87 protein-coding genes (1 of these 87 running past the window's edge) are annotated in these 115,343 nt (G+C 65.3%); 38 read left to right on the top strand and 49 right to left on the bottom strand.

Translation table 11 applies throughout. The features are described 5' to 3' along the window. Together gspD and hrpB are read left to right on the top strand one after the other, a co-directional pair. Positions 1-2,417, top strand: a 2,417-nt coding sequence (gene gspD, locus Y882_RS08690; RefSeq protein ID WP_046971519.1) for a type II secretion system secretin GspD, incomplete at its 5' end; no start/stop codon positions are given. Positions 2,418-2,679: 262 nt separating this feature from the next. Continuing rightward, the gene (gene hrpB / locus Y882_RS08695; RefSeq protein ID WP_046971520.1) at positions 2,680-5,196 is read left to right on the top strand and encodes an ATP-dependent helicase HrpB; all 2,517 of its coding nucleotides are present in this window, start codon (positions 2,680-2,682) and stop codon (positions 5,194-5,196) included. Between the two features lie 61 nt (positions 5,197-5,257). On the opposite strand, the gene Y882_RS08700 is transcribed toward hrpB, so the two are convergent. The 7 genes from Y882_RS08700 to Y882_RS08730 form a co-directional block, all read right to left on the bottom strand. Further along, positions 5,258-6,649 (bottom strand): sugar porter family MFS transporter, encoded by a 1,392-nt coding sequence (locus Y882_RS08700; protein ID WP_046971521.1) that lies wholly within the window; start codon positions 6,647-6,649, stop codon positions 5,258-5,260. 64 nt (positions 6,650-6,713) lie between these two features. Next, on the bottom strand, positions 6,714-7,619 hold the full coding sequence (locus tag Y882_RS08705; RefSeq protein ID WP_046971522.1) for an SMP-30/gluconolactonase/LRE family protein: 906 nt from the start codon (positions 7,617-7,619) through the stop codon (positions 6,714-6,716). Beyond that, complete coding sequence (locus tag Y882_RS08710; protein WP_046971523.1) at positions 7,616-8,377, bottom strand: SDR family NAD(P)-dependent oxidoreductase; 762 nt, start codon at positions 8,375-8,377, stop codon at positions 7,616-7,618. Before Y882_RS08710 ends, Y882_RS08705 begins: the two co-directional genes overlap by 4 nt. 2 nt (positions 8,378-8,379) lie before the next feature. Beyond that, positions 8,380-9,528: a galactonate dehydratase gene (gene dgoD, locus Y882_RS08715; protein WP_046971524.1), complete on the bottom strand. Its 1,149-nt coding sequence runs from the start codon at positions 9,526-9,528 to the stop codon at positions 8,380-8,382. Continuing rightward, positions 9,525-10,163, bottom strand: coding sequence for a 2-dehydro-3-deoxy-6-phosphogalactonate aldolase (locus Y882_RS08720; protein WP_046971525.1), 639 nt, complete (start codon positions 10,161-10,163; stop codon positions 9,525-9,527). Before Y882_RS08720 ends, dgoD begins: the two co-directional genes overlap by 4 nt. A 4-nt stretch (positions 10,164-10,167) precedes the next feature. Next, positions 10,168-11,088 carry a 2-dehydro-3-deoxygalactonokinase gene (locus tag Y882_RS08725; protein ID WP_046971526.1) on the bottom strand — a complete coding sequence of 307 codons (921 nt, stop codon included), beginning with the start codon at positions 11,086-11,088 and terminating at the stop codon, positions 10,168-10,170. Further along, positions 11,085-11,810, bottom strand: a complete 726-nt coding sequence (locus Y882_RS08730) for a FadR/GntR family transcriptional regulator (RefSeq protein WP_046971527.1) — start codon at positions 11,808-11,810, stop codon at positions 11,085-11,087. Before Y882_RS08730 ends, Y882_RS08725 begins: the two co-directional genes overlap by 4 nt. A 425-nt stretch (positions 11,811-12,235) precedes the next feature. On the opposite strand from Y882_RS08730, the gene Y882_RS08735 reads away from it, so the two are divergent. The 6 genes from Y882_RS08735 to Y882_RS08760 all read left to right on the top strand — a co-directional run bounded on the left by Y882_RS08735 (position 12,236) and on the right by Y882_RS08760 (position 21,989). Further along, positions 12,236-13,366: an aldose epimerase family protein gene (locus Y882_RS08735; RefSeq protein WP_211259152.1), complete on the top strand. Its 1,131-nt coding sequence runs from the start codon at positions 12,236-12,238 to the stop codon at positions 13,364-13,366. 126 nt (positions 13,367-13,492) lie between these two features. Further along, on the top strand, positions 13,493-14,677 hold the full coding sequence (locus tag Y882_RS08740; RefSeq protein WP_046971589.1) for a glycoside hydrolase 5 family protein: 1,185 nt from the start codon (positions 13,493-13,495) through the stop codon (positions 14,675-14,677). Positions 14,678-14,788: 111 nt separating this feature from the next. Further along, complete coding sequence (locus Y882_RS08745) at positions 14,789-17,566, top strand: TonB-dependent receptor (RefSeq protein WP_046971529.1); 2,778 nt, start codon at positions 14,789-14,791, stop codon at positions 17,564-17,566. Positions 17,567-17,671: 105 nt separating this feature from the next. Further along, complete coding sequence (locus Y882_RS08750) at positions 17,672-19,249, top strand: exo-alpha-sialidase (protein ID WP_082121024.1); 1,578 nt, start codon at positions 17,672-17,674, stop codon at positions 19,247-19,249. Further along, a complete protein-coding gene (locus Y882_RS08755) occupies positions 19,249-20,220 on the top strand; it encodes a glycoside hydrolase family 43 protein (protein WP_052949816.1) in 972 nt (323 codons plus the stop codon). The genes Y882_RS08750 and Y882_RS08755 overlap by 1 nt, the downstream gene beginning before the upstream one ends. A gap of 119 nt (positions 20,221-20,339) precedes the next feature. After that, positions 20,340-21,989, top strand: coding sequence for a M20/M25/M40 family metallo-hydrolase (locus tag Y882_RS08760; RefSeq protein WP_046971530.1), 1,650 nt, complete (start codon positions 20,340-20,342; stop codon positions 21,987-21,989). A gap of 52 nt (positions 21,990-22,041) precedes the next feature. Here Y882_RS08760 and Y882_RS08765 read toward each other — a convergent pair whose 3' ends face one another. Further along, positions 22,042-22,686 carry a hypothetical protein gene (locus Y882_RS08765; protein ID WP_156171377.1) on the bottom strand — a complete coding sequence of 215 codons (645 nt, stop codon included), beginning with the start codon at positions 22,684-22,686 and terminating at the stop codon, positions 22,042-22,044. Positions 22,687-22,867: 181 nt separating this feature from the next. Continuing rightward, positions 22,868-23,989 (bottom strand): hypothetical protein, encoded by a 1,122-nt coding sequence (locus tag Y882_RS08770; RefSeq protein WP_156171378.1) that lies wholly within the window; start codon positions 23,987-23,989, stop codon positions 22,868-22,870. 304 nt (positions 23,990-24,293) lie between these two features. On the opposite strand from Y882_RS08770, the gene Y882_RS08775 reads away from it, so the two are divergent. After that, positions 24,294-25,478: an alpha/beta fold hydrolase gene (locus tag Y882_RS08775; protein WP_244466305.1), complete on the top strand. Its 1,185-nt coding sequence runs from the start codon at positions 24,294-24,296 to the stop codon at positions 25,476-25,478. A gap of 64 nt (positions 25,479-25,542) precedes the next feature. Here the strand turns inward: Y882_RS08775 and Y882_RS08780 are convergent, their stop codons facing one another. After that, positions 25,543-26,322 carry an alpha/beta hydrolase gene (locus Y882_RS08780; protein ID WP_156171379.1) on the bottom strand — a complete coding sequence of 260 codons (780 nt, stop codon included), beginning with the start codon at positions 26,320-26,322 and terminating at the stop codon, positions 25,543-25,545. 166 nt (positions 26,323-26,488) lie between these two features. Between Y882_RS08780 and Y882_RS08785 the strand changes: the two genes are divergently transcribed. Then, entirely contained in the window at positions 26,489-27,337 is an 849-nt protein-coding gene (locus Y882_RS08785; RefSeq protein ID WP_046971534.1) for a LysR family transcriptional regulator, read from the top strand. 22 nt (positions 27,338-27,359) lie between these two features. On the opposite strand, the gene Y882_RS08790 is transcribed toward Y882_RS08785, so the two are convergent. Both Y882_RS08790 and Y882_RS08795 read right to left on the bottom strand, forming a co-directional pair. After that, positions 27,360-28,055, bottom strand: coding sequence for a dienelactone hydrolase family protein (locus Y882_RS08790; protein ID WP_046971535.1), 696 nt, complete (start codon positions 28,053-28,055; stop codon positions 27,360-27,362). Between the two features lie 70 nt (positions 28,056-28,125). Beyond that, positions 28,126-28,614 carry a hypothetical protein gene (locus tag Y882_RS08795; RefSeq protein WP_052949820.1) on the bottom strand — a complete coding sequence of 163 codons (489 nt, stop codon included), beginning with the start codon at positions 28,612-28,614 and terminating at the stop codon, positions 28,126-28,128. A gap of 299 nt (positions 28,615-28,913) precedes the next feature. Here Y882_RS08795 and Y882_RS08800 point away from each other — a divergent pair, with 299 nt between their 5' ends. The 4 genes from Y882_RS08800 to Y882_RS08815 all read left to right on the top strand — a co-directional run bounded on the left by Y882_RS08800 (position 28,914) and on the right by Y882_RS08815 (position 37,355). Then, a complete protein-coding gene (locus Y882_RS08800) occupies positions 28,914-29,927 on the top strand; it encodes a LacI family DNA-binding transcriptional regulator (protein WP_046971536.1) in 1,014 nt (337 codons plus the stop codon). A gap of 396 nt (positions 29,928-30,323) precedes the next feature. After that, positions 30,324-32,765: a glycoside hydrolase family 3 protein gene (locus tag Y882_RS08805; RefSeq protein WP_046971537.1), complete on the top strand. Its 2,442-nt coding sequence runs from the start codon at positions 30,324-30,326 to the stop codon at positions 32,763-32,765. Positions 32,766-33,131: 366 nt separating this feature from the next. Then, positions 33,132-35,573, top strand: a complete 2,442-nt coding sequence (locus Y882_RS08810; RefSeq protein ID WP_046971538.1) for a TonB-dependent receptor — start codon at positions 33,132-33,134, stop codon at positions 35,571-35,573. Between the two features lie 201 nt (positions 35,574-35,774). Further along, a complete protein-coding gene (locus tag Y882_RS08815; RefSeq protein ID WP_046971539.1) occupies positions 35,775-37,355 on the top strand; it encodes a tryptophan halogenase family protein in 1,581 nt (526 codons plus the stop codon). Between the two features lie 48 nt (positions 37,356-37,403). On the opposite strand, the gene Y882_RS08820 is transcribed toward Y882_RS08815, so the two are convergent. The 6 genes from Y882_RS08820 to Y882_RS08845 form a co-directional block, all read right to left on the bottom strand. Continuing rightward, a complete protein-coding gene (locus Y882_RS08820) occupies positions 37,404-37,865 on the bottom strand; it encodes a hypothetical protein (RefSeq protein WP_211259153.1) in 462 nt (153 codons plus the stop codon). 109 nt (positions 37,866-37,974) lie between these two features. Further along, on the bottom strand, positions 37,975-38,922 hold the full coding sequence (locus Y882_RS08825) for a hypothetical protein (RefSeq protein ID WP_046971540.1): 948 nt from the start codon (positions 38,920-38,922) through the stop codon (positions 37,975-37,977). Positions 38,923-39,190: 268 nt separating this feature from the next. Further along, a complete protein-coding gene (pip, locus tag Y882_RS08830) occupies positions 39,191-40,144 on the bottom strand; it encodes a prolyl aminopeptidase (protein ID WP_046971541.1) in 954 nt (317 codons plus the stop codon). Between the two features lie 204 nt (positions 40,145-40,348). Continuing rightward, positions 40,349-43,279 (bottom strand): TonB-dependent receptor, encoded by a 2,931-nt coding sequence (locus tag Y882_RS08835; RefSeq protein ID WP_046971542.1) that lies wholly within the window; start codon positions 43,277-43,279, stop codon positions 40,349-40,351. Between the two features lie 229 nt (positions 43,280-43,508). Beyond that, a complete protein-coding gene (locus Y882_RS08840) occupies positions 43,509-43,889 on the bottom strand; it encodes an MliC family protein (protein ID WP_211259154.1) in 381 nt (126 codons plus the stop codon). A gap of 3 nt (positions 43,890-43,892) precedes the next feature. After that, positions 43,893-45,884, bottom strand: coding sequence for a serine hydrolase domain-containing protein (locus tag Y882_RS08845; RefSeq protein ID WP_244466306.1), 1,992 nt, complete (start codon positions 45,882-45,884; stop codon positions 43,893-43,895). A gap of 238 nt (positions 45,885-46,122) precedes the next feature. On the opposite strand from Y882_RS08845, the gene Y882_RS08850 reads away from it, so the two are divergent. Next, the gene (locus Y882_RS08850; protein ID WP_046971543.1) at positions 46,123-47,151 is read left to right on the top strand and encodes a sensor domain-containing diguanylate cyclase; all 1,029 of its coding nucleotides are present in this window, start codon (positions 46,123-46,125) and stop codon (positions 47,149-47,151) included. Positions 47,152-47,157: 6 nt separating this feature from the next. On the opposite strand, the gene Y882_RS08855 is transcribed toward Y882_RS08850, so the two are convergent. The 4 genes from Y882_RS08855 to bufA2 all read right to left on the bottom strand — a co-directional run bounded on the left by Y882_RS08855 (position 47,158) and on the right by bufA2 (position 50,104). Beyond that, positions 47,158-48,072, bottom strand: coding sequence for a helix-turn-helix transcriptional regulator (locus Y882_RS08855; RefSeq protein ID WP_052949821.1), 915 nt, complete (start codon positions 48,070-48,072; stop codon positions 47,158-47,160). 55 nt (positions 48,073-48,127) lie between these two features. Then, positions 48,128-48,919, bottom strand: a complete 792-nt coding sequence (locus Y882_RS18840; protein ID WP_052949824.1) for an HvfC/BufC N-terminal domain-containing protein — start codon at positions 48,917-48,919, stop codon at positions 48,128-48,130. Further along, positions 48,916-49,758, bottom strand: coding sequence for an MNIO family bufferin maturase (bufB, locus tag Y882_RS08865; protein ID WP_046971544.1), 843 nt, complete (start codon positions 49,756-49,758; stop codon positions 48,916-48,918). Before bufB ends, Y882_RS18840 begins: the two co-directional genes overlap by 4 nt. Before the next feature lie 61 nt (positions 49,759-49,819). Further along, positions 49,820-50,104: a BufA2 family periplasmic bufferin-type metallophore gene (gene bufA2, locus Y882_RS08870; protein WP_046971545.1), complete on the bottom strand. Its 285-nt coding sequence runs from the start codon at positions 50,102-50,104 to the stop codon at positions 49,820-49,822. Positions 50,105-50,380: 276 nt separating this feature from the next. Here bufA2 and Y882_RS08875 point away from each other — a divergent pair, with 276 nt between their 5' ends. Further along, positions 50,381-50,884, top strand: coding sequence for a DoxX family protein (locus Y882_RS08875; protein WP_082121025.1), 504 nt, complete (start codon positions 50,381-50,383; stop codon positions 50,882-50,884). Between the two features lie 20 nt (positions 50,885-50,904). Here the strand turns inward: Y882_RS08875 and Y882_RS08880 are convergent, their stop codons facing one another. The 4 genes from Y882_RS08880 to Y882_RS18845 all read right to left on the bottom strand — a co-directional run bounded on the left by Y882_RS08880 (position 50,905) and on the right by Y882_RS18845 (position 58,594). Then, positions 50,905-51,576 carry a MarC family protein gene (locus Y882_RS08880; RefSeq protein ID WP_046971546.1) on the bottom strand — a complete coding sequence of 224 codons (672 nt, stop codon included), beginning with the start codon at positions 51,574-51,576 and terminating at the stop codon, positions 50,905-50,907. Positions 51,577-51,665: 89 nt separating this feature from the next. Further along, the gene (locus Y882_RS08885; RefSeq protein ID WP_046971547.1) at positions 51,666-52,532 is read right to left on the bottom strand and encodes a ribonuclease H-like domain-containing protein; all 867 of its coding nucleotides are present in this window, start codon (positions 52,530-52,532) and stop codon (positions 51,666-51,668) included. Then, a complete protein-coding gene (locus Y882_RS08890; protein ID WP_052949825.1) occupies positions 52,529-54,949 on the bottom strand; it encodes a DEAD/DEAH box helicase in 2,421 nt (806 codons plus the stop codon). The genes Y882_RS08885 and Y882_RS08890 overlap by 4 nt, the downstream gene beginning before the upstream one ends. Positions 54,950-55,024: 75 nt before the next feature. Further along, complete coding sequence (locus Y882_RS18845) at positions 55,025-58,594, bottom strand: autotransporter outer membrane beta-barrel domain-containing protein (protein ID WP_052949827.1); 3,570 nt, start codon at positions 58,592-58,594, stop codon at positions 55,025-55,027. Between the two features lie 228 nt (positions 58,595-58,822). Here Y882_RS18845 and Y882_RS08905 point away from each other — a divergent pair, with 228 nt between their 5' ends. The 5 genes from Y882_RS08905 (at position 58,823) to Y882_RS08925 (ending at position 66,416) form a co-directional block, all read left to right on the top strand. After that, positions 58,823-59,488: a response regulator gene (locus tag Y882_RS08905; RefSeq protein WP_046971548.1), complete on the top strand. Its 666-nt coding sequence runs from the start codon at positions 58,823-58,825 to the stop codon at positions 59,486-59,488. Further along, positions 59,485-60,891: an ATP-binding protein gene (locus tag Y882_RS08910; RefSeq protein ID WP_046971549.1), complete on the top strand. Its 1,407-nt coding sequence runs from the start codon at positions 59,485-59,487 to the stop codon at positions 60,889-60,891. Before Y882_RS08905 ends, Y882_RS08910 begins: the two co-directional genes overlap by 4 nt. 85 nt (positions 60,892-60,976) lie before the next feature. Continuing rightward, positions 60,977-62,341 (top strand): TolC family protein, encoded by a 1,365-nt coding sequence (locus Y882_RS08915; RefSeq protein ID WP_162207406.1) that lies wholly within the window; start codon positions 60,977-60,979, stop codon positions 62,339-62,341. Further along, positions 62,338-63,384 (top strand): efflux RND transporter periplasmic adaptor subunit, encoded by a 1,047-nt coding sequence (locus tag Y882_RS08920; RefSeq protein WP_046971550.1) that lies wholly within the window; start codon positions 62,338-62,340, stop codon positions 63,382-63,384. The genes Y882_RS08915 and Y882_RS08920 overlap by 4 nt, the downstream gene beginning before the upstream one ends. Beyond that, positions 63,381-66,416 carry an efflux RND transporter permease subunit gene (locus tag Y882_RS08925; protein ID WP_046971551.1) on the top strand — a complete coding sequence of 1,012 codons (3,036 nt, stop codon included), beginning with the start codon at positions 63,381-63,383 and terminating at the stop codon, positions 66,414-66,416. The genes Y882_RS08920 and Y882_RS08925 overlap by 4 nt, the downstream gene beginning before the upstream one ends. A gap of 23 nt (positions 66,417-66,439) precedes the next feature. Here the strand turns inward: Y882_RS08925 and Y882_RS08930 are convergent, their stop codons facing one another. The 3 genes from Y882_RS08930 to Y882_RS08940 form a co-directional block, all read right to left on the bottom strand. Further along, the gene (locus Y882_RS08930) at positions 66,440-68,305 is read right to left on the bottom strand and encodes a tetratricopeptide repeat-containing diguanylate cyclase (protein WP_082121028.1); all 1,866 of its coding nucleotides are present in this window, start codon (positions 68,303-68,305) and stop codon (positions 66,440-66,442) included. Continuing rightward, positions 68,302-68,601, bottom strand: a complete 300-nt coding sequence (locus Y882_RS08935; protein WP_046971552.1) for a hypothetical protein — start codon at positions 68,599-68,601, stop codon at positions 68,302-68,304. Before Y882_RS08935 ends, Y882_RS08930 begins: the two co-directional genes overlap by 4 nt. Before the next feature lie 471 nt (positions 68,602-69,072). After that, positions 69,073-69,852 carry an alpha/beta fold hydrolase gene (locus Y882_RS08940; RefSeq protein ID WP_052949832.1) on the bottom strand — a complete coding sequence of 260 codons (780 nt, stop codon included), beginning with the start codon at positions 69,850-69,852 and terminating at the stop codon, positions 69,073-69,075. A gap of 164 nt (positions 69,853-70,016) precedes the next feature. Here Y882_RS08940 and Y882_RS08945 point away from each other — a divergent pair, with 164 nt between their 5' ends. Together Y882_RS08945 and Y882_RS08950 are read left to right on the top strand one after the other, a co-directional pair. Continuing rightward, a complete protein-coding gene (locus Y882_RS08945) occupies positions 70,017-70,475 on the top strand; it encodes a hypothetical protein (protein ID WP_156171380.1) in 459 nt (152 codons plus the stop codon). 24 nt (positions 70,476-70,499) lie between these two features. Continuing rightward, positions 70,500-71,357 (top strand): fumarylacetoacetate hydrolase family protein, encoded by an 858-nt coding sequence (locus tag Y882_RS08950; RefSeq protein WP_046971554.1) that lies wholly within the window; start codon positions 70,500-70,502, stop codon positions 71,355-71,357. A gap of 9 nt (positions 71,358-71,366) precedes the next feature. On the opposite strand, the gene Y882_RS08955 is transcribed toward Y882_RS08950, so the two are convergent. Next, complete coding sequence (locus Y882_RS08955; RefSeq protein ID WP_046971555.1) at positions 71,367-72,923, bottom strand: S53 family peptidase; 1,557 nt, start codon at positions 72,921-72,923, stop codon at positions 71,367-71,369. A 186-nt stretch (positions 72,924-73,109) separates the two neighbouring features. On the opposite strand from Y882_RS08955, the gene hemB reads away from it, so the two are divergent. Continuing rightward, entirely contained in the window at positions 73,110-74,102 is a 993-nt protein-coding gene (hemB, locus tag Y882_RS08960) for a porphobilinogen synthase (RefSeq protein ID WP_046971556.1), read from the top strand. A 675-nt stretch (positions 74,103-74,777) separates the two neighbouring features. Here hemB and Y882_RS08965 read toward each other — a convergent pair. Continuing rightward, positions 74,778-75,107 carry a hypothetical protein gene (locus tag Y882_RS08965; RefSeq protein ID WP_046971557.1) on the bottom strand — a complete coding sequence of 110 codons (330 nt, stop codon included), beginning with the start codon at positions 75,105-75,107 and terminating at the stop codon, positions 74,778-74,780. 69 nt (positions 75,108-75,176) lie between these two features. Between Y882_RS08965 and soxR the strand changes: the two genes are divergently transcribed. Continuing rightward, the gene (gene soxR / locus Y882_RS08970; RefSeq protein ID WP_046971558.1) at positions 75,177-75,647 is read left to right on the top strand and encodes a redox-sensitive transcriptional activator SoxR; all 471 of its coding nucleotides are present in this window, start codon (positions 75,177-75,179) and stop codon (positions 75,645-75,647) included. A 6-nt stretch (positions 75,648-75,653) separates the two neighbouring features. Here the strand turns inward: soxR and Y882_RS08975 are convergent, their stop codons facing one another. After that, a complete protein-coding gene (locus Y882_RS08975) occupies positions 75,654-76,034 on the bottom strand; it encodes a tautomerase family protein (protein WP_046971559.1) in 381 nt (126 codons plus the stop codon). 21 nt (positions 76,035-76,055) lie between these two features. After that, the gene (locus Y882_RS08980; RefSeq protein WP_244466308.1) at positions 76,056-76,592 is read right to left on the bottom strand and encodes a DUF4865 family protein; all 537 of its coding nucleotides are present in this window, start codon (positions 76,590-76,592) and stop codon (positions 76,056-76,058) included. 114 nt (positions 76,593-76,706) lie between these two features. Here Y882_RS08980 and Y882_RS08985 point away from each other — a divergent pair, with 114 nt between their 5' ends. The 3 genes from Y882_RS08985 to Y882_RS08995 all read left to right on the top strand — a co-directional run bounded on the left by Y882_RS08985 (position 76,707) and on the right by Y882_RS08995 (position 80,878). Further along, positions 76,707-77,597 carry a LysR substrate-binding domain-containing protein gene (locus Y882_RS08985; protein WP_046971606.1) on the top strand — a complete coding sequence of 297 codons (891 nt, stop codon included), beginning with the start codon at positions 76,707-76,709 and terminating at the stop codon, positions 77,595-77,597. A 90-nt stretch (positions 77,598-77,687) separates the two neighbouring features. Further along, the gene (locus tag Y882_RS08990; RefSeq protein ID WP_046971561.1) at positions 77,688-79,532 is read left to right on the top strand and encodes a monovalent cation:proton antiporter-2 (CPA2) family protein; all 1,845 of its coding nucleotides are present in this window, start codon (positions 77,688-77,690) and stop codon (positions 79,530-79,532) included. Between the two features lie 176 nt (positions 79,533-79,708). Continuing rightward, on the top strand, positions 79,709-80,878 hold the full coding sequence (locus Y882_RS08995) for a glycosyltransferase family 9 protein (RefSeq protein ID WP_082121030.1): 1,170 nt from the start codon (positions 79,709-79,711) through the stop codon (positions 80,876-80,878). Here the strand turns inward: Y882_RS08995 and Y882_RS09000 are convergent. Together Y882_RS09000 and Y882_RS09005 are read right to left on the bottom strand one after the other, a co-directional pair. Continuing rightward, positions 80,797-84,261, bottom strand: a complete 3,465-nt coding sequence (locus Y882_RS09000; RefSeq protein WP_046971562.1) for an ankyrin repeat domain-containing protein — start codon at positions 84,259-84,261, stop codon at positions 80,797-80,799. The two genes, Y882_RS08995 and Y882_RS09000, sit on opposite strands and share 82 nt — an antisense overlap. A gap of 71 nt (positions 84,262-84,332) precedes the next feature. Beyond that, complete coding sequence (locus Y882_RS09005; protein WP_046971563.1) at positions 84,333-84,635, bottom strand: YcgL domain-containing protein; 303 nt, start codon at positions 84,633-84,635, stop codon at positions 84,333-84,335. A gap of 325 nt (positions 84,636-84,960) precedes the next feature. Here Y882_RS09005 and Y882_RS09010 point away from each other — a divergent pair, with 325 nt between their 5' ends. Beyond that, positions 84,961-86,400, top strand: coding sequence for an OmpP1/FadL family transporter (locus tag Y882_RS09010; protein WP_046971564.1), 1,440 nt, complete (start codon positions 84,961-84,963; stop codon positions 86,398-86,400). A 209-nt stretch (positions 86,401-86,609) separates the two neighbouring features. On the opposite strand, the gene Y882_RS09015 is transcribed toward Y882_RS09010, so the two are convergent. The 5 genes from Y882_RS09015 to Y882_RS09035 all read right to left on the bottom strand — a co-directional run bounded on the left by Y882_RS09015 (position 86,610) and on the right by Y882_RS09035 (position 94,320). After that, positions 86,610-88,022, bottom strand: a complete 1,413-nt coding sequence (locus tag Y882_RS09015) for a coniferyl aldehyde dehydrogenase (RefSeq protein WP_046971608.1) — start codon at positions 88,020-88,022, stop codon at positions 86,610-86,612. A gap of 16 nt (positions 88,023-88,038) precedes the next feature. Beyond that, entirely contained in the window at positions 88,039-90,501 is a 2,463-nt protein-coding gene (locus Y882_RS09020) for a TonB-dependent receptor (RefSeq protein WP_052949834.1), read from the bottom strand. 61 nt (positions 90,502-90,562) lie between these two features. Continuing rightward, on the bottom strand, positions 90,563-91,708 hold the full coding sequence (locus Y882_RS09025) for an SO2930 family diheme c-type cytochrome (protein WP_046971610.1): 1,146 nt from the start codon (positions 91,706-91,708) through the stop codon (positions 90,563-90,565). 11 nt (positions 91,709-91,719) lie between these two features. After that, a complete protein-coding gene (locus tag Y882_RS09030; protein WP_046971565.1) occupies positions 91,720-92,958 on the bottom strand; it encodes a parallel beta-helix domain-containing protein in 1,239 nt (412 codons plus the stop codon). 378 nt (positions 92,959-93,336) lie between these two features. After that, entirely contained in the window at positions 93,337-94,320 is a 984-nt protein-coding gene (locus tag Y882_RS09035; RefSeq protein ID WP_046971566.1) for an MBL fold metallo-hydrolase, read from the bottom strand. A gap of 139 nt (positions 94,321-94,459) precedes the next feature. On the opposite strand from Y882_RS09035, the gene Y882_RS09040 reads away from it, so the two are divergent. From Y882_RS09040 to Y882_RS09045, 3 genes are all read left to right on the top strand, one after another. Continuing rightward, positions 94,460-95,044: a TetR/AcrR family transcriptional regulator gene (locus tag Y882_RS09040; RefSeq protein WP_052949836.1), complete on the top strand. Its 585-nt coding sequence runs from the start codon at positions 94,460-94,462 to the stop codon at positions 95,042-95,044. Positions 95,045-95,453: 409 nt separating this feature from the next. Beyond that, positions 95,454-95,579, top strand: coding sequence for a hypothetical protein (locus tag Y882_RS20875; protein WP_280136521.1), 126 nt, complete (start codon positions 95,454-95,456; stop codon positions 95,577-95,579). 148 nt (positions 95,580-95,727) lie between these two features. After that, positions 95,728-97,314, top strand: a complete 1,587-nt coding sequence (locus Y882_RS09045; protein WP_046971612.1) for an alpha/beta hydrolase — start codon at positions 95,728-95,730, stop codon at positions 97,312-97,314. 252 nt (positions 97,315-97,566) lie between these two features. Here Y882_RS09045 and Y882_RS09050 read toward each other — a convergent pair whose 3' ends face one another. Beyond that, positions 97,567-98,640, bottom strand: coding sequence for a LysR family transcriptional regulator (locus tag Y882_RS09050; protein WP_046971567.1), 1,074 nt, complete (start codon positions 98,638-98,640; stop codon positions 97,567-97,569). Between the two features lie 319 nt (positions 98,641-98,959). Here Y882_RS09050 and Y882_RS09055 point away from each other — a divergent pair, with 319 nt between their 5' ends. Continuing rightward, on the top strand, positions 98,960-99,724 hold the full coding sequence (locus Y882_RS09055; RefSeq protein ID WP_046971568.1) for an SDR family oxidoreductase: 765 nt from the start codon (positions 98,960-98,962) through the stop codon (positions 99,722-99,724). Between the two features lie 236 nt (positions 99,725-99,960). Here the strand turns inward: Y882_RS09055 and Y882_RS09060 are convergent, their stop codons facing one another. Beyond that, positions 99,961-100,875 carry an RNA polymerase sigma-70 factor gene (locus Y882_RS09060; RefSeq protein ID WP_211259155.1) on the bottom strand — a complete coding sequence of 305 codons (915 nt, stop codon included), beginning with the start codon at positions 100,873-100,875 and terminating at the stop codon, positions 99,961-99,963. 431 nt (positions 100,876-101,306) lie between these two features. On the opposite strand from Y882_RS09060, the gene Y882_RS09065 reads away from it, so the two are divergent. Continuing rightward, complete coding sequence (locus tag Y882_RS09065) at positions 101,307-102,188, top strand: hypothetical protein (protein WP_046971569.1); 882 nt, start codon at positions 101,307-101,309, stop codon at positions 102,186-102,188. 116 nt (positions 102,189-102,304) lie between these two features. Here the strand turns inward: Y882_RS09065 and Y882_RS09070 are convergent, their stop codons facing one another. Then, complete coding sequence (locus Y882_RS09070) at positions 102,305-103,081, bottom strand: SDR family oxidoreductase (RefSeq protein ID WP_046971570.1); 777 nt, start codon at positions 103,079-103,081, stop codon at positions 102,305-102,307. Positions 103,082-103,600: 519 nt separating this feature from the next. Between Y882_RS09070 and Y882_RS09075 the strand changes: the two genes are divergently transcribed. Continuing rightward, positions 103,601-104,014 (top strand): cupin domain-containing protein, encoded by a 414-nt coding sequence (locus Y882_RS09075; RefSeq protein WP_244466307.1) that lies wholly within the window; start codon positions 103,601-103,603, stop codon positions 104,012-104,014. A 33-nt stretch (positions 104,015-104,047) separates the two neighbouring features. On the opposite strand, the gene Y882_RS09080 is transcribed toward Y882_RS09075, so the two are convergent. The 5 genes from Y882_RS09080 to Y882_RS09100 all read right to left on the bottom strand — a co-directional run bounded on the left by Y882_RS09080 (position 104,048) and on the right by Y882_RS09100 (position 111,459). Continuing rightward, positions 104,048-106,633, bottom strand: a complete 2,586-nt coding sequence (locus tag Y882_RS09080; RefSeq protein ID WP_046971572.1) for an ATP-binding protein — start codon at positions 106,631-106,633, stop codon at positions 104,048-104,050. 77 nt (positions 106,634-106,710) lie between these two features. Further along, a complete protein-coding gene (locus Y882_RS09085; RefSeq protein ID WP_082121033.1) occupies positions 106,711-107,061 on the bottom strand; it encodes a DUF4242 domain-containing protein in 351 nt (116 codons plus the stop codon). A 317-nt stretch (positions 107,062-107,378) separates the two neighbouring features. Next, positions 107,379-108,665 carry a c-type cytochrome gene (locus Y882_RS09090; protein WP_046971573.1) on the bottom strand — a complete coding sequence of 429 codons (1,287 nt, stop codon included), beginning with the start codon at positions 108,663-108,665 and terminating at the stop codon, positions 107,379-107,381. Next, positions 108,662-110,938 carry a xanthine dehydrogenase family protein molybdopterin-binding subunit gene (locus tag Y882_RS09095; protein ID WP_046971574.1) on the bottom strand — a complete coding sequence of 759 codons (2,277 nt, stop codon included), beginning with the start codon at positions 110,936-110,938 and terminating at the stop codon, positions 108,662-108,664. Before Y882_RS09095 ends, Y882_RS09090 begins: the two co-directional genes overlap by 4 nt. A 41-nt stretch (positions 110,939-110,979) precedes the next feature. After that, positions 110,980-111,459 carry a (2Fe-2S)-binding protein gene (locus Y882_RS09100; RefSeq protein WP_046971575.1) on the bottom strand — a complete coding sequence of 160 codons (480 nt, stop codon included), beginning with the start codon at positions 111,457-111,459 and terminating at the stop codon, positions 110,980-110,982. 213 nt (positions 111,460-111,672) lie between these two features. On the opposite strand from Y882_RS09100, the gene Y882_RS09105 reads away from it, so the two are divergent. Further along, complete coding sequence (locus Y882_RS09105) at positions 111,673-112,770, top strand: XdhC family protein (protein WP_046971576.1); 1,098 nt, start codon at positions 111,673-111,675, stop codon at positions 112,768-112,770. Positions 112,771-112,796: 26 nt separating this feature from the next. After that, positions 112,797-113,399, top strand: coding sequence for a nucleotidyltransferase family protein (locus tag Y882_RS09110; protein WP_162207407.1), 603 nt, complete (start codon positions 112,797-112,799; stop codon positions 113,397-113,399). A 16-nt stretch (positions 113,400-113,415) separates the two neighbouring features. Here Y882_RS09110 and Y882_RS09115 read toward each other — a convergent pair whose 3' ends face one another. After that, positions 113,416-114,492 carry an AraC family transcriptional regulator gene (locus tag Y882_RS09115; RefSeq protein WP_046971578.1) on the bottom strand — a complete coding sequence of 359 codons (1,077 nt, stop codon included), beginning with the start codon at positions 114,490-114,492 and terminating at the stop codon, positions 113,416-113,418. A 129-nt stretch (positions 114,493-114,621) separates the two neighbouring features. Between Y882_RS09115 and Y882_RS09120 the strand changes: the two genes are divergently transcribed. Beyond that, on the top strand, positions 114,622-115,343 hold the 5' portion of the coding sequence (locus Y882_RS09120; RefSeq protein WP_052949837.1) for an acid phosphatase. 85 nt of this gene lie beyond the right edge of the window; 722 of the gene's 807 nt are visible here — the first part of the coding sequence; it begins with the start codon at positions 114,622-114,624; the stop codon falls past the right edge of the window.

Genomic DNA, 115,343 nt, shown 5'->3' on the forward strand with positions numbered 1-115,343 from the left:
CCCGCCTCAGTACGCTCACCCTGGCCCTGTGGCTGGCCGGTTGCCAGACGCTGCCGCAGCCGCACGACGACGGCGCCTTGCAGCGCGAAGCCATGGCCGGCACCGAAAAACCGGTACCGGCTCCGTTGCCGTTGAACACGCACAACAACGCGCCGGACCAGGGCGTCACGCCCAAGCCGCAATTGAGCGAAGGCAGCGGCCAGTTCGTGCGCACCACCGGGCTCGCGCAACCGCGCAAGGCGGCCACGGGCGATGGCGCGGTGACCTTCAACTTCGAGAACCAGCCGGTGCAGGCGGTGGTCAAGGCCATCCTCGGCGACCTGCTCAAGCAGAACTACACCATCGTGCCGGGCGTGCAGGGCAATGTGTCCTTCTCCACCTCCGAGCCGGTGGACAGCAGCCAGGCCATCCCCATCCTGGAAACGCTGCTGTCGTGGACCAACAACGCGCTGGTGATGCGCGACGGCCAGTACGTGGTGATGCCGGCCAAGGACGCCGTGGGCGGCAACCTCGTGCCCAGCCTTAATGCGGTGGCGCCGCAGGGTGGCCTGCAGGCGCGGCTGTATCCGCTGCGCTATATCTCCGCAGGCGAGATGCAGAAGCTGATCAAGCCGTTCGCGCGCACCGACGCGGTGTTGCTGGCCGATCCCTCGCGCAACGTCATCGTGATCTCCGGCACCACGGCCGAACTGGACAACTATCAGCGCACCATCCACACCTTCGACGTGGACTGGCTGCGCGGCATGTCGGTGGGTGTGTTCAGCCTGCAACACGCCAATGTGAGTGAACTGGGCGGGCAGCTCGACCAGATGTTCGGCCCCAAGGGCGACACACCGCTGGCCGGCATGGTCCGCTTCCTGCCGATCGAGCGCACCAATGCGATCGTGGTGATCAGCAGCCAGCCGCAGTATCTGCAGGAAGTGGGTGACTGGATCACGAAGATTGACCGCGGCGGCGGCAATGAGCCGGAGCTGTTCGTGTACGACGTGCGCAACATCAAGGCGTCGGATCTCGCGCAGTACCTGGCGCAGATTTACACCAACGGTGCGGGTGGCGCGGGTGGTAATGCGGGCAAGGTGGGGCCCGGCCTGAATGGAGCCACCTTGGGCACCGGTGACAACGCCAGCGGCAACGCGAGCGGCATGGGCAGCACCGCCGGCAGCTTCGGCAGCAGCACGCCATCGGTCAATGGCGTGGGTGGAGGATTTGGTAACGCCGGTGGCTTTGGCGGCACGGGAACGACGGGCACCACCGGCACCAGTGGCGGCTTCGGTACGACAGGCGCGGGTACTAGCGGAGGCTTCGGCAGCACAGGCGGCGGTGCCGCCGGTGGCATGTCGTCGTTCGGCAGCGGCAACAACGCCAACGGCAACAACAGCACCGGGCAGCAATACGTGTCCGAGGATGGATCCATCCGCATCGGCTCGGTCGACTCCAACAACCAGCTGTTGGTACGTGCGCGACCCTCGCAGTGGAAGGAGATCGAGGAGGCCATCAAGCGACTCGACAATGTGCCGCTGCAGGTGCAGATCGAGATGCGCATCTTGGAGGTGGATCTGACGGGGCAATTGGAGTTTGGCGTGCAGTGGTATCTGCAGGGCTTGGCCGGCAGTACGCCCAGCTACGACAGCAACGGCAACGTCAACGGCGCGACGAACATCCCTCCGGGCGCGCATCGTCAGATATCGCTGGGTTCGGGTGGCAACCAGTACGCAGGCGAACCGCTCTTCTATTCCTTCCTCAGCACCAACGGCAAGTTTCAGGTGGCTATTCGCGCACTGGAAACCAATGGCAACACCAAGACCTTGTCGGCACCGTCGCTGGTGGTGCTCAACAATCAAGTCGCGCACATCCAGGTCGGCGATCAGGTGCCGATCAATCAGACGTCCATCGTCACTGGCCTCAATACCACCGGGTCGACGGCGAGCAGCGTCAGCTATATTCCGACGGGCGTCATTCTCGATGTGCAGCCGCGCGTGAATCCGGGCGGGTTGGTGTATCTGAATGTGCAGCAGCAGGTAAGCAACACGACCGGTGCTGCCAATTCGCAGGGCAACTTCACCATCCAGCAGCGAGCGGTGGGTACCCAGATTGCGGTGCAGAGCGGCCAGACCGTGCTGCTCGGCGGCCTGATCCAACAGAACGAAAACAGCACGGATACCGGCATTCCCGGTCTCAACCGCATCCCGGTCCTCGGCCGGCTGTTCGGCACCACCAACCACAACCGCAACCGCACTGAGCTGATCGTGCTGATCACGCCGCGGGTGATTACCAGCAGCGAAGAGGCGAAGCAGGTGACGGACGAATACCAGCGCAAGTTTGAATCGCTGGCGCCGTTGCGGGCGACGGGTGCGACCGCGGGTGGCGCAGCTACTGGTTCTGCGACGGGAGCGGCGAACACCGCGGCGCATCCGTAACGGCGGCCTGGGCTGCCTTGGGGCAGCCAGGTTGGGGCCCCGGGCCAATGGCCACATCAAGAGCCCGCCGCACGGCGTTTGTCTGTTGTAGGAGCGCACCCTGTGCGCGACCACCTGACGGAGCAGTACTTCCCGGCGCTGCGGTCGCGCACAGGGTGCGCTCCTACAGATGAGAGGGTGCGCCGTGATCGGGTGGCTGCGCCCAGCGGACGAACTGGGGCTGCACACGCGGCCCCCATCCCAGCCCCGCTATCATCTCCCGATGAACTCGGTCCCATCCTTCCCCATCACGCCACTGCTGCCCGAGATCACAAGCTCTCTCGCGTCGCACCCACGCCTCGTACTCGAAGCGCCTCCCGGCGCCGGCAAGACCACCCAGGTGCCGCTGGCGCTGCTTGATCAGCCGTGGCTTGCCGGCAGCAAGATCCTTGTGCTCGAACCGCGACGCATCGCAGCGCGTGCGGCGGCGCAGTTCATGGCGAAGCAGTTGGGTGAGGAGGTGGGGCAGACGGTGGGTTATCGCATCCGTTTCGAGGCGAAGGTCAGCGCGGCGACGCGCATCGAAGTGGTGACGGAAGGCATCCTCACGCGCCTGATCCAGGATGATCCCGAACTCACCGGCATCGGCGCGATCCTGTTCGACGAATTCCATGAGCGCCATCTTGCTGGCGATCTTGGTGCGGCGCTCGCGCTCGATATCCAGGGCACCTTGCGTCCGGAGCTGCGCCTGGTGGTGATGTCGGCGACGCTCGATGGTGAGCGCATCGCGCAGTGGTTCGATGCGCCGCGGATCAGCAGTCCCGGGCGCAGTTTCCCGGTGCGTGTGGAATATCCCGCGGCGCGAGCGCAGGAGACGACGGAACATCAGCTTGCGCGCGTCGTGCGCCAGGCGCTGGAAGAAAACGAAGGTGACGTACTGGCGTTTCTGCCGGGACGGCGCGAGATCGCACGCACGCAAGCCATGCTGGCATCGTCGCTGGACGAGAACATCGACATCGTCGCCCTGCATGGCGAATTGTCGATGGCCGAACAGCAGGCCGCGTTGAGTCCGGCGGAACCCGGCACGCGGCGCGTCGTGCTGGCGACCAATGTTGCCGAATCCAGCGTCACGCTTCCGGGCATCCGTGCGGTGGTGGACAGCGGCCTCGCACGCGAGCCGCGCTTCGATCCGAACTCCGGTTTCACGCGGTTGGAAACGGTGAACATCTCGCAGGCTTCGGCCGATCAGCGCGCCGGTCGCGCGGGTCGCGTCGCCGAAGGTGCGGCCTATCGCCTGTGGCCGCAGAGCAAGCGACTGGATCCGTCGCGCACCGCCGAAATGGCGCAAGCGGAGTTGTCGGGCCTCGCCCTGGAGCTCGCCGCGTGGGGCATCACCGCGCATAGCGGCAACACGCTGCCGTGGCTCGACGCACCGCCCTCAGGCGCGTTGGCGCAGGCGCGTGAGCTGCTCGTGCAGTTGGCTGCGCTGACGGCAGATGGGCGCATCACGGCGCTCGGTCGCCAGATGCTCGAACTCGGCGCTACGCCGCGGCTGGGTGCAGCGGCCTTGCGAGCGGAGCCGGAATTGCGCGCGCTCGTCGCCGATCTGCTTGCGCTGATGGAAGCCCGCTCGCCCCTGCGCGGCGAGCAGGCGCGCAGCGACGATTTTCGTGCACGCGTAACCGCGCTGCATGTGTGGCGCGATCGGCACACCGCTGGCGCGCGCGGTGGCGCGGATGCCGGTGCGCTGGCCGCCATCGAGCAGGCGAGCAAAGGCTGGCGCCGTCGTCTGGACATGCGCTCGGCGGCGAGCGGCGTGCCGGACAGCCACGCCGTGGGCGATCTGCTGCTGCATGCGTTTCCGGATCGCGTGGCGCGACGCGACGACAGCAACCCGCTGCGCTACACGCTCGCCAACGGCCGCGGTGCGCGCCTGCATGAGAGCACCGCGCTGCATGGCGAACCATGGCTGGTGGCGCTGGACCTGCGCTTCGAGGCTCGCGACAGCTTGATCCTTGCCGCCGCGCCGATCGACTTCCGCGTGCTGGAACGCGACTATCCCGCGCAATTCAAGCGCGAACGCGCCTTACGCTGGAACGACGAACGCAATGCCGTCGAAGCGTTCGACGAACATCGTTACGCCGGCATCGTGCTCGAACGTCGCAGCGTGCCGGTGAAGCCCGAAGACGCGCTGCCCGCCTTGCTCGCCGCCGTGCGTGCAAAAGGCATCGATGCGTTGCCGTGGAGCGAAAACGCCCGGCGCTTGCGCGCACGTATGCAAGCCTTGCGTGGCTGGATGCCCGAGCTCGGACTTCCCGATATATCCGACGCAGCACTGATAGACACGCTCGAAGACTGGCTCGCCCCCTATCTCAACGGCAAGCGCCGCCTCGACGCCTTGAGCGCGGAAGAGCTCTCGCAGGCCCTGGGCTCCCTGTTCGACTACGAACAGCGCCGCCAACTGGATGCGCAGGTTCCCGAAAGCCTCACCGTGCCCAGCGGCATGACGCGACGGCTGGAATATGCTGAAGGCGAGGCGCCGGTGCTGGCGGTGAAACTGCAGGAATTGTTCGGACTGGCCGATACCCCGCGCGTGGCGAACGGGCGCATTCCCGTCACTTTGCACTTGCTCTCGCCGGCGGGCCGACCGATCCAGGTTACGCAGGACCTCAAGGGCTTCTGGGAGCGCACCTACCCTGAGGTGAAGAAGGAATTGAAGGGACGCTACCCGCGTCATCCCTGGCCGGATGATCCGTGGACGGCGGCGCCGACGCACCGGGCTAAGCCGCGCGGCACATAAGAAAAAAGGCTGCCGACCTTTCGGTGCGGCAGCCCTCGTTATTGCAGATACCGGCGGTGAATCAGCGACCGATCTCGCGCAGCCGCTTGCCGCTCATAAGATTGCGCTCGATCTGCTCCAACGTCACGCCCTTGGTCTCTGGCACCAGCCAGAAGGTCACCAGGATAAACACTGCATTGAGCGCGGCATACAACCAGAACGTGTGCGCGTTGCCGATGCCGTTGAGCAGGCTCAGGAAGGTGAAGCCCACGATCATGTTGCAGATCCAGTTGGTGAAGGTGGAGCAGGCGATGCCGAAGTCGCGGCCCTTGAGCGGCTGGATCTCCGAGCACAGCGTCCACACCAGCGGGCCGGCGGACATGGCGAAACCCACGATGAAGATCAGCAGCATGGTCACTGTGAAGATCTGTGCGCCATGGTCGTGGATGCCGTTGTTCATCATCGTGCCCACCACGCCCAGGCCAACCGCCATCACGGCAAAGCCGGTGTACAGGATGGGCTTGCGGCCCCAGCGGTCGATCAGCGCGATGGCGATGAAGGTGGCCAGCACATTGGTGAGGCCCACCAGCGCGGTAAACCACATCTGCGCCGAGGTGTCGTAACCCATTTCCTTGAAGATGCGCGGCGCGTAATACATCACCACGTTCATGCCGGTGAACTGCTGCATCAGCTGCAGCAGCACACCCAGCCACACCGAGCGGCGGAAGTTGCGGTTGTCCTTGAACAGATGCCAGCCGCGTTGCGGCGTCTTGAGCTGTTCCTCGATGTCGGCTGCTTCGCGCTTCACCACGTCCGCGTCGCCGCGCAGGCGCATCAGCACTTCGATCGCCTCGTCGCGACGGCCGCGCATCATCAGCCAGCGCGGGCTGTCGGGCAGAAACAGCACGCCGAGCAGGAACAGCACGCCGGGAATCGCGATGATGCCGAGCATCCAGCGCCACGCGCCGTTGTAGCTCAACGCGGTGTCGGAGAGGAATGCCACCAGGATGCCGATGGTGATCATCAGCTGATAAGTGGAGATCATCGCGCCGCGGATGCGTTCCGGCGCCACTTCAGCCAGATAGAGCGGCGCCGTGAACGTGGCCAAGCCAATGGCAAGGCCGAGCACCACACGCGCGGCGATCAGCGTTTCCGGCGACCACGCGCCGCCCGACAGCAGCGAACCCAGGATAAACAACACGGCACCGAGGATCAGCGAGCGCTTGCGGCCCAGCGTGGCTGACAACCAGCCGGCGCCCACCGCGCCGACGGCCGCGCCGAACATCATCGAGCTCACGATCCATTCGATCATGTGGTCGCTGACTTTGTATTCGGCCTGGATAAATTGGGTGGCGCCGGAAATCACGCCGATGTCCAGGCCGAACATGAGGCCCGCCAACGCGGCGAGCACACAGGTGAAGATGATGGTGACCTTGGCTTGCGCCGAGGCTGGCGAGATGACTTGGGCATTCATGGTGAAACTCCCCCGCTGGCGATAGTGGTGCCTCTAATGGGCTGGTGTGCTTGAGCCGCGGTCCCTAGGCGGCAGCGATGACGTGTGGCGGCGGTCCGGCGAAACGCGGTTCCGGCAAGCCACGAAAACCTGCATCGGCGACGAACAGCGCGCCGGCATAGGGTTGGGATGCGAGCGCCGCCTCGTCTAGGCCGTCGCGCGCACTGGTGATGTAGAGCGTCGAGTAATCCGTGCCGCCGAAAGCAGGTTTGGTCGGCTGCGAGGCGGGCACGTCAATGATGCGGTCCAGTTGGCCCGTCGGCGTGTAGCGCACCACGCGGCCCAATCCCCATTGGGCATTCCACAGGCCGCCGTCGCGATCGACGGCCGAACCGTCGGGTTCGCCGCGTGCGTCGTCCAGCGTCACGAAGCTGCGCACGTTGGATAGCTGATCGCCGTAATCGCAGCACTGGATGATGCGCGAGGGCGAATCGCAGAAATACATGCTGCCGCCATCCGGGCTGAAGGCGATGCTGTTGCTGATCGCCACACCCGGCAAGGGCAGGCGTTCCAGCGACAGATCATGATTCAACCGATAGAACCCGCCCACCGCCTGCTTGGGACCGCTGGCCGGCTCATGCAGCGTGCCGAACACGAAGCGGCCCTGGCGATCGCAGGCGCCATCGTTGATGCGGGTCGGCAGGTCCGCTTCCACGTCGGTGACGGCAACCAATGTGTGTGTGGATGGATGGAAGAAGGCCAGACGCGAGGCGAGGCCCAGCAGCAGCCAACCATCCGCTTCGCACAAGGCAAAGCTGCCAAGGCGCTCGGGCAGGCTCCACTGATGCAAGGCGCCGTCATGCGGGCGATAGCGCCACAGCGTGCTGGCGTGGATATCGGTCCAGTACAGCACCTGGCCGCGGTCACACCAGGTGACCCCTTCGCCCAACGTGTTGTGCACCTGCATGGCGACTGCGGCGCGCAGGTTCATACCCAGCCACCGTCGACGATGAAGTCCTGGCCGGTGCACATGCGGCTGTCGTCGGCGGCGAGGAACAGCGCAGCGCGCGCCAGATCGTCCGCCATCAGATAACCGGGCAGACACTGCACGCGGGCAATCTCGGCTTCGCCCTCGGCATCGAGCCACAGGCGACGCTGCTTCTCGGTGATCACCCAGCCGGGCACCAGCACATTGATGCGGATGCGGTCGCGGCCCAGCTCGCGCGCGAGGCCATTGACCAGGCCGTGCACGGCGGACTTCGCCATCGCGTACATCGGATAGCCCGCGTTCTTCTTCATCCAGCCGGTGGAGCCCAGGCAGATCACCGAACCGCCGCCGAGCGAGCGCATGTCCTCGCGCACGGCCTGGGTGGCGAAATACTGGTGGCGCAGATTGATCGCCATGTTCTGCTCGAACTCGGCCGCTGTGGTGCTGCCGAAATCGTGGCGCACGTCGTTGGCCGCGTTGTTGACCAGCACGCCAATCGGTCCGTGCACTTCACGCGCGGTGGCGATGGCGTCTGCCAGTGCGTCGAGTTGCGTGACATCGCAACGCACGAACAGCGGACGATGCGCGCAGGCGGCGAGACTCTCCGCGAGCTGCTCGCCGTTCTCCTGATCGATATCGATAAACGACACCCGCGCGCCCTGCCTGGCGAAATGCTCCACGAAGGCCGCGCCGATGCCGGTGGCGCCGCCCGAGATGAACACGTGGCGGTCGATCAGGCTGGGATAGCTCGCGAACGTCATGCTCACCACTCCGCCACGCTGCCGTCGGCGTGGCGCCAGATCGGATTGCGCCAGCGGTGACCCACGGCGGCGCGCTCGGCCACATAGGCTTCGTTGACCTCGATGCCCAGGCCCGGTCCGTTGGGCATGGCGACGAAGCCATCCTCGTAGGCAAACACGCTGCGATCCTTCACGTAGTCGAGCAGATCGTTGCCGGCGTTGTAGTGGATGCCCAGGCTCTGCTCCTGGATGAAGGCGTTGTGGCACACCGCGTCGAGCTGCAGGTTCGCCGCGAGCGCGATCGGGCCCAGCGGGCAGTGCAGCGCGAGCGCCACGTCGTACGCTTCGGCCATCGCCGCGATTTTGCGCGTTTCGGTGATGCCGCCGGAGTGCGAGGGATCAGGCTGGATGATGTCCACGCCGCCCATCTGCAGCACGCGCTTGAAGTCGTAGCGCGTGTACAGGCGCTCGCCCAGTGCGATCGGCGCCGGGGAAATCGCGGCCAATTCCGGCAGCGCCTCCAGGTGATCGGACAGCACCGGCTCCTCGATGAACATCAGCTTGAACGGCGCCAGCTCGCGCATCAGCACCTTGGCCATCGGCTTGTGCACGCGGCCATGGAAATCCAGGCCGATGCCGACATGCGGGCCCACCGCATCGCGGATCGCCTGCACGTTTTCGATCACCAGCTCGACCTTGTCGTAGGTGTCGACGTATTGCAGTTCTTCCGTCGCATTCATCTTCACCGCGGTGAAGCCGCGCGCCACGGCTTCCTTGGCGGCACGCGCCGTGTCGGCCGGGCGGTCGCCGCCGATCCACGAGTACACGCGGATGCGGTCGCGCACGGGGCCGCCGAGCAGCTGATGCACGGGCTGGTTCAGGTCCTTGCCCTTGATATCCCACAGCGCCTGGTCAATGCCGGCGATCGCGCTCATCAGCACCGGGCCGCCGCGGTAGAAGCCGCCGCGATACATCACATTCCACAGGTCTTCGATATGGCGCGGATCCTTGCCGATCAGGTAATCGGACAGCTCATCCACGGCCGCCGCGACGGTATGCGCGCGCCCTTCGACGATGGGCTCACCCCAGCCGACGATGCCCGCATCGGTGTCGATGCGCAGGAACAGCCAGCGCGGGGGAACCAGGAAGGTGGTCAGGCGGGTGATCTTCATGCATGCGATCCTTTGGCATCAGAGTGGCTGCGCCAGGCGTCGGCGAACGCACGTGCGCGCGTCGCGACATCGCTGGCCGGGCGGCCGGGAGCGTAGAGAGAGGAGCCGATGCCGAAGCCGCCGGCGCCGGCGGCGAGCCACGGTCCCATGTTGTCGGGCGCGATGCCGCCGACCGGCAGCACCGCCAGATCCTTGGGCAGCACCGCGCGCCATGCCTTGAGCACGGCGGGGCTGGCCTGTTCGGCGGGGAACAGCTTCAGTGCGTCGGCACCGGCGGCGAGCGCAGCGAACGCCTCCGTCGGCGTGGCGACGCCAGGCACGCAATAGAGACCCGCCTGCTTGGCGGCGCGGATCACGTTGACGTCGGCATGCGGCATCACGATCAGACGTCCACCAGCATCGGCGACCTTCCTGACGTCGGCGGGATCGAGCACCGTGCCGGCGCCCACCAGATAGTCGTCACCGAGTGCGTCGACCAGGCGGCGGATGCTCTCGAACGGCTGCGGCGAATTGAGCGGCACTTCCAGCATGCGAAAGCCGGCATCGACCAGCGCGCGGCCGATCTCGACCGATTCGTCGGGCGTCAGGCCGCGCAGGATGGCGACGAGGGGGAGGGGATCAAGCCATGACTTCATGCGTTTATGCCGTTGCTTGCGTGGTGATCAGGCCGGCGGCATCGGCGATGCGCCAAAGGCCGTGCGAGGTGGTGGCATCGGGTGCCTTGTGGACGGTGAGTCCAAACATCTCCGCCGCCTTGAGGTAGCGATCGCACAGTGCGCCTTCGCCCACCATGTGCACGCTGGACGATGCATCGGCCCAGCCGGCGGCGATGGCGATGCGCATTTCGTCGCCGATCAGCAGGCCGGACAGGTAGTCGGATACCGAGCTAGGTGCAAGCACGCCGTCGAGCATCAATGTGCGCGCCGAAAACACGCACGAGAGCGCGCCGGCCGCGCCGCTGTCGCGCGCCATCGAAACGCCGCGGCGGAACGCGTGGTCGTCGTCGACGGCAGGCGGCAGTTGCGCGCCCAGGATCGACTGCTGCGTCAGCAGGCCAAACAGCTCGCCCGTCATCACCGTTGCAAATCCGGCAACCACACCTTCGCGCAGCGATACCCACTTGCTGTGCGTACCGGGCAGCAACAGGCAGCCATGACGCGCCACTTCAGGCGATTGCGCCACCACGCCGACGACCTGGGTTTCCTCGCCACGCATCACATCGGGGCGCGCGGGATCGCGCAGGCCCGGTACGAGATGCAGTGTGCGGCCGTTGGCCACCAGGATGCTCAGTGCACCGGCGAGCCGATCGACGCTGGTAGGCGTATCGAGATAAGGCACTTCCAGCCAGCCGTTGCGACTGCCCACCATGCCGCAGGCCAGCACCGGAACGTCGGGCCAGTGTTCGACGGCCTGCGCAAAAGCCGCCGCAAAGCCGCCCTCGGGGAGATGGCGGATGCCATGCGAAAACGTGCGCTTCTCCAGCACCTGGCCCTGACCGTCATAGAGATAGGCGCGCAGCTGCGTGCTACCCCAGTCCAGGCCGATAAGACCGCTGTTCACGCGCTGGCCTTCTTGCGCGCCTTGCCACGGCTGCGATGCAGGTTGGTCTGTGAGTCGGCGATCATCGACAGCATGGTCTTGCGCGCCACTTCAGGCTGCTTGCGCTTGATCGCTTCGAGCACCTTCTGGTGATACGGCAGCGAATACTTGAAATCGCTGGCGCTGCGCGCCGACAGGGTGAAGAACGTGCCCAGCGCCGTTTCGATCACCGAGAACAGCGACTGCATCAATTCGTTGCCGGTGGCATGCAGCACGGCGTCATGGAACATCAGGTCGGCAGTGGACCATTCGTCCAGCGTCTGCGCAGCGTCCATGGCGTTGTACGCCTCTTCGATATGCGCCAGCTGCGCCGCGGTGCGTCGACGCGCAGCGGCAGCGGCCGCGGCCGGCTCGATGATCTCGCGCATCTCCACCAGCTTGTCCACGAAGTCGTCGGTGGGCATGGAGGCGCAGCGCCAGGCCAGCACGTCGGCATCGAGCTGATTCCAGTAGCGCTCTTCCAGCACGCGGGCGCCGACGCCGGTGCGCGATTCGATCAGGCCTTTGGCCGACAGCACCTTCAACGCCTCGCGCAACGCCGTGCGGCTCACCTGCAGGCTCTCGGCGAGGGTTTCCTCGCGCGGCAGGATCTCGCCGGGCTTCACCTTGCCGCTGACGATGCGCAACCCGATCTCGTGCATGACATGCCCGTACAGGCTGCGAACTGCGATCGGCTTCTTCATGAAATCCTCTGACCCCTGGCCCTGACGATGAGCGATCCGTGCAGCTGCGGGCATATAGATAGCGCCCGATTCGATTGTCATACAAACGGACTATAAGCAACTTGCTTGGTCAATGCCAAGGTGTTCGCGGCGTTTTTTTCGCGCATCGGTGCTGGCTGGGTCCGCGCTGGCAGGAACGTGCGATGACGCAATGCAGAAAGTTCTCATCCGCATGACGCCGCCCGCATCGCCGTGGTCGCCTTCGAACATCGCATCAAAGCGCCACTTTCCGTTTTCCCGAGCATGCCACTTCACCTAATGCCGCATCGCACCAAGAAAAAATTCGGTGCCGATGAACACTTGCACGATAATCATACAATGTGATTGCATGCGGTCCATCGTGATACGGCGAAGGGGACACCAGGGACATGCAGCGCGCAGGTTTGATGGCTTCGATTCTTGGCCTGGCGACTATGTCGATGGCCGCGCATGCGGCTGACGCCAGGCGCGAGACCTTCGGCAGCATGCCCGACGGCAGCAAGGTGGATGCGGTGGTGCTGAGCAACGGACACGGCATGCAGGCGCGCATCATCGCGCTCGGTGCGAGCATCCAGTCGCTGGCCACGCCCGACCGCAACGGCAAGAGCGCGAACATCGCGCTGGGTTATGCCTCGCTCGCCGATTACCTCGGCAATCCCCAGTATTTCGGCGCCACCGTGGGGCGCTATGCCAATCGCATCGCCAAGGGCAAATTCACCCTGGACGGTCACGCCTATAGCGTGCCGGTCAACAACGGCGTCAATTCGCTGCACGGCGGCAGCAAGGGTTTCGACAAGGTGCTGTGGACGGTGGGCGAGGTCAAGCACGACGCCGGCAAGGCCAGCGTGACGCTCAGCTACGTGAGTCCCGATGGCGACATGGGCTATCCGGGCAAGCTCACCGCCACGGTGACTTACACGCTCGATGAAGAGAACCGCCTCTCCATCGATTACCGCGCCAGCACCGACAAGACCACCATCGTCAACCTCAGCAACCACGCCTATTGGAATCTCTCGGGCGAAGGCTCGGGCAGCGTGATGGACCATCGCCTCACCATCGCCGGCGATGCGTACCTGCCGGTGGACGCGGGTTCCATTCCCACCGGCGAGATCCGCAAGGTCGCCGGCACGCCGTTCGATTTCCGCCAGGCCAAGCCGATTGGCCGCGATATCCGCAGCAACGACGACCAGTTGCTGAAGGGCCATGGCTACGACCACAACTGGGTGATCAGCAAGGACGAAGCACCGGCGCTGCGCATGGTCGCCCGCGTGGAAGACCCGGCGTCCGGACGCGTGCTGACGCTGAAGTCGAGCAAGCCTGGCCTGCAGTTCTACTCGGGCAATTTCCTGGATGGCACCACGGTGGGCACGGGCGGCCACGTCTATCGCCAGGGCGACGCCTTCGTGCTGGAACCGCAGCTCTACCCGGACACGCCCAACCAGGCGTCGTTCGGTTCGGCACGGCTGGAGCCGGGCCATGAGTACCGCAACCTGATCGTGTACGAGTTCACCACCGAGTCGGCGCGCGGAGCGCACTGACCCAACGAGCATTCGAGACAAGGGCGCCCGCGAGGGCGCTCGTAGGGTCGCTTTGTCTCTGCACAAGGCGGCCATGCGCAACCACTACGTCGCGGTGTCATGCGCGGCGGCATCGAGGGAGAGCTGATGAAGTACGCACTTTTGGCAGTGGCTTTGGGCCTGGCGGCAACGATCGCCGCGCCGTCCCATGCGCGCGATGCGTCGCAACGCTGGACGCCGGCCGAAGCCAAGGCCTGGTATGCCAAGCAGCAGTGGCCGCTGGGCAGCAACTATCTGCCGTCCGACGCGATCAACCAGCTGGAGATGTGGCAGGCCGACACGTTCGATCCGTCGCGCATCGACCAGGAGTTCGGCTGGGCGCAGCAGGCCGGCATGACCACCATGCGCGTGTTCCTGCACGACCTGCTGTGGCAACAGGATGCGGCGGGCTTCAAGCAGCGCATCGACACCTTCCTCGCCATTGCCGACAAGCACGGCATCAAGCCGATCTTCGTGCTGTTCGATTCCTGCTGGGATCCGGAGCCCAAGCTCGGTCCGCAGCATCCGCCGATTCCCGGCGTGCACAACTCCGGCTGGGTACAGAGCCCGGGCGTGGCGATGACCGATCCCAGCCAGTACCCGCGTCTGGAGCAATACGTGAAGGACATCGTGGGCAGCTTCGCCAAGGACAAGCGCATCCTGGCCTGGGACGTGTGGAACGAACCGGACAACCCGGGCGGCGGCAACTACGACGCCAGGGAGCCCAAGGACAAGATCAGCCACGTGGCCACCCTGCTGCCGCAGGTGTTTAAGTGGGCGCGCAGCGCTGCGCCCGTGCAGCCGCTCACCAGCGGCCTGTGGCATGACGACGACTGGACTGATCCGGCCAAGCTCAATGCGGTCGAGCGCACCCAGCTCGAGCAGTCCGACGTGATCAGCTTCCACGACTACAGCTGGCCGGAAACCTTTGCCGGACGCGTGAAACAGCTTCAGACGTATGGACGTCCATTGATCTGCACCGAGTACATGGCGCGCGGCAATGGTTCGACCATCGATGGCGTGCTGCCGATCGCCAAGAAGGCCGACGTGGGCATGGTCAACTGGGGCTTCGTGCTCGGCAAGTCGCAGACCAATATGCCGTGGGACTCGTGGCAGCGCCCGTACACCATGGCGCCGCCCACCTTGTGGTTCCACGACCTTTTCCATGCCGATGGCAAGCCGTATCGCCAGCGCGAGATCGACATCCTTCGTTCGCTGTCGCACGCGCCGCGCGGCACGGTCCCGGCGGATGCACTGACGTTTCCGATGCAAGCGGCGGGTGCCGGCCGCTGAGGCGGCGCCCGTCTTTCCAACTTCTAGCGCCGTCGCGGAGAACGACGGCGTCCTGAATAACCATGCCGCCGGCGAAGCTGGCGGGCCATGACCTCTGAGGGGAGGCTTTCCATGATACGCATACATATCCAGAGAACCTTGTTGGCAGCCGCCATCGCCGCATCGTTCAGCGTCGCGCATGCGGCCGATGCACCGACCGCGCCGGCCGATCCGCAACAGTCGACGGACACCACCACGCCACCGGCCAATGCACCCAAGAAGGCGGCCACCGCCTCCGATGCGCAGCAGAAAGACGCGGTGAACCTGTCGGGCGTGGTGGTGACCCCGCTGCGTGAAAGCTTGCAGAGCGCGCAGACGCTCAAGCAGGACTCGCGCATGATCACCGACTCCATCGTGGCCGAAGACATCGGCAAGCTGCCGGACAACAGCGTGGCCGACGCACTGCAGCGCATTACCGGCGTGCAGGTGGCGCAAGGCTTCCAGGGCGAGACCAGTTCGGTGGTGATCCGCGGCCTGCCCAACGTGATCACCACGCTCAATGGCCGCGAAATCTTCAGTGGCGTCGGCCGTGCGTTCGCGTTCCAGAACCTGCCGGCGACGGCGGTGAAGACCGTGCAGGTCTACAAGACCAGCGAGGCGAGCCTGCCCGACGGCGGCATCGCCGGCATGGTGGACATGCAGCTGTTCCGTCCGTTCGATTTCGACGGCAGCAAGGTGGCCGCGACGGTCAACGAGACGCACAGCAAGTACGGCGACCACACCGATCCGTCCGGCAGCGTGTTGCTCAGCGATCGCTGGAAGACGGATCTGGGCGAATTCGGCGCCTTGATGAATGTGGGCTACGACCGCCAGCACTACGCCTATAACGCCGTGTGGGACGACTTCCCGAAGGTGCTCACCGATGGCTCTGGCGCACCCGTGCGCACGTCCAGCGGCAATCTGATTTCCGCGCCGAACGGCTTCGGCGCCGACTACAACATCGGCGACCGCACCCGCCAGGAATTCAACTACGCGTTGCAGTGGAAGCCCAACGACAGCACCGAGATCTACGTCGAAGGCCTGTACGACTGGGACTCGGACGACTACAACCAGCCGTTCTTCTTCAGCTTCCCGGTGGGCTCGGTCGATCCGCAGAACATCAAGGTCACCAACAACTGCTACGCGAACCAGCTGACCGGTTCGACCTATTACGGCCAGACCATCTGCGACGCGGCCAGCGGCAGCTGGACCGGCAACACCTATGCGGCCACCAGCACCCAGGCGCACCAGGAGTGGGGCCACGACATCCAGAACTCGATCGGTGCGAAGTGGCATGGCGATCGCCTGAACCTGTCGACCGACCTGTCGTTCAACTCGTCCTCGTTCCATGAGCAGACGTTCATTGTCGATACGTTCCTGAAGGCGCCGATCACCACGATCTGGAACGGTGCGCAGAACTGGCAGCTCGCTGGCAACCCGGCCAACGATCCGTCCAATTACTACCTCAATGGCTTGTTCCAGACCTGGAACAACCAGCGCGGCAAGCAGACCGCGTGGCGTGGCGACGGCAACTACGACATCAACGGCAGCTTCTTCCAGTACGTCGATTTCGGCCTACGCTATTCCGATCACAAGGCGCAGTACAACGGCAGCATCGAAGTATCCACGCCGCCGCCGGGTGGTACGGGCGATATCTCGCTCAATCCCAATCCCGCCAACCAGGTGATCGCGCGCTTCCCCAGCGGTTACTTCTGCAGCCAGCCGACCACCAATGCGATTCCGCAGCCGTGGCTCAGCGGTTGCTTCAACTACCTGACCAACAACGCCGATGCGATCCGCACACTGTACGGCGTGCCGACCGGTCTCGCTGCCGAGAATCCGGGCCGCTTCTATCACATCGACGAGAAGTCCTATGCGGGCTACTTCCAGTTCGGTTACGGCAACGAGCTGTGGGGCATGCCGTTCGATGGCCTGATGGGCATGCGCATCGAACGCGTGAAGCGCAACCTCGATGCGTTCTCGTATGACGCTTCGACCAATGTGTATTCGCCGCTGTCCGATTCGACCGATTCGCCGGTCTACCTGCCCAACCTCAGCTTCAACCTGCACATCAAGGACAACCTGCAGTTGCGCCTGGTGGCGGCCAAGACGCTGACCTATCCCGACTTCGGCCAGCTCAACCCGTCGCTGTCGCTCAACCCGGGCACGATCAATCGCGCCGGTGTGGCCAGCAGCGGCAATCCGGACCTGAAGCCGATCCGCTCGAACAACTACGACGCGGCGCTGGAGTACTACTTCGGTCCGGCCAGCTACGTGAGCGGCAGCGTGTTCTACCGCGATATCAACGGCTACATCCAGAACTACGTGACGGATGTGACCATTGGTGGCCAGCCGTTCCAGCTCAATTCGCCGCAGAGTGCGGGTTCGGGTCACCTCGACGGTGCGGAAGTGGCGTACCAGCAGTTCTTCGACTTCCTGCCCGAACCGTTCAACGGCCTCGGCATGCAGCTCAACTACACCTATATCGAAGGTTCCACGCGTTCGCCGCAGTTCATCGGCGGACCGGTGGTCACCTCGCCGCTGCAGAACGTGTCCAAGAACAACGGCAATGCCGTGCTGATGTATGAAAAGTTCGGCTGGTCGGCGCGACTTGCCTACAACTACCGCAGCCGCTTCATCGATGGCTTCAACCAGCCCACCGTGGCCGGCGTGAACGACGAGATCAAGCCGGCCAACCAGGTCGACTTCTCGCTCGGCTACGACATCAACAAGTACTTCACCGTGGTGTTCAACGCGACCAATATCCTTGGCGCGAACCTGCACCAGTACTGGGGCGATGGCGACACCCGTCCGCGTGATATCCGCTACCAGGACCGCACCTACGGCCTGGGCGTGCGCTTCAAGATGTAATCCTCTCCCACTCGGCGGGAACGGCGGTGACATGCCGCCCCCGCCATTTTTTTGGGAGGTTCACTCATCGCGCGCCGTTGCAGGCGTGAACAGGGATTTCAGAGCATGACTCGCTTGACGTTCGGTTTGTCCACGCTGGCTGTCTGCATCGCTACGTTGTTATCCACCCACGCGGCAGCGCAGGATGCTCCTGAACCCGCGGTGGGCACGCATCTGACGGACGCTTCGGGCTATGTATCGATCACCCGCATCGAGCACGGTTCGCCGCAAGACAAGGGACGCCTGCTGATGGCGTTCGAACAGGACGGCATGGATGGCATTCCGCTATGGGAGAGCCGCGATGGCGGCGATCACTGGCGCTTCCTGATGAACGTCGCCGACCAGACGCACAGCAAGGACAAGAATTGGCAGCTGCGCTGGCAGCCGCATATCACCGAATTGCAGCGCGCGAGCGGCGATCTGCCCGCAGGCGCGCTGGTGCTCTCGGCCAATGCCACCGGCAACGATGCGCAAGGCCGGGTGAACGAAGAAGACCTGCAGATGTATACCTCCACCGATGCCGGCAAGTCCTGGCATTACCGCAGCTCCATCATCAAGGGTGGCGGGCGTCCGGAGGACAAGGACAACAAGGGCGTGTGGGAATCCAATATCCACGTGCTCGACGACGGCCGCATGGTGGCCTATTACTCCACCGAGCAGCACAAGGCCGAGGGCTACAACCAGGCCTTGGCGCACAAGGTGTCCGAGGACGGTGGCAAGCACTGGGGCAAGGAAGTGCTGGATGTGGCGATACCCGGTGGCGTGGAGCGCCCGGGTATGGCCATCGTCACGCGACTGGGCGACAAGCGCTACGCGATGACATACGAGAACATCGATGGGCCCAAGAACGGCCAGGTGTTCATCAAGTTCAGTCGCGACGGACTCGACTGGGGCGATCCGCAACGTCACGGCGAACCGGTGATGACGCTGTCCGGCTTCTGGCCGGCCGCGTGTCCCGTGGTGCAATGGTTCCCGTTGGGCGGCCCTGAAGGTGTGATCGTGGTGTCCGCCGAGCGCGGCGGTGGTGGCGCGGATGAAGGTGGCCGCTCGCTGTACTGGAACAACGCCTCCGGTCGCGGCCCGTGGTGGGAAGTGCGTGCGCCGGTACAAAAGCGCACCGGCAATATCCACGCCGGTTGGACGCAGGCACTGCTGCTGCGCGATGACGGCCGCATGCTGCACGTCACCACCTCGTCGTCGCCGGAGGCGCCGACCAGCGTCAAGCACAACGAAATTCTGTACAACTCGGTGGCGTTGAATTTCAACCGCTATGAAGCCGAAGACGCGCAGTTCACGGGCGCCGTCTCGGTGCCGGATCGCAAGGCTTCCAGTTTCCGCAAGGCGCGCCTGGGTGCAGGTCCTGAGGGACGTCTGCGCTTCGTGGTGAACAGCACGGGCGGCGAACACGCGCTGCATCTGCGCTATGCCGATCTTGGGCTGGCGGCGCAGCCGGCGATCGTCGTCAACGGTGCACGTCTTGCCAACGCCAATATCACCAAGACCGACGACGGCTGGCTGCTCGAGAACATCTCCGCGACCCTGCTGCCCGGATTCAACACCATCGACGTGGATGGCGGCGCGCATGTGGTCGACGTCGACTACCTGCAGATGGATGGCGATGCCGCGACGGCGGGCAAACCGTGATGCGTGTGCTCGCCGCCCTGGCCGGCGTGCTGTTGGTCGCGGCCTCGCACGCGCAGCCGCCGGCCACCATGCATGCGCTGCTGCCGTCCGGGCCTGATCCGTGGGTGGCGCAGCGCGATGGTGTCTATTACTACACCAGTACCGAAGGCAACCGCATCTCGCTGCGCAAGACCACCGACATGGCGCATCTGGCCGATGCCACGCCGGTGGTGGTGTGGCGTCCACCGGCCGAAGGTCCCAACTCCCATTCGATCTGGGCGCCCGAGCTGCATTACCTCGACGGCAAGTGGTACCTGTACTACTCCGCCTCCGACAAGGCGCATGACGACGATGCGCATCGCCACGTGTGGGTGCTGGAGAACGCCTCGAGCGATCCGACGCAGGGCGAGTGGATCGACAAGGGCATGCTCAAGACCCACCTCACCGGCATTGACGGCACGGTGTTCGATCATGCGGGCAAGCGCTACTTCGTCTATTCCGCCTATGTCGACGATCACAGCGATCTGATCATCGCGCCGATGAGCAATCCGTGGACGCTGGGCGAGCCGCAGGTGGACATCGCGCATCCCACCTATGCGTGGGAGATGCAGGGTGGCCGCAAGATCCTGGAGGCGCCGGAGTTTCTCCAGGGACCGAACGGGCAGGTGTTCCTCACCTATTCCGCCAGCGCGTGCTGGTCCGATGGCTACTCGCTGGGCCTGCTGAGTGCAGCGTCAGGGGCCAACCTGCTCGATCCCGCGTCATGGCGCAAAGCGCCCACGCAGGCCCTCGCCAGTTCGCCGGCACGTGGCTTCTACGCGCCGGGACACAATGGCTTCTTCAAGTCGCCCGACGGCAAGCAGGACTGGATCATCTTCCACGCCAACGGTGGTCCGGACTGGAAGTGCACCTCGCGCCGCGCGCCCTACATCATGCCGTTCCACTGGAAGGCCAATGGCGAGCCGGACTTCATGGGCGAAGGCGGCACCTGAGTTCCACCGTGCGGGGCAGGGCGCAATCGACGTTGGTCTGGTTTGATCGATCCCGGCGGGCGTGGCACCCTCCCAGTCCACATCCCCCGGATGATGCCGTCCGCGCCACTGGAGCGTCCATGTCCCGCACGTTTCTCGCCTTCGCGCTAGCCGCGAGCCTGACCACCACCGCGCTGGCCGCGGTTCCCGCTACCGAGCAGCCGGGCCTAGCGCAGATTCGCCAGGGCGACTTGCGTGCGGACATCACGTTTCTCGCATCGGATGCCCTGCAAGGGCGTCTCTCGCTGCAGCCGGGCGACGATGCGTCGGTGCAGTGGATCGCCTCGGAATTCGCCAAGGCCGGATTGAAGCCCGCGGCCACCGATGCACAGGGGCAGCCGAGTTTCCTGCAGGCCGTGCCGTTGATCGAGTACCGCCCTGATGGCAAGGCCACGCGCCTGACGCTCAAGCGTGGCGGCAAGGACATCGAATGGAAGGATCCGGAAGTCTCTGGCGCCTTCCCCACCGATCAGGACGTGTCCGCACCGGTGGTGTTTGCCGGCTACGGCATCACCGCGCCGGAGTTGGGCTATGACGATTACGCCGGCCTCGATGTGAAGGGCAAGGTGGTGGTGGTATTCGATCACGAGCCGCAGGAGACCGATCCGAAGTCGATCTTCAATGGCACCGGCAATACGCGCTACGCGACCGGTTACGTGAAGGTGTTGAACGCGCAGGAGCACGGTGCGGTGGCGGTGCTGCTGGCGCCCGAGCCGTCGCACAATCATCCCTCGCAGCTGGAGGTGCGCAAGCGCATCGGTCACCAGGCCGAGCACGCCGCGAACCCGATTCCCGCCCAGGCATTGGCGGATAGCCCGGTGCACATACCGAGCATGGTGATCTCGGCCGAAGTGGAAGACGCGTTGCTGGGCACCAGCGGCAGCACCGCCAAGGCGCTGCAGGCCGGCATCGATGGCGACCTCAAGCCGCGCTCGCAGGCCCTGCCCGATACCACCATCAGCCTGCACCTGAAGAACAGCTCGCGCCGCGAAGCCACCACCTGGAATGCAGTGGGCCTGATCGAGGGCAGCGATCCGAAGCTGGCGCCCGAGACCATCATCATCAGTGCGCATCACGATCACGACGGCCAGGCCGGCGACAAGATCTGGCACGGCGCCGATGACAATGCATCCGGTACCGTGGGCGTGGTCACGCTCGCTCGTGCCTTCGGCGCCAACCCAACCAAGCCCAAGCGTTCGATCCTGTTCGCCGTGTTTGCCGCTGAAGAGCGCGGCTTGCTGGGTGCGTACTATCTGGCCGCGCATCCGCTGCGCCCGCTCGACACCACGCGCGCCATGATCAACTTCGACATGATCGGCCGCGACGAGAAGCCCAGCCCGCAGACCGATGGCCTGATCGAGATTCCGGCCGATACCAGCAATCGCCTGAATCTGATCGGCGCCGCGTACAGCCCGGACTACCAGCGCACGGTGGCCAAGGCCAATGGCGAGGTGGGCCTGGTGCTCGATGATCGTTTCGATCACGAATACGCCTTGAACGTATTCTTCCGCTCCGACCAGTTCCCGTTCGTGCTGCACAATGTGCCGGCGTTCTGGTGGTTCACCGGCTTCCATCCGGACTATCACCACCCCAGCGATACGGCCGAGAAGATCGACTATCCGAAGATGGCCAAGATCCTCAAGCTGGCCTACCTGAGCACCTGGCAGTTCGCCAACGAAGCCACGCCGCCGCGCTTCGTGTCGCATCCGGGCAGCGAGAAATCACCGTAATCGGGCGGTACATTGGTCATGAAAACACCCCGGCGCGCCGGGGTGTTTTCGTTTACGGCTTGAACGACACACGTTGCTGCGCGCGGTCAATCAGCGCCTTCTCGATCGCCGGCCAGCGATCGTGCGCCGTGCCGTGTTCGCCCAGTTGCGCGGCAGTGAAGCCGGTCGGGGCGAGATCCTCGCCGTAGATCACCATCAGTTCCTTGCGCTTCTGTGCATCGGGCAGATACACGAGCCGCACGTACATCGCATTGGCCGGCCGTTGATAACCCTTGGCGGCGAGCAGGCGACGCTGGTGATCGCCATCGGAATCCTTCTCGGCCGGTTGCCCGGCGTCCTGCACCCAGGTGTCGAGATAGAAGTCCAGGCCGTTGATGGTGATGTGGCGCGAGCCCGAGTAGTCGTGGTGCAGCTCAGGACGTTCGGGTATGTAAGCCTCGAATTGCACCCAGTACAGCCGCTGGATGCGCTTGTCCGGCCCGGCGTCGACGAAGACGTGCATCTCGCAATCGTCAAAGCCCAGCAGCATCCAGCGATCCGAGCCCACGTAGGTCGCCGTGGCCGGCAAATCGACGCGTATCTTCGGATCGTGCGTCGAAGTGACGGTGCTGCCGCTCACCGTCCGCTCCGGTTCCGCCGCGAGCGCCGGCAGCGCGCAGGCCAGCGCGAGCGACAGCGTTGCCATCGTTTTCCACATGACTCACCTCTTCGTTTCCGCGGGATTGGGGCAGGACATCGTCCTGCTGCCAGGTGGTGTCGCAACAAGCGTGCCACGGTTCATGCGGCTCGCACATGGCCTGGCACCGTCATCGCGACGGAGGGATCGACACGGCAGCACTGTCCGCGGACGCAGGGCGGACGTCCGCCCATGCATGTGCTCAGCCCTTCTTCGCGCCCGCCTGCTTGGCGAGATACTCGCAATTGTTGCCGTACGTGCGCAGGTCCTTGCGCACCGGATCGAGCGACATCCAGAAACCGTAGCGCACCGCGCCGCCCCGATCGGCCAGCCATGCGGCCATCAGGTGGGCGGACAGCAACTGGTTGAGCTGCGTGAGGGCCAGCGGCTGGCTGACCACCACCGACTGGTCGACCGCCGATGCGCTGACGCGATCGCCGCTGGTGACGGGCTGGTCGTTGATCTCGAAGTACGAATGCGTGGCGCGCGCCACCATCTGGCGGGCACGGTCGGCGCCGATGGCGTAATACGCCGTGATGGTGAGGCCATCAGGGCGACATTGCAGGGTGATGCGATGCTCGCCTTCGCGCGTCACCTGCGTGAGCGAGATCGAGGCGACATTGCTCACGGGACTGTTGACCGCCGTGGGCAGCAGGCGCCCGTTGTTCGAGAGGCCGTTCGCCAGCATTTGATCGGCGTTGAGCCAAGTGACTTCGCCGCTGGTTGCGGCGCCGAACACCTGGGGATCCACGCCCATGTCCTTGAGGTAGGCCGCGGCGTCGGTGCTGGGCGTGGCCGTGCCCGGCAGCGGCTGCGCGCCAAAGCGATCGCTGCCGGTGGGCGCCCAACGGAAGAGTCCACCGGCATAGGCATACGCACAGGCGTTCACGCATTGCGACGATTTCGGCACGATGGGCTGGCGCGCCGTCTTGCGCGGCGAACCCAGATGCGTGGTCATATTGCCGGCGCGAAACAGCCGGCCCAGCGCGATGCCTGCAGCCACGTCGCCGCCGGGCGAGTTGAGATAGATATCGCTGTTCGGCGGAATCCGGCGCGACTGGATCATCGCCTGCACGCGTTGCGCCGCGCCCGCATCGATCGTTCCATACAGATAGATCTGTGGCACCTTGGCCACCGAGATCGTCATGCGGTCATCGTTGACCTGCACGGCGAGTTGCTCACTGCCCGAACTCTGCGATCCACCGCGTGAAGGAGACTCGCCATGCGCCTGGACCGCGATAAGGCTCGCCAGCAAGGTGCTGGCCACATAGAGCGTACGGTGACGGCGAGCGCCGGCATGGCGTTGAACTTGAACGACTGGCACGCGGCTGATCCTGCGACAGAGGTCGGCAAGTGTGCTTCAAGGCGGATGTCTCGCGAGTGAAGAGGAAGTAAGGCGGCACTGGCATCGCGCGCGCAGGGGGCGGACACCGCCGGACGTCCGCGCGTTTGTCCGCGGACGCGGCCGCAGCTCGACGCGGCGTGCGTAAGTCGCTGATCCGCGGTGTTTCACGGCTTGGCACGCCGTTTGCTGATATGCCCGTGACGGCTTGCCCAGGCAGGCCAACCGCATCCGACCGGGCGAGGGGCTCGGCGGTAAGCCAAACACACCAGCCAGGAGAGCTGACTTGAATATCTTGCGCGCATCCCTGTTCGCCACCTTGTTGCTCGCGATCGGCGCGCCCGTCGATCGCGTCCGCGCCGACGATGCACCGGCCAAGCCCGCGGCATCCGCGACCAAGGCGGACCCATCGATGATTTCGCGCGACGAAGTGCGCCGCATCCTCGACAGCAATCGCATGATCTTGACGCCGCAGGGCATCGACGAAAAGATCAAGCTGCACATCAACGGCATCGACCAATGGATCTCGGTGCGCGGCAAGGATCGCCGCAACCCCATCCTGCTGTTCCTGCACGGCGGCCCGGCCTCGCCGGCCATGCCCGAGGGCTACACCTTCCAGACGCCGTGGGAGGATTACTTCACTGTCGTGCAGTGGGACCAGCGCGGCTCCGGCAAGACCTATCGCGCGAACACCGAAGCGGCGATGGCGCCGGGCATGACGGTGGATGGCATGACTGACGATGCTGCCCAGGTCGCCCAATACCTGCGCGAGCACTACCACAAGCAGAAGATCTTCCTGCTCGGCCATTCCTGGGGCACCGTGCTCGGCGTGCATCTCGCCCAGCTGCATCCGGACTGGTTCTACGCGTATATCTCGGTGGGCCAGGTGGTGAACGGCCGTCGCAACGAAGCGATCGGCTACAACTACGCGCTGGGTCGGGCCAAGGCCGAGAACAACACCAAGGCCATCGCGGAACTGGAATCCATCGGGCCGTATCCGGGCGACACCAAGCTCACCTTCGAGCGCATCGGTGTGCGCGGCAAGTGGGAGATGTACTACGGCGGCCTGGCCTGGGGCCGCAAGGATTTCCAGTTCGACGTGGACGCCGAAGAACTCTCGCCCGATTACAACCGCGCAGACCTCGATGCGATCGACAAGGGCAGCCTGTTCTCGCTCACCCATCTGCTCGATCCGCTGCTGGACGTGAACTTCGATCAGGTCACCGACTTCAAGCTGCCGGTGATCGTGTACGCAGGTGCGCATGACTACACCACGCCGCACGAAACCGCCGAAAAATGGTTTGGCGATCTCAAGGCGCCGTCCAAGCACCTGGTGATCTTCGCCGACTCCGCGCACATGATGATGCAGGAGCAGCCCGGCCGCTTCCTCGTGCACCTGGTGAGCGATGCACTGCCGCTGGCGCAGAAGGTGGGTGATGCGGCACCGGCGGAAGTGACCCGCGATCGCTGAGCCGCGGACACGAACGAGGCGTCGTGCGTTGCGCGCACGACGCCTCGGTGACTTCTCCAACGATTCAGGTGCCGGCGTGCTTGGCGGCATCCTCGATCAGCGCCGCCACTTCCTTCGGATGCGACTCGTAGACCGAGTGGCTGGCGCCCTTGACTTCGATGGTATGGCTGCCGGCGCGCTTGGCGTACATGCGCTCCAGGTCCGGATTGATGATGCGATCGGCCGTGGCCACGGCGTACCAGCTGGGCTTGTCCTTCCACGCGGGATGGCCGGCCGGCGCGGCGAAGACGGAAGCGGCCGTCAGTTCCTGAGCGTTCGCTTCGAACTGTGCCTGCTGCGGCGGCAGGTCCGCGGCGAAGTCGGCCGGGTAATGCGCCGGGTCGAGATAGAGGAAGCCGTCGGCCGTCTTCTTGATGTCGGTCGTTTGACTGGTGGCGCTGGGGAATTTCTTCCCGTTCGCCACTTCGGTTTCGCCCTGGTCGAGCGCATGCGCGGCGATATACACCAGGCCCACGACTTTCGAATCGTTGCCCACATCGGTGACCAAGGCACCGCCGTAACTATGACCCACGAGGATGGTGGGACCGTCCTGCATGTCCACGATGCGTTTCACGGCTGTCACATCGTCGTTGAATGATGTGAGCGGATGCTCGGCAACGGAGACGTGGTAGCCGTCCTTCACCAGGATGTCATAGACGGGTTTCCAGCCATTGCCGTTGACCCATGCGCCATGCACGAGGACGATGTTGTGCACGGGCTCGGCGGCCAGCACGGGACCGGCAGCGACGGTGCCGAGCAGCAGTGCGGCAGCCAGGACGTTGAAGTGGAAGGAACGCTTGTTCACGGGGATAACCTCTCGACAGGGGAGTGGGGTGATGGCGTCCCTGCGCCATCGAAGGCTTTGCAGTCATGGCCGGGTACGAACGGCATGTTTCCCGGATGGACACAGCCTAGCCCAGCCGGATGCGTCGATTTATGAAGAATCCAGCGCCGATTGAGAGGGTTTTGCGATGAGACCGTTACCCACCGAACTCCTTCGCAGCTTTGTCGTCGTGGCGCAGACCGCGAGCTTTACCGCGGCGTCCGAGCAGCTGTGCCTGTCGCAATCGACCGTCAGCCAGCACATCCGGCGCTTGGAGGATCTGGTGGGCGTGCCCCTGTTCGAACGCGATACGCGCAACGTGCGCATGTCGCACCAGGGCGAGTCGCTGCATCGTTATGCCGTGCGAATTCTCGATCTGATGGACGAGGCGATGACCACCGTGTGCGGACCGCCGTTGAACGGCACGGTGCACCTGGGCCTGCCGGAGGACTTCGCCTCCTCGCGCCTGGCCGGTGCGCTGGGCAGTTTCGTGCGGCGCAATCCGGAGGTGGAGCTGGTGATACGCACGGGGCTCAGCGGCGATCTGTTTCGCGAACTCGACGAGAACAAGCACGACCTCGTGTTTGCCAAGCGCCTCAGCGGCAGCCAACGCGGCTATGTGGTGAAGAGCGAGCCGCTGCACTGGTGCACCGGCGCGTCATCGCCGGTGCGTGGCGATGAGGCCGTGCTGCCTTTGGCCGTCCATCCCGAACCGAGCATCACGCGTTCGCGCATGTTCGAGACCTTGAAGGCGGCCAACCGTTCGTACCGCGTCGCCGTCGTGAGCAGCAGCATCATGGTGATCCAGGCCGCGGTGATGGCCGGCCTGGGCGTGGCCGCATTCACCGGCTATGCCATGCCCGAAGGCATCGTGCCGCTGGCCGAGGATCTTCCGCCGCTGGGCGTGCTCGATTACGTGATCGACCGGCAGCCATCGATCTCGCAGGCGGCGCAGGCGCTGGAGCATGTGCTCGCGGACGCGGCGAAGGAGCTGTGAGCGCTCCCTCGCGCGCTACGCTTCAGGCGAGATGCTGGTGCAGGAATTCATAGGTGCGCCCGTTCGCCAGCGTGGCAGCGTTCGCGTCGTAATGCGTGCCGGTATGCCGGGCAAAGGCGTGGCTGCAACCGGGATAGCTGTAGATCGTCACGTTGCCCTTGTTGGCGAACGCGGCCTTGATCTTCGCCTGTGCATCCTTGGAAATGAACTCGTCTTCCTCGCCCAGGTGCATCATCAACGGCTCATCGATGGCGGGCGCTTCGGCCAGGTATTTCTCGGTGCCGCCGCCGTAGTACTCCACGCCCGCGTCGATGCTTGAGCGCGCGGCGGTGAGGTAGGTCATCAGGCCGCCGAGGCAATAGCCCATCACGCCGACCTTGCCATTGGCGCCTTCCAGCTTGCGTGCGGCTGCGACCACCGCTTCGACGTCGCGCTCACCGGCGTCGAAGTCGTACGCCGCATACAGCGCGAGGCCTTTTTTCCAGTCCTGTTCCGACCACTCGTTCAAATCCAGGCCAGGCTCCTGTCGCCAGAACAGGTCCGGGCAGATCGCGATGAAGCCTTGTTCCGCCAGTTCGCGGCAGGACTGCCGCAGGTCGTTGTTGATGCCGAAGATTTCCTGCAGCACCACCACGGCTGGCGCAGGGGTGTGGTCGGGATAGTCGATGTAGAGCCGAAAGCTGCCGTCGGCCGTTGAAAGCGTGTGGTACTCGCCCATGACGTACTCCGAAGATGTGTCGCCCCCGTACCAGCGGGCGACGTGGCAGACCCTGCAGGATGACGTGGCCTCAGGCGACGGCGCGCACCCTGAAGGATTTGGTGGCGCGCACGGCAACCACGATGAAGACAATCAACACCACCAGTTCGGTGGCACCAAACAGCTTCTGCTTCAGATCCGGCGCCAGCGCGTTCAACACCGGCAACTTCGCGAAAATCTGCGCGACCAGGACGAACATCAGGAAGTACTCGCTGATCACGATGCCGATGGGAAACTGCGCGGTCCAGAAGCCGGAGCGGCCAATCGAGCGCCTTGCCATCACTGTCCAGGCCAGCACGATCAGGGCGATCACGCCCACCACGATGGCCGGCGTGACGCCATGGAACGGAAAGAAGAACCCGGTGACGCTGGTGATGACTGCCGTCCAGAGGAAGCTCGTGATGGCGCCCGAGCGATAGCGGCCGACCATCAGGTCGCGTATGGCCCAGAGGCCGACGATGGTCGCGACGAGACTGATCAGCGTGTGGAAAGCGGTAAGCCAACCCAGTGGTGTATTCATCAAGGCGCTCCGTGGTGGTGTCGCGGAAACAAACGTGGGCACGGCTCGCGCAGGGGCGATGCATCGCGATGCCGCCATAAGCTGTTGCGTTGCGTTTGGTTGCTCGGACGGTCCCCTGGCCGCCCGCTGCCCACTATGCGCCCGTCGCCGGCCTGGCCTCAATCCGTCTGTGGGTATAACCGGAGGGGCGTGTTGTGAAACGCAGGTGACAGCGGCCCGGTGGCGCGCCAGTTCTTGTAAACCGCCGGGCGCAAAGGGCATATTGGTCGGGCAGCAGCAGTTCGCCGTTGGGAGAAGTCATGCGGGTCCGCCTCGAAGATGTAGCACGCGCAACGGGTGTCTCGCCAAAAACGGTTTCCCGCGTTCTCAACGAAGAATCCTCGGTGAAGGAATCCACCCGCCAGAAGGTGCTGGCGGCGATGGAGTCGATGAACTACCGCCCCAGCCCGGCGGCGCGTGGTCTGGCGGGCAGCCGCTCGTTCCTGGTGGCGATGCTTTATGACAACAACGACAACCCAGCCTCGACCTATCTGGCCGAGGTGCAGGACGGCGTGCTCGATGCCTGCGACGCCCACCGCTACAGCATGATGGCCTGCCCGCTGCGCATGCGCGGGCAGGACTTCATCCGTCGTGTCGATGCGCTGGTGTTCGATCACCATATCGAAGGCGTGATCATGACGCCGCCGCTCACCGACTACGCGCCGCTGCTGCAGCGCCTGAAGGAACACGGCGTGCCGCATTCGAGCATTTCGCCGGTGCATCGCGAAGCGTCCATCGGCGTGTGCATGGACGAGCAGCAGGCAGCCAAGGCCCTGGTGATGCACCTGGTGGAACTGGGTCACAGGCGCATCGCGCATATCGTGGGCATCGCCAATCACGGTGCCAGCCGCTGGCGCATGGCCGGCTACAAGGAAGCGCTCGCGACCGCAGGCTTGCCGTTCGATCCGCAATACGTGGTGCAAGGTGAGTTCTCGTTCGGTTCGGGCGTGCTGGCCGCACGCGAGCTGTTTGCCTTGCCCGAGCAGCCCACGGCGATTTTTGCCGCGAACGACGACATGGCTGCGGGCGTCATGTGGGCGGCCAATGAGCGTGGATTGAAAGTGCCGCGCGATCTTTCCGTCTGCGGCTTCGATGACACCCCGCTGGCCACCCAGCTGTGGCCGCCGCTGACCACCGTGCGCCAGCCCAGCCGCGAGATGGGCAAGCTGGCTGCGCTGCAGTTGATGGAAGTGTTGCGTGGACGCGGCGACGGCCTGCTGGTGCAGGTGCCGTACGCGCTCCAGCTGCGCGAATCGACCTCCAAGGCGCCTTAGGGACTTCGGGTAGGCGTACCGCCGCTCCGGCCTTGGTCCGAGGCAGGCCCGAGTCGCGCACAGGGTGCGCTCCCACAGGGAGAGCCTGCCTATCCCTTGTGGGAGCGCACCCTGTGCGCGACGGGCCTCCCTCAACGGATCATTTTGCGAAGCAAACGCCTCGACTTCGCATAATGACCTGATTTAAAAAGAAAATGTCGGCAAGGAGAGGTCTCTGCCGCCCCGTCCACGGCGTGCTGCATCGCAAATTGACAGCGCTGTCATTTCTGTCAGTCTCCGTGCCGACTGGCTCCGAGGGGGAGCCATCCCCCCTGTCTGCTGGAGAGAGCCGTGCGGGCTTCCGTTCGTCGATTGCGTTGTGTACCGACCGTTCTTGCCGTGGCCCTGGCCTGCGCCATGAGTGTCGCTTCCGCCGACGACGCGTCCACCGTGCATCCCGACAGCTGGCCGCGCGCCAGCTGGCCGTTTGCCAAGGACGCGGCGCTGGAACAGCGCGTAGCCGCCTTGATGGCGAAGATGACGGTGGAGGAAAAAGTCGGTCAGCTGGTTCAGGCCGATATCCTCAGCGTGACGCCGGACGACGTGCGCAAGTACCACCTCGGCGCGATCCTCGCCGGCGGAAATTCCAAGCCCAATGCGCAGCTCACTGCCACGGTGGCGCAGTGGCAGGCCTTGTCCGAAGCGTTCTATCGCGCATCGATGGAACCCAACGGCAGTGCGCATCCGTCGATCCCGCTGCTGTTCGGCATCGATGCCGTGCACGGCCACAACAACGTCGTTGGTGCCACGCTGTTCCCGCAGAACTCCGCGCTGGGCAATGCGCATGATCCGGAACTGATCCGTCAGATCGGCGAGGCCACGGCGGCCGAAGTGCGCGCCACCGGCATCAACTGGAGCTTCGCGCCGACCCTCGCCGTGCCGCAGGATGTGCGCTGGGGCCGCGCCTACGAAGGCTATTCGCAGGACCCCAAGCTTGTCGCGCAATACGCCACCGCGATGGTGGAAGGCCTGCAGGGCAAGGTCGGTACGCCGCAGTTCCTCGATGGCATGCATGTGCTCGCCTCGGCCAAGCATTTCGTCGGCGACGGCGGCACCAGGAACGGCAAGGATCAGGGCGACGCGCAGATCAGCGAAGCGACGCTGCGCGATCTTCATGCCGCCGGCTATCCGCCCGCCATCGATGCGGGCGTGCAGACCGTGATGGCCTCGTTCTCGAGCTGGAACGGCACCAAGATGTCCGGCAACAAGGCGTTGATCACCGACGTGCTCAAGCAGCGCATGGATTTCCAGGGCCTGGTGGTCGGCGACTGGAATTCGCATGGCCAGGTGCCCGGTTGCGCGAACGACGATTGCCCGGCCTCGTTCAACGCCGGCCTGGACATGCTGATGGCGCCGGACAGCTGGCGCGGCCTGGTCGAACACACGCTGGCCGAAGTGAAATCCGGCGTGATTCCGCAGGCGCGGCTCGACGACGCGGTGGCGCGCATCCTGCGCGTGAAGTTCCGCGCGGGCCTGTTCGAGGCCGGCGCGCCGTCAACGCAGCCGGTGGTGCAGAAAGCCGCGGAAATCGTGGGCAGCCCGGCCCATCGCGCCATCGCGCGCCGTGCCGTGCGCGAATCCATGGTGCTGCTGAAGAACAACGGCGGCCTGCTGCCGCTCGATCCACGCAAGCACATCCTTATCGCAGGCGACGGTGCCGACAACATCTCGCGCCAGAGCGGCGGCTGGACGCTCAACTGGCAGGGCACCGGGCTGAAGAACGACAACTTCCCCGGTGCGCAGTCGATCGGTGCAGGCTTCGCGGAGCAGGTGTCGGCGGCGGGCGGTTCGGTGGAAATCGAAACGGACGGCCATTTCAAGACCAGGCCCGATGTGGCCGTGGTGGTGTTCGGCGAGGATCCCTACGCCGAGTTCCAGGGCGATATCCCGAACCTGATGTTCCATCCCGGCGACGATCACGAGCTGGAACTGATCCGCCAGCTGCGCGCGCAGCACATACCGGTGGTGGCCGTGTTCCTGAGTGGCCGTACGCTGTGGGTCAATCGCGAAATCAACGCGGCCGACGCCTTTGTCGCCGCATGGTTGCCGGGCAGCGAGGGTGGCGGCGTCGCCGATGTGCTGCTGCGCAAGCGCGACGGCAGCATCGCCAACGACTTCCACGGCAAGCTGGCCTATGCGTGGCCGAGCACGGCGGTGGTGGGGCAGGGCAAGCCGCAATTCGCGCTGGGCTATGGGCTCAGCTATGCCGACCACAGGTCGGTGCCCAAGCTATCGGAGGTGTCGGGCATCAGCGGCGAGCAGATCCCGATCGGCAACTATCTCGATCGCGGCAAGGCCGTGCATGGTTACAGCTTTACGCTGGTGGATACGCACGGTGCATCGATGACCGGCGACGTATCGCCGGCCACCACGCCGGACGGCGCGCTGCACATGGCCGCGCTCGACTACAAGGCGCAGGAGGATGCACGCCGCTTCAGCTGGATCGGCGACAACGCCCAGCTGGCGATCCACGCGCGCACGCCGCTGGATCTGGATCGCGAGACCAATGGCGATGTGCTGCTGGTGACGACCTTGCGTGTCGACGCCATGCCCACGCAGAACGTGTGGGTCGGCATGGGCAAGGGCCATGTGCCGCTCGCCAAGACGCTGGCGACGTTGCCGCCGGGTCAGTGGATACGCGTGGGCGTGCCGTTGAAGTGTTTCCGCGCAGCGGGCGCCGACATGCACCACATCGACCAGCCGTTTGCGTGGGGCGCCGGCAAGGGCACCGACGTGGCGATTTCCCGCGTGGCGCTCGGTACGGATGTGGATCAGGTGGTCGATTGCGTCAAGCAATGAAAGCAGGGCGATCGGCCGGCCGGCTGGAGTTTGCGAGGTCGGCCAAAGCCCTCCCGAAAAGCGTCCAAAGGAAGGGACGCGTCAGTGATAACGGGCCATGGATGGCTGAAAGGCGATTTGCTCTTGCATCAAAACCTGCGTCTCGGCGGTTCGCTTGATCGACAAGAATGAGCTGTAGCAAGGGTTCCGGGGGGATTTCCCACTTGCTGCCGCGCGTCAAGCTTCTGCCGGGGAACCGGTCTATGATCCACATGACAGCGCTGTCATCAATCTAAATGACAGCGCTGTCATCGGGGATGACATCAAACCAGTCGCCGTCGAGGGCGGTGACGAACAACAATCCGAATTGAACTGAGGGGAAGCCAAATGAAGTTGCGCTATTCGGCGTTGTACATCGCCATGTCCCTGGTACTCGCGCCTGGCGCGGTGCTGGCGGCGGATCAGGATGCAGCGCCGCAGAGCGCGTCTTCGCAAAATGCCGCGCCGCCAGGCGAGCGCAAGGTGAAGCAGCTCGATGCGATTTCGGTGAGCGCGACCAAGAGCGAGACGCTGCTCCAGAAAACGCCCGTCGCCGTCAGCGCCATCACGCCCGACACGCTCGACAAAGAGCGCGTGATGACCGTGCAGGATCTGACCAAGCTCGTGCCGGGCCTGCAGGGCACCAGCCAGGGCGACCACGGCGTGGTCACGCTGACCTTGCGCGGTATCGGCAACGACAGCGCGAAAACCGAATACGCCGATCCGGAAGTGGCCACCTTCGTCGATGGCGTGTACGCGCCGCGTGCCGAAGCGGCCTCCGGCCTGCTGCTGGACATGGATGGCGTCGAAGTGCTGCGCGGCCCGCAGGGCACGCTGTGGGGCCGCAACTCCACTGCCGGCGCGATCAGCTTCCAGACGGCCAAACCCGATATCAGTGCGGGCTTCTACGGCAATGCGCAGATGGAAGCGGGCAACTACAACCAGTTGGGTGCGCGCGCCGCGTTCAACCTGCCGATCAGCAGCACGTTTGCCATGCGCGTGGCGGTGGTGCACGAGCAGCACGACGGTTATGTCGATTACCAGAACCCGTCGACCGAACTGCCCAGCGTCGCGCAGCAGCAGCAGGCGTATCTGGCTTCGCCCGCTTCGGGCGGAACGCTGGCCAACTTCAAGCCGATCGACCCGAGCCAGTACGTGCAGGGCGGTCCGAAGTACAACTCGCAGGATCAGTCCGCCGCACGCGTGAGCGCGTTGTGGCAGCCCAGCGATTCGTTCAAGTGGAACCTGTCGTACGAGTACTTCCTCGATCGCGGCACGCCTGATATGAGCCTGATGCAGACGCCGCGCCAGGGTCAGGAGTTCTGGTCCGCGCTGATCGACACGGCGCCGTACCTGGACCGCACGTCCAAGACGGTGCGCAGCCGCATGGACTGGAACATCAACGACGGCATGGAGCTGAGCTATATCGCCGGCTACAACCGCTACTCGGGCAAGAGCGACTTCGACCAGGACGTCGGCGTCAGCGTGCCCACCAGCTTCACCACCAATGGCGTGTACCAGGACGACCGCACCAACTACTCCAACTATGAAAGCTGGAGCCAGGAAGTGGACCTGAAGTCGACCGGCCCGCAGACCGTGGACTGGATCGTCGGCGCGTACTACGGCTACGAAGACAACAACATCCGCTTCGACATCCCGATCATGAACGGCACCAAGTACGGTTCCGTGAACTGGCAGGGCTCCTTCATCCAGCCGAAGGAAACGGTGGAGTCGTACGCCTTGTTCGGCCAGGCCACGTGGCATATGACCGATCACTGGCGCCTCACCGGCGGTGCGCGCTGGTCGCATGACGACAAGGAAAACAAGGGCGGCATCAACTGGGGCTGGAACTACGATCCGACCGTGCCGCAGTTGCCGATCTCGCCGGGCGTGTATCCGGATCCGTCCAACGGCTTCAGCATCTCGCAGCGCAATACGGCCAAGTACAGCAAGAGCAAGCCGACCTGGCTGGTGCGCGTGGACACCGACGTCGGCGCCAACGGCCTGCTGTACGCCAGCGTCTCCACCGGCTACAAGTCTGGCGGTACGCAGGACGCGGGCACGCTGTACAAGCCCGAGACGCTGACCAACTATGAAATCGGCAGCAAGTTCAGCTTCCTCGATGGCCGCATGACCTGGAACTCGGCGGTCTATTACGAAGACTTCAAGAACTTCCAGCTGTCCGCGCCCATCGTGTATCCGGATGGCAACCATGGCCTGGGCTTCTCCAACGTGGCCGGCAGCACCAAGGTGTTCGGCATCGAATCGGAGCTGGCGTACCAGACCAAGGACGATCGCGCCAACCTGATCTTCTCGGCCATCCCGAAGAAGGAGCTCGGCACGCTGATCTACGCGGGCAGCAACGACTACCAGGGCCTGCCCGCCTGTCCGCCGGCGTCCAACCTGGCCAACTGCGCCAACGTCACCGGCAACGATCTGCCGCATGCGCCGAATGTCTCGCTCACCGCGATCTACGAGCATGACTTCCATCTGGGCAACGGTGGCCGGCTCACGCCGCGCGTCAGCGCGCAGTACCAGAGCACGCAGTGGCTGAGCTACTTCAACCTCGGTTCTGGCGACCAGCAGAAGGCGTATACGCGTGGTGACCTCTCGCTGCGCTACACCGAGCCGGGCGACAAGTGGTGGGTCAACGCGTACGTGCAGAACATCTCCGACGGAAAGATCCGCACCAGCGCCGGTCGCTTCCTGATGTCTGATGGTTCGCTGCAGTACGTATCGCAGTACCTGGCGCCGCGCACCTACGGTGTGCAGCTGGGCGTGTGGTTCTAAGGATGTTCGGGGCGGCCCCATGACTGTCGCGCCGCCGCTGGTTTGCCGTTCTATAGGCGATGCTCCGGGGAGCATCGCCGCCTCTCCCCTTGAATGGCGTTTTTGCCGGGCCCGCGTGGGGCGGCCCGGCAGTTCTTTCTTGTTATCGTCTGCGGATGCATTGCCGCAACGCGCTGGCGTTCCCGCCGGCCGGGAGTTCACATGGCTCGTCTGAAGAAAGTGCTGATCGTCGGTGGTGGCACCGCCGGCTGGCTGGCTGCGTGCTATCTCGCCAAGGCGGTGAATGCGGCCGATCCCAACAGCGTGCAGGTGCATCTGGTGGAATCGCCGGATATCGGCCTGCTCGGCGTGGGCGAGGCGACCTTTCCGTCGATTCGCGGCACGCTTGCCGCGATCGGCCTGGACGAGCGTCGCTTCCTGGTCGGCGCCACGGCGACCTACAAGCAAGGCATCCACTATCGCCACTGGGTGCGCCCACCGGGCACGCCGGGTGCGGATCACTTTTTCCATCCCTTCAATGCACCGAGCCAGCGTCCCGGTGGCCCGGAGCTGTTGCCGTACTGGTTGCTTGGCGCCGCGCCTGAAGGCATGCCCTTCGCCGATGCGGTGTCGATGCAGAGCACCCTGGTCGATCACAGCAAGGGCCCCAAGCGCTACAAGGATCCTGATTACCAGGGGCCCTTGAACCACGCGTTCCATTTCGATGCGGCGTGCTTCGCGCGCGTGCTGGCCGAACACGGACAGGAAACGCTGGGCGTGCAGCGCCACGTGGCCACGGTGGAGCGCGCGGAGCTTGACGAACACGGCGCCATCGCGCGCATCGTGACCAAGGAGCTGGGCGAACTCACCGCCGATCTCTACGTGGATTGCACCGGCCTCAAGGGCATGTTGATCGGCAACGTCATGCAGTCGCCGTTCCGCAGCCGCGCCGACGTGCTGTTCGCTGACCGCGCGGTGGCCATCCAGGTGCCTTATGCGCAGCCCGACTCACCGATTCCGTCGTACACGATTTCCACCGCGCAGGAAGCAGGCTGGATCTGGGATATCGGCCTGCAGAAGCGGCGCGGCGCAGGCTATGTGTATTCCTCGCGGCACACCGATGTAGAGCGCGCGGAAGCGGTGTTCCGCAACTACCTTGGTCCGGTCGCCGACGGCCTCAAGGCCTTCCATATCAAATTCGAAACCGGCTACCGGCCGGAACACTGGCGCAAGAATTGCGTGGCGGTGGGCCTGGCCGGCGGCTTCGTCGAGCCGCTGGAATCCACCGGCATCGCGCTGATCGAACTGGCGACCTATCTGCTCACGCACCTGTTGCCCAACGATACCGACACGATGGAGCAGGCTGCGCGCCACTTCAACGAGATGATGATTGCGCGCTACGACCGCATCATCGATTTCATCAAAATGCACTACTGCCTGAGCCAGCGCCGCGACTCCAAGTTCTGGATCGACAACGCCGATCCGGTCAGCATTCCGCAGTCACTGCAGGACAAGCTGGCGCAGTGGAAGCATCGGCCGCCGCATCGGCTGGACTTTGTCAGCGACCTGGAGATGTTCCTCGTCTCGAGCTGGCAGTACGTGCTCTACGGCATGGAGTTCAAGACGGATCTCTCGCCTATGCGCAACCTATATCCGCGTGTCGACGAGGCGCGGCAGGAGTTTCGCAACATCCAACTGGCCGCGTCACAAGCATTGCACGACCTGCCCGATCACCGCGCCCTGGTGGAGCAGATGTGCAAGGAGTATCGCGAACGTGCTGGCATCGAGGCTGCGCTCGTCTAAATCAAGGCGATCACGCCAGCGCCTCGGTGAAGCGCTGGCGTGTGGCGGTTATCGCCCGTAGTGAATGTCGCCGATAGCGTGATCCACGGCCGCCTGGGCCTGGTCCACGTGCATCAGGGCGCGATGCTTGAGTTCGCGCGTCTGCGGATCGTCCTCTTCGCGATCGATATCGTTGTGCACCTTGGACAACAGTTGCGCCGCCTGATGCAGGCGGCCCGGTTGATCCGCGCCGACATCCACCGGCGGGTGATCGTCGAGATTCTTGCCGTCGTCATACGCCGCGTGTTTGATCTCGCCCATCGCGCGGTCAATTTCCGAGATGGCGATATCTTCCTGGCTGCTCACCGCGGCATCGCCCGGACGATGGGAGAGCATCCAGCGCGCCGCGCGCAAATCGGACAGCGCGTGCAGGTAAGCGGGGTGACGACCCGGCATATCGGCGTGGGCAGCCAACGGCAACAACACGGCCAGGCTGGTCGTCAACATCATGCGCTTGTACAGCAACTTCATGCGGCCCCCTCGGGTATGAAAGTGGCCGCATTATTCAGTGGCGCCGCTTGCGCAGGCCTTGCTTGAAGAACCTGCGTTTAGCCGGCGGTTGGCGTTGCGCGAGACGCGCTCAGGGCAGCGTGGCGACGCCGGTCGTGCCGAACGTGCGGATGGTTTCGTCGATGGCGAAATCCACGGCATTGATCGATGCGTTACCGCGATAGCGATCCCAGTCCCGCTCCATCGCGCGCAGCAGCACGCGCCGCGGCGTGTCGCCGGCGTCGGCCGCAGAGCGATCGGCGCCCATCCCATAAGTTGCGGGCAGCTTCGCCTGCATGAGCAGGCACAGCGCCTCCTCGATGTCGTAGGACGTACCGCCGTGCGCATAGATCAGGTTGATCGCTTGCGCCGCCTTCTTGCGCTTCTTCCAGTCGTCGGCGTGGCCGCTGAGCATCATGTGCGTGCCGTCGTAGCCCACCACCGCGGGCAGGCTCGCATCCTTCATGGTGGCAAACATGATCGGTGGATTCTGCAGATTGCCGCCGAGCGGGCCGAGCGCGATCACCGCGACTTTCACCGTGGAATAGGGGAAGCGCAGGCGCGTGAGGCCTTCAAGCCGCTCGACGTTGCGTGCCTTCGCCTCTTCGGCCTTCCATGCGGCAATGGTCTCCTGCTCCTTGGGTTCCACCTCCCGCTTCCAGTAAGCCATGAATGCGGGGAAGTGCGCCTCACCCTGCTTCAGCGCTGCGACCAGGGCGGCGCTGTTGTCGTAGGTGTAGGCAAGCCGGTAGAGGTCGGCATAGCTGCGGATATCCGACACCAAGGCGTATCCAGGGAGAAAGGCACCCGTGTTCAGCTCTTTGACGTCGTCCAGCGGCACGGACGCGCGCAGGTCGGGGAAGTTCGCGTTGTCCCGGTGCAGCAGATAGAACAGAAAGTCCGCATAGGGCGAAGCGACGAAATCCAGCGTCGGAGTCGTCCGGGCCACATCGGGCGACGGCGCCGCCTGGACGGCGCCTCCCAGCAGCAGAACGACGGCGAGAAAACCAAGCATGTGGCCAGCTTTGCGTGCGCGCATGTCAGTCCCTCATTGGCGTGGCAGTACAACGATCCCTGAAGCCAGGCACATCCCTCCGGACGGATCCGTTCGATCCGGTCAGAGTCGCGAATGCCAGAGCATCGCGTCCATCCTTCTGAATTCAGGCGACGCAACAAAGGGGGACGTCGTCGCCAGATGGCTGCATCAAACCCCAGTCAATCGCCGGTGACAAGGGGGAGATATCGGCCACGCGTTGCACGCTTCCCGTGCATGCGTGGCCATCAGCGGTGCGCGCGACTGCGCGGCTTCACACGTATCGATCGGCCAACGCATCCGTCGCGCTGACCAGGACATCCACGATGGCCGGATCGGCCGCGCTGTGACCTGCCAGCACGATATGGAATGCCGCTTCCGGCCACGCGTTGGCGAGATCGCAGGCGCTCTTCACCGGGCAGATGATGTCGTAGCGGCCATGCACGATGGTGGCGGGGATATGGCGCAGGCGGTCGACATCGCGCAGCAGCTGATCCGGCTCAAGAAACACGCGGTGGCGGAAGTAGTGCGCTTCGGCGCGCGCCACGCTTACCGCGGCGTGCGGGTCTTCGAAGTTGCCGGGTTCATCCGGATCGTGGATCAGCGTGGTGCTGCCGCCTTCCCAGTTGCCCCACGCGATCGCCGCGGCGATGCGCACGGCCTCGTCGTCGCTATCGAGGCGACGCCAATACGCCTCCACCATGTCATGGCGTTCGGCTTCGGGGATATGCGCGAGGTAGCGTTCCCAGCGCTCGGGAAAGATCCAGCGGGCGCCGCCATCGAGTTCGTTGAACCAGCGCAGTTCGCCCGGCCGGCCGAGGAAGATGCCGCGCAGCACCAGTCCAAGCACACGCTCCGGATGCGTCTGTGCATAAGCGAGCGCCAGCGTCGAACCCCACGAGCCACCGAACACCACCCAGCGTTCGATGCCGAAATGCTCACGCACGGCTTCGATATCGCTGACCAGATGCCAGGTCGTGTTGTCGCGCAGCTCCGCATGCGGCGTCGACTTGCCCGCACCGCGCTGATCGAACAGCACGATGCGGTAGCGCGCCGGATCGAAGAAGCGGCGGTGATACGGCGACACCCCCGCACCCGGGCCACCATGCAGGAACACCACGGGCAGGCCATCGGGATTGCCGCATTCCTCGATATGCAGTTCGTGGATGTCGTCCACGCGCAGGCGATGGGTGCGATAGGGTTCGATCTCGGGGTATAGGTCGCGCACGGGGGTTCTCCGTTGAGGTGCTTGCCCCAGCATAGCCGTCCCCATTCTCGTGGGGCAGTCGCACACAGGGTGCGCTCCTACAGTGTGGAAGGCTACGGCGATCTGGCGGGCGAATCACCAGCGCTGGCCATCGTGCAGACGATGGTCAGCGCCAAGGCGATCCAACCGGCAAGCTCCTTCATGCCGCGGCGGACCGCAGCTCGATCAGAGCTTGTAGTTGATGCCAAACATCACCGTGCGGCCCCAGGTGTTGTAGTCGAGCGGGCGTCCGACTTCCACGCCATTGGGCAAGGCGGAGATCTGCGCGGTCTTCTCTGCCGAGTTGGTGAGGTTGTAGACCTGCAGCAGTACCGACAGGCCGTTCCAGTAGCCCTGGGAGAAGTTGTAGCCGGCCTGGAAATCGGTCTGCTTGTCGGCCAGCACTTTCTTGTAGCCCAGCTGGTCGAACAGGGCGATCGCTTCGCCGGTATAAGAGGAGCGATAACGTTCGGAGATGCGCACCGACCAGCCGTACTTCTCGTAGTAGAACGCCAGGTTCGCCACCTTGCGCGAGAGGCCGGGCAGGGTGGATGGCGCGCCAGGAATCGAGGTGATCGAACTCACCGGCACGGTGCTGTTGGTGAGCGAGAAGTTGCCCTGCACGCCGAAGCCGTCGAGCGGACGGGCGATCAGCGCGCCTTCGAGCGCACCGGACAGCTCCAGGCCTTCCATGCGCCCACCGGTGCCGTTCTGTGGCGTGGTGAACGAGCCGATATTGCTGGTCGGCACCAGGGTGGGATCGTTGTTGATGTACTTGGAGAAGTCGTAGTTGAGCACCGTCTGGTCATAGATGTAGTTCAACAGGTTCTTGTTGAACACCGCGGCGGCGACGTAGCTGGCCTTGCCGAAATACTTCTCCCACGACAGGTCGGTGCCCACCGCCACATAGGGCTTGAGCTGCGGATTGCCGCCGCTGCCGGTCCACAACACCTGGCCGGCCGCCGGGCCATCGGTGACCTGGTAGACGCCGGCCGAGGTGGCGACCTTTTCATCGTCGATGCGTCCGCGCGTCATGGTCTTGGCGAAACCGAAGCGGAGGTATTGCTGGTCGGCAATCTCGGCGGCCAGGTTCAGGCTGGGCAGCACGTTGTTGTAGGTGGTGCCGCCGCTGATATTGCCCACCAGGGTGTTGCCGTTGGTCTGCAGCGCGGTTGACGACTGGTCGGTGTGTACGAACTGCACGCCCATATTGCCGCGCAACGGAACACTGCCCAGCATGGTGTCGATATTGAACTTCACGTACGCGACCGGGACTTTCTCCTCGACGCTGTAATTGCGCGCCCAGTCGCCCTGGCCGTTGCCGTCGGTGAGATAGAACTGGCTGTTCAGCGCCGCCAGCACGTTGTAGTTGAGAATCGGCCCGATCCCGCCGTAATTGATCGAGGTGGGTCCATAGAGGAAGGCCGGGTTGACCGGCACCGAGTAGCCTGGCTGATAGGTGCTGCCGGTGGAACCGTTGCCGTTGAGCCACGCGAATTGCACGTCGGCCGACTTGGTCTTCTTGCGGTCGGAGTAGTTCACGCCGACGTCCACCGTGCTGAAGATCCAGCCCACCGGATGGGAGACCTGCAGGCGGATTGCCTTGATCACATCGTTCTGGTGGTCGAACTCCTGGCGGCCGTTGTAGCCGTAGCCATCGGGATCGGTGAACTGGATGGCCGACGGATCGGCCAGGTTCACGCCGGCGCTGAAGTCCGGGAAACCGTAGTTGAGCGGCGTGGCGAACTGCACGCTGGTGGTGCCCTGGCCGGGGATGCCGCTAAACAGGTAAGCGTCGTGCAGATCCTTCTTCGCGCTGGAATAGGACAGATCCGCCACGCCCTGCCAACCGCCGCCGAATTCAAACTGGTTGTTCCAGCCGGCCGAGAACAGCTTGTCGTGTTCCTTGGTGTACTCGTTCTGCAGGATCGGCCGGATGCCGTCCATGGTGCCGGTGGTCACCACCGGATAGGGCTGCGAGGGCACCACGCCCACGTTGCTGTACACCGCCGGGCCGGCGTTGTCGTACGGGCCGCTGGCCCACTGCACGCCGTTGGTGGTCTTCTTTTCGTTGAAGGTGGAGTAATAGGTATCGAGCGTGGAGTGGTACCAGTCGTTCGGCGCCCACTCGAGCACGGCCATCAGGCCATTGCGCAGCTGGTTCTCCGACTGTGCGCGCAACTGCATGCCTTCCTGCGAGAGCACGCCGTCGGGCAGGCCGGGCGAGTGCGGACCGCCCCAGGCGTCCTCGATGCTGCCCGGGCCGTTGTTGAGGCTCCACCACCAGGCCTGGTACTGCTTTTCCTGGATCGGCGAATCGAGTTGGGCGAAGCCGACCGCCAGGCCCAGCGTGTGATCCAGGAACTGGTCGACGTAGGAGAAGCTGGCGCGATGGCCCAGGTCGCCCACGCCCGAACCCGGATTGTTTTTGCCGTTGGTGGTGTACTCACCGCGCAGATTGGCCACGATGGCGCGGCTGGACAGGTCCAGCGGCTTGAGGGTGTGCAGGTCGACCGTGCCGGACAGGCCCTGGCCGATCAGGCTCGCATCAGGCGTCTTGTACACGGCGGCGCCGCTGATGAGTTCGGCCGGGTACTGGTCGTATTCCACGCCGCGGTTTTCGCCGACGGTGGCCTGCTCGCGCCCGTTCAAGGTGGTGCCGGCAAAGTCGGGCGCCAGGCCGCGGATGGAGATCTGGTTGGCACGGCCGTCCACGCGTTGGGTGGCCAGGCCGGGCAGGCGGGCCAGGCTTTCGGCGATGCTCGCATCGGGCAGCTTGCCGATGTCCTCGGCGGAGATGGCCTCGATGATGTTGTCCGAATTCATCTTGGCCTTGATCGAATTCTCGATGCTGCCAGCGATGCCGGTGACGGTGATGGCATCGAGCGTGGCGGCGCGGTCTTCCGATTTGGGCAAGGCGTTTTGATCAGTCTTCGCAGGCTTTGCCGTCGGCGTGGGTTGGGTGGTCTGCGGTGTTGCGGATGCATCCTGTGTCTGTTGCGCCAAGGCCGGTTGCACCGCTGCCAGGGCGAGCAGGGCAGTGGCACATGCGATGGTGAGCGGGCGCTTGGCCCCGATGGATCCTGCGACGAAAACCTGCGAGCGGCGACCGTTCATTCCCTTCCCCATGACTGATTCGATGACTGCACCCCCTCGGTGCAGCACGCAGAAACGCACTTCGGTCTGTCCGGCAACTTCTTGCGGCCAGACCGTGGGCGGTAGGTTTCTGCGTGGACGAGGAGCATGAGCGAGAGAATTTGCTGCTGTCATCATGCGACGCAGCAAGTTCGTTCATGGTGCTGAAGGAAACGCGCTCCCCGGTTCAGCGAGGTGAGCAGACCGTCGTCTACGTGCCGAGCGAAGAGGTGCAGCCGGCGATGATGGGCGCAGCGTTCGGACCGGCGGTCATGTCATACAGGTCGCCGTGATTGCCCTTGGTCCACCAGGTATACGGACCGGCCACGTACTTCACACCGGAGCCGGCCAGGGTGTCGACGAACAGCATGGCTTTGTCCTTCACCAACAGCAGCGCAAAGCTCTGGCCGCCATGGCTGTTGTAGTACGTCACCTTGAGCGACTGGCCGGACTGACACTGGTAGTTGCGCTGCAAGGTCGCGTCCACCGGAATCTCCGGCACGTTCAGCGTGTCGGCCAGCGCCGTGGCAGCGGCCACCGAGACCGCTGCGCCGAACACGACGCGCATGGCGTTGCGATGCAAGGCGTTCATGACTCACTTCACCTCGTCGTAGACGTATTCGTGCTGATCGTCGCGGAGGATCAGCTTGCGATTGTCCGCCGTGCCGGAGACGACGAACTCAAAGCCGTCGGAGCCCGGGGAAATGGTCACGAAGGACAGCGAGCCGTCGTCGTTCTTGCGCGAGGCCACGTCGCTATGCCACGCGCCAAAGTTGAACACGAGGTGCTTGCCGCTGCGATCCACCTGGATGCTGCCCACCGCCGGATTGCGATAACGATCCGCCAGCTTGGCCGCCTGGGCGGGATCGGCGGGCACGGTCAGGCGCTTGCGCTGGGCGGCGATCTCCGCCTTCAGCCGCTTCACGCCGGCATCGATGTCGCCCTGCGCCAGCGGCTTGCCGTCAAACAGCAGTTCGAGCAGGCGGCGCTGGAACGGACCTCGGATGAACACGCCGGCGTCGGCATTGGTGAGGATCACCGCGCCCACGCCCTGCTCGGGCAGCCACAGCATGTCCGAATGGAATCCGGCCAGGTCGCCGCCGTGATGCACCACCGGCACGCCCCAGGTGTGATCCACCATCAGGCCCATGCCATAGGTTGCCGTGGTGCCCAGCGCCACGTTCGGCTTGCGGCGTTCCAGCAAGGCCTCTTTGGATACGTAGCGCTTGCCGTCCGGCAGTACGCCGTCGGCCAGCTCCATCTGCACGTAGCGCAGCATGTCGCTCACCGCGCTCCACGCGGCGCCGGCAGGACGCGCGGCTCGGATGGAATCGTTGATGCCCATGCCGGCCACCGCCGTATGGCCGTCCACATCCATGCCGTGCGGCGTGGCGTGGTCGCCGAGCAGGGCGCGGTCGTAGTCGAAGGTGGTGAGCTTCATCTGCAGCGGATCGAACACCTGCTGCTGCATGGCCAGGTCGTAGGCGGCGCCCAGTTCCATATCCGGATACAGCACATGGCCGCCGATATAACCCGCGGCTGCGGCCATCAGGTTGGAGTACTGGAACAGCTCGCCGAACTTGCTGGTGGGCTGCATGCCCGACAGCGCCTTCAATACGGTCTCCGGCGTGGCGTCGCGGCTGTTGAGCAGCCACTCCATGTCCTGTCGCGGCATGCCGGTGCAGGCGCAGATCAGGTGCTTGATCAGCACCTGCTTGGTGGTCGCGGCATCGCCCAGCTTGAACGTGGGCATCACCTGCACGACGGGCGTGTTCCAGGTGAATTTCTTTTGATCGACCTCGCGCGCCAGCATCAGCGTGGTCAGCGCCTTGGTGTTGGAGGCGATCATGAACAGCGTGTCGGCGTCGATCGGCTCGGGCTTGTTGATCTCGCGCACGCCCAGGCCGCCGGCGAACACCACCTTGCCGTGATCGATCAGGCCGATGGCGACGCCCGGCACGTCGTATGCCTTGCGCGCGTCGTCCACAAAGCTCTTGAGCGTTTCGATCCGCGCCGCATCGAGCGCATGCGCCTTCTTGCCGGCGAAACTCTCGCGCTGGTAGCCCTTGGGCAGCAGCCGGTCGGAGATCGCGCGCAATTGCGAGGCGCGCTTTTCGCCCACCGCATTGGCCACGTCGTAGATCAGCACGGTGTACTGCTCGCCATGACGGTAGGCGATGGCAGTGACGCCGCGCTTGTCGTTGGCGGACGTCTCGTAGTTGTAGATGCGGATCTGCTCCCAGTTGTCGCGCGGAGCCACATCGGTGGCCACCTGCAGCGGCCAGGTCTTGGCGGGGGCATAGGCTTTCCAGGCCTGCGCCACGGCGTCATCGGGCGTACCGGCCTTCACGTCGACCAGCACGGCCTGCGAACCGGCCTCGGGCGGACTTAAGGTCACCTTGTTGCCGCTGGCGCGCAGCGTCCAGTCGGAGGGCAGCATGAATTGCGTGCCGGCAGATGTGGTCTTGGCCGTATCGGCCTTCACCGCCGCGCCCGCGGCCGGTGCAGCAGGTGAAGGCGCGGGGCCTGCCAGCGTAGCAGCGGCCAGTGCGAACAGCCCGACAAACGCAACGCAACGCATCAACATGGAGGTACCTCGCAGCGAGGGGAACGCTCTGTTGTCACGCACCGGAACGGCGGCCCGGCGCGACATGGTCGGTGACACGGGTGGTCCGGGGGAGTCTACACAGGTTGCGACGCGAAGCCAGTGCGCAATGCGGCCTTTGGGCCGTGATTGCATCCGTTCGGCCGGCCATCATTTAATGGCGATTGCGTTGGCAGGCGCCTGGTCCTGCTTTGCGTCTCGAATGCACCGAAGGAAGCTCATGTCGCCGATTCACCCATCAGATTTCGTCGGCCGCCTGGCGGAGTCTGTTGCCAAAGCACGCACGCTCGAAGAACTGGTGCGGCCCCTGCTCGAACTGCTGCAGACGGTGACGGGGTTGGAATCGACCTACCTCACCACCATCGACACGGCGGCCGGCTACCAGTACATCCTGTATTCGAAGAACACCAGCCGGCTGGACATACCGGAGGGTCTCTCGGTGCCGTGGGAGGGCACGCTGTGCAAGCGCGCACTGGAAGAAGGCCGGCCTTATACCGATGACGTGGCCAATTGCTGGGCCGACTCCGGTCCCGCCCGCGAGCTGGGCATCGCCACCTATGCCAGCACGCCGGTGCAACTGGAAGACGGCACGCTCTACGGCACGCTGTGCGCGGCCAGCGGCGATCGCAAGCCCCTGGCGGATGGCGCGGATCAGGTGTTGCAGATGTTCTCGCGCCTGATCGGCCAGCAGATCGAGCGCGAGCGCATGTTGCAGGCCTTGCAGCGCGCCAACGACACGCTCGCGGTGAGCGCGCTGACCGACGCCACCACCCGGCTGCCCAATCGCCGTGCGTTGATGGAAGAGCTGCGCCGCCGCCTCGACGGTCACGGCCCGGATGGCCGCGCGCTGGTGGTGGCCTTCGTCGATCTGGACCAGTTCAAGGCGATCAACGACACCCACGGCCATGACGCCGGCGATCGTTTTCTCGCGGCCATCGGCGGGCGCATGCAGGGCGCGGTGCGCTCGGATGATTTCGTCGCGCGCCTGGGTGGCGATGAATTCGTGGTGCTGTCCAGCCCCGCGCACCACGACGCCCTGGTTGTGGTCGATGCGCTGCGCAGGCGGCTGCAGGAAGCGACCACCGGTCGCTTCCACCTGGGCGAGCTGGTCCTCGACTATGCCGGGCCCAGCATCGGCAGCATCGTGTCGATGTCGGGCGAAGTGGAACCGGAGACACTGCTTGCCCAGGCCGATGCCGCCATGTACGAGGTCAAGCGCGAACGTCGGCAGTCGCAGCCGGCGCGCTGAGTCGCCTCAGTTCAATACGGCAGCGCGCATGCCTTCGCCGCGGACACGGCCGGGACAGCGGCCGCTCACACGCTTGAACAGGCGGCGGAAGGCCGCTTCGCTGCTATAGCCCAGCTGCTGCGCGATCCCGGCCACCGATTGTTGGCGATCGCGCAACAACTGCTCGGCCACGCTCACGCGCCATTGCGTGACGTATTGGATCGGCGGCTGGCGCATCAGCTGGGTGAAGCGCTCGGCAAACGCGGAACGCGACATGCAGGCCAGCGCGGCCATCGATTGCATGGTCCACGCCTTGCCCGGATGGTCATGCACCGCCTGCAGCACGCGGGCAATGCGCGGGTCGGCCAGCGAGGCGAACAGTCCCTGGCGTTGCTCGGTCGTGCGGGAGTAGTCGCAGATCGCCAGCGTGAACAGCGCATCGGCCAGCTTGTTGAGCAGCACATGGCGGCCGGCGCAGTCGGCATGCACGACCTGCGCCATGGTCGAGGCCAGCTGGCGAAACGGCGCGCTGGCGTCGGCGGCATGGATCACCATGCAGGCGGGCAGGGCAAGCTTGAGCGGATGCTGCGAGCTGCCGGTGAAACGGAATTCGCCGCAGATCAGGCTCGTCTGCAGCATGTCGTGTTCCCCGGTGCCGCTCAGCCGATGCGGCGCGCCGTGCGGAAAGATCACCAGGTCGCCGGCCTCCAGGGTCACCGCGCCGCCCAGCTCCTCGCTCTCCACCTGGCAGCGCCCGGCGCCCACCAGATGAAACAGGCCGCACTCGTAGCGCGGCGCGTCCGCGTACCACGAACCGCAGCGATGCAATTCGGCGACCACCTGCACCTGCAGCATCGACCGGCTGAGCAGGGCTTCCAGCGCCGGCTCCACCAGCCGCGGGCGCGGGCCGGCGGGCAGCGACGGATTCGGTTCGATGTACATGGCCTTCCTTCCGGTGGATGTCTCATCAAGACCTTCGCCACCGGTCGGCTGCCGGTTACATGGTGGTTGCTCCCGGCAGGGTCAGCCGGCCGATCAGCCGTTCGTCCAGCCATTGCGCGAGCAGTGCCGCCATGCGGGGCAGGGCGGCGACGCCATGACGCTGGGCCAGGCGTTCGCACAGTTGGGCGAAGCTGTCGCCATTCAACGCGCCCAGCAGCGCGGGCAGTTCCGCCACGGTGACCTGCCGATAGCGCACATCCAGCGCCGGCCGCCAGACCAGCAGATGGCGTGCGCGGCGCCAACGGCGCAAGGCCGGACGAGGCTCGCCGCGGTCGGCCGCGCGCCGGAACGCGTCGACATTGCTGGTGCAGCGAAGCAGCCGTGCGTGCGGCAGCGGATGCAGCCGCAATGCCGCCCACGCGTCCGGCGCCAGGCCGGCAAGGTCGGCGGCGCTTACCGTGGCTTGGTCCGCCGCGTCGAACGCGGTGGATATCGCCCAGTCCAGTTGAGCCATTTCGGCCAGTTCGGGCCGGTCGCGCCACGGCGCGGTGCGCATGAGGAACCCGGCGAGTCCATCACCGTGCCAGCGGATATTGAAGTGCGTGGACGGATGCGCGGCCACGTAGTCGTCCAGCAGCCGAGCAAAGCGCCGTCCGGCCAGCAGGGCCAGCCCGGGAAACTCGGTTGCCAGCGCCTCGCGCAGGCGTATGCGATAGCCATGCTGGTAGATGGCGAGGCGATTCGACGCGTCGGCCTTGGCGTCACCGCGCAGCGCACCGGACAAGGGCGTGCCGCCCGCCAGCATGGCATCCGCCAGCTGCAGCTGCAGGTCGCGCAGATCGCTCATGCCGCTTCCTGCAGCAGCGCGTCGGCCAGCGAGCGGGCATGCTCGAGTTCCGCCAGCAGTTCGGCAAGCGGAGGAATGTGGTCGTCGCGCTCGATCATGGTGGAGACCCGGCCGTAGCGACGCACGGCCTCCACATAGAGGTCCCACACGGCATCGACCACCGGCGCATCATGCGTGTCGATCAACAGCTCGCCGCCCCGCTCGTGGCCGGCCAGATGGAATTGCTGCACGCGTGATGCCGGCAGGCCATCGAGATAGTCGAGCGCGGCAAAGCCATGGTTGTGTGCACTCACGTGCACGTTGTTGATGTCGAGCAGGATGAGGCAATCGGCGCGCTCGGCGACGGCGGCGAGGAACTCCCACTCGGTCAGCTGCGACTGCGCGAAGCTGATGTAGCTCGACACGTTCTCCAGCAGGATGCGCCGGCCCAGCCTGTCCTGCACGCGGCGCACGCGGTCCACCACATGCTGCAAGGCCTCTTCGGTATACGGCAGCGGCATCAGGTCGTGCAGGTTGACGCCTTGCACGCCGGTCCAGCACAGATGATCGGAAATCCACGCCGGCTCGACGTGTCGCGCGAGGGCGGCGAGCTGATCGAGATAAGCCATGTCGAGCGGATCGGTGCCGCCGATGGACATCGACACGCCGTGCATCACCAGCGGAAAGCGTTCGCGAAAACCCTCCAGCCAGCGCAGCGGCCGGCCGCCGGGGACCAGATAGTTTTCCGAAACGATCTCGAGCCACTGCACGTTGCCTGGTTCGTCGATCAGTGTTTCGTAGTGATCGACGCGCAGGCCGAGACCGAAGCCGAGATAGGGCAGCTGGCGTGAAGTGGACATGGCGCTACTCGATGCAAAAAGTGCGGGGCTTTCGAGCGTGCCGAAAGCCCCGCGATCAAGCTCAGGAGGCCTTGGCGGCAGCCTGGGCGGCGTCACATTCCTGCTGGCTCTTCTGCATGGTGAAGCCCTGGCCCTTGCAGGCGTTCTGGCCCTTGCAGGCATTGCTGGCCTGCTTGCAGGCGCCGTGGCCCTTGCAGGACGAGGAGTTCATGCACTTCACGCTGGCGGTATCGGCCGACTTGCCGGCGTCGGTCTTCTCGGCCGCCGAAGCGGACATCGTGGTGACGGCGAACAGACCGGCAACCATCATCGCCATGGCGGCGCCGTTGAGCTTGTGGGTCTTCATGGAAACACTCCTGTCAGGTAGACGGCCGCCCGCTGGCGGCGTGGATAGACAACGTCGGGCCCGGACACCATGGCCAAGCACTGCCGACCTGAGCATTCTCGACAGACGGGTGCCCGTGGGCTGTCCCCCCGCGTCTCCCTTTTGTGCCCGATCGTCCGGCGATGGCCGCGCCGGGCAGGACCGGACGGCGGGCAAGAAAGCATGGACGACCAGCCATGGCGGCGATCGCGTGCGCTTCGCATGATGCCCGCACCTCGATACGCGGAACCCGCCGTCATGCGCCACTTCATCGCCGACAAGGCCACCCAGCTGCTGCAATGGCTGCAGCGCATCGAATGGTTCGGACCCTTGGTGGTGCGCGTGGTGTTCGGCTACTTCTGGCTGGAAACCGGCATCGCCAAGGTGCACAACCTCGACGGCTTCACCCAGCGCTTCGTTGGCTGGGGCATTCCCTTCCCTGCGTTCAGCGCGGGACTGTCGGCGTGGACGGAATTGCTCGGCGGCCTGCTGATCATGCTCGGCCTGTGCACCCGCCTGGTGTGCATCCCCATGCTCATCAACATGGCGGTGGCCGTGGTGCTGGTCGTATCGGCCAACCTCACGGGCCTGGACGACTACGTCGAAGCGGACGAGATCGTCTACAGCCTGATCTTCTTCTGGCTGCTGATCAGCGGCCCGGGCAGAGCCAGCCTCGACACCCTGCTGGCGCGGGCGCTGGGGATACGCACGACATCGGAGACGGCACCGTCAGCGCGCATGGCCATCCCCGTGATCGACTGACGACCTCACACCGGAGGTTGCTAGCGCCACTTCACCGATGCCAGCAGGTCGGACAAGCCCACCCATAGCAGCTGCATGCCGATGCAGAAGGTGACCAGCGCAAACAGGCGCATCACGATCTTGGTGCCGCCGGAACCCAGCCACCGTTCCAGCGTGTCGGCAAAGCGCATGCAGACATAGATGCTGGCGCACAGCACCACCAGCGCGGCGGCGACGCCCAGGAAATGGATGGCCGACAATCCTGCCCGTGGCGAGCTGGTGCCCAGCGCGATGGCCACCGAGATGGAGCCCGGGCCGACCATCAAGGGCAGGGTCAACGGATAGAAGGTCTTGGCGGCCAGCGATCCGGTATGCGAAGAGGGGTTCACCTCCTGCGCCTTCTCGTTGGCGGCGGCGTCATCGTCGGGCTTTTGCAGCAGGTTCCAGCCGGCCACCGCGATGATCATGCCGCCGGCCACGCGCAGCACCGGAATGGAGATGCCAAAAAAGGTGAGCACGTAGGCGCCCATCAGCAGCGACACCAGCAGGATGGCAAAGCTGTTGGTGGTGATGCGCCAGGCCAGCTCGGTGCGCTCGGCGGCCGTGGTGTTCGGCACCATGCTGAGCACGATGAAGGCCGAGCCGATCGGGTTGATCACGGGGAACAGGCCCGTGATGAGCAGCAGGGCGGTCTGGGTGAAATCTCTCAGCATGCTTGCAGCTCCGGATGCAGGCTTGCAGTGGGCCGGGCCGCTGGCTTCCGGCAGGAAGGCCCAGCAAGTCGTCCCGCCGATCGCGTCTCTCAGATCTGCGTGTTTGCCTCGTCACATGTCGCGAAGCGGTGAAGAATGCCGCCGAGGCTGCGCAGATCCTGGCTGTTGTGCCGCGCCACGCGATGCAACGCCTGCGCCGAGCCGCCGCGCAGATAGCTCAGCCAGGCGGCGGGCGCTTCGGAGCCGGGCAGGTCGTCATCGCGCACCACCTGCAGCAGCTGGCGCTCGGCGGTGGCCAGGCGGCAGTTCTCCCAGGCGCCACGCCAGCGGCGGCGTACGGGATGCAACAGGTCGATATGCGCCAGGCCTTCGAGCGGGCACGAACGCTGGTGAAGTCGAAAGCGCGTCTTAAGCAGGGGCGAGTCATACGACTTGCCGTTGTAGCTCACCAGCACCGCATCCGGACGCAGCCATGACGCGAAGCAGTCGAGCATCGCCGCTTCGCCCGCCAGCGTGGTGATCAGCAATTGGCGTTCGCGGAAACGACCCTCATGCCAGTCGCCCACGCCGATCATGAAGGCGCGCGTGCCGGTGCCGCCGGCCAGTCCGGTGGTTTCCGTGTCGAACAGCACCAGACGTTCCGCCGCGATCATCTGGTCGACGCGCGCAAACGCCGCGTGGAAGGCGGGCGGTTCGGGCGGCCATGCGCTGCTCGTTTCGCACAACTGCAGGCCGGGTGCGATGGTCTGCCCGGGCAGCGACGAGGGTTCCACGCTTGCCGTGCGTCGAGGCTTGGCCGATGCGCCTTGCACGCGCTGGCGGATGCCGAGCAGCTGCGCAATATTGTCGGGCAGTGCGGGACGCGGCTTCGCCGGCATGGCCACCGCTGCTGGTGCGGGCGGCACGACACCGGCCTGGCGACGCAGGCCGCGCAATTTGTCGGCCAGCGCACTCATAGGGCAATGATCAGGTCGAGCACGCGCGTGGCGAGCGACTTCAGCGAGCGTGCGTTCTGCTCGTCCGCGGCCAGCACCGGCCCGACACAGGCCGGGCAGCCGCCGCGGCAATCGCAGCGGCGCACCAACTCGCGGGCGAGGCGTACCAGGTCTTCGCGCCGCTCGTACAACGGAGCGCTCAACCCCACGCCGCCGGGGAACGCATCGTAGAGAAACAGCGTGGGTACAAACGGTCCGCTCATCGATGGCTCGCCCTCGCCGAAGCCGGAGCGCAGCTGCGCGCGACCGTTGGCGTCCGGCGTGGCGAACCATGCGCCGTCACCGCTGCCTACGGCCTTCTGCAGATCGCGTGCTTCGGCCATTACTGCCACCGTCGCCACGATGTGCAAGGCATGCGCCGCTGCGAGGAAACCGTCGAGCGCATCCTGGCGATGATCGAACGCCTGCTCCAGCGCGCGCTGCGGCAACTGCCACCACACAGCGGTCGTATGCAGTTCGAGATCGGGCAGATTCACCGGGCCGTAGCCGATGTTTTCATGCGTGTAATAACGGATCTTCTTGTAGCCGGCCACGCGGCGCGCCACATGCACTTCGCCGTGATGCGCGCTGCCATTGCCGGCGGGCGAGCCGTCGAACGCCTCCAGCACCTTGAGCTTGGTGTAGTCGATGGCGTCGGTGTAGTAGTCGACGTTGGTGCGCGTGACGAAGGCCTTGCGGCCGTTCCAGTCCAGCCGTTCCACCTGGTAGGGCACCGACTGGATCATATGGATGGCGCCTTCGTACAAGGTGAGCGAGGCTGCGCTGAAGTCGACCTCGGCCACGATGGTCTGGCGACCGTCGGTACGATCGACCACCACGAAGTTGCCGTCCGCCACCGAGCGCAGCGATACCGCATTGGCCGGATAGCTATCGGCAATCCACTCAAAGCGTTCGCCTTCCTGATGCAGCACGCCTTCTTCGGCGAGCACCTGCAGCCACGGCGTGGCGTCCTGCGGGCCGAACAGTTCGCCGTCGCGGAACGGCAGTTCGAACGCGGCGCAACGGATATGGTCGAGCAGGATCAGCGGCTGGTCGGCGGCGATGCGCGCGTGTTCCGGGGTGGCCTCCTGGAAGAATTCCGGATGACGCACCAGGTACTGATCGAGCGGATCGCTGCTCGCCACCAGCACGCCAAGCGAGGCCTGCTGGCGCCGACCCGCGCGGCCGAAGCGCTGCCAGGTGGCGGCGACGCTGCCCGGATAGCCGTTGAGCACCACCACGTCGAGCGCACCGATATCCACGCCCAGCTCCAGCGCCGAGGTGCTGACGATGCCGTCTACCTGTCCTGCCCGCATCTCGCGTTCCGCCGCACGCCGCTCGGTGGGCAGATAGCCGCCGCGATAGGCGCGGATGCGCGGCGCCTTGCGCGGGTCGCTGTCGAACACGTCCTTGAGGTATTTGGTAAGCACTTCGACCATCAGCCGTGACTGCGCGAACACCAGCGTCTTCAGCCCCGAGCGGATCGCCGTGCGCGCGATGCGGTTCGATTGCGAACGCGCCGAGGCGCGCAGGCCCAGATCCGCATTGACCACCGGCGGGTTCCACAGCAGCACATGTTTCTCACCCACCGGTGCGCCGCTTTCGGTGATTGCGGTGACCGGCTGCTCGATCAGCGCGCTGGCATGCTCCGCAGGATTGCCAATGGTCGCCGAGCACAGGATGAACTGCGGCGTCACCCCGTAGAACGCACATACACGCTGCAGGCGGCGCAGCACATTGGCCACGTGTGAGCCGAACACGCCGCGGTAGGTATGCACTTCATCGATCACGATGTAGCGCAGGTTTTCGAAGAACTGCGCCCACTTGGTGTGATGCGGCAGGATCGCCTGGTGCAGCATGTCCGGATTGCTCACCACGATGTCGCCATGCAGGCGGATCGCCTGCCGCGCATCGCCCGGCGTGTCGCCGTCGAAGGTGAAGGCTTTGACGCCGAGATCGCCGGCCTGGTTGAGTTCCAGCAGCTCGGCCACCTGGTCCTGCGCCAGCGCCTTGGTCGGGAACAGGAACAGCGCCTTGGCGCGCTGGCGAATCGCCGCACTGATCACCGGCAAGGTGTAGCACAGCGATTTGCCGGATGCGGTGGGCGTGGCGATCACCACATGCTGGCCGGCGGCGGTGGCGTTCCACGCCTGCGCCTGATGGGCATAGAGCTGATGGATGCCGCGCGCACGCAGCGCATCGGCGAGTGCCGGCGGCATATCGCCGGGCAGCGGGGCGAACTGGCCCTCGCGCCCCGGCAGCACGAACGAACCGGTGACGCGGTCGCCGTAGCGTTTGGCGAGCCGCCGGGCGAGCTGGTCGCCACCGGAGACCGGCGCGGCCAACGCACCGTCGCCGCGCACCGCGCGTTGGGCCATGGGGTTGGGCAAGGCGTTCATCGGTGCGCTCCATCCGGGGACGGCATTGCACCCGCAGGCCGTCTCAATCCCTGAGACGGCCCGGTCTGGCGCGGCTTAGAACATCCAGGTGAGGCTCATGCGGGCCGCCTGGTCGTTGGCATGGCTGGCGAACTGGCCGTTGTAGCTGGCATCCACCGTGACGCTGGGCGATACGGCGAAACTCAGGCCGCCATTGAAGGCCGCGGCGTTGCGCGCCACCGGCACGCCATCGACGGTGTAGGCGAGATTGCCATTGGCGAAGCGCAACGCGCTGCTGGTGGCGGTATCGCCCCAGGCGTGCTGCCAACCCAGGCTGAAGTGCGCGCGCAGCCCGCCGCTGGCATCCAGCGCGAACACGCTGCGCAGGCCCAGCGTGGCGTAGGTGGACGAGTCCGTCTGCGCATTCGCATCAAGCGCCGCGGCGCCGTCGCCTTCGCTGGCGGCGTCCGTGTGCAGACGCACGTAAGCCACATTGAGGAACGGCGAGAACGTCGCGGCCGGCGTGCCGAACGCGTAGCTCGCGTCGATATAAGCCTGCCCGGTGTTGCCGTCGTACTCGCTGTTGTAGCGCTCGTTGAAGGTGTCGAAGGCCACCGTGCGATGGCTGTCCACCGTCTGCCAGCTATAGGCCACGGCGCCCTGCAACTGGAAGGCATCGGCATGCAAGCCGCCATACACACCCAGATGCGTACCGGTGGTATGCGACGACGAGCCCAGTGCATCGACGTTTGCGCTGTTCTGGCCAAATCCCGCCACCGCACCGATGCGTGCCTGCGAACCCAGCAACATGTCCGCACCGACCAGCAGGCCGCTGCCGTTCGCTTGCAGGCGCGCGGCATTGCCGTCGCCGTCATGATTGCCCCAATGGCCCCAGCCGGCAGTCCAGGCGGAGACGCCGTTGTCGCCGGTGGCGCTGGTGCCGGTGGCGCCGTTGTTGAGGCCGAGCAGGTGATCGTTGATCGCGTCGCGCACGTAGCGGCTGTCGTCCATCAGTGCGGTGCGCGTGCTGGCGTAGATTTCGCCGGAGAGCTGATCGTAGGCATGGCGCGCCGCCGCTGCATCGGCCATCACCACGGCGTTGTACAGCGCGCTATTCCAGCCCAGCGCTTCCACCGCCGTGGCCGTGGCGCGTTCGTTCGGCGTCTGTGCAACACCAGCGAAGCTCACATCGTTGCGTTCCAGCGACAGCGTCACGTTGTTGGCCGTATAGGCGAGCGTGGGCGTGAGGAAGGCCAGGTTGCTGCTGGCCGAGGCGAACTGGCCGGTGACGCCCTGCGTCGCGGTGAGGATGGTGTAGTCGGTGCGCGGCGCCCAGTTACCCGTGGTGCCCAGCACCACTGTGCTGCCGGCGATGCTGGCCTTGCCGTTGACGGTGAGCAGGTCGGCCTGGCCGGTGGGCGCCGCATCGATCACCAGCGCACCGTTGGCGGCCTGCGTGTAATTGCCGTTGATCGTGAGCGTGCCGATCGAACCGCCCGGCTGCAGCGCGCCGTTGTTCATCACATTGCCCACGATGGTGCCGTGACCACGCAAGGTGCCACCCGAGGCCACCTGCACGTTGCCTCCGAGCGTGGCGGACGCATTGGCCGCATCGCCCACTTCCAACGTGCCGCTCTGCACCGTGGTGGTGCCGGCGAAACTGTTCTTGCCGTCCAGCACCAGCATGCCGGTGCCGGTCTTGGTGAGCGAGCCCGTGCCGCCGAGCACGCCGCTGTAGATGCCGTCGCTGGCCTGGTCGAACACCAGCGCGGCGTTGTTGGTGATATTGCCCTGCAGGCTGGCAGTGTTGCCCAGCAGCATGCCTGCGCTGATGGTGGTGCCGCCGCTGTAGCTGTTCGCGCCGGTCAGCGTGAGCGTGCCGCTGCCGGTCTTGCTGAGGCCGAAGCTGCCGCTGAGGACGCCCGACTGCGTGGCGGCATCGCTGCCGTCCACCTCGAGCGTCGTTGCGCCCTGCAGGCTGATCGCATTGGCGAGGTTGATGCCATTGCGATAGACCAGCGTCGGCGCGGCGGCCACGAGCGTACCGCTGCCGATCGCGCTGCTGTTGCCTAGCACCAGGGTGCCGCCGCTGACGGTGGTGTTGCCGTTGTACGTGCTGGCGCCATTGAGCGTGGTGGTGCCGGCGCCGATCAGCACGCTGGCGAAGTTTGCGATGGAGCCGGCATAGCTGAAGCTGTTGCCGGCGCCGGGCGCGATGGTCAGCGTGCTGCTGCCGGTGCCGCCGTTGATATTTCCGTTGACCACGGCCGAGCCGCCGAGGATCTGCAGGCTGCTGTTGCCGCTGCCCAGATCCACCGCGAGGTTGCTGCTGTCGGCCGTGATGGTGCCGTAGTTGATCACGGTGGCGCTGTTGCCGCCGGTGTACACCGCCGCCGCCGTCGTGCCGCCGCCTTCCAGCGTGCCGCCGGCAAGGTTGGTGATGGTGACGGTGAAGGCGTTGGCGGCGCCGGTGACGGCGATGGCCGAATCGCTCTGGCCGCGGATCAGCCCGCTATTGGTGACCGTGGTATTGCCGTAGATGCCCTGGACCGGAATCGGCGCGTCGGTGGTCGGGTCCTTGTCCAGGCCGGCCAGCGTGATGCCGCGGCCGGTGCCGGTGTTGACGGTGCCGTCGCCATTGGTCGCCGAGTTGTCGCCTTCGATGGTGCCGGAGTTGACGATGGTGCCGCCGCCGACGGTGACGCCCTCGCTGGTGTCGTTGTACGCATGCAGCGACTTGATCGTGCCGGTATTGGTGATGTTCACCAGGCCATCCACGTCGACGCCGTCGCCATCGCCGTTCACGCCGTTGCCGGTGATGGTGCCGTGGTTGACCACGGTCACCACTTCGTTGGCGTTGAAGCCGTCAATATTGATGCCCGAGCCGTTGTCGCCCTGGATGGTGCCGCCGAGGTTGTTGGTCACCGACAAGGTAAACGCGCCGCTGGTGGTCACGTCGGTGTTGCCGCCCGTGATGCCGTGGCGCGCGCCTTCGATGGTGCCGGTGCCGGCCACGCTGGCCGACCCGGTGGTGGCGTTGACGATGGTGATGCCGCTATTGCTCTGCGCATCGATGCCATCGCTGCCGTCGGTGCTGCCTGCCGCGTTGGTCGACTTGATCAGACCGTCGTTGTAGACGAAGCCGTTCACGCCCGGACGCACGGCGTCCGCTTCGTACGCCTCGATATCGCCGGTAGCGTAGTTGTACAACGCGCTGCTGCCGGTGGTGATCGCATTGAAGTCGATCGCCTGGGCGCCGCCTAGCGACGCGTTGGCCGAATACAGCCGGCCGTAGTTGTAGAACACGACGTTGCTGCTCGCCTTGTTCATCTGGATCACGTCGTTGTCCGCCGTCTGCATCAGCGCACCCACACCATTGGTGACGGTGAGCGTGAGATTGCCGGTGTTGTCGCGGATGGCGCGGCCGGTGGTCGTGTCGATCAGCGTGCCGTTGTTGGTGATCGTGCTGCTGCCGGTCACGGTGACCGCAACGGCGGTGCTGCCGCCGATCGACAGCGTGCCGGTGGCGTCGATGGTGCCGGTCTGGCCCGCGGCGAGCGTCTGCGCGGTATTGGACGTCTGTCCCGGCGTGATCTCGAACGTGGCGGCGTGGGCGCTATCGACCAGCGCGAGCAGGATTCCGGCGACGAGCAGCTTCTTCTTCATGGGGGCCCCCTGTGGCGTAAGCCCGCAAGTGTTGCGATCGCATTGCTTAAGTCCCATGACAGCTTCGCTACGCGGCGCAGCCCTTTCCTTAGCGTTGTCTTAGAGAGCCCTCACGGTGTCTGACTCCGCCAGGAAAAAATCAGGAAAGACAAACGCTTAAGTGTTTCCTAAGGCACATGACCGATAATCCCGGCGTACATCGCCAGCAGGGCGAAGGAGCGTCAGGTCGTGCACATTCTTCTGGTCGAAGACGACGCGCAGCTGGGAGCGGCGATCCAGCGCGCCCTCGAACGGCTGAGCTATACGGTGTCGTGGCTGCGCGATGGCCGTTCGGCGCTCAACGCCATGCGCGATCGCACCGCCGACCTGGTCCTGCTCGACCTGGGCCTGCCCGGGCGCGACGGCATCGAGGTGCTGGTGGAAGCGCGCCGCGCCCATGTGGAGACGCCTGTCCTGGTGATGACGGCACGCGACGGGCTGTCCTCGCGCGTCGATGGCCTGGACGCCGGCGCCGATGACTACCTGACCAAGCCCTTCCATGTGGAAGAACTCGCCGCACGCATCCGCTCGCTTACCCGCCGCATGCGCGGCCTGTCGGTGAACCGTATCGAAGTGGGTGCGCTGAGCCTGGACGTGGGCACCTCGGAGGTGACCTTCCGCGGCGAGCCGGTGGACCTCACGCGTCGCGAGTTCGCGCTGCTGCAGGCGCTGATGGAAAGCGCCGGTCGCCTGGTGCGGCGCGAAAGCCTGGAGAATTCGCTGTACGGGCTGGATCACGTGGTGGGCAACAACGCACTCGAAGTGCTGGTGCATTCGCTGCGTCGCAAGCTGAGCTTCGAGACGGTGCGCAACGTACGCGGTTTCGGCTACATGATTCCGCAGGATCCCAAGTGAGCCGCAGCAGTCTGCGCGGGCGTTTGCTCTGGTTGATCCTCGGCGTGCTCGCGCTGGTGCTGGTGCCATTGGCGATCTACAGCCTGCGTCGCACCACCAACGAAGTGAACGAGCTTTCCGACGGGCGGCTCGCGCAATCGGCGCGCACGCTGCAGACCTTGATCAGCCAGATCGGTCTGCCGGCCCTGCAGCGGCACAACGTCGAAGCGGGCGTGGTGGTGCCGATCACGGCCCGCTCCACCCAGGAGCTGGTGCTGCACGGCCACACCTACGAGTCCGAAGTGGGCTTCCAGGTGTTCGACCGCGACCATCGCCCGCTGCTGGTCACCGGCAATCTCACCGCCATGCCGCCGCCCGATACCGCGCAGCCGGGTTTCAGGAACCTGCGTTACGGCAACTATCGCTGGCGCCTGTTCACCCTGCCGCCGACGGCCGATGGCGTGGTGGTGCGTGCCGCCGAGCGCTACGACAGCCGCCGCGACATCCGCACCGCGCTATGGATCGAGCATGGCCTGCCGCCGCTGATCGCGCTCCCCGTGCTGGCCTTGCTGGTGGGCTGGGCGGTGAGGCGCGGCCTGCGTCCGCTCGATGCGCTCGCGGAAAAACTGGCCGCGCGCAAACCGGGCAGCCGCGACACGCTCGAGGTGGCCGATGCGCCGCGCGAACTGGAGCCGGTGCTCGCTGCACTCAACAGCCAGTTCACCCAACTCGAGGAAGCGCTGGAACGCGAGCGCCGCTTCAGCGCCGATGTGGCACACGAACTGCGCACGCCGCTGGCCTCGACCATGATCAACCTGGAGAACGCCGAGGCCAGCCGCGACACGCGCGAAGCGGACGTGGCCCTGGCCGGTGCACGCGAAAGCCTCGCCGCACTCGCGCGCCGGGTGGAGCAGCTGCTGTCGCTGGCGCGCCTTGAGGCGAGCTCGCGCGCCGAGCAGTACGCCGATATCGACTTGCTGGCGGTCGCCCGCACTGTCATCGAAGAGTTGTCGCCGCTGATCGGCGACTCGGATGTGGAACTGGATGTGGCGCTGGCCGATGGCGCGCTGATCGTGCGCGGCCACGAGGTGGCGCTGGCGGCGCTGCTGCGCAATCTGCTGGAAAACGCGCTGCGCCATGTGCCGCTCGGGGGGCAGGTGAAGCTCGACATCCAGCGCGAACACGATCAGGCCGTGATCGACGTGATCGACAACGGCGAGGGCATTCCGCCGGAGCGGCGCGCGGCGGTATTCGCGCGCTTTCACCGCGAGGCCGGCGGTCGCGGCGACGGTTACGGGCTGGGGCTTTCCATCGTGCAGCGGGCAGCGCAATTGCACGATGCGACGATCGAGCTGCTCGATTCGCCCTATGGCCGCGGCCTGCGCGTGTGCGTGCGCCTGCCGCTGAGCGATCAGCGCGGCTGATATCGCGAGATCTTGCCCGCTTACAAAGTGAACACTAAGCCATCTTCGCTAGGGTATGGACTCCCCACTCTTGTCTGGACCATTGGTGCCCTCCCTGTCTGCCAAGCATCACACCAGCTGGGCTTCGTCGATGCGCACGTTGGCGGCCATGGCCTTGGCCATCGGCGCGGCGGGCTGCGCCACTTCCCAGCCCAAGCCGCTGCCGGAGCAGGCCGCGTCCGCGTCTTCGCTGTCGCAACTGCAGGGTTATGACGCCACCGCGTTGCCGCTGGACATGGCTGCGGTCGAGCGTCTGGTGCTGCTCAACAATCCCGACCTCAAGACCCAGCACGCCCGTCACCAGGCCGCGCAGGCGCAGCGGCTGCAGGATGGCGTGCTACCCAATCCCACCCTCGGCGGCAGCGTGGGTTATCTGCTCTCGGGTCCGGGCGACGCGACGGCCTGGACGGCATCGATAAGCCAGGACATCGCCTCGCTGATCACGCTGCGTCCGCGCCGTGAAGCCGCCAAAGCGAATGCCGATGCCATCGACGCCGGCCTGCTGTGGGAGCAATGGCAGACCCTGGGCAAGGCGCGCCTGCTGGTGATCGACCTGGTCGAAGGCCAGCGCCAGATCGCGCTGCAGACACAGGCGCTGCAGGCCCAGGCGCAACGCGAGACGCGCATCGTCAACGCTGTCCGCGATGGCAACCTGGAGCGCGTGGCGGTGGCCTCCGATCTGGCCGCCGCCGCCGACGCACGCAGCGCGCTCAGCGACATGCAGCGCCGGCAGCTCGATCAACAGCAGCAGCTCAATGCACTGCTGGGTCTGCAGCCCGGGGTTGTGGTGCCGTTGGCGACGAGTCTGCCACCCGCCCAGATGGATGCGTCGGCGATCCGCACGCAGTTCGACAGCGTGAGTCGCCGCCGACCGGACCTGGTGGCCTTGCAGCTGGGCTATCAGGCGCAGGAAGCGAGCCTGCGCGCCGCGGTGCTGGCGCAGTTTCCGCCGCTGGCGATCGGCTACGACGCCTCGCAGGACAATAGCCGCGTGCGCAACGGCGGCCCGGCGGTGAACTTCACGCTGCCGATCTTCGATCACAACCAGCACAACGTGGCCATTGCCCGCGCCACCCGCGAGCAGCTGCACCAGGAATACACCACGCGCCTGGCGACTTCGCACGACGACGTCGAAGCGCTGCTGGCGCAATACGCGCAGCTCGATGGGCAGCAACAAGCGCTCAAACCGGCCACCGACGACGCCGTCCACGGCGCGGCACAGGCTGGTCAGGCGGCGCAGGCGGGTTTGATCGACCTGCGCAACGTGACCGACCTTCGTGTGGCCGCACTCAACCGGCAACTGGCACAACTGGCGACCGAGCAGGCCATGCTCGAGCAACAGGCGGCGCTGGAATTGCTGGTGGGACGCGGCATGCCGACCTCTCTCGAACAGGATGTGATGGCCCCATGAGTTACCGACAGCCATGGATCGCCGCGGCGCTGGCCGCGTTGGCATTGGCCGCCTGCTCCGGCAGCGAGGCACCGGACGAGACGGCCGTGAGCGCCGCCGTTACTACCGTGCCGCTGAAGCAGGGCAGCCTGGCCGATACCGTCACCGCCTACGGCAGCGCAGGCCCGGCCGCCGATGCCGCGCAAGTCATCAGCGTGCAGTCCGCGGGGCGCGTGACGCGCTGGAACGTCACGGCCGGCGAGGCGGTCAAGCGCGGGCAGTCCCTGCTTGGCTTCGCGCTGGCGCCGTCGTCGGTGGCGGCGTATCAGCAGGCAGTGACGGCGCAAACCCTGGCGCAGGCGCAGCGCGCCCATGTGGCACAACTGCTGTCGCAACAGCTCGCCACCCGCGATCAACTCGACCAGGCCGACAAGGCCTTGCGCGATGCCCAGTCCAATCTGGATGCGCTGGTGCAGCAGCAAGGCCGCAGCGCAACGATCGATGTCACCGCGCCGTTCGATGGCACCGTGGTGACGGTCGACGCGCCCCAGGGCGACAACCTGCAGGCAGGCGCCGCATTGCTCACCCTGCAACGTGGCGACGGCCTGGTCGTCACCGTCGGTGTCGAGCGCGATGCGATGACGCGCGTCCACGTCGGCGCCAAGGCCGGGCTGCTGCCCATCGATGGTGGCGTCGCCATGCAGGGCACGGTGCGCCGTGTGGCGCACGCGCTGGATCCGCACACGCATCAACTCAATGTGGAGATCGTGCCTGACGGTGCGCTGGTCAACGGCGAGGGTTTCCGCGCCGACATCATCGTGGGTCAACGACAAGGCTGGTTGTTGCCGCGCGATGCGGTGCTGGGCGATGACGCGGATCGCCATGTGTTCCAGGTGGCCAACCACAAGGCCGTGAGCGTGCCGGTGAAAGTGCTGGGCGAGTCGGACAGCATCACCGTCGCCACCGGCGCACTCGATGCCAAGCTGCCGCTGGTGACCGAAGGCGCCATGCAACTGGACGACGGCATGGCCGTGCGCGTGCCGACGGAACAGGCCAAGCCATGAGCTTGCCGACACTCTTGGCACGGCACGCGCGTGCCATCGTCATCGTGGCCTTCGCGCTCGCGCTGGCGGGGCTGGCCAGCTCGTTCACCCTGCCGGTGGGTCTGTTCCCGCAGGTGTCGTTTCCGCGCGTGGTGATCGATCTGGATGCGGGCGACCGGCCGGCCGACCAGACGGCGCTGCTGCTGACGCGTCCGGTGGAAGAGGCGATCCGCACGGTGCCGGGCGTGGCCGGTCTGCGTTCGGAAACCACGCGCGGCTCGGCGCAGATCTCGGTGGACTTCGGCTGGGGGCGCGACATGATCGCCTCCACGCTGCAGGTGGACTCGGCGATTGCGCGCGTGCTGCCCAGCTTGCCTGCGGGCGCCAGCTACAACGTGCGCCGCATGGATCCCACGGTTTTCCCCATCATCTCCTATGCGCTGCAGTCGGACAGCATGTCGCCGGTTGCCTTGCGCGATCTGGCGCAGTACCAGATCGTGCCGCTGCTCGCGTCGGTGGAGGGACTCGCGCGCGTCGATGTGCAAGGCGGCGAAACCGCCGAAGTGCAGGTGGAAGCCGATCCGCGCAAGCTCGCGCAGTACGGCCTGAGCCTGGATGACCTGGCCACCGCCGTGAGCGGCGCCAATCAGCTGGAGGCGGTCGGCCGCCTGCAGGATCGCAACCAGCTCTACCTGGTGGTCGCCGACCATTCGCTGCAACACATCGACGCGATCCGCAACATCATCGTGAAGAACGATCCGCACGGTTGGGTCCGGCTGTCGGACGTGGCCACGGTGCGCGATGGCTATGTGCCGCAATGGATTAAGGTGAGCGAAGACGGCAAGCCCGCCGTGCTGTTCAACGTGTTCGAGCAGCCCGACGGCAATGCGGTGCAGATCGCCAGCGAAGTGCGCGCGCGGCTGGCGTCCTACCGGCTGCCCAAGGGCGTGACGCTCAAACCCTGGTACGACCAGAGCGAGCTGGTGGTGGAGTCCGCCCATAGCGTGCGCGATGCGGTGCTGATCGGCCTGCTGCTCGCCGCGGCGGTGCTGCTGGTGTTCCTGCGCAATCTGCGGGTGACCTTGATTGCCACGCTGGTGGTGCCGGTGACGCTGGCCGTCACGGTGTTGCTGCTGCAGGTGTTCGGCATGAGCTTCAACATCATGACGCTCGGTGGCATTGCGGCTGCCGTGGGTCTGGTGATCGACGATGTGATCGTGATGGTGGAACACGTCGCGCGACGGGCAGGCACGCTGGAAGGCGGTGGCGAAGCCGTTGTGCTGCCTGCGGCGCGGGAATTCCTGGCGCCGCTCACCGGATCAAGCCTGGCCACGCTGATCGTGTTCGTGCCGCTGGGTTTGCTCAGCGGCGTCACCGGCGCGTTCTCCAAGGCACTTTCGATCACCATGGCCAGTGCACTGGCCGTGTCGTGGCTGGTGACTGCCTTCGTGGTGCCGCCGTTGTTGCGGCGCTGGATCGATTTCCGTCACTGGCATGATCCAGGTCTCGATCACGAAAGCTGGCTGTCGCGTTCGCATGCACGCCTGTACGACGCCTTCGCGCGCCGCCCGGCGTGGCTGCTCGCCTTCGTCGTGCCGCTGCTGGTGATCGGCGGCGTGGCCTACACGCACGTGACCACCGGCTTCATGCCCGCGGTGGATGAAAGCGGCTTCGTGATGGATTACTACACCAAGCCGGGCACCTCCTTGCCCGAAACGGCGCGGCAGGTGGCGCAGGTCGAAGCCATCCTGCGCTCCATGCCCGAGGTGGCCACGTTCTCCCGCCGGCTCGGCACCGGGTTGGGCGGCGATCTGGGGCAGTCCTATCACGGCGACTTCTTCGTACGGTTGAAACCCGATCACGCGCGTGCCACCGAGGAGGTGATGAGCGACGTGCGCGAACACGTGGAGCACGAGGTGCCCGGCGTGGAAGTGGAGCTGGCGCAGCTGATGGAAGATCTGATCGGCGATCTCACCGCCGTGCCGCAACCGATCGAGATCAAGCTGTATTCCGCCGATCCGAATACCCTGACGCCGCAGGCGCGGCGCGTGGCCAAGGCGCTGGCGGACATTCCCGGCGTGGTGGAAATCAAGGACGGCCTGCAGTTGGCTGGCGATGCCTTGAACGTGCGCATCGATCCCGATCGCGCCACGCTGGAGGGCATGACGGTGGCGGCGGTGACGCAGGCGATCAACAACGCGCTGACCGGCGTCGTCGCCACTCAGCTGCCGCAGGCGACCAAGAGCGTAGGCGTGCGCATCCGCATGCCGGACTCGATGCAGTGGCGGCTGCCGCAGCTCCTCGCGTTGCCGGTACGCGCACCCGACGGACATGTGTTTCCGTTGAGTCGCGTCGCCAGCATCGCGACCGAAAACGGACAGCCGCAGATTTCGCGCGAAAACCTGCAGCAGATGACGGCGGTGACGGCGCGCATCGACGGTCGCGGCATGGGCGCGGCCGTGGCTGACGTGAAGAAGCTGCTCGCGCAGCCGGGCATGCTCGACGCCGATACGCGCTACGAGCTGGGCGGTCTCTACCAGCAACAGCAGATTGCCTTCCTCGGCCTGGGCAAAGTGTTCCTGATGGCGCTGGTCGCGGAATTCGTGCTGCTGCTGTTTCTCTACGGCCGGGCGGGGCTCGCCCTGGTGGTGATGGGCTGCTCGCTGTTTTCGGCCACGGCGGTATTCATTGCGCTGTGGCTGTGCGGCGTGGACCTCAACATCACCGCGATGATGGGCATGACGATGATCATCGGCATGGGCACGGAGATGGCGATCTTCTACGTGTCCGAATACGTCACCCTATCGCGCGAACTGCCGCCGCTGCAGGCTTTGCGCCTGGCCAGCCGCGATCGCCTGCGTCCGATCACCATGACCACGCTGGCGGCCATCCTCACGTTGTTGCCGCTGGCGCTGGCCTGGGGGCAGGGCGCGGGCATCCAGCAGCCGCTGGCGATCGCGATCATTGCGGGGCTCGCCCTGCAGTATCCGCTGGTGTTGCTGGTGATGCCGACCCTGATCGGCGTGGTGGCAGGCCATACGCGGCCGCGATGAGCGTCGACTCCGCCGGCCGCCGCTTAGCCCGGCAGGCCGGCGATGCCTTCGATGGGATGATCGTTGGCCGGTTCCGCTGCCGGCACCGTCGTGGGCACGATGACCTCGGCATGCTCGCCGTAGATCACGCGGTTGCGGCCTTCGCGCTTGGCCTTGTACAGCGAGTTGTCGGCATCGATCATCAGCTGGCGCAACTCGTAGCCGCTGCGATCGGTGGACGCCACGCCAAAGCTCGAGGTGATCACCACGCTGCGCGTCTCGCCCCACAGCGGTGTGGCGGCAATCGCCTGGCGGATGCGCTCGGCGCGTTCGCGCGCCTGCGACGCGCTGCAGTCGGGCAGGTATAGCGCGAACTCTTCGCCGCCAAGACGTCCGAAGATGTCGCGGCGGTGCAGGTGGTGCTGGCAGGCGGCGACGGCGCGCTTGAGCACCAGGTCGCCGATGACGTGACCGTGCGTATCGTTTACGTCCTTGAAGTGATCCAGGTCCAGCAGGATCAGGCACGAGGTGCGCGTGGCCTTGGCCGCGGCGCGCAAGGCCAGTTCGGTCTCGTCGACAAAGTGCTGGCGGCTGTGGATGCCGGTGAGGCTGTCACGCGTCGCCAGGCGCCTGAAGCGCATCTGCGAACGCTTGATGCGCAGCAGCCACAGCGCGATCGAGGCCACCACGGTGAGCAGCAGGGCGATGTACAGCCGGCTGGTTTCCATGTCCTTGTGATCGAGCTTGCGCTGCAGCTGCAGGATCTCGTTCTGCTTGTTGAGCGAATCGACCTGCACCTTGTTGGCCAGCAATTGCTGCCTGACCGTCTGGTAGGCGATCGCGCGGGCGCTCACGTCGGTGAGATAACCCTTGTCCGCATCCATGTAGAGCTTGTGCAGGTCCAGCGCGGCACGCGTATTGCCCTCGCGTTCCTCCACCTGGTACAGCACCTGGTAGGCCGGCCCCAAGGTATCGGAGTACTTGTCCTTGATGGCCTCGGCCACGGCTTCGCCGGCGTATTTGCGCGCCGCGGTGGCGTCGCCCAGCTGCCAGTACGCCTGCGCCAGCGTCACGTTGACCGCGTTCATCAGCACGCGATAGTGGTAGGAGACAAATTCGTCGTAGTGCGCCTGCAGCAGGGCGATGGCGTCCTTGGGACGGCCCTGGTCGATGGCGTACTTGGCCTGGTCATTGCGCAGCGAGTTGGCATACAAGGCTTGATTGGCCTTGATGCAGGTATCGATGCCGCGATCGTATTCGGGGTCGGTGCCGCGCACCTTGCCGGCGCGGAACAGCACGCGCAGCTTGAACGCCATGCCCTGGCAGGCGTGGTCGCGCAGTTCGGGGTCATCCAAAATGCGCTGCGCATAGCTCGACGCCAGGTCGTACTGCCCCGCCGCAGCGAGGAACTGCGCGCCTTCACCGAGTGCCTGGTAGCGGGCTTCCGGATCTTTCGCCGTCTGCATCAGATCCATCAGCGCGCTCAGTTGGGTAAACGCTTCCTCGTAGTGCCGACTGAAACCGAGGATGTTCACCAGCGTGGCCAGCGCGCGTACCTGCAGCGTAGGCTCACCTGAGTGCGTGACGATGTCGTGCAGCGCCGGCCCAGCCACGTCGTAGCGGCCTTCGAACGCCAATTGCCAGGCATCGAGATAGCGCAGGTGCCATTGCTGGCCGGAGGACAGCTCGGCCCTGCGTTGGTCCAGTTCACCGAGCAGGCGCAGAAACTCCGCGTGATCGGCGGTCTTGAGCTTGTCCGCCTGCGCCAGCATCTGCACAGGGTCTTGCGCAGATGCATGTACAGGTGCAGGTGTAGGTACGGCCGCGATGGCCGCACCTACCTGCCAACCTGACAGCAGCACTGCCAGGATGATCGCCCGCCTGAAGTGGCCGGCGCGGAACATCGTCATGCTTTCTTGCTGGGCTTGGACGGTGGCGCGTCGGTCTCGCTCTCTTCGCCTTCCTCGCCTTCCTGCTCTTCTTCTTCCTCTTCCTCGTCCGGGCGGCGCGGCACGGTCTGGAAGCAGCACAGGGGCACGACCTTCAGCAACGCATGCAGCTCTTCCACGTTGCGCGCCAGGATGGCTTCACCGGCGGTGGCTTCGATCTTCGCATCGGCAAGGGCCAGTGCGATTTCGTCCTTGGCGCCCTGAAACAGACGCGCGTCGCTGCCTAGCTTTTCCAGAAACTCGATCACGTTGGACATGCGGTTTTTCCCCCTGGCGGTTGATACTACGTCCACAACTTCCTTGCGTCTTGCGCGTGAACGGCGACGCTGCGCTTTATCCTCGACGGCATAAGCGTCAACGCGGTCTGGCTCGTTTTCCCCGATATCCCCACGCGACAGGCCGATTCGATTTTGCCTCTGGCTCGGCGCGATTGGTGATGATAGCGCTGTTTTTTGCCGGAAATGTGCAAGCCGAAGACAGCATCGGGCGTGTGCCGGCCGGGCGTCGGGAGCGGCCGGTCGGCTTGGGATCGCTGATCGACTTCGATGCGATCTGCGCAGGAGATGACAACGGTATCCGCCCGCGTGAGATCGGCGATCCACTTGGATCGATTCGATCGCATGCCTGGTTTGGCTTCGATATTGGGACAGCCCAGGCCAACGGCAGTGGGCGTACTCGGGCGACGTGCTCCGGCACCGGGTCAACCAGCAGCCTAGTGCCCGATTGTGTCAATCCGCGTACGCGGCATTCCCCACGAAGGACATCACTTCGGCCAGGAAGGCGTCCGTATGCTCGCCATGCAGGCGATGTCCGCTGCCCAACTGGCGGGTGATGGCGTACGGGATCTGGGCGGCCAGCAGGGGTAGCCGTGCGCTGACCAGGCCGTCGTCATGGCTGGCCAGCAGCAGGCACGGCGCCCTCACGCCGGCCAGGCGCGCCCACCAGGCCGGCATCGGCGTGCGCAGTTCCGGCAACACCGTACGGGCTGCGCGCACGTCGAACTGGCGCAACAGCATCAGGCGCAACAGCCGGCCGCCGCCCAGCAGGTGCAGCGAGCGCGCCCACGCGGGGCCGGCCCGGGCGGCGGCCAGGGCGGCCGCATCCGCCACATCGCGGGGCGGTACCGGGGCGGCTTCGATGATCAGCCGACGGATCCGTTCGGGCTGGCGCGTGGCCAGCTTGAGGGCCAGATGCCCACCCAGCGAGTGGCCGATCAGGTTGACCGCGCCCAGCCCCAGCGCGTCGAGCAGGGCGCTCAAGTCTTCTTCGAAATCGATCAGCGAATACGTGGACGTCCACTGGCTGCGGCCATGTCCGCGCAGGTCGGGTGCGACGACCCGGAATCCCTGTCGCGCCAGCGCTTGCGCGGTGTGGTCCCAGCTGCCGGACTGGCTGGCAAAGGCGTGGATCAGCACGACCGGCTCGCCACCCGCATCGCCGCACGCGCGATAGGCCAGCCGATGGCCGCGCAGCGGCAGGAAACCAGGCGTCGACCATCGGCTATCCAAGACATCCGTGCTCCGCGGCGGGACGCCTGCAATGTCGCATGGCCACCGGGGATGCGGTAGCGGGAAAGCGTTACTGGCTCGCTTCACATTCAGCTGGCTATGATCGGGCGGCCGACGGGTATCGGCAGCAGCACATCGGTCAGACCATGGAGAGGAGCAGGGCGATGAGACAGCGAACGATGATGGCGATGGGCTTGTGGGCTGGCGTGTTGATCGCGCCGGCATGGGCGCAGCAGGACACGCCGGCGCAGCCGCAGGCTCCCTACCGCGAGCCTCTGAGCGCCGCGGTGAGAACACAGACGCCCTCGGCGCCCGCAGCAAACTCGCGCGCGTCGTTGCCGACCTTTTCGGTGCAGCCCACCACGGCCCAGCGCGTGTCGCACAATGCGATGACGTTTGCGGCCCTCACCGCGGTCTCCGCGGCGTCGGAAAAGCAGGGCAGCTACCCGCCCCCGGCATCGGCGCCTACGCAGCCTTATCGCCCCGATATGTCCGTGCCGGAGCCGGCGACCGCCGAACGGCTTTGCCCGCCGCTGGGCTCGCGCAACATGCCGGCCGCCTGCAACAGCGACGCCATCGTCACGATGGAGCGCAACGGGCCCGGAGTAGCGGTCAAACCCTAGCCGATCAAATACCGGAGCCGGGACATGCGTTTCATGCGTTTTGAGCAGGACGGACGAATCGGCCTGGCCGCAAACCACGGTGACGGATGGCGTGCGCGTTTTGTCGACGAAGCCGGCATGCCCGCGGATGTGAGCGCCATCGCCGCCAGCACAGCGGACGCGCGATCGGCATACACGCAACACCTGCTTGGCGGCTTCGCACTCGATGCGGATGCGGTGACGCGGCTGCCGCCCAGCGCGCATCCGGGCAAGATCATTTGCCTGGGACTCAACTACCGCGATCATGCGCGCGAATTCGATTCGCCGCCGCCGTCGTATCCCACGCTGTTCGCGCGCTTTGCCTCCAGCCTGATCGGCGATGGCCAGCCGCTGATGCGTCCGCGTGTGTCGACGCAGTTCGACTATGAAGGCGAACTGGTGGTGATCCTGGGCCGCGGCGGGCGGCATATCGCGCAGGAGCAGGCGCTGGACCACGTGTTCGGCTACAGCGTGTTCAACGACGGCTCGCTGCGCGATTTCCAGCTGCGCACACCGCAGTGGACGGTAGGCAAGAATTTCGACGGTACCGGTGCGTTCGGCCCCTGGGTGGTCACCGCCGATGAACTGCCACCTGGCGCGGGCGGCCTCATGCTGGAGACGCGCCTCAACGGCCAGGTGATGCAGCAGGCATCCACCACCGACATGATCTTCGGCGTGGCGCAGACCATCAGCATCATCAGCATCGCCATGACCCTGGATGCGGGCGACGTGATCGTGATGGGCACGCCCTCCGGCGTGGGTTACGGACGCAAGCCGCCGGTGTACATGAAAGCCGGCGACGTCTGCGAGGTTTCGATCGAACGCATCGGCACGTTGCGCAACGTCGTCGCCGACGAGGCGTGATCGACGGCTTTACTTGGCCGGCGCCTTCCCGCTGCCCGCCTTCAGCTTGACCAGGGCATCGAGCAAGGTCTGCCCCTTGGGCGTCCCCAGGCCCGTGCATGCATCCCACCCTTTGGCGGCCTTGAACTTGCCGTTGCTGCCCTGGGTGATGTCATGGAACGCGGTCAGTCCGATGCTGTAGAACGCCTCGTGCGGGTCGCCGATGTTCTGCCCCAGTTGCTGGTTGAATCGCGCGATGAGCGCTGCCCACAGCGGCGCGACCGCACTGGTGCCGCCGATCACTTCGTTTTGTCCGTCCACCCGCACTTGATAGCCCGTATTGGGATCGGCGTTGCCGGCGACGTCGGGGCTGCCGCGTCCGGCAAAGCCGTTGGCGCCCTTGGGAACCTTCATCGACTTCTGCCACGTCGGCAACGCAAAGCTGGCGCTGACGCCGCCGCCGGTGGCGCCTTCGTTGGTGGCCAGTTCGTTCCACACCGTTTCGCTGGTGATCGCCGTGGCGCTGGCCACCAGCTTGGTGCCACCGCAGGCGAGCGCATAAGGGCTGGATGCGGGAAAGTCGACATGCGGCTTGTCATCGCTCTCGCCATCGGTAAAGCCGCTGTCGCCACAGGCGACGGTGACCGTGACGCCCAGCGCAGCCGCATCCTGCAGTGCGCTTTCCATGGCATTGAGCGATGAGGCGGACCAGCTGTCTTCCGGGCCGCCCCAGCTGATCGAGATCACCGACGGCTGGTGGGTGGCGTCGTGAGCTGCCTGCGAAATCGCTTCGTAGAAACCCTGGTCGGTATTCGGTGCGAAGTACACGTCGATGTTCGCACCGGGGGCGAGCGCGCCGATCACTTCCACATCGAGCATGACCTCGCCGTCGGCATCGCCGCCGGGCTGGCTGGTGCCCCCCTGCACCGACACCACGTTGACGGTGGGCGGCTTGATGCCCAGCGACTGCATGTACTGGGTGAAGTCGCTGCGCGTGAAGCCGCCGCCAAGTTCGATCACCGCCACGTTCTGGCCCGTGCCGTCGAGCTTGGCGGGAAACTGGTAGAGCGTGCCCAATTGCACCGGCGTATAGGTTTTTGCCGGCGTCGCGGCGGGACGGCGAAAATGCGGACGCGCAACGGGCCGCTTGTCCAGGCCGAGCACGGCGATGACGCGGGAGGAAATATCGCTGGGCAGCGACGGCGGCAGCTTGCAGCCCATCAGCTCCGGGCCGCCATCGGGCATCTGGTAACGTCCCAGCTGCGCACCGAACGCCTGCTCCAGCGCCTGCGGCGTGCCGCGCAGATGCATCACGCGACGATGCAGTTCGCAACTGGTTTCGGTCAGTCCGTGCCCGCGTGCGAAATTACGAATCGTCTCCGCATCCGCCGGATCGGCACCCCATTGCGCGCCGAAATCCTCGCGTCGCACGGCGGCCTGATGTGGCCACGCGGCGGGCGCCGGATGGTCGCCGCGGCGTCGCATCACCACCGTGACGTCGATGGGATCCGCACCTTCATGCGGCCCCAGATAACGGGCTTCGCTGGCAAGCGGCCAGTGCGGGCGCGGGGCGGCGGGCGTGCTCATGGTCGGACTCCTGCGGGCGGCGGGCAGAGAGACTGCACTTTCAAATGTTGCAGCGGAGTGTTTGCGCGGCGGCGCGTTCATGCATGGTGCGGTTTGGTCGCCTTGTCGACCGCGTCAACCTGCCGTTGCCGGCGAACCCTCCAACAAGCGCTAAAATGGGCCGATGTCCTGCCCGAGAGTTCACTCATGAGCTATCCCGCTGTCCGCATGCGCCGCATGCGCCGCGATGCTTTCTCGCGCGCGCTGATGCGCGAGCACACCCTGCTTGCCTCCGACCTGATCATGGTCGCCTTCATCATCGAAGGTGAAGGGCAGCGCGAACCGGTGCCGTCCATGCCGGGCGTGGAGCGCCTGTCCATCGACGAACTGCTCAAGCTTGCCGGTGAATGCGTGCGATTGGGGATACCGGCGCTGGCGCTGTTCCCCTCGCCGGGTGCTGCGGTGAAAACCGAAGACGCGCGCGAAGCGTGGAACCGCGACAGCCTGATGCAGCGCGCCACGCGTGCGCTCAAGGCCAAGTATCCGGAACTGGGACTGATCGGCGACGTGGCGCTCGATCCGTACACCACGCATGGCCAGGACGGCCTGATCGATGAGCACGGCTACGTGATGAACGAGCCCACCATCGAAGCCCTGATCAAGATGTCGCTGGCGCAGGCCGAGGCCGGCATGGACTTCGTGGCGCCCTCGGACATGATGGATGGCCGCATCGGCGCGATCCGCGATGCGCTGGAAGAGGCCGGTCATATCCACACGCGCATCCTCGCCTATTCGGCCAAATACGCCTCGGCGTTCTACGGCCCGTTCCGCGACGCCGTGGGCTCGGCCGCCAATCTGGGCAAGGGCAACAAGCACACCTACCAGATGGACGTGGGCAACAGCGACGAAGCGCTGCGCGAAATCGAGCTCGATATCCACGAGGGCGCGGACGCGGTGATGGTGAAGCCGGGCATGCCGTACCTCGACGTGCTGCGCCGGGTGAAGGATGCCTTTGGCATGCCGACCTTCGTGTATCAGGTGAGCGGCGAGTACGCGATGCTGAAGGCAGCTGCGCAGAATGGCTGGCTGGATGAGAAGGCCGTGGTGCTGGAGTCGTTGACGGCGTTCAAGCGGGCGGGAGCGGATGCCATCCTGACTTATTTTGCGGTGGATGCGGCGAGGTGGTTGAGGGGGGAGTGAGTGTTTTCGCTCTTCGTCCTCGCGCGGGCCGCCCTAGCTCGTTATCTCGGCGCCGGCCGCTCTTTTGCTCGTCATTCCTGCGAAAGCAGGAATCCAGTGACTGTGCGCTTGGTTGTCGCGTTACCGCGATCTGGCCGCCTACGCGGCGGGCGTTTCGATCGGCTGCCGCCGCTCGAGTCACTTTTCTCTTGCTGGCCCAAGAGAAAAGTAACCCAAAGAGAATGGCCTGATAACGCCCGCAGCATTGTGCTGGGATAAGCCCGAACGCTCGAGGCACGCCGTCAGGGGACAACCTTCGAGGGTACACAGAGGTGCCACCAAGCGCTGCGCAACGCGCCCGAATCGCTGAGGACTTAAAGCCGGGCCTCGCTGCGCATCGGCTTGGGGCATCCCTTCTTTCCTTTGCCACGCCGGCTTGTCTGTGGGAGCGCACCCTGTGCGCGACCGTCCCGCCTGGGTGTACCGCTCCGTAGGTTTGTCGCGCACAGGGTGCGCTCCCACAAATAGCCGTCCGGCAACCTTGATCCGCCATCCACAGGCCCGCGCCCTCCCTTGTAGGAGCGCACCTTGTGCGCGACCGCAGCGCTGGGATGTACCGCTCCGTCAGGTGGTCGCGCACAGGGTGCGCTCCTACAGATGACCTATGGCCAAGGGAGCCCGCGTTACGCCCACCCATCACACATGCCGATACGTCCCCAGATCCGCCTGCACCCCCAGCTGTTGCATGAAGGCGGCGGGATCAAACCGTTCCTGCGCGTAACGCGCCTGCATCACGGCCTTGGCGGCGGCGAAATGGGATTCGTGGCTCCATTCCACCACGGTCATCACGTTGTATTCGCCGGCCAGGTCGGGCTGGGTGAGGACCAGGTTCTGGCGGCAGCCGGGGAGTTTGTCGAGCAGGCGTTGGGTGAGGTGCAGGCGTTCCATGAAGGCGGCGAGTGCCTTGGCGGGAACGTTGAAGCGGTCGATGCGGTAGATGGATCGACGGGTGGTCGGTTGGCTCATGGGGATGCCTCGCAGTGAAGTGCGTGGCACTCTAGGACCTCAAGCTAACTTGAGGTCAAGAGGTGTTGCATGACTCAGGGTGCCAAGCACGGCCTGCCCACTACGCTGGGCGTCGGCGAGGTGGCGCGGCGCAGCGGCGTGGCCGTATCCACGCTGCACTTCTACGAGACGAAGGGATTGATCCGCAGCGAACGCACGGTGGGCAACCAGCGGCGGTATGCGCGTGCCGTATTGCGGCGTGTGTCGTTCATTCGGGTGGCGCAACGCGTGGGTATCTCGCTGGCTGACATCGCCACCGCGCTCGCGGCGCTGCCGCCCGGCGAGGCGCCCAGCCGGCGCGACTGGACGCGTCTGTCTGCCCAGTGGCGCGCCGAACTCGACGAGCGCATGGCGCAGCTGAAGAAACTGCGCGACACGCTCGACGACTGCATCGGCTGCGGCTGCCTGTCGATCGACCGTTGCCGCCTGCGCAACCCCGGCGATCGATTGGCCAGCGAAGGCGCCGGGCCACGCCGGCTGCTGGTCAAGCAACGGCCTTAGGCATGCTTACGCGTACTGCGCCTCGCCGTTGCCGAAGGACCAGTTCTCCTTGGCGGTTTCCAGCAGGTTGATGAAGACGTCCTGCGGGCGCAGGCCTGGATCTTTGCTCAGCAATTCGGCGACCTGCTTGTAGAACGCCTGCTTCTGCTCGACGGTGCGGGTGTTGTTGCAGGCGATCTGGATGATCACCAAGTCGTCGCTGCGCGCAATGCCGAGATAGTTGGGGTCATAGTCGAACTCTTCCGCGTCGTGCTGGTGCACCACGATGAAGCGGTCGTTCTGCGGCGCGGCGAAGGATTCGGTCATCGCGCGATAGATGCCGTTGCGGATGGCGGCGATATGTTCCTTGGATTTGCCGCGGCGAAGCGAGACGCGTACGAGAGGCATGGGGGAATCTCCAGTGATGGATCAGGGTTGGGACACGTGGCCGACGTCGTAGCGTTGGCCCGTGGCGTGGGCAGGCAAGGTGCCGTCCCACAGGCGAAAGCTCACGCGCGTCCAGCTGGTGGGCTCGAACGCGCTGACGGCGGCGACGGCGCCACGCTCGATATCACGCTGCAGCAGCACGCGTTGTTCGTCGCGCAATGATTCAAGCGGGGAGTAAGGGGCGATCGGCTGGATGTCGCGCGTCGCGAAACGCGCGTGCCTGGCCTCCGGCGAGAGATACACGTCCCACACCGGCCACACGCGTATCGATGGCCAACCGAACGCCCTGGTGAGATTGGCGAAGCCCTCGCTGCCCAGAAAGCGCTGCATTGCCGCGCTGTCGCGCCACACATAGAACGGCGCGTAGAGGTTTTCATCCGACGAGGAGCCCCGCTGCGCGTGCAGGTAGGTCTTCAGCATCAGCCCATCGAAGTGGTCGAGCAGGTGTCCCTTGTCCGCGATGCGCTGCCGGACGATCGCCATGTCGTAGTCGGCGGGCAGGGTGAAGCTGTATTGCATCGCGATCACGAGGGGACCTCCTTGCGCTTGACGGGAGACAGACTAGAGCGGAGAGTATCGTCCTGAAAAGCGGAAAATAGTGAATCAATAGTCCATAAAAACGGGATGATTGCCATGCGGCGGATCACCTTTGATCTCGATGTGCTGCGCACCTTCGTGACCGGCGTGGAACTGGGCAGCTTTGCGCGTGCGGCGGACCGGCTTGGGCGCTCGACCTCGGCCGTCAGCGCACAGCTGAAGAAACTGGAGGAGCAGGCCGGTACGCCGGTGCTGCGCAAATCCGGGCGCGGCATGGCGCTTACCGAGTCCGGCGAAACCATGCTCGCCTATGCGCGGCGCCTGCTCGAGCTCAATGACGAAGCCGCCGCGGCACTGCATGGCGCGGAGCTGGAAGGGGCGGTGCGGCTGGGCCTGCAGGAAGATTTCGGCGAGAGCCTGCTCACCGACGTGCTGGGCCGCTTCGCCCGTGCGCATCCGCGCGTGAAAGTGGAAGTGCGCATCGCGCGCAACGCGGAGCTGCTCGAACGCGTGGCCTCGGGCCGTCTCGACCTGGCGCTGGCCTGGGAGGCCGGCGTGGCGACGCCTCATGTCGAGCGTGTCGGCACCCTGCCATTGCGCTGGATTGACGTGGCAGGCGCAGGTTCCGTGTGGCCGCGCGAGGACGGCGAACCCTTGCCGCTGGTGATGCTCGAAGCGCCCTGCATCATGCGTACCGCCGCCACCACGGCGCTGGACCGCGCGAATATTCCCTGGCGCATCGCCTTCACCAGCGCGAGCCTGGCCGGCATCTGGGCCGCAGTGGCGGCGGGGCTGGGCGTGTCATTGCGCACACCCTGCGGACTGCCGGCCAGCGTGCGCGCCCTGCTGCCGCACGAGACCACGCTGCCGGCCGTGGGCGAATTGGGCCTGTGTCTGCACCGCGCCGAGGCGGAGTCGTCACCCGCCGTGGAGCGCCTTGCCTCCATCATCACGCAGCAGTGGCAAGGGCTCGCACTTGCCGCCTGAGGTGTGCGCTGATCGATGACTTCCTCTTCAGGGGTCGGCTTACATAGCGCCAGCGTGGAATAATGCGAATCCCCCGATTGGAGCGCACGAGTGGATAGCCGCCATTTTCTGCAGACCGCGCTCGTGTTCCTGCTGGCCACCGTCATCGCGGTGCCGCTGACCAAGCGCTTCCGCTTGGGTTCCGTGCTCGGCTATCTGCTGGCGGGCATCGTCATCGGCCCGCAAGAGCTGCGCCTGATCTCCGATACCGCGGGCGTGGCCACCATCTCCGAGTTCGGCGTGGTGCTGATGCTGTTCGTCATCGGCCTGGAGTTGTCGCCGCAGCGTCTGTGGGTGATGCGCAAGCAGGTCTTCGGCACCGGTCTGCTGCAGGTGCTGGCGACCAGCCTGGTGATCGGCGCGGCGGCTTACTACCTGTTCGGACTCACGGTGAATGCGGCCACCATCGTGGGCGGCAGCCTGGCGTTGTCGTCCACGGCCTTCGGTTTGCAGATACTCGCCGAGCGCAAGGAAGCCGGTACGTCCTACGGGCGACAGGCATTCGCCGTGCTGCTGTTCCAGGATCTGGCGGCGATTCCGCTGATCGCGGCGGTGCCGCTGTTGGCCAGTGCGTCGACCAAGCACGGCTTCGATGCCTTCGCCGTGGGCCGCACGGTGGCCGCCATCGTCGCGGTAATGGTCGGTGGCCGCTATCTGTTGCGTCCGATCTTCCGCTTCGTGGCGAAGGTCGACAATGTGGAAGTGTCCACGGCCACCGCCCTGCTGGTGGTGATGGGCACGGCCTGGTTGATGGAGCTGGTGGGCGTGTCCGCCACGCTCGGCGCGTTCCTGGCTGGTGTGCTGCTGGCCGATTCGGAATACCGCCACGAACTGGAATCGCATCTGGAGCCGTTCAAGGGTTTGCTGCTGGGCTTGTTCTTCATCAGCGTGGGCATGTCGATGGACCTGACCCTGCTGATCCAGCAGCCGATGCGCGTGGCCCTGCTGGTGCTGTTCCTGTTGCTGATCAAGGGCGCCCTGCTGTGGCCGCTGGGCCGGATCGTGGGCGGACTGAGCGGCCGCGACGCCTTGCGTCTTGCAGTGTTGCTGGCCTGCGGCGGCGAATTTGCGTTCGTGCTGCTCAAGCTCGCCGGTGAACAAAACCTCATCACCACCGAGCAGCACGGCCTGCAGGTGCTGGCCATCACCTTGTCGATGGCGTTGACGCCGCTGATGGTGACCTTGCTGGGACGCCTGCTCTATCAGGCCAAGACCAAGAAAGAGCGCGAGTTCGACACCATCGTGGCGGACAAGCCCCGCGTGATCATCGCCGGCTACGGGCGCATGGGGCAGATCGTGGCGCGCATGTTGCGCGCGCAGGGCATCCCGTTCGTGGCGCTCGATCATTCGGTGGAACAGATCGACCTGGTGCAGCGCTTCGGCAACTGGACCGACATCTTCTACGGCGATCCGGCGCGCCCGGAATTGCTGCGCGCCGCACAGGCCGACCAGGCCGCGGTGTTCGTGCTCGCCGTGGATGATCCCGAGGCCAGCCTGCGCACGGCGCGCGTGGTGCGCCGCATGTATCCGAGCCTGAAGATCATCGCCCGTGCGCGCAATCGCCAGCATGCGTGGCGACTGATGGATCTGGGCGTGGAATTGCCGGTGCGCGAGACGCTGTATTCCAGTCTGAAGATGACGCGCCAGACGTTGGAAGCGCTCGGCATGTCGCCGGAAATGGCGGCTGACCACGTCGAGCGTTTCCGTCGACAGGATGCCGAACTGCTCAAGCGCCAATACCTCGTGTATGACGACGACGCGCGCATCGTGCAGACCACGCGCGAAGCGCTGGTCGATCTGGAACAGTTGTTCCAGGCCGATGCTTCGCCCGAAGCCGCGCGCGCTTTGGAGAAGCCCACCGACGCCACGGCAAATGACGAAGACGTGACACGCTGACGTTGGACTGACGGGATTTCCTGCGCGCCGTGATTGGGCATGACGGCATGCAAACTTGCGTCAAATCCGCAACTCATTTCGCTGCGCATCGGGAAAGATAGGCGCGCCTGAAGGTCGTGCCGTCGCGGGGCGGGCCGCCTGAGGGATCGGGCCTGCCCGACGTCTACTGAATCTGCATGGGCCAGCGTGCGCCACTTCATCCCGTCGTCATTCGATTCGGACGGCTGGGCGACACCATTCTTCTGCAGCCACTGCTGCACAAGCTGCATCGCCGCTATGGCGCTGCATGCCGGCTCGTTTCGTTGGGCGACTGTTCGCGCGTGCTGTACGAAGGCCATGAAGACGTGGCCGAAGTGCGCCAGGTCGACAGCCAGTACGGTTCGTTGTGGCTCAATCCGCAGCGCTTGCGCACGGCGTTCTCATTGCGCGAGCTGCGCACCGCGCCGTTCTACATCTGCGAGCCGGATGTGCGCACGCGCACCAAGGTACGACCCATGCTGGCGCTGGCGGGCATTCCTGCGGAGCATTGCGTCTTCATCGAAGACACGCCGTTGTACCAGGGCGAGCATTGGGTCGACTGGCTGATGCGTTTTGCCGATGAAACGCCGACGGCCTTTCGCGATGCCCTGTGTTCATCGCATGCCTTGCCTTGCGCGCCGCGATTGGAGCCGACGGCGGTAGAACTCGGTGAGGCGCAGTTGTGGCTGGCGCGGCGCAATCTGCACGGACGTCCGCTGGTACTGCTGCAACCGGCGAACAAGCGCACCATGCGCTGGAATGGCGTACGCAAGCGCGAGGATGACGACAAGTCGTGGCCGGTGGAACGCTGGGCGGCCTTGTGCCGCGCGATCGTCGAGGCGATGCCAGAGGCGTGCGTGTTGTTGTGTGGTTCGGCGGGCGAGGCGGTGTATCTGGCCACCATCGGCGAGGCGGCGGCGCATGCGCAGGTGATTGTTCCGCGCGAAGGGCTGCCGCTGGGACATCTGCGCGCGTTGTTGCATATCGCGCACAGCATGGTGTCGGTGGATACGGGGCCCGCACATCTGGCAGCGGCGGTGGGTTGCCCGCTGGTAGTGCTGTTCGGCAACCGCTGGCCTTCCATGTGGACGCCGCGCAGCGCCAGCGGCAGCGCGGTGCACGCCATCGGCGGACTGCCGCACATCGCCAGCGTGGATCGCATCGGACTGGATGAGGTGGTGAGCGCGTGGCGGCAGTTGCCGCCACGTCCCGAGACGATGGCTCGTCGCCTGGTCGAACAGGCGCTTCAGTCGGCCGGCTGGGCCGGCTGCCTCAACATCTGCCGCACGCTGGGAATGGCCGAGCCGCTGCGCGCGGCCAGTTCGTGAGCGATGTCGACATAGCCGATCGCACGCGCCACATCGGCCGGCGTGCGGCCGAACGCATCCGCTGCCTGGCGATCCGCACCACGCGCGAGCAGCACGCGTGCCGGCGCGAGCAGTGCATGCATCGCGCACGAGTGCAGCGCGGTGACGCCACGCTGGTCGGCATGTTCGAGCGTGGCGCCGGCATCGAGCAGCACCGGCACCAGCGCACCGATATGGGTGGGATCGCAATCGCTGCCCGGACGCAGATGCGCACCCAGCAACAGCAGCAGCGGCGTCTTGCCTTCCTTGTCGGCCATGCCCACGTCGGCGCCGCGCTTGAGCAGCGCATCGAACAGGCGGCGCGCACGCAGGCTGTCGTTGTGGTCGAAGCCGTACTGTGCCGCGGCATGCAGCGGCGAGTGACCGCGCTCATCCACCGCATTCACCTCGGCGCCGCCATCCAGCAACTGCTCGGCAAGATCGGGATAACCCATCGCAGCGGCAATCATCAAAGCCGTTGCTTCACCCGGCAGGCGCTGGTCGACCGCCACGCCGTTCTGCAGCAGCAGGGCCACCAGTGCCTCGCGCCGCGCGCTGACGGCAGCGGCGAGCGGCGTCATGCCATTGGTGGCGGCAAGCGTGGTGTCGGCACCCTTGTCGAGCAGCAGGGCGGCGACCTCGCGCTGACCGGCGCCACAGGCATGCAGCAAGGCCGTGGCGCCCTGGTGATCGCGGGTATCGACGGCAAAGCCCAGTTCCAGCAGACGCTCGACGGCGGTGACGGCGCCAGCCTTGGCGGCCGCAGGCAGATCGTCCGCTCGCAGCGGACGCAGCGGACGCGTCCAGTCGCCCCAGTTCATCCAGCGCTCGATCGCGTCGTGCTCCAGCGCCAGGCCCAGCGGCGTTTCGCCGTTGGCGTCGATGGCTTCCGGATCGGCGCCATGCGCCACCAGCGAACGCACCAGCGGCAGCGCGCGCTCGCCGTGTTCCAGCGCGGCGAACAGCGGCGTGCGGCCGCTGAGGTCGCGCGTGTTCGGATCGCAGCCGCGTGCCAGCAAGGCTTGCAGCAAGGCTGCGTGGCCATAGGTGGCGGCCAGATGCACCGGCGTGCGTTCGCGTGCATCGGCGCCGAAGGGATCGGCACCGCGCTCGAGCATGGCCAGCGGCAACGCGGCGCCTTGCGCGCCGTCTTCCAGGCGCAGCAGAGCCTGCGCCAGCAGACCGGCACCGGCGGGCGTGGCGCCTGCGTTCAACAGATCGTCGATCGCCTCCGTGGCGGCGGGCAGTTGCGGCAGCAAGGCGTCGAACAGGCGGCGTCCGAGCGGCGGCAGCGATGCCTCGATGTGTTCCGCGGTTTCGGCGTCGTCGACCAGCTGCGGCTGCAGGCGTGCTTCGGGATCGAGCGCGTGATCGAGCAGCCAGCGGCGCGCGGCGCTCTGGCCGGCACCGGCCAGGTCCAGATAAAGCTGGGCGAGCTGCGACTGCGGCCACTCGCGCACGCGCTGAGTGAAGGTGGACACCACCGCCCAGTGGCCGAAACGCAGCGCGTCCAGCAGATGCGCCGGCGTGTCCGCGCCTTCGGGCAGTGCATCGATGCTCAGGCTGGCGGGCAGCGGCGTCTCCGGATCGAGCAGGGCGACCAGATCCCAGCGGCCCGCAGCGGCGGCGTAATCGAGCGCGCTGCGGCCATTGCTGCCGGCGGTCTTGGCTTCGGCGCCCAGGGCGAGCAGGGCACGCACCACATCCGCATGGGCCTGCGGCGACTGGCAGGCGAGGGTGAGCGCATCGCGACCATGGCTGTCGCGCAGGCGGGCATCGGGCTGCGCTTCGGCCAGCAGCTTGACGATGCCCACGGCGCCGGCGCGCGCGGCTTCCATCAGTGCGGTGCTGCCGTGTCGATCGGTGAGGTTCACGTCGGCGCCGGCGGCGCGCAGCGTGCGGGCAATCTGTTCGTGGCCTTCGGCCGCGGCGGCCATCAGTGCGCTGCGGTGGCGCGCATCCACGGCATTGATGGCGGCGCGATGCTTGAGCAGCAGCTTCACGCCTTCGACGTCGTCATCGGGCACGCCAGCGGCCGTGACCAGGGCGGGCTCGCCATCGGCGGGCGTGGGCTTGGCGCCGTGCTCGAGCAGGAACTTCGCCACCGGCCAGTTGGCCGCGCGGCAGGCCACGGCCAGCGGGCTGAGTCCGGCCTTGTTGAGCGCATTGATGGCGGCGCCGGCGTCGAGCAGCATCGCAGCGACGATGGGTTCGCCGCTGAGTACCGCGCCATGCAGCGGCGTGTTGCCTTCCGCATCGGTGGCTAGCGCGTTGCCGCCATTGGCCAGCAGGGTCATCACCGCTTCGGCGCGGCCATGCCAGCTGTCGCGGGTGGTGGCGAGCAGCGGCGTGAGGCCGCCGCTGGCGCGATTGACGTCGGCGCCCTTGGCGATCAGCGCGCGCAGCAGGCGCGTATCAGGCAGCAGGGCGGCAAGCATCAGCACCGGGCGCTGGTCGCGATCGCCTTGCGCAGGCGCCGTATTCGGATCGGCGCCGGCTTCCACCAGGGCCAGGGCGCGTTCGATATCGCCGTCGCGCGTGGCCATCAGCAAGGCGTGCGCCTGCTCAGGTGTACCGGCGGTGCGTTCCTGTTCGGTGAGCTTGGGCGCGGGCTTGGGCGGTGGCGGCGCGGCGGGGGCGTCGATCACCCCCGCAGCGGGCTGACGCGGGCGACGGCGCTCGCACAGCAGCGCGCGCAGCGTGCGGTTGGCCACGACCAGGCAGCCCAGCGGCATCAGCACCACGCCATAGAGCACCAGCGCCGCGGTGCGCAGCTCGGACGGCAGCACGCCATACAGGCCGGTCAGCGCGATCGCGATGAAGGCCAACGCCAGCAGCGAAATCGCCGAAGGCAGGAAATGGGTGAAGAAGCGTTCCTCGCGCGACAGGTGGCGACCAAACGCCAGGCTGCGCGCCGTGGCGGTGAAGATCCACGAGCCATCACTCTGCGCGGGATAAGCGTCGTCCCATACGTAGACCAGGCCAAACGCCGGCCACAGGCGCCACAGCGCCGCCAGCGCCACCACCAGCGCGCCGGCCAGCAGCAGGGCCGCGCCGAGGCTGGGCGCCTGGTTGAGCTTGAGCATCGGCCACGCCACTAGCAGGAACACCAGCACCACATAGCCGGTGAACATCACCAGATAGGCGGCGCCTCGGCGCAGCACGGTGCGGCCAAAACGCGGCTCCGGATCGAAACCGATCGCATGGCATACCGCCGCCATGGTCAGCGCATTGGCGACCAGCAGCGGGATCAGCGCGAGTGGATGGGCACCGAAGGCGGCTATCGCAGCGGCGACCAAACCAGGAATGAACCAGGCGAGGGCTTGCAGAAACGGAGGTGGGCGACGCGTTTTTGAGTAGGCCATATGCGCGGAGTATAGGAATCGTGACGAGGCCAGAAGGTAATCCGGTGTTAACGGATACGACGGCGTGCGCTTCAGTGATCGCGATCGTCTTGAGGATCGAGCGGCGCGCTGTTGTAGACAAGGTGGTTGGCGGTCGCCAGCGTCTCGTTCGGCGGCAGCTGCAGATGCCAGCCCTGCGTCTGCACATGCTTGATCACCTGGGCGGCGTCTTCATGCGGCAGCTTGCGCTCGCCGGACAGTTCCACCTCGAGCACGAAGCGCAGATCGCCCAGCATCAGGACCAGCGACTCGGGCAGACTTTCGAAATCGTCGCGGCGGCCCAGCCACAGATAGGTATCGGGCTTGCGCTGGCTGGCGTAGACAAAACAGTGCATGGCGGCACCCGTCGGCAATCATTGGGAAGGGCGCACCCGCGGGCGCGGTCTGAGAGATTAGCACCGCTTGCAAGCTCACCGCGATTTTACGCGTAGTCCCCTGTGCCAGACGCGTTACACCCCCTATCTTCGCCCATCGACGACGAACAGAGCGGATGAGCGGGTAATTCACGGGGAATTTTGCTGCAAGCGCACTTGTAAAGCTTGCGTTGTGCCGGCACAGTGCCGGCCAGGGGTGTCAAACGCGCGTATGAAAATCAAGCGTGGACGTCAAGCCCCTGCTACCACCCCGATGCCAGATCAACGATAAGCAGGAGCATTGCTGATGCAGATGTCATTCCGTCAATTTTCACGTGCGGGTCGTCCGCTCACGCTCGCTGCGCTGAGCCTGGCGATCCTTGGAACGCTTGCTGCACCGCAGCGCGCCCATGCCAGTGCGTTCCAGCTGCATGAAGACAGCGCCGCCGCGATGGGTCGCGCCTATGCCGGTTCCGCCACTGCCGGTGGCGACGTCTCGGTTGTGGCCAACAACCCGGCCGCCATGAGCGACCTGAAGGGCACGTATTTCCAGGCGGACGTGACCGCCATCAATTTCGGCACCACCTTCAGTGGTTCCGCGCACGACTTTGCCGGTCGTCCGATCAGCGGCGGCAACGGCGGCGACGCCGGCACCACCATGCCGATCCCGGCTTTCTTCTTTGCCACCCAGCTGGGTGACAAGTGGCACGTGGGCGCCGCCTTCACCGTGCCGTTCGGCTTCCAGACCGAGTACGACCACAACTGGATGGGCCGCTACAACGCGCTCAAGTCCAAGTTCGAATCGCTCGACGGCACGCTGTCGCTGTCCTACGACGTGAGCGACGACTTCGCCATCGGCGTGAGCGGCATCGCGCAGAAGACCTCGGCCGAGCTGACCTCCGCCATCAACTACAACGCCGTGGGCCAGGGCCTGGTGGGTCAGGCCGTCGCCGCCGGCGCCATCCCGCCGGCTGCTGGCCAGGCGCTGTCCCAGCAGATCGGCGCCATCATCCCGCCGGGTTCGGACGGCGTCGCCCGCATCAAGGGTGACGACTGGGCCTATGGCTGGCAGGTCGGCATGCTGTGGCGGATCACGTCCAACGACAAGCTGGCGTTCGATTACCGCTCCAAGATCTCGCACACGCTCGAAGGCACGGCCAACTTCACCGTCCCGGCGAACGTGCAGGCCACGCTGAGCAACCCGACCGTGGCCGCGCTGCTGGCCGGTGCGGGCGGCGTGCCGTTCACGCACACCGAAGGCACCGCCCCGTTCACCACGCCTGCCGTGGCGACCGCCAGCTACTGGCACCAGGAAGAGAAGTTCGGCCTGGGCGCCGACGTGGCCTGGACCAAGTGGGACGTGTTCAAGAACTTGAACGTCTACTACGCCAACCCGGCGCAGCCGACCACCTCCGAGCCGTTCAACTGGCGCAACAGCTGGTACATCGCCCTGGGTGGCGAGTACTACGTGAATGACAAGTTCACCGTGCGCGGCGGCCTGGCGCTCGACACCACGCCGACCGTCACCGCGACCCGCGATCCGCGCGTGCCCGATGGCACCCGCCAGCTGGTCTCGTTCGGCGTCGGCTACAAGGTCAATGAGCGCTTCGTGCTGAATGCTTCGTACGCGCACATCTTCGTCAACAGCGCGCGCATCAATGCGAGCAGCGCCACCGGCGACGTGATCACCGGCGAGTCGGACGACTACGGCAACCTGCTGAGCCTGTCGGCGCAGTACAAGTTCTAATCGCGGTTCATCGCGAAGTAACGGTTACAAAAAAACTCCCCGCGAAAGCGGGGAGTTTTTTTATGGCGTCATGGTGAGGACACAACGCGACCCTGTGGGAGCGCACCCTGTGCGCGACAGGTCACCTCGCAGCGTCAACGCACGGTGTGGCCGTCGCGCACAGGGTGCGCTCCCACAGGTGATGCGATGCCGACGAGGGTTCGCGCGCTTCAGCCCACCCGCATCAACAACTTCAACATCCGCTTGAACTGTGCCCTGTACGGCGGGTTGAGCATGCCGGTACCGTTGAAGCGGGCCTGGCGGAAGATCGGCTTCATATGCGAGAACGTCTGGAACCCCGCCTCGCCGTGATACCCGCCGATGCCCGACGGACCCACGCCGCCGAACGGCAGGCCGTGCTGGGCGATGTGGTACAGCGTGTCGTTGACGGTGACGCCGCCGGCCTGCGTGCGCGTCAGCACTTCATCGATGGTCGCGCTGCTCTGCTCAAACAGGTACAGCGCGAGCGGCTGCGCATGACTGGCGACATAGCCGATCGCCTCGTCCAGCGAGTCGTACGGCATCACCGGCAGCAAGGGGCCGAAGATCTCGTCCTGCATCACCGCCATGTCGTCGTTGACATTGGTCAGCATCACCGGCGCCAGCAGGCGCTTGGCCGGGATGTCGTGCGCGTCGCTCATCGGTTCCAGCGTCGCGCCTGCGGCCACGGCTTCGTCGCGCAACCTGGCCAGGCGTTCGTACTGGCGATCGGAGACGATCGAGGAGTACTGCTGCTGCAGGCGCAGGTTGGGATAAAGCTTGCCCACCATGTCGCGGGCCAGCCTCACAAACTCGCCCTGGCGAGCACGCGGCACGAGAACATAGTCGGGCGCGATGCAGGTCTGCCCTGCGTTGACCAGCTTGCCGAACACGATGCGTTCCACTGCATGATCCAGCCGCGCACCGGGGCCGACGATGGCGGGCGACTTGCCGCCCAGTTCCAGCGTCACCGGCGTGAGGTTGGCCGCAGCCGCGCGCATCACGTGATGGCCCACGGCGGTGGAGCCGGTGAACAGCAGGTGGTCGAACGGCAGTGCCGAGAACGCCTGCGCCACTTCGGCGTCGCCGGTGACCACGGACACCTCGTCCGCCGAGAAATAGCGCGCGATCTGATCGGCAAACAACTGCGAGAAGCGCGGGGTGTACTCGCTCATCTTCAGCATCACGCGGTTGCCCGCGGTGAGTGCATCGATCAGCGGGCCCACCGCCAGGAACAACGGGTAGTTCCACGGCACGATGATGCCCACCACGCCACGCGGCTGCGGCAGCAGGGTGGTGCGGGCGGGCAGGAACACCAGGTTGGCCAGCTTGCCGCGCGGCCGCATCCAGCGGCGGCCGCGGCGGAGCGAATGCTTGAGATTGGAGAGGCTGGGATACAGCTCCAGCAGCTCGGTCTCCTCCGCCGGTCGATGGCCGAAGTCGGCATCGATCGCTTCGGCAAACGCGACGCGCTGCTCCTCGAGCATCTTCTCCAGCGTGCGCAGTCGCGTCGCCCGGACATCCCACGGCGGCAACGGATCACGCGACTGCGCTTCGCGCATGCGCAGGAGGGTGGAATGCAGCGACGAGCTGGGTTCTTTCATGGTCATGCCTTCCGGGTCAGAACTTCGCGCGCAGTTCCAGGCCCCACATGCGGGGCGGCGTGATGGAGGCGAACGGCGTGCCGAACACGGAGGTGCTGATATTGTTCACGCCGGTCACGTACCGCTTGTTGAACACATTGTTGCCGTACAGCGCCACACCCCAACGGTCGCCCGGAGAGTGCCAGTCGATACGTGCATCCGTGCGCTGCTGGCTGCTGCCGATCTTGAAGTTCGGGCTGATGTTGCAGGAGCCCTGATACTGCGAGTCGTCATTGCAGCGCGTTGCTCCACGATAGCCCTGCGACAGATCGAACTCCAGGTCGCCGTTGGCCACGTTGCGCCAAGTGTAGGCCAACGACAGCGCGCCGGAGAAGTACGGCGCGCCGGTGGGCTGGCCGCTCAGGTCCACGCCGTCGGGCGCGGTGGCGCTGCGGTACTTCGAATCGATATAAGCGCCCGCGAAATTGATGCGGAAACCATCGATAGGCTGCCATTGCGCTTCCACTTCCAGGCCTTTCGCTTCCTGGTTGCTGCTGTTGACCACATAGATCGGCAGGCCGGTCGCGGGGCTGTTCGGATCGAGCGCCAGCGACTGCATATTGTCGTAGCGGTAGTAGTACACCGAGCCGTTGAGCAGCAGGTTCTGGTCCGGGAACAGGCTCTTGATGCCGCCTTCGTAGTTGGTCACTTTTTCCGGCTGGAAAGTCGAGCCGGGCTGCACGCTGTTGTAGCCGCCAGCCTTGTAGCCGCGGGTGACGGAGACATAACCCATTACGTCCGGCGTGAACTTGTAGCTGGCCACCACGCGCGGGCTCCAGTTGTTCCAGGTGTTGCTGGCGTAGACCGGCGTGCCGACGGCGCTGGTGAAGATCACGTTCTGCTGGAACGCGTCCAGGGTGCCGGGCGGCAGGATACCCAGGCCGTACAGGCCGGCGATGGTGGCGTCGAAGGCCGGCGCGCTGCGCGGCATGTTGTACCAGCTGAACTCCTTTTCATCGCGCGTGTAGCGCAGACCGGTGGTCACGTCGAACTTGTCGCTCACGTGCCAGATCACGTCGCCAAAGGCGGCGTAGGCCTTGAAGTTGCCGTCGTTGCTGATCGCCTCGTGCCACGGGTCGCCGAGCAGCGAGAACGGCAGCCCGAACGAGGCCAGCATATTGCTGATATCGGTGAGCGGCGTGCCCACGCCCAGGACGTTGTTGGCCAGCGTGTCGATGCTGTTGGTGTTGACGTTGGTCTCGCTGGTCTGGCGCGCCTGCTCCTGGTAGTAGCTGACGCCGCCCACCCAATCCATCAGGTCGTTGTTGCCCGACAGTTTGAACTCCTGGTACCAGCTGTTGTTGTGCTCGATGTTGGCCGTGTCCAGATAGGTCACGACATGGTTGGTGCCGTCGTAGTCACCCAGGTTGAACGTGTCGAAACCGCGCCAGGCGGTGGTGGAAACGAAGTCGCCCCAGCCGAACGAATGATCGATCCGCAACGTGGCGCCGTCGAAGCGCCGGGATTCGCGCCCGCCGATGGCGTCGTTGTAGAGCGGCGCATGCAAGGGGTTGAGATAGTTGGCCGGATCGGCCGGGAACGGCGCGCGTTCATTGGTGTCGTTGGACAGCGGAATCAGGCCGATCGCAGGCTCGGGCGTCTGGTTGAGTTTCTCGTGATCCCACGACAACAGCACGCGCGTATTGTCGGTGACGTTCCAACGGAACACCGCACGCGTGCCCCAATCGTTGTCGCCGCCGTACTCCTTGCCGGTGGCGGCGTCCCGGATCCAACCATCGCTCTGGTTGTCGAGCACGCTCAGGCGCAGCGCCATGTCTTTGTTGATGGGGATGTTGACCAGCGCATCGGCGTATTTGCGGCCATCGTTGCCCACGCGCACGCGCGCATCGCCTTCGAACTTGTCCGTAGGTTCGTTCGTGACGATGGAGATGGCGCCCGCCGCCGCATTGCGGCCGAACAGCGTGCCCTGCGGGCCCTTCAGCACTTCGACGCGCGCAATATCGTTGAACGCCAGAAGCGCGCCGCCCGAGCGGGCAGCGTAGACGCCGTCGACGTAGACGCCCACCGACGGTTCCGTGCCGATGCCGAAGTTGCTGGTGGCGATGCCGCGCAGTTCATAGGTGGGCTGGGTCGGCTGGGCGGCGCTGATCACCAGGCCCGGCACGAAGATATCCATCTTGCTCAGGTCGGTCGCTGCCAGCGTGTCGATCTGCTTGGCGGTGACGATCTCCATCGAAATCGGAACAGATTGCACTTCCTGCGTGCGGCTCTGCGCGGTCACGGTGACGTTGCCCAACAGCTTGGCTTTCTCCGGATCGGCCTTGCTGCCGGCAGCGGGTTGAGCGCTGCTGTTGTCCTGCGGCGCAGGCGATACGTCGTCGCTCGCCCAGCTTTCGGTGGGCAATACACCTAGCACCAGGCTGCTCCCCAGCAGCAGGCGATGCAGGCAGGCGGACAACGGACGCGGACGCATGTTCATCAGCAGTTTCTCCCCTCGATATGAAAAAACCGCGGCCCGAAGGCCGCGGCACTGCTTCGTTTTAATGAATCGCGACGCAGCCCCCCGACTGCGCCGCAATCCATGCCTTGATCAATGCCACGCCTTCGCGGTGCACTGTGCTACGGCCCAGTTCCGGCATCATCACGCCCGGGTCGGCCGAATCCATCCGGTACGGCAGGATGGATTCGTCGGGCGAGCCGGGCACGACATCGAACAGATGATCGCCTGTGCCACGTCCCGCCGCGACCGGCGGCTTGCAGATGCCGAGATGGCGGTCTTCGGGCGCGCTCACATCCAGCGTCAGGGCGGTGGTGTTGGCCGCTCCCTTCGGGTTGTGGCAATGCCCGCAGTTGATATCCAGATATGCGCGTGCCCGGGCGTCGAGCGATGCGCGTTCGTCCATCCAATTGGCGTTGCGCGGCGCTTCGGCGGCAGCCGGCGCGCCGGTCAGATAGCCCACCTTGATGAGGTGCGCCAATTCGTTCTCGTCGCCGGCCGCGTAGTGGTAGTCGCGATTGAGATGGCGCGCCTTCGGGCCGATCGGGTGGATCTTGCGCGTCACCCAATCCTGCGCGTGGCAGCTCGAGCACTGGCTTTCGTCGGGCACCACATAGTTGAAGTCTTCGCGCGCGTCGCTCGCATCCACCAGGGTCAGCGGCAGGACGGCACCGGTGCGTGCAAGCATCGCGTCGCTCTGGTCATCCTTCCACACATAGGGAATGGCCGCCCAGCCGGATTCGCGGCGCACCAGGATGCGCGTCTCGATCAGGTGCACATGCGACAGGTCCAGGCCTTCGCCGGCAAAGTCCTGCGAGCTGTCGTAGGTGCGTGCCACATCGGTGAACTTGCCGTCGGCGGCGCGCGGGTAATAGAACGTCTTGCTGATGATGGTGCCGACCGGGAAATCAAACGTATCGGTCGGGTCGTACTTGGCCGAGACACCCTTGGGCATCCAGATCGTGCGCAGCTTGTGCGCGTAATCGGTAAACAAGGGCGTGTTGAGGTCGTACGGCACCACGCCCTCGTTGAGCACCAGCTTGCCGCTGCGCACTTCGACCACGTGCCAGTCGCTCAACTTCGCCGGACGGCCATCCGCCTGGAATGCCACCGGGTCCAGACCCCGGTGGCAGGCACTCATCAGCATCAGTGCCGCCAGCATGCCGGCACACGCGAACCACTTCATCATCTGCTGCAACCTCAGGCTTTCGGTTCCGGATCGAGCACAACCGGCGGCAGCTTGGGCAGCGTGCACTGGTACGGCTTGGTGTCGGTGCTGGGATTCTTGTAATCGTGCGGACCATCGGCGTTGATCACGCCCACGTCGCCGTTCTGGATGCAGAAGCGGTCGCTGTCGGGCGGCAGGCCGTTGACCAGTTTCGTCTGGTCCACATAGCCGTCCCACAGGATGTCCGGGAACTTGCCGTTGAGTCCGAACACCGCGGTCTTCAAGGTCTTGAGCTTGAGGCCATCGGGCGAATCGCCACCGCCCTTGAAGCGGTTGTCGTAGATGAAGATGCCCTTCGGGTAGGGGTTGTAATCGGCCGCCACACCCTTGGTGTTGTAGTAGTTGGTGGAGAAATAACTGGAGATGATGACATTGGCGGTCTGGTTGTCGGCAATGTCGTTGTCGAAAATCTCCACCTTGTCGTTGGAGTTCACCACCACGCCCGAACCGCGCGGCACGCTGGCTACGGCGGCGCCCTTGGCGGCGAAGTTGTCGGTGTTGTTGCCGACGGTCTTGTTCTTGAACACGCGCGTGCTGTGGCCGGCCTGCGACAGGTTGGGCATGTTGAACACCAGGATGCCGCCAGTGTTGTTGGTGGCGGTGTTCTCGTACACGTCGGCATTGACCGAGTTTTCGATCTCAATGCCGGCCACGTTGAATTCGGCGCGATTGCGGCGCACCACGATGTTGTTGGACTGTCCCACATAGATGCCGGCGTCGGAAGCGCCGATCACCACCGAGTCTTCCACCAGCACGTTCTGCGTCTTCACCGGATACAGACCGTAGGCGCCGTTGGTGGTCTTGGGACCGCCAGTCCATTCCACGCGCACGCCGCGGATGGTGATGTTCTTGCCCTGGTTGATCTTGAGCGCGTCGCCCTTGGTGTCTTCCAGGGCGAGGTTTTCGATGGTGAAGTCGTTGGCGTTGACCAGCAGGCCTTCGGGACCGACCACCTGGCCCTTGAACGACAGCACGGTCTTGTCCATGCCGGCGCCCTTGATGGTGACGCCGTCGGTGCGCAGGCTCAGGCCGCGCTGCAGGTGGTAGTGGCCGGCCGGGATATCGATGACGCTGCCCGGCTTGGCGTCGAGCAACTGCTGCTGCAGCTTGGCCTCGAACGAGGCGTCGCCGCTGCTCTGCGCGGTGGGTTCTTCATGGTTGCAGGCCGCCAGGGCCAGCGGTAGGGCGAGAATCAGATGGAACTTGCGCATGGTCGCTTTCCTCCCCAGGAGCGCTGGCTGCGTGACAAGCCACTGTCACGGAAACCGCGACACAGCAGGGAGGGGAGAACGGCCTTCGAAGGGGGGCAAATCGGCCAGTGTGACGGTCGTTTGAAATTCGTCGCGGTGGGGTTGGCGGTCGGCGGACCCTTTTGTGGTCAGAGCGCCATCAGGCCAAGCCCAGTCCCTGCAACGTTCCGTGAGATTGCCATGAAGCCCTCTGCGCTCAGATCCACCGGCATGGGGCCACCTTCAAACGACAAACCAGCACTTCGGCGGTCAATCCACAGGCTATTGGCCTGCAGCGAGAGCTGCAGGCCTGCCAGCGGGCCATAACCTCACGCCCCGGGTTCCTGATGCTACCCGCGCTTAGTGGATAGCGACATAGCTGGCCGGAATCCAGCTATAGCTGTTGTTGCCGGTAGCGCGGATGTGGCCCACGCCGGGGAACGACAAGTGGGCGCCGGCGATCCAGTAGCCTTGCTTGGCAGCGTCGGCCAACAACTTCAGACGGGCTGCTTCGGCAGACTTGCTGTCCGCATCGAAATGAATGGTGACCGTGGGTTGTGCAAACTGCACCGCGCCCACGTGAATCACATCACCCCAGGCCAGCAACTTCTGACCTTCGCTCTCGATCATGTAACCCGCGTGTCCAGGTGTGTGACCGGGCAGGGGCATGGACTTGATCCCAGGCAACAACTCGGCAGCGCCATCAAACGGTTTGTACCTGCCGGAGTCCACGTACGGCTTGAGTGCAGCCTGGGCGCCTTGGAAAAAGCCTTTGTCATCCTTTCCGGCCTTGTCCAGGTTGGCCTGGCTCAGCCAGAAATCGCCTTCGCGTTTGTCGGCTCTCACGACCGCGTTGGGAAACACGGCCTTGCCGTTGGCCACCAGGCCGCCAATGTGATCCGGATGCATGTGAGTGATGTAGATCTCATCAACCTGTTCGGGGGTGTAGCCGGACGCCTTCAGCGCATCGACCATCTTGCCCAGGTTGGGGCCAAACAGTGCGCCTGCGCCGGTATCGATCAGCACGAGCTTGTCGCCCGTATTGATCAGGAACGCATTGAAGTTCATCTCGTAAGGCATGCTGATGTAGTTCGCCGCAAGCGCCTTCTTCACCTGCTCAGGCGTGGTCTGTGTCAGCAACTGGTCGACGGGCAACGCCGTGGTGCCATCGGAGAGCGCGGTCACTTCGAACTTGCCAAGCATGAAACGGTAGTACGCCGCACCGGACTTCTTGACCTGCGCTGCCGCCGCATGGACCTGCTGCACTGGCGCTGCCACGGCGCCCAGGCCAAGGATCACGGCCATGGCAAGGCCGGCACGCATCAACACACCCGAAGATTTCATTTTTTGTGACCTTATTGTTTGCAGGAGAGCAACCTAGGTACCTCGCGGCGTTGCACCGTCGAGGCGGGGAAGAGCGAGGTTTCACATTGTGGACTGAATGGTCCACAATGCACCCACACGCTGTCAAGGTGATGACGTCATGACCAAAACCATGTCCCGCGCTGGCCGACCTCGATCGTTCGATCAACAGGTGGCCCTGGGTGATGCCCTGGATGTGTTCTGGCGCAAAGGCTACGAGGCCACTTCGCTGGATGACCTCACCGAGGCAACCCAACTCAGCCGGTCAAGTTTTTACGCGGCCTTTGGCTCAAAGCGTGAGCTTCTGCTGCATGCCTATCGGCGCTATGCCGATGCTTTCTACGCCGACATGAAGACACTGGCGGATGAGCACGAGGATGCCAAGGCCGCCCTGCGCGCCATGATTAAAGCCCTGGTGGACGCGCGGCCCGATGATCGCGGCTGCTTTTGTGTGAATGCCATCGTGGAGCTGGCCCCCAGCGACCCCGAGCTGGCTGAACTCGGTCGCGCGCATATCCAGCGTATGTGCGCACTGCTCGAAGAACTCATCACGCAATACGGCACCCGGCGGCCTCTGGCGCGTGCTCAAGCCGCTACGTTGATGACATTGACCATGGGCAGCGCGGTGTTTCGCAGAGCCCTTGTCGCCGAGGACACGCTGAAATCGGTGCAAAAGCAGGCCCTCGGTTTGCTTGGCCTTACTTGAGCCGCACTCATCCGGTGAAATTCGCCATGGGTCGGAAGCGGATCCTTGCGATTCCGGTCGCAGCAGGCCACTGCCTCGAGAAAACTTGCCAGGCCATATAATCGAACGCTGCGCACTCTTGCCTTGGCGATGACCAATTCTGGCCAGCGACATCACGCCGCCGCGAGGCTGGCGCGCGCACTTCAAGACAAGCAAGTTCTTCCGCTGCGTTGAGCTTGGCGCGAGTTGAGCCCCACGCGATGCTTAGTCTCGCCATCGCTGCATGAGCTGCAAATGTTCGGCCTCGTCACACAGGAAGCGTTCGCAGCAACTTTCATGCAGGACGTCAGGAAAAGTACGTAACCGGGTGCGTGCCATCAGCGAAGTAGAAACGGGCCATTGCCCCAATGGCCTTCCCTGGAGACAAATCATGAAAAAGTACTTACGACCGGTAGTTGGTGTGCTGTCAGCTGCCATGACGGTGACTGCGCCGTACGCGCAGGCAAATGCCAAGGACGTGCGGCTGCAGCCAGTGCCGCCAGTCAACACCAAGTAGGAATACTAAGAAACGCCGACTCGTATCGGCGTCCTGAATCAGCAATGCTTTCATTGGCGGTGCATCTTGCCGCGTAGGAGTATTTGTGGGTCAACATCAAAACAAGATCGCTGCCGCACTGCTGGCAGTGTGCGTAGCTGGCACCGGGATGGCGTGGACGGGGCTGGCACGGGCCGAGCAGGCCGCGCCGTCGCAGAGCCTGTTCCAGGTCGAACTGGATGGCGCCTCCCAGCAACCGGTGAGCGGTCGCCTGCTGCTATTTGCCAGCGAGGCGAAGGCGGCGAAAGGAGCGGCCAAGGATGGCAAGGTCGAGATGGTCGATGCCAGTGCGTTTGATCCCAAGCAGGCCTCGATAGCGGCGCGCGAGGTAAGCCATCTGCAGCCAGGCCAGCAGGTGACGCTTGACGCCGATCAACTGGCATTTCCGGGGGCTTTTTCCAAGCTGCCGCCGGGCGACTACCTGATGCAGGCGGTGCTCGATGTGGATCACGGCTATAACGTGGTCGACGGTCGTGGCGCCGGCGATCTGGTCAGCGAGGTGGTGTCGGTGCATTTGCCGGCCACCGCGGCACCGGTATTGAAGCTCACGCGTGTCTTGCCGGCGAGCGATCCGTGGATGCTATCGGCCCAGACGCCGGCTGCGGTACGCCAATTGCTGCCGCAAGCGCGCGCGCATACACAGGCGATCGACTTTACCAGCCCTGCGCTGAGTGTTTTCTGGGGCCGCCCGATCGCCATGCGCGGCCGCGTACTGTTGCCGCCGGGCTACGACGCCCATGCCACCACACGCTACCCGACGGTGTATTACACGCATGGTTACAGTGGCAACAACGACCGCATGGTTCCCGTGCTGGCCAGTGTCTATGCGGCGATGAGCAAGGGCGAAATGCCGCCGATGATCTGGGTGTTCCTGGATGAGTCCGGCTACACCGGCACGGTGGAGTTCGCCGACTCGGTCAACAACGGCCCCTGGGGGCAGGCGCTGACCGCCGAGCTGATACCGGCGCTGGAGGCGAAGTACCACATGGACGCCACGGCGAACGGGCGTTTCCTCAACGGCCATTCGTCCGGCGGCTGGGCCACACTATGGCTGCAGACGAACTACCCGTCCATGTTCGGCGGCACCTGGTCGACCTCGCCGGACCCCAGCGATTTCCACGATTTCGTTGGCGTGGATCTTTACGCGCCAAACGCCAACCTCTATCGCGATGCGCAGGGCAAGCCGCGGCCGTTTCTTCGTGATCAAGGCAAGGTGCTGGTCACGCTTGAAGAGTTTTCCAAGCAGGAGCGGGTGATCGGCGAGTACGGCGGCCAGATGTCCTCGTTCGAGTGGGTGTTCTCGCCGCGCGGCAAGGACGGTCGGCCGATGCCGATGTTCGATCGCGATACCGGCGCGGTCGATCCCAAGGTGATGAGCTACTGGCGTGACCACTACGACATCGCCTATCGCCTGCAGCAGCAATGGACGCAGCTGAAGGGCGACCTGGACGGCAAGATCCACCTCTACGTGGGCAGCGTCGATAGCGCCTATCTGGAGGGCCCCGCGCATAAGTTGAAAGCGGTACTGGATGGCTTGGGTGCGAAGTCTGACTTCCGCTTCTTGCCCGCCAAAGGCCACTTCGATCTTTACACGCTGGGCGATGATCACTACGCGCTGCTGAAGGATATCAGCTGGCAGATGTACGAGGTCGCGCGGCCTGGCACCAAGGCGCCGGCGCCGTTGATTCTGCACTGAGCAGGGCCGGCTGCCGCCGTCGCCCTGGCAGCGTTTGCCCCGGAGGCATCGAGGGGCATCAAGCAGTGAGCATGAAGAGGGCCCGCCGATCGCGGGCCTTCTTCTCTGTCGCCGTCGAGATCGTCGCGATTGATCCCGCGGCCAGCCCACGTGTTTCGATCAAGGTTTTTGGTAGACACGATGGCATCCATAGTGAAACTGCCTTGGCGCGCCACCCACGCCCCAGCAAGCAAGGCCAGCGGGTCATCGCGTCTACGGCGAATTTTTTCGGCCACCCTGGTGGATCGGCAAGGGCACGACATTGGCGACAGCGTGGATCGGCTCGTTCGCGGCCGTCGCCGGTGATGGGATGCCGGCAACGTATTGAAGGTCGAGTGCGCGGATCGCCTCGGTGACATAGTCGATGAACACGCGGATGCGTGCCGGCAGATGCTGCCTGCTCAGGTAGCACAGGTAATGGCCGCGATCGTCGGGTGCGAATGACTCAAGGCAGCTGACAAGCCGCCCCTCGCGCAGGTGATCGGCAACCTGATAGCCGGCGAGCTGCGCCATGCCGGCGCCGTCGAGCACGCTTTGCAGCACCAGTCCGGCGTCGTTGTAAGTACAGATCGATGGCGGCGCCAGCTTGCGTCGCTGGCCATCGACCTTGAACTCCCAGTCGGCTACGCGTCCTGAAGCCATGCGGAAGTTGATGCAGGTGTGTCCGGCCAGGTCATCCACGCGTTGCGGCGCGCCATATCGCCGGATATAGGCTGGGGAGGCGCACACCAGCATCTGCATCGGAACCAGCCGCTTGGCGATGATCTGGCTGTCCTCGAGATGGCCGTCGCGGATGGCCACATCGACGCGGTCGGTGGTGAAGTCCGTGGGCCGGTCGTCGAGCAGCAGGTCCAGCGTGATCTCGGGATAGCGGGCGCGAAAATCCGTGAGCAGGGGCGCCACGATCTGGCGGCCGAAGCCCATCGAGGCGCTGATGCGCAGATGTCCTCGTGGCGGTCCTGCCCGCAGCTCGCGCATATCCTCAAGCGCCTGCACGATGCGCTGCACGCCGGGGTGGCAGTTCTCATAAAAAAGCTCGCCTTCCCGGGTCAGCGAGGTGCTGCGCGTGGTGCGAAGAAACAGCCTCGCGTTGAGCTGGGCCTCGAGCTTGCGGACACTGCGACTGACCGCGGAGCGCCCAATGCCGAGACGATCGGCCGCGCGCGCGAAACTCCCCTCGGTGGCGACGGCGATGAAGGCGACGACACCGGCATAGCTGGCCGTAAAGCTGGAGGCCAGCGTATCGGTGACATCGCCCTGGGGCTTGTCGAGAGGATTGAACGTCATGGTCGCGATACCTACCCGAAGGCTGCCTGGCGAGCGGGTGGCGGCTCGTGGAACGCCATCACCGGCTCCCCTCCTATGGCCTAGTCGTCTGGGGTGATGCTCTTGTGACATCGGCGGTCGGACCGCGGCCGGAGAAGGCAGGACAGTTCGTTCGAGCGGGGATTGGTGCCTTATCGGCAATTTGACGTATACCTCTGTGCATCTACTGGCGCGCCGTGGCCTCACCTAGCATGGGCAGACCAGCGGCTGCGGTATCGCCTGCCGTGCCCCCGCATGCCGCGCCCGACCACGTTTAGACCGACGACCGTCGAGGTTCATCATGAAAATCGTTGTGATTGGCGGCAATGGCATGGTGGGAAGAAACGTCGTGCGACGACTGCGGGCCGGCGGGCATGACGTCACGGCGGCATCGCGCTCGACGGGCGTCGATATCATCACGGGAGTGGGCCTCGATCAGGCGCTCGTCGGTGCCGAGGTGGTGGTCGATGTCAGCAATTCGCCGAACCTCGAAGGCGACGCTCCCCTGGCCTTCTTCAAAGCCGCGGGGACCCACCTGTTGCGTGCCGAAACGGACGCCGGCGTGAAGCACCATGTGTCGCTGTCCGTGGTCGGCACCGATCGACTCGTCGACAGTCCGTATTTCGTGGGCAAGGCGATGCAGGAGGCGATGATCCAGCGCGCCGGCATTCCCTATACGATCCTGCATGCGACGCAGTTCTACGAGTTTCTCCTGCGCATCGTGGAACTCAGCGTGTATGAGCAGGCGCTTAGCCTGTCGCCCGCTTACATCCAGCCCGTCGCGTCGGCCGACGTCGCCGTCGCGATGGCCGAACTTGCCGTGCAGCCTGCGCGCAACGGCATGCTCGAAATGGCAGGGCCCGACCGCGTGCGGCTGTCCGAAATCATCCAACGTTTTCTCACGGAGATCGAAGCACCCTATGACGTGGTCACCGATGCGCTTGCACCATACTTCGGTGCGACGCTGCAGGAGGACTCGCTGCTTCCGCACGACGGCGCCCACCTTTGCACCACCAGCTTCCCTGCGTGGATCGATCAGTCCGAGTACTGCGGCGCCGACTGGTAGCACAGGCACCATTCGCCATGTGCGCTACGTGTGGTCATTGATGCGCACAAAGCAACACCGCGACGCCCCTGGTGGCTCTACCGATGCCTGGCCACGTTGCCTAACCTGCAGGCTGACGTAGCACAGCAAACACTCGCGATGCCACGACCCACCAGCATCAAGTCAACGCGGATCTGCTTGCCTTCCTGAAGGTCTGATCGGCGCCAGGCGTTGCGCCGGCGGCATGCTGACCGAGGTCATGCCGCCGGTGATGCCCCGCCGGTTGAATACAGCGGGACGCCGAGTTCGGAGGCGATGCGTGCCAGTTTCTCCGGATTGCGCTGGACCCGCACGCGGACGATGCGATCGCCATCCGTTTCGACCGTCTGCACCGACTCCAGCGCATCATGGATATAGCGCAGCACGCTGAGCTCGCCATTGATCGAGGCCAGGTCGATACGCAGTGCGCTCTTGAAGCGCAGATTGGACGCATAGAACAGCTGGGCGATGCGCTGGCCGCCAAGCAGCGGCCGGGGGAAACTGGTTTCGATACCGCCGCCGTCGCCGATCAGTTCGGCCTGGTCGGCCAGCATCGCCTTCAGCAGCTTGAACTGTCCCAGCGACAGCGCCTGTGCGAAGCGCTCCACGATGCGACCGTGCGCCTCGGGCGACACGGCGTACTTGGGCTCGCCGTCGCGTAGTTGGGATTTGGCCCGGTGCACGATCTGCCGAGCGGCGGCTTCGTTCTTGCCGATCGTTTCGGCGATATCGGCGTAGCCCACGTCAAAGATCTCGTGCAGCAGAAAAGCCGCGCGCGCCTCCGGCGAAAGACGCTCGAGCATCGACAGCAGCGCCACGGATACATCGCCGTGACGCTCATGGATCTGTTCGGGCGTGGCCGGGCCATCGGTCAGGATCGGCTCGGGCAGCCAGAGGCCGACATAGTGCTCGCGGCGGGCCTTCAGGCTGCGCAGCCGATCGATCGCCACGCGCGTGGTGGCGGTCACCAGCCATGCTTCAACGTTGTTGACGGCCGCCTGGTCGGTGCCGTGCCAACGCAGCCAGACATCCTGGACGGCGTCTTCGGCGTCCGCCACCGAGCCGAGCATGCTGTATGCAATCGCCTGCAGGCGGGGTCGAAGGCGATAGAAGATGGCATTGGCGTCGTTCACAGCAATGAGATGCCAAGCGGGTCCGGGTGATGTGGTGAACCTGCGTCGCGACGCCGTGAAAGTTTCCGGCGATCGTGACTGACCACCAGTATGCCGCAATTCGTCTGCGCCAAGCATCGGACTTCTGTCATAGCCTGCGGCGGGACGGAGCGTGCGACCTAGCGTGCGAGTGTTTTCCATATCTGGCATGCAACGAGGCGCGCGAGGGCGTGGCGCTCGGTCACGCGCGAACACGGAGCATTGATGATGGCGTCGATATCATCGGGGGCTTGTCGATGCAAATACGGGCGCGCGATGAGTGGAGGGCCAACTGAGTGTCGCTGGTTCCCGCAGGGAAACACGGCGAGCCCTTCCAGCCAACTACCGCGCAGCCGCCGCGCCAGGCAAGATGCACGCGCCGATGGCGCATACGAAAAGGTTCGGGATCAGCCATGTCACAAACCAAGCGAATTCTGCTGCAGACGACCATTCCCTACACTGCCGACGACTGGCATATCGGTCGCTTCAGCCTGCTGCATGAGTATCTCGCCGGCTTGCGTGGCGACGATGGGACACCACTGTTCGATGTCAGCGCGCGCGATCGCGATGCGGTTGGCAAGCCAGATAGCGTGCTGTCGCAACTGGACACGTCGGACATCGATGAGCTGTGGCTATTCGCCGTCGACACGGGCGATGGCCTGACCTCCGACGACTGCGAAGCGATCGGGCGCTTCCGCCAGCGCGGCGGCGGCATGCTGGTGGCGCGCGACCATATGGATCTGGGTAGTTCGGTATGCACGCTGGGCGGCGTGGGTGCGGCGCACTTCTTCCATTCGAAGAACCAGGATCCCGATCCGTCGCGCCATCAGATCGACGACACCGTCACCACCAGCATTTCCTGGCCCAACTATCACTCCGGCTCGAACGGCGACTTCCAGACCATTGAGCCGAGTACGCCAGTCCATCCGGTACTGGCCGACCCGCAGTCGCCGACCGGGACGATTCGCTACTTTCCTGCGCATCCCCATGAGGGTGCGGTGGGCAAGCCTGCGCACGACGAGTCGGCACGTGTCATTGCGACCGGGCGTAGCGCCGTGAGTGGACGATCCTTCAATCTGGCGGTGGCCTTTGAGCCGTCGGCGCAGGGTGGACCGGCCCTGGCGCAATCGACCTTCCATCACTTTGCCGACTATAACTGGGATCCCTCGAAAGGCTCGCCCAGCTTCGTCAGCGAGCCACCCGGCAGTGGCCTGGCGCATTCTATCGACGCGCAGCGATCGATCAGGCAGTACGTGAGGAACCTCGCCCTTTGGCTGGCTGGGCGCATGCCTTAGCCGCCTGTCGATCGGATGTGCGGTTGACACGCCCTTGCCGCTGCCGAGTTGCGTGCGAGCGAGGACGTGCCAACGCATTCAGGCATGCGTGCGAGAGGCAGACACGCAGCAGAACCTCAACCCGTCGCGCCTTGCTTGGCATAGATCGACTGGGCAAACCAAGTCTTGAAATCTTGCTTACCCAGCCGCGCGCCGTCGCCCGGCAGCAAGGTGCCCGGCTCGAGCACGGCACCGAAATAAGGTGCCTTGGGATCGGCGATGACCTTGCGCGTATCGCCGATCGCGGTGAGGAAGCGCTGCACCCACTCCGCCATCGGCGCCTTGTCAGGGCCGCCAATTTCCACGATGCCATTGGCCGGGGCGGCGAGCACCACATCGGTGACGGCATCGGCGACGTCATCGGAAGCAATCGGCTGCATCAACCCGCTGGAGATATGCAGCTCCTGTCCCTGGCCGCCATCGCCGGCGATGCCGTTGAGGAACTCGAAAAACTGCGTCGAGTGGATGATGGTGTACGGCACGCCGGCGGCGCGTATCCCTGCTTCCTGGGCTACCTTGGCGCGAATGTAGCCGCTGGTGGCAAAGGCAGGACGCCCGGTACCCACCACCGACAAGGCCACGTGATACTTCACGCCAGCCTTTTTCTCGGCGGCGGCGAGGTTGCGTTGGGAGGTCTGGAAAAAGTCCATCACCGCCTTCTCCTCGAACGAGGACGAGTTGGTCAGATCCACCACCACGTCCGTGCCTGCCATGGCCTGGTCCAGGCCTTCGCCGGTGAGCGCATTGACGCCCGTGGATGGCGCCGCGGGCAGCACCTCGTGGCCGTGCTTGCGCAGACGCTCGACGACCTTGCTGCCGATCAGTCCGGTACCACCGAGTACGACGACTTTCATGGGAAACCTCCAGTTTGCGATAACGCCAAAGGCGCGTCTGAGTTGATGTCTGGCGTGGCCCTGGGGACTTGGTGAACGTCGATTGCCTGTCGAAGCAGCTGCGAATGTGGCTATCGTCTGCCTGCGTCCCGGCGTGTACCCGGTGGTCGTGCGGGCGATGCAGCCATCGACGGCGGACATCAGACAACGGATCGACAGCGATACACCAACACACGCGAAGCTGCCGTCGTCGATCATGCGTGCAGCGTCTCCACCACCAAGGCAAGGCCGCCTTTCCCGATAGACGTTACGCTGACGCCTCCTGTGACAACATCAATAAACTGGTGCGTATAAGGCAACACCGCGAGCCCGCCAAAGGAACTACTGGCAGCGTTGCGGAGAATCTAGGCTGGGCTCTTCACGTTTTGGAGCGCGAGCGGATATCTCGGTCGATCTGAGGAAGCACTGCTCGCCGCGCCGACGGACACTTCGACGCCCGATCTCACCGAGCGGGCCATTCAAGAGGAAATCCCCATGCGCATGTTCAAGACCTTAGGCCTGCTGTGCCTGCTCGCTTGCCCCGTGGTCGTCACACCGGCCTTCGCCCAGAGTGCTCCTTCGGCGCCGCAGGCGCAGGTCGCGGACCTGATGACCAAGGCCCTCAAGGACTATCAGGGCAAGGAAGGCAAGATGATCCTCGTCACTTACCCGCCGGGTTCGGTGGATCCCGTCCATCGCCACTACGCCCACGCTTTTGTGTACGTGCTCGAAGGCTCCATCGTGATGAGCTTGAACGGCGGCAAGGAAGTGACGCTGGGGCCGGGCCAGACCTTTTACGAAGGTCCGGACGACAAGCACACGGTGGGCCGCAACGCCAGCAATACCCAGCCGGCCAAGTTCGTGGTGTTTCTGCTGAAGGACCAGAACAAGCCGATCCTCACGCCGGTGCAGTGAGTTCCCGCAGGGCTGAAGGGCTGATCGCGCCGCTCAATGCGTCTCGCCCAGCCCCAGCCGACCGGCCTGCGCCACGGCTTCGCCGCGCGAGCGTGCGTCGAGTTTGCGCAGCACGGCGGACACATGGTGCTCGACGGTTTTCTCCGATCGCGCGATGCGTCCGGCGATTTCGGTGTTGGACAGGCCCTGGGTGAGCAGGTCGAGTATCTGCAGTTCGCGCAGGGTGAGTCCGGCGGGATTGGCCGCGGTGCTGGCGCGCGGTCCGCGTGCGATGCCGCGCATGCCGGCGCGGCACAGCCATTCGCGGCAACGGCGGAGGCTGGCGGAGGCCTTGAGTGCTTCGAGCGTGGCCAGGCCTTCGGCGATGCCATGCTCGTCGCCTTCGAGCAAGGCCAGCGCGCGCTCGTACGGACAGCCCATGCCTTGCCAGGCCATGGCCGCCTGCTGCCATTGGCCATCGCGCTGCCATGCATAGGTGGCTTCGATCTCGCCCGTGCTTGCGCTGTCCAGGCCCATCCATCGACGCCAGAACAGCAGTTCGCTCAAGGCGCGCGGATCACCCAACTCTTCAGCCAGCCGGATGGTCTCGCGCACGAAAGGGTCGTCGCCGCTCTCGTCGCCCGCCAGCCACGCAGCTTCAGAGCGCGCCGCTGCCACGGGCGCGAGGCGCTGCAATTCGCCGGTGGCCCACGCCAGCTCGGTCACTTCGTCGAGCGCGGCGGCAGCGCCGGGGTCGCCACGGCGCAGGCGAATGCGTGCGAGCACGGTAAGTGCGGGAATGCGCGTCACCGGTGTCACGTCGCAGCGCGTCAGCAGTTGACTGGCCAGCTGGCCGGCCCCATCCCAGCGACCCAACTCGAAATCCACGCGTGTCTGCAAGGCCACCACGTATTGCGACCATGAATCGAGATCGCGATCGGAGAAGTACACCGCGGCCTGGCTGATATACCACTGCGCCTCGGGATAGTTGCGCGTGGTGACCGAGCTGCTGGTGAGGTTGGCATAGGCGCGGGCGACGTGTTCGCCATAGCCATGCTCAGTGGCGATGGCCAGGCTGCGCTTGAGCATCTCCCTGCCATCGGCATGGCCGTGCACGGCGCGCGCGGTGCCGACATTGTTCAAGGCATGCGCCAGCACTTCCGTATTGCCTTGCTGCTCGGCCATCTCGATCGCGCGCTTGCCCCAGGCCACCGCTTCGGCGGTGCGGTGCGACAGCATGCGCATCTGTGATCGGTTGCTGAAGGCCCACGCCAGTTCCTCGTCGGCATGAATGGACTCCAGCAACTGCGCGGCGCGATTGCCGTAGACCTCAGCTTCGCCATTGCGCCCGGCAAACCAATACATGCGCGACAGCCAGCGCAACAGGTGGCCTTCCTGGCGGTCGTTGCCAAGCTTCCGCCAGATCGCCAGCGCGGCCTGGTTGGAATCGATCGCGCAATCGATCTGACTGGTGAGATAGCACTGATAGGCGTGCCGCTCGAGCAGGTCGGCGCGTTCCTCGTCGGGCAGCCCGCCGGCGTGCGCCAGCGCCTTGCCGTAGAGCCAGGCTGCATCGCAATGCGCACCATGCGCGGCGGCGGTGTCGGCGGCCTTGGGTGCGTACTTCATCACCGCCGCGCAGTCGCCCGCGCCGGCGGCGTGATGCACCAGGCGCGCCAGGGCCACGCCATCGCCCAGCGTTTCCAGATGATGCAGCAGGCGCGCATGCAGCGCCGTCGCCACCGGCGCCGGCAGCGCCTGTTCCATCGAGATGCGCGCCAGTTCGTGACGCCAGGCATAGCTGCCGCCTTCGGCCACCAGCAGTCCGGACGCGAGCGCGGCGGCCACGACCTCGCCGCTGGGTGCGAGCAAGGCATCGACCAGTGGGATTTCGATGCGCGCCGGCACGATGGCGGCCAGATCGAGCAGCTCGCGCACGGCTGGCGACTGCCGTCCTGCGCGTGCCAGCACGGCGTCGCGCACGGAAGCGGGCAGGCCTTCCGCCGACAAGGCTTCGGTGACAAAGAACGGATTGCCGGCGGTGGCGGCGAACAAGCCTTCGGAGGGATGACCCGTGCGCTGCGCCATGTCGACCACGGCCGCCTCCGATAGCGGCAGCAGCGGCACGCGCACGGCGATCTCGGTGGGCAGGTCGCCGCATAGCAGGCGCAGCGGATGGCGTGCGTCGAGTTCGTCGTCGCGATAGGTAAGCACCAACAACGCGCGCACCCGATCGATGCGCCGCGCCAGGTACTTCACCAGGTCCAGCGTGGCGGCATCGGCCCAGTGCAGGTCCTCAAGCACCACCAGACTGGTGCCGTCCAGTTCCTGCAGATCGCTGAGCACCGAGGCGAACAGCTCGGCGCGGCGGCCCTCGCGGCCGAGCAGATTTCGCGTCTTGCTGGTGAAGGCATCGGCGATGTCATAGAACGGCCCGAGCGGGCGGGGCGAAAACAGCGCTTCGCAGCCGCCGATCAGCACACGCCCATCGCTGTGGGCCGAAGCCAGGCATCGCGCGAGCGATGTCTTGCCGATGCCTGCTTCGCCATACACCAGTGCGGTGCGGCCCGAGCCTTGTCGCGCGAGTTCGAGAGCATCCCGAAGCCGCTGCAGGGCGTAGTCACGCTCGACCAGTTCCAAACTGCCATCCTCAACGCTGGATCAACGTTCGCACCGACCGGGGGAAGATCGGGCGAAACCTGCGTGGCGACGTGCCGTCAGAGGAAATAGCGGAACGGACGCCACGGTGCTCTATAAACCGTACGGGTCGCCGATGCACGACTGGCTCCCGCCATACTCAAATAGAAATAGGGGTTGAGTACGGAGATTTCGGTGATCTGATCTACAGGCAGCTCGTTGCGACGGGCCACCTGGCGTATCGCCTCGGGCGTGGGAGCATCGTAGACGCAAAAGGTGCGGGTCTTGTCCTCGCTGACGTAGGAGTGCAGCCAGGTCACGCCTTCCTGGGCGTTGGTGTTGACGATCTCGACGCACTTGGCGGCGCCGCTGGTGTTGGTGGGCAGGGAAAGGCCATTGGGGAAATAACGTTCGACGATATAGCGCGGCATGACAGTCTCCTCGTAGGAATCGCGGCTTGGGCTCAAGCGGCGATCACAGGCTACGAGTCGGCATGCGCTGCAACATCGGGAGTTTCCCCCAAATTGCACGGAGCCTTCCCTCATTTTGCGCGACCGGTGCGATCGCGGGTGTTTCATGGACGCAACGCTTCAGTGATTCGATGGTCGCAATGCGATCTGCGACGTGTGAGCTAAACGCAGTCGGCGCGAATGTGCCGAGTACGCCTTTTGGTCGATGCTGTTTCCATCGAATTCGCTGTCACGACACAGGGAAACGTGGCGATCAAGCCGCGTTCCGCGCAGCGAATTCAACGCCGTTTCGCCACGTCCTCCGCGCTCAGCGTGCCCTGTTGTCCACCGAAGTGACTGACCACATAGTTCGACAACGCGGCGATCTCGGCATCGGAATACGCGCGACCAAACGAAGGCATGAAGACTTCCTGGCCGCCGACGTGGAGCGATGAGCCGTTGAGGATGATCTGGGTGAGATTGGTGGCATGCGGATCGCGCACCGAACGCAGGCCGGTGAGCATCGCGTAGTTGGTCTGGCGTCCCTGGCCGCTCTCCAAATGGCAGCCTGCGCACGCGCCGACAAACAGTTGCTCGCCCGGACTCGCGCTTGCAGTGGTAGCGGTGGGCGCCGCAGCTGCCGCTGCTGGCGCCGCGCTGCCTTGTTGCGGTTTCACCTCGCGCAAATAGGCGACCAGCGAGGCAAGATCCGAAGGCGTCAGGTATTGCAGGCTGTAGCCGACGACTTCACCCATGGGGCCCGAAGCGGTGCCGCGACCTGCCGCGTGTCCCTTGGAGAAGTAATCGATCAGTTCCTGATCGCTCCACGCACCGATGCCATGCTCTTTGTCCGAGGTGATGTTGTAGGCCCGCCAGCCCTCCAGCTCGGCACCGGCCAGCGCCTTGCCGCTCTTCATGGCGAAACCGTGGTTGCGCGGTGTGTGGCATTCGCCGCAATGGCCCAACGCGGTGGCGAGATACGCGCCGCGATTGAACGCTTCGGTCTTGCCCTGCTCGGGCTGAAAGCGCTCCTTCTTGAGAAACGCCGCATTCCACAGGCTCAAGGTCCAGCGCTGGTTGAACGGGAACGACAGCTCATTGGGCCGCGCCGGCGCATGCACCGCCGGCAGGCTGGCGAGGTAAGTGCGGATGGCGACGATGTCGTCACGGCTCAGCGCCGTGTACGAGGTATAGGGGAACGCGGGATACAGCGGCTGCCCTTTGTTGTCGACGCCGGCATGCAAGGCGCGCACGAACTCGTCGTCGGTCCAGTCACCGATCCCGGTCTCTTTGTCCGCCGTGATGTTGGATGAATAGATGGTGCCGAACGGCAGCTTGAACGCCACGCCGCCGGCAAACGGCTGGCCGCCCGGTGCGGTATGGCAGGCTTCGCAATCGGCGGCGCGCGTGAGGTATTCGCCGCGCGCCATGGTGGTGGGGAGATCCACCGGCACGCCCGCTCCCACCGGCTGCGTGGCCTGCTCGTTGCCGCCATGGGTGACCGTGATCAGTGCGTATGCCGTGAACACGATGGCGATCAGCACGACGACGCCGACGATGGTTCCGATGATGCGTCCGATCTTCATGTGAATATCCCCGTCTGCCCGGCGACGCCATCCGGCGTGGATGAAGCAGGATTCGCTGCCGACAGCACCGACTTGAGTGCGTTCTTGTCCTGCACCAGCGCCGAACGGTCGATCGGCAAGCTGCGCAGGCGCACGCCCGTCGCCGCGAAGATCGCGTTGGCCAGGCTGGGCATGGCCATCACCGTGCCGGTTTCACCGATGCCGCCCGGCGTTTCCTTGCTCGGCATCAGATACACCTCGATCGGCGGTGTCTGATTGAGGCGAAGCACGCGATAGTCGTTGAAGTTGCGTTGCACCACGGCGCCGTCCTTCAAGGTAATGCCGCTGTACATCGCGCCACTCCAGCCGAAGATCACGCCGCCCTCGATTTGCGCTACGACGGTGTTGGGGTTGATCACGGTGCCGCAGTCGACCACGGCCACCGCGCGCTTCAGGATCACTTCGCCCTGCGGTGATACTTCGACATCAGTGATCACGCACAGATAGCTGCCAAACGGTGCGGCCAGCGCGATGCCGCGGCCATGGCGTGCGGGCACGCTTTCGCGTCCCCAGCCGGACTTCTCGGCGGCCAGCTCCAGCACGGCCTTGGCGCGCGGGTTGTCGGCCAGGATCTCGCGCCGGTACGCCATCGGGTCCTTGCCTGCCGCATGCGCCAGCTCGTCGACAAAACTTTCCACCACGAACACATTGTGGGTCGGCCCGACGCCGCGCCACCAGCCGATCGGTATGCCGTTGGGCATGTCGTGGCGGACCCAGTCCACGCGCATATTGGGGATCTGATAGGGAAGCTCGGCGGCGCATTCCACCAGGTCGGAATCCAGGCCGTTCTTGCCCATCGCACCGGGAGCGAACGTCGCCAGGATCGACGGGCCGGTGGTGCGATCCGTCCACGCGATCGGGTGCCCTTTGTCGTCAAGCGTTGCAGAGATGCGATCGTAGTAGGCGGGGCGATAGCGATCCTGCGTAATGTCTTCTTCGCGCGTCCAGATGATCTTGACCGGATAGTCCACCGCGCGCGCAACCGCCACTGCCTGGCCCACGGAGTCTTCGAACAGGCGCCGGCCGAAGCCGCCGCCCATGTACTGGTTGTGGACCTGGATGCTTTCGGCGGGCAGGCCGGTGACTTTCATCGCCACATCGACACAGCGCGCCGGCACCTGCGTGCCGACCCAGATATCGCAGCCATCGGGGCGCACGTGCACGGTGGTGTTGATCGGCTCCATCGTGGCGTGCGCCAATAGCGGCAGTTGATAGGTCGCGGAAATCAGCTTGCCCTGGACCTTGTCCACCTGACCCACTTCGCGCCCCATGATGGGCGTGCCGTGCTCGGACGCGTCGGCAAGATCCTTGTACAGCTGCTCCGTGCTGTAACCCGCGCCGGCGCCCTTGTTCCAATGGATGGTGAGCGCTTCCAGCCCTTTCTTGGCCGCCCAGAAATGTTCGCCGATCACGGCAACGGCGTTGTCCAGCTTCACCACCTTGAGTACGCCCGGTATCGCCAGCGCACGCGTCTCGTCCACCGACGCCAGCGTGCCGCCGAACGTCGGGCATGCCTGCACGGTCGCGACCTTCATGCCGGGCACGCGGATGTCGATGCCGAACGGCAGCGTGCCGTCGACCTTGGCCGGCGTGTCCACGCGGCGCAGCGGTTTGCCGATCAGCTGGAAGTCCTTCGGATCCTTCAGGGTCGGCTTGGCGGGTGGAGTCACCTTGGCGGCTTCGTTGGCCAGCTCGCCGTAGCGCAGCGTGCGTCCGCTCGCCGTGTGCGTGACCACGCCGCGTGCGGCCGTGCACTGCGACGGATCCACTTTCCAGCGTTGCGCCGCGGCGGTCACCAGCATGGCTCGCGCGGCGGCGCCGGCATCGCGCAAGGTGGTCCAGCAGAAGCGGATGGTAGTGGAGCCACCGGTCGCCTGATCGCCCAGCAAGGGATTGGAGTACAGCTTGCGATTGGGCGGTGCATGCTCGACCGTGATCTGGTCGAGGCCGACATCAAGTTCTTCGGCGAGCAAGGTGGCTTGCCCGGTGTATGCACCCTGGCCCATTTCGATGCAAGGCATCACCAGCTGCACGCTGCCGTCGGTGTTCACGCGCACAAACGCATTCGGCGCAAACTGCGGGTGATCCGCATCCAGGCGCGCGCCTTGTGTATATCCCCACACCCGACTGGCGCCGCCCAGCCACATGAAGGCCACCACCAGTCCGCCACGCTTGATCAGCTCGCGGCGTTGCGGGTTCGGCAACTCCAACTGGTTATCTACACGTAGCGTCATGGCGAACTCTCGGCAGTGAGCAGCGAACGGAGTGGTCGAACTCAGGCAATCGTTTGCGGCAGCGTCAGCTGCCCGGTGGCCGCCTGTTTGATCGCGGCGCGGATGCGAACATAGGTGCCGCATCGGCAAATATTGCCGGACATCGCCGCATCGATATCCGCATCGGTGGGCGTGGGCTTTGCCGCCAGCAATGCGGCGGCCGACATGATCTGCCCGGTCTGGCAATAGCCGCATTGCGCCACTTCGATGCCCAGCCACGCCTGTTGCACGCGCTTGCCCAGGTCGGTGGCGTTGAGTCCTTCGATGGTGGTGATCTTCTTGCCCACGGCACCGGTCACCGGCAGCACACAGGAGCGCACGGCCTGGCCATCCAGGTGCACGGTGCAGGCGCCGCATTGCGCCATGCCGCAGCCGAACTTGGTGCCATTGAGTCCCAGCACGTCACGCAATACCCACAGCAGCGGCATGTCCTCAGGTACGTCGACCTGGGTGTCCTGGCCGTTGATGGAAAGGACGATCATCGGGCTCTCCTTGACGAGACGGGGTCACCGTATTCGGGCAACGCGCTGGACCAGAGGCGGTGACAAGGTCACGCGGCGCTTGGATCGAGGCGATGTTCCTCCCGCCGAACGAAAGAACAAGTGAAGGGAGGGCCTGCGATCAGCCGCCACTGCTCGGGTATCGGACGGCGGCATTGACGCAGCATCGACACGCCCCGATGCTGACTTCACGCCATGAATGTCGCCCAGGAATTCGACTCGCTCTACCGCGCCGCCAAGGCGCTGACGCTCGATCGGGGCAGGGGCGAGGCCGCCCTGGTCACCATCACCCGCACGCGCGGTTCCACTTTCCGTCGCGCCGGGGCAAGCATGCTGGTGCACCGCGACGGCAGCATGGTCTGCGAGCTCTCGGGCGGCTGCCCGCAGCGGGATATCGTGCTGCGCGCGCAACACGCGATGGAGTGCGCCGAGGGCGCGCTGGTCGCCTACGGGCGCGACAGCAACTACGACGTGATGATCGAAACCGGCTGCGGCGGCGAGCTGGAAGTGCTGATCGAGCCGTGGCACGAAGCGGAGGATCTGCAGTTTCTCGATGCCATCGCGGCGCTGCACGCGCGGCGCACGCCCGGCGTCATGGCTTCGCTGTTCGCGGTGGATGGCGGCGCCATCGGCCGTCGGCCCATGCGGCTGGTGCAGGGCAGCGGCAGCCTGTGGACCAACATCGGGCAGGCGGCACTCAAGCAACAGGTTCTTGCGAACCTGCCGATGCAGGCGATCCCTACAGGCGGCGCCATCACGCAGCAGATGGACAACCAAGGCCAGCGTTACGACGCACTGCTGGAAACCCTGCGGCCGCCGCATGCGCTATTAATCGTGGGTGATAGCGCTGGTGCCAACCTGCTTGCCCAGCTCGGTCATCAGCTCGGCTGGCGCACCACGGTGGTGAGTACGCGCGAATCCGCCGAGCGGGCAACCGATGGCGTGCAGCGTGTCTACAAGACGCCGGTGGCCCTGCTGTCGGATGTGCTGCTGGATTCGCAGACCTCGGTGGTGGTCATGACCCACCGGCTGGAACTCGACCTGGCCTATGTCGCTCCCCTGCTGGCAACGCCGGTGCGCTACATCGGCGTGATCGGCTCGCGGCAGCGCGCGGATCAGGTGCGCGCGGCCTTCCCGCATGCCGACGATCGGCTGCATGTACCGGCCGGACTCGACATCGGCTCGGAGACGCCCCAGGAAATCGCGCTGGCCATTGCCGCGGAGATTCTCGCCCTGCGCCATGGTCGCAGCGGCGACTCGCTGGTGCATACGCAGACGTCCATCCATCCGTGACCGCGCTGCCGTTGCAGGTGGCAACCTTGATCCTCGCAGCCGGCGAAGCCCGTCGCTATGGCAGTCCAAAGCAACTGCTATCCATCGACGGCGAACCGATGGTCAGACGCATCGCCAGCAATGCGCTGGCGGCCGGACTGCGCCCGGTCATGGTGGTGGTCGGTTCTGGAGCGCAGCGAGTGCGCGAATGCCTCGATCTGCTGGACGTCCATACCGTGGAAAATATCCATTGGGCCAGCGGCATGGGCAGCTCGATCGCAGCCGGCGTCAAGGCGCTGATGATGCAACCGACAAGTTGGCAATCACTGATGGTGATGCTCGCCGACCAGCCTGCGATCCGCGTCGAGGATCTCGCGCGCATGCTTGCCAGGCATGCGCAATCGCCGCAACGCATCCTCGCCTGCCAGCATGGGGGTCGCTTCGGCCCGCCATGCATTTTTCCGTGGAGCCGTGCGAGCGAGCTTGCAGCGCTGGATGGCGCGAGTGGTGCGCACGTGCTGTTGCAGAGGCACGCAGCAACAGTCGATGGCTTCGACCTGGCAGCGGCGTTCTTCGATATCGATACGCCTGAGGACTACGCTGCGTGGCTGGCGCATCGAGGTGTGACTTCGATGGACGAATCCGGCTGACGCTGCGAGTGTGACTTCAGGCAGCGTGCTGGCGCGCGCTGCGCGGCGGCATGCCGGTCCAGCGCTTGAAGGCGCGACGGAACTCGCGCGGATCACTGAAGCCGATTTCCAGGCCGATTTCCGCCACGCTGAGCGAACCGCCATGCAGCAGTTCCAGCGCGCGTTCGGCGCGCACGCGGTCGTGGATTTCACGGAACACGCGGCCGCCTTCGGCCAGCCGGCGGCGCAGCGAGCGTTCGCTCATATTGAGCATGCGCGCCACATCCGGCAGCCGCGGCTGATGGCGCAGGTGGCTGCGCAACAGACGCTCCACCGACGCGACCACTTCCTGTTGCGGCCCTTCGATATCGTGCTGCTGCGTGCACAACGCCAGCGCCTGCTGCGCCGTCAGCGGATTGTGCGAGGGCAGCGGATGCTCCAGCCACTGCGCCGCGATCACCACGCGATTGTGGCGCGCGCCAAACAGCAGCTCGCACTGGAAGAAGTCCGCATAGTCCTGCACGTGCGCCGGGCGCGGATAGGTCAGCTCCAGTCGCAACGGACGGAACCCGGGACCGGCCAGCTCGCGCGCGATCGCCAGCGAGCTGGCAAACAACTCCTCGCACAGGAACGGCAGCAGCGGCGCGTCGTTGAAGCGCGGCCACACCGCCAGCGCCACCTCGCGCGGACTCACCACTTCGAAACTCACGTCGACCAGGCTGCCGCTCACGCGATGGTGCGCGATGCCCACCTTCATGGCGTCGCCGAAAGTGGCCGAGGTCATCATGGCCAGACCGAGCAGGCCAAAGCTGCCCAGCGTTTCTCCCCGACCCACCGCCAGGCCCAGGCCGGGCTCGCCGGTGGCCTGCAACGCGCGGCGGATCACCGAATGCGCCTGCCGATAGGAGACGCGCAAGGTGGGATCGTTCAATTGCTCGCGGGTCAGCCCCGAGCCGGCGAACCAGCCGTCACAGCGCTGCCCACGCGACAGGGCGAGCTGGGTCAGGTGCACCAGGATGTTCGGCGGCGTTTCGGCCACGGTAAAGCGTGCGTCGGCGCTCAGCGGCGCCGCAGCGGCTTCATCGGTGACCTGGCTGACGACAGCGGACGTCATGAAACGTGGCTCCCACCCCTGAGAGCGCCGGATGATCCGGCGTGATCGCTTGATCTATATCATGGCCTCGCCGCCAGCGCCTTATGCAATGCACAAGGCCGGCGCCGCCGCAGCCCAGGGAGAACGCCGATGAACACGCTTTTGCTCGCCTGCCGTCGCGCCGCCTGGCTGGCCCTGCTGCCGCTGGCCGCCTGCGCCCCGGTGCAGACGCCGGTCGCCAAGGTGTCGCCCGCCAGCGCCCGTTCCGTGGCCGCCTCGCTGCAGACGGCCGAGCTGCTGCCGGCCGCGCCCAAGGCCGGCACGCCGCGCTACGAGGCCGACCGCCAGATCTTCCTCGCCACCCGCAAGCTGCAGGACTCGCCGCGCTGGCTGCTGGCGCAGCAGGACGTGGATTACGCCACGCCCAAGCTGCTGGCCGATTTCAGCTGCGCCATGGGCGTGCCGCTGGACGCCGCGCAGATGCCCAAGCTGACCGCCCTGGTGGATGCCACCAGCAATGCGGCGGATGCCTCCACCGCGCCGGCCAAAAAGGCCAACCAGCGCCAGCGCCCGTTCCTGATCGACCAGGGCGCGACCTGTCAGTCCACCGTGCAGCTGGCGCACAGCTTCGACTATCCCTCCGGCCACGCCACCCGTGGTTGGGCCGTGGGGCTGGTGCTGGCCGAGCTGGCGCCTGATCGCGCGACCGACCTGCTGCTGCGGTCGCGCTCCTACGGGGACAGCCGTGTCGTCTGCGGCGTGCACAATCTCAGCGCGATCGAGGCCGGGGCGATGAACGGCGCCGCCGTCGTGGCCGTGCTGCACGCATCGCCCGCGTTCCAATCCAGCCTTGCCGATGCCAGGCTGGAATT

This window comes from Dyella japonica DSM 16301 (genome assembly GCF_001010355.1).
Taxonomy (GTDB): Bacteria; Pseudomonadota; Gammaproteobacteria; order Xanthomonadales; family Rhodanobacteraceae; genus Dyella; species Dyella japonica.

Bases quoted from the DNA above. Each gene is read 5' to 3' on its own strand.
- Y882_RS08955 (WP_046971555.1), bottom strand. From the start codon at position 72,923: ATGAGCACGCCCGCCGCCCCGCGCCCGCACTGGCCGCTTGCCAGCGAA.
- Y882_RS09020 (WP_052949834.1), bottom strand. From the start codon at position 90,501: ATGAACATGCGTCCGCGTCCGTTGTCCGCCTGCCTGCATCGCCTGCTG.
- Y882_RS09055 (WP_046971568.1), top strand. From the start codon at position 98,960: ATGAAAATCGTTGTGATTGGCGGCAATGGCATGGTGGGAAGAAACGTC.
- Y882_RS08810 (WP_046971538.1), top strand. From the start codon at position 33,132: ATGAAGTTGCGCTATTCGGCGTTGTACATCGCCATGTCCCTGGTACTC.
- Y882_RS08975 (WP_046971559.1), bottom strand. From the start codon at position 76,034: ATGCCTCTCGTACGCGTCTCGCTTCGCCGCGGCAAATCCAAGGAACAT.
- Y882_RS09075 (WP_244466307.1), top strand. From the start codon at position 103,601: ATGTTCAAGACCTTAGGCCTGCTGTGCCTGCTCGCTTGCCCCGTGGTC.
- Y882_RS09000 (WP_046971562.1), bottom strand. From the start codon at position 84,261: ATGGCCTACTCAAAAACGCGTCGCCCACCTCCGTTTCTGCAAGCCCTC.
- Y882_RS08850 (WP_046971543.1), top strand. From the start codon at position 46,123: ATGTCGCCGATTCACCCATCAGATTTCGTCGGCCGCCTGGCGGAGTCT.
- Y882_RS18840 (WP_052949824.1), bottom strand. From the start codon at position 48,919: ATGAGCGATCTGCGCGACCTGCAGCTGCAGCTGGCGGATGCCATGCTG.
- Y882_RS08745 (WP_046971529.1), top strand. From the start codon at position 14,789: ATGATACGCATACATATCCAGAGAACCTTGTTGGCAGCCGCCATCGCC.
- Y882_RS08795 (WP_052949820.1), bottom strand. From the start codon at position 28,614: ATGAATACACCACTGGGTTGGCTTACCGCTTTCCACACGCTGATCAGT.
- Y882_RS08705 (WP_046971522.1), bottom strand. From the start codon at position 7,619: ATGAACCTGCGCGCCGCAGTCGCCATGCAGGTGCACAACACGTTGGGC.
- Y882_RS09035 (WP_046971566.1), bottom strand. From the start codon at position 94,320: ATGAAATCTTCGGGTGTGTTGATGCGTGCCGGCCTTGCCATGGCCGTG.
- Y882_RS08840 (WP_211259154.1), bottom strand. From the start codon at position 43,889: ATGAACGCCTTGCATCGCAACGCCATGCGCGTCGTGTTCGGCGCAGCG.
- Y882_RS08805 (WP_046971537.1), top strand. From the start codon at position 30,324: ATGAGTGTCGCTTCCGCCGACGACGCGTCCACCGTGCATCCCGACAGC.
- Y882_RS09085 (WP_082121033.1), bottom strand. From the start codon at position 107,061: ATGCCGCGCTATATCGTCGAACGTTATTTCCCCAATGGCCTTTCCCTG.
- Y882_RS08765 (WP_156171377.1), bottom strand. From the start codon at position 22,686: ATGTGGAAAACGATGGCAACGCTGTCGCTCGCGCTGGCCTGCGCGCTG.
- Y882_RS08740 (WP_046971589.1), top strand. From the start codon at position 13,493: ATGAAGTACGCACTTTTGGCAGTGGCTTTGGGCCTGGCGGCAACGATC.
- Y882_RS08700 (WP_046971521.1), bottom strand. From the start codon at position 6,649: ATGAATGCCCAAGTCATCTCGCCAGCCTCGGCGCAAGCCAAGGTCACC.
- Y882_RS08945 (WP_156171380.1), top strand. From the start codon at position 70,017: ATGAGACAGCGAACGATGATGGCGATGGGCTTGTGGGCTGGCGTGTTG.
- Y882_RS09100 (WP_046971575.1), bottom strand. From the start codon at position 111,459: ATGATCGTCCTTTCCATCAACGGCCAGGACACCCAGGTCGACGTACCT.
- Y882_RS08890 (WP_052949825.1), bottom strand. From the start codon at position 54,949: ATGAACGCCTTGCCCAACCCCATGGCCCAACGCGCGGTGCGCGGCGAC.
- Y882_RS08825 (WP_046971540.1), bottom strand. From the start codon at position 38,922: ATGCGCGCACGCAAAGCTGGCCACATGCTTGGTTTTCTCGCCGTCGTT.
- Y882_RS08815 (WP_046971539.1), top strand. From the start codon at position 35,775: ATGGCTCGTCTGAAGAAAGTGCTGATCGTCGGTGGTGGCACCGCCGGC.
- bufB (WP_046971544.1), bottom strand. From the start codon at position 49,758: ATGTCCACTTCACGCCAGCTGCCCTATCTCGGCTTCGGTCTCGGCCTG.
- Y882_RS08950 (WP_046971554.1), top strand. From the start codon at position 70,500: ATGCGTTTCATGCGTTTTGAGCAGGACGGACGAATCGGCCTGGCCGCA.
- Y882_RS08720 (WP_046971525.1), bottom strand. From the start codon at position 10,163: ATGAAGTCATGGCTTGATCCCCTCCCCCTCGTCGCCATCCTGCGCGGC.
- Y882_RS08710 (WP_046971523.1), bottom strand. From the start codon at position 8,377: ATGACGTTCGCGAGCTATCCCAGCCTGATCGACCGCCACGTGTTCATC.
- Y882_RS09030 (WP_046971565.1), bottom strand. From the start codon at position 92,958: ATGCGCAAGTTCCATCTGATTCTCGCCCTACCGCTGGCCCTGGCGGCC.
- Y882_RS08880 (WP_046971546.1), bottom strand. From the start codon at position 51,576: ATGCTGAGAGATTTCACCCAGACCGCCCTGCTGCTCATCACGGGCCTG.
- Y882_RS09015 (WP_046971608.1), bottom strand. From the start codon at position 88,022: ATGAAAGAACCCAGCTCGTCGCTGCATTCCACCCTCCTGCGCATGCGC.
- Y882_RS09050 (WP_046971567.1), bottom strand. From the start codon at position 98,640: ATGACGTTCAATCCTCTCGACAAGCCCCAGGGCGATGTCACCGATACG.
- Y882_RS08925 (WP_046971551.1), top strand. From the start codon at position 63,381: ATGAGCTTGCCGACACTCTTGGCACGGCACGCGCGTGCCATCGTCATC.
- Y882_RS08995 (WP_082121030.1), top strand. From the start codon at position 79,709: ATGGGCCAGCGTGCGCCACTTCATCCCGTCGTCATTCGATTCGGACGG.
- Y882_RS09010 (WP_046971564.1), top strand. From the start codon at position 84,961: ATGCAGATGTCATTCCGTCAATTTTCACGTGCGGGTCGTCCGCTCACG.
- Y882_RS08965 (WP_046971557.1), bottom strand. From the start codon at position 75,107: ATGAGCCAACCGACCACCCGTCGATCCATCTACCGCATCGACCGCTTC.
- Y882_RS08760 (WP_046971530.1), top strand. From the start codon at position 20,340: ATGTCCCGCACGTTTCTCGCCTTCGCGCTAGCCGCGAGCCTGACCACC.
- Y882_RS08755 (WP_052949816.1), top strand. From the start codon at position 19,249: ATGCGTGTGCTCGCCGCCCTGGCCGGCGTGCTGTTGGTCGCGGCCTCG.
- Y882_RS08935 (WP_046971552.1), bottom strand. From the start codon at position 68,601: ATGTCCAACGTGATCGAGTTTCTGGAAAAGCTAGGCAGCGACGCGCGT.
- soxR (WP_046971558.1), top strand. From the start codon at position 75,177: ATGACTCAGGGTGCCAAGCACGGCCTGCCCACTACGCTGGGCGTCGGC.
- bufA2 (WP_046971545.1), bottom strand. From the start codon at position 50,104: ATGAAGACCCACAAGCTCAACGGCGCCGCCATGGCGATGATGGTTGCC.
- Y882_RS08885 (WP_046971547.1), bottom strand. From the start codon at position 52,532: ATGAGTGCGCTGGCCGACAAATTGCGCGGCCTGCGTCGCCAGGCCGGT.
- Y882_RS09090 (WP_046971573.1), bottom strand. From the start codon at position 108,665: ATGAAGATCGGACGCATCATCGGAACCATCGTCGGCGTCGTCGTGCTG.
- Y882_RS18845 (WP_052949827.1), bottom strand. From the start codon at position 58,594: ATGAAGAAGAAGCTGCTCGTCGCCGGAATCCTGCTCGCGCTGGTCGAT.
- Y882_RS08845 (WP_244466306.1), bottom strand. From the start codon at position 45,884: ATGTTGATGCGTTGCGTTGCGTTTGTCGGGCTGTTCGCACTGGCCGCT.
- Y882_RS08920 (WP_046971550.1), top strand. From the start codon at position 62,338: ATGAGTTACCGACAGCCATGGATCGCCGCGGCGCTGGCCGCGTTGGCA.
- Y882_RS09040 (WP_052949836.1), top strand. From the start codon at position 94,460: ATGACCAAAACCATGTCCCGCGCTGGCCGACCTCGATCGTTCGATCAA.
- Y882_RS08985 (WP_046971606.1), top strand. From the start codon at position 76,707: ATGCGGCGGATCACCTTTGATCTCGATGTGCTGCGCACCTTCGTGACC.
- Y882_RS08735 (WP_211259152.1), top strand. From the start codon at position 12,236: ATGGCTTCGATTCTTGGCCTGGCGACTATGTCGATGGCCGCGCATGCG.
- Y882_RS09115 (WP_046971578.1), bottom strand. From the start codon at position 114,492: ATGACGTCCGCTGTCGTCAGCCAGGTCACCGATGAAGCCGCTGCGGCG.
- Y882_RS08980 (WP_244466308.1), bottom strand. From the start codon at position 76,592: ATGCAATACAGCTTCACCCTGCCCGCCGACTACGACATGGCGATCGTC.
- Y882_RS08875 (WP_082121025.1), top strand. From the start codon at position 50,381: ATGCGCCACTTCATCGCCGACAAGGCCACCCAGCTGCTGCAATGGCTG.
- Y882_RS08785 (WP_046971534.1), top strand. From the start codon at position 26,489: ATGAGACCGTTACCCACCGAACTCCTTCGCAGCTTTGTCGTCGTGGCG.
- Y882_RS08800 (WP_046971536.1), top strand. From the start codon at position 28,914: ATGCGGGTCCGCCTCGAAGATGTAGCACGCGCAACGGGTGTCTCGCCA.
- Y882_RS08855 (WP_052949821.1), bottom strand. From the start codon at position 48,072: ATGTACATCGAACCGAATCCGTCGCTGCCCGCCGGCCCGCGCCCGCGG.
- Y882_RS09045 (WP_046971612.1), top strand. From the start codon at position 95,728: ATGGCGTGGACGGGGCTGGCACGGGCCGAGCAGGCCGCGCCGTCGCAG.
- Y882_RS08790 (WP_046971535.1), bottom strand. From the start codon at position 28,055: ATGGGCGAGTACCACACGCTTTCAACGGCCGACGGCAGCTTTCGGCTC.
- Y882_RS08750 (WP_082121024.1), top strand. From the start codon at position 17,672: ATGACTCGCTTGACGTTCGGTTTGTCCACGCTGGCTGTCTGCATCGCT.
- hrpB (WP_046971520.1), top strand. From the start codon at position 2,680: ATGAACTCGGTCCCATCCTTCCCCATCACGCCACTGCTGCCCGAGATC.
- dgoD (WP_046971524.1), bottom strand. From the start codon at position 9,528: ATGAAGATCACCCGCCTGACCACCTTCCTGGTTCCCCCGCGCTGGCTG.
- Y882_RS09065 (WP_046971569.1), top strand. From the start codon at position 101,307: ATGTCACAAACCAAGCGAATTCTGCTGCAGACGACCATTCCCTACACT.
- Y882_RS09025 (WP_046971610.1), bottom strand. From the start codon at position 91,708: ATGATGAAGTGGTTCGCGTGTGCCGGCATGCTGGCGGCACTGATGCTG.
- Y882_RS08820 (WP_211259153.1), bottom strand. From the start codon at position 37,865: ATGAAGTTGCTGTACAAGCGCATGATGTTGACGACCAGCCTGGCCGTG.
- Y882_RS09095 (WP_046971574.1), bottom strand. From the start codon at position 110,938: ATGACGCTACGTGTAGATAACCAGTTGGAGTTGCCGAACCCGCAACGC.
- Y882_RS08835 (WP_046971542.1), bottom strand. From the start codon at position 43,279: ATGAACGGTCGCCGCTCGCAGGTTTTCGTCGCAGGATCCATCGGGGCC.
- hemB (WP_046971556.1), top strand. From the start codon at position 73,110: ATGAGCTATCCCGCTGTCCGCATGCGCCGCATGCGCCGCGATGCTTTC.
- Y882_RS08930 (WP_082121028.1), bottom strand. From the start codon at position 68,305: ATGACGATGTTCCGCGCCGGCCACTTCAGGCGGGCGATCATCCTGGCA.
- Y882_RS09105 (WP_046971576.1), top strand. From the start codon at position 111,673: ATGAATGTCGCCCAGGAATTCGACTCGCTCTACCGCGCCGCCAAGGCG.
- Y882_RS08730 (WP_046971527.1), bottom strand. From the start codon at position 11,810: ATGAAGAAGCCGATCGCAGTTCGCAGCCTGTACGGGCATGTCATGCAC.
- Y882_RS09005 (WP_046971563.1), bottom strand. From the start codon at position 84,635: ATGCACTGTTTTGTCTACGCCAGCCAGCGCAAGCCCGATACCTATCTG.
- Y882_RS09070 (WP_046971570.1), bottom strand. From the start codon at position 103,081: ATGAAAGTCGTCGTACTCGGTGGTACCGGACTGATCGGCAGCAAGGTC.
- Y882_RS20875 (WP_280136521.1), top strand. From the start codon at position 95,454: ATGAAAAAGTACTTACGACCGGTAGTTGGTGTGCTGTCAGCTGCCATG.